This window comes from Mangrovibacterium marinum, from assembly GCF_003046625.1.
GTDB classification, from domain to species: domain Bacteria; phylum Bacteroidota; class Bacteroidia; order Bacteroidales; family Prolixibacteraceae; genus Mangrovibacterium; species Mangrovibacterium marinum.
In genome coordinates, this window is record NZ_QAAD01000011.1 from 1 (window position 1) to 115,343 (window position 115,343).

The following is a 115,343-nucleotide window of genomic DNA, read 5'->3' on the forward strand; positions in this document are numbered from 1 at the left end:
CGTAAACACATCGATCCAATCTTCAACTGTGAATGTTAAAAAGTAAACGGCATTTTGATCGGTAATAAAATAGTTATCGGCAGACATTTTTAGCAACAATATATCGCAAAATACTCAGCAATACAATAGGTCTGCTAACGGGCGTTACAAACGCCCAACAGCGCCCCCCTCGTCACCGCTAAAGCTAAGACGAGGGGGAGGTGATGTCAGGACCTGCGGACGCTGACAGGGTGCTGAACTTGCAACTTCCCGGCGGCCAGCAAACCGAATCGGGACTAATTACTCACGCCGCCTGTTCTTGAGCTGGTGACTTTCGGTTCACCGACTCAATAAGGGGGCCAGAGTGCATAGGTCTCTGAGTACATAAGTGCGGGTGCAACTGGCGAGCTGGGACTGAAGGGGGCTCTGCTGGCCTTCGCGCTCCGAGCAACATTGCGGGGATGGTGGGGGGCTCTTGGAGCTATAAAGATTTTCGCCCCGCTGGGGCTAAGCACCAAACGGCTGCAACTGCAACCTACAGCTTCTTCAACCGCAAATAGCGCTTTCTTACTTCTACATTTCTTATTGATTATTCGATACCTTACATTTTAGGAAGCTGGGAAATTAAGTACATGAGTACCATAGTTCATGAGTGCATAAGTACGGGTGCAACCGGCGACTGAATACTGAACACTGCGACTGAATCGCCCCCACCTGCCCCTCATTTGAGCGAAGCGGGAACGAAGCTTCGCTAAAACGGCGGAAAATCGTCATAAAAACGCTGCCGGGTACCAAACTTCAAGAATTCAATGATTCCTTTGTCAATATGAATACCAAAACGGTATTGCCCGTGCTTTATTTTGAAGTATTTTCCACGGCTTTGAAGAGGCTCACAATGGCTTATATCACGGATTGTTTCGGCCTGCTCGCATTGGCGAATAACCCTTTTGATTAGTTTTTTGGCCGTTTCCTGTTTCACTCTTTTAATATCCTTCAGAAAGGAATTACGGAATTCGACAATCATTTCAAGGCTTTTAAGACTTCGTCTTTACTTACCTTTGGGGTTTTTCGGGCGACTTTCATAGCCTTTAGCATCGATATATTCTCGAGCTCTTCATCCGTGGCGATGGTTGCTTTTTCAACACCTTTTAAAAGACGAACAGCTTCCAATATCCGTTTGGCATTAATACCATCCTCGAGGTTTATAACAATTGTTTTCATATTCAGATTCGTTTACAACAAATTTACAAAAAAAACGAACAAAAACAGACGCATGGATGGAGGACTCAACCCCCGCTCTCTTGTTTTGAAAAAGCAATAGGTCATCAGCCTTAGCTCTCCGAGCAACATCGCAGGTATGGTGGGGGCTCCTGGATCTATAAAGATTTTCGCCCCGCTGGGGCTAAATAACCGACCGTCAATCCAATTCAGCAACACCGCAGTTCCTCAAGGCACGGCATAACCGTCCCGCTCTACTTGAAGAGAGGGATAAGAGGGAGAGTGAACCGCTGTCAGGACCTGCGGACGCTGACAGGGTGCTGAACTTGCAGCCTGAAAGGCTAACTCAATTCAGCCCGGGGCAAAGCGTAGCGTCACCCCGGGAAAACGACGCCCCACCTACCCCGCGATGTTGGGAAAAGCACCACGGATCCTTGAGCTGGTGACTTCCAGTTCACCGGCTCAATAAAGGGGACCAGAGTACATAGGTCCGTGAGTTCATAAGTACCGGCGCAACCGGCAAGGGTGACTGGACACTGATCACTACTCTCTGCATTCTCCCGAAGCAAGTCCGGGACAAGTTCTGCGGTTAAAACAAATATTTCGTATTTTTACTCAAAAATAGCTTAATATGGATATCCAAGCATTAAAATTGGACTTGGTTGCAAAAATCCTAAGTACCGAAAAAACGTCCGTCCTTTTGCAGATCGAAAAACTATTCGACAAAGAGCATGAGCAAGACTGGTGGGATAAGTTACCTAACGAAGTACAACAAGCGATCATGGAAGGCGTTGAAGATGTCTCTAATGGAAATACCTATTCGCACGAAGAGGTCGTACGTGAAGCCCAACGCAAATACGGTTTTTGAGATGGATGTTATCTGGTCAGCAAAAGCCCGAATTACGTACTTCAAGGTAATGGACTATCTACAGGAAAACTGGACTAAAAATGAAATGCGTCAGTTCTCCCAAAGAACCGAAATTGTTATCCGGGCACTGAAAAAAAATCCTGAAATTTTCAAACAATCCGAAAAACACACCAATATCCGCAGGGCTATCATCGACAAAAACAATTCACTTTTCTATCAAGTGGATGCAGTCAATCAAAAATTATATCTCCTCAGTTTCTTCGACAATCGGCAAAACCCGGAAAAACTTAACCTCGCATAACCTCCCCTCGTGTAGTTGATCAAAAGCAGCGCCAGCTCTTGAGCTGGTGACTTTCGGTTCACCGGCTCAATAAACGGTGCCAGAGTACATAGGTCCATGAGTTCATACGTTCATAAGTACGGGTGCAACGACGACTTCTTCAATCGTCAATGGTAAATCGTTAAATGGTAAATTATTGTTGGCTGCGACTGAATCCCCCATCAGGAGAGCTAGCGGGGACTTTTGTCATCCAAAATTATTATCAACAGTCTTCTTATTCTATTTTGACATATTGTCAATATTCCGTTTATTTGCACCACAGAAAACAATAGAACAATCCTAGCCCAACCGTTATATGGACTCCAGAGAATCAGAATTAAAGCTCATCTATCTTCTTTTCGACCTGTTCATCCTCAACTTTTCGATTATATTCATTGCCTGCTTACGATTCGGACTGCAGGCCGATCAGTTGAATGCCATCGGGAACTACTTTCTGCAGGGCAACCTGGCGTGGATGATCACCTATTTTGCCTTCTCGAAACGAAACTTGTACCTGCGCGACGGCTATTTCAACCGCGTGAAGCGAATTGCCAAACGAACAGTGTTCTTCCTGTTGATCACCAGCGTGCTGGGCTTTCTGATGATGCCCAAGTTTTATTCACGAAGCTTTTTGCTCGAATACACGGCGACCTTCCTGGTCTGCAAATTGATTTTTTATTATTTCCTGTACCTCTACTTACAGTATAAGCGCAAGATGGGACTGAACACCCAACGCGTGTTGATTGTCGGCTACAACAAGACCACGCAGCTGCTGCAGCAAATCGTGGATGGCAACCCCCTGATGGGCTACAAATTCTGTGGTTTTCTGACACGCAAGGCTCCCAAGTCGGACGATATTATTGGCCGCCCCGATGAACTGGCCATGCTGGTGGAAGCGATGAATATTCAGCTGGTTTTTATCGCTGTTTCGTTTACCAGCAGCGAAAACAACACCAAGGAATACCTGGACATCTGCAACCGCATGGGCATCCGGGTGCGCTTTATCCCCGACAACCAGCGTTGGTTTAAGTCCAGGATGAATATGGAATCGGTGGGCTCGCTGGCTGTTTTCAACCCACAGGAAATCCCCCTCGACGATATCGCTGCACGCATCAGCAAACGGGCTTTCGACATCCTTTTTTCGTCGTTCACCATTGTGTTTTTGCTCTCGTGGCTGCTGCCCATCATGACCATCATCATTAAGCTGAATTCGAAAGGACCGGTGTTTTTCGTCCAGAACCGCACGGGCATGAACAACCGCGATTTTCCATGCATCAAGTTCCGCAGTATGGCCCCCAACAAAAATGCCGACCAGATGCAGGCCACGAAAAACGACAACCGCGTGACATCGGTCGGACGGTTTATGCGCAAGACCAATATCGATGAGCTCCCGCAGTTTTTCAATGTCCTTTGGGGACAGATGTCGGTGGTGGGACCACGCCCCCACATGCTGAAACATACCAAGGAATATTCGGCACTGATTGATACTTACATGACCCGCCATTATGTGAAGCCGGGCATTACGGGCTGGGCACAGGTGAATGGCTACCGCGGCGAAACCGACGAGCTGTGGAAAATGGAAAAACGGGTAGCCTACGACCGCGAATATATGGAAAACTGGTCGCTATGGTGGGATGTTGTCATCATCTGGCAAACCGTCTTCAGTCCCAAAAGCCGGGAAAATGCCTTCTAAGGCGAGCCCCTTGAGCTGCTGACTCTCCGTTCTGCTGTCCTTGAGCTGGTGACTCCCAGTGGTGCTGCTCTTGAGCTGGTGACTCTCAGTTCACCGGCTCAATAACGGGGACCAAAGTACATAAGTACAAAGTTCATAAGTGCGAGTACAACCGGCGAGGGTGAATGATCACTGAACCCCTCCAGCCGTCATCCTGATGCAGATCAGGATCTGTTGCCAGGTGAATCGATTCCCATCAAATGAAACCGACAGCCTTCGCGCTCCGAGCAACATGGCGGGTGTGGTGGGGGCTCCATTTACCCCGGGTTCTGCTTTTCGCCTATCGGCGACACGCGCCACCCGGGGCTACAAAGGTGTCACCCCGCTGGGGTGCTGGGCGGAGCGATGCTCTTGAGCTGGTGACTCTCAGTTCACCGGCTCAATAAACAAGCCCGAGTGCATGGGTTCATAAGTTCATAAGTACCGGTGCAAACGGTGAGGGTGACTGATCACTGCGACTGAACACTGAATAACGCGACTTCTTCCAATCGTAAATGGTAAATCGTTCAATGGTAAATCATCACGGGCTGCGACCTCATCAATCCGGCAGTACAAACAGTCTGCATCTTTTTTTATACTTTTACCCAAAATACATACGATGGACTCGAAAGACATCCGCTGGAAGCAACGATTTGAAAACTACAAAAAAGCTTTAGCCACCCTGACCAAGGGTGTCCAACAGTATCACGACAGCGGCTTGTCGGAACTGGAAAAGCAAGGGCTGATACAAGGCTTTGAGTTTACCCATGAGCTAAGCTGGAAGGTCATGCAAGATTTTCTGAAAGAAAAAGGTGAAATCAACATCTACGGATCCAAAGACGCAACCCGTCTGGCTTTCAACCGCGGATTGTTAACCAATGGTGAGGCGTGGATGAATATGATTGCCGACCGAAACCTGAGCTCACATACTTATCAGGAAGAAATATCGGAACAGATCCTCCATCGTATTGTGTCCGTTTATTCCGATTTGTTTAGCTCTTTCGAAGATAAAATGAATGAACTATGCCTGATGGATTAAGCCAGCAGACCATTGACCGGTTAAGCCAGCTGTTTGCCCGCCACCGGCAAATAACCGAAGTAATCCTATACGGTTCCAGAGCAAAAGGAAACTTCTCGGAAGGCTCCGATATCGACCTGACCATCAAAGGTGAAAGTCTGGATTTTACACTACTCCAACAGCTTAACCGGGAAATCGACGACCTGCTGCTCCCCTGGATGGTCGACCTCTCCCTTTTTGAAAGTTTGAAGAACGAAGCACTGATCGACCACATCCAGCGGATGGGAATAAGCATTTACAGGAAACAACAGCCCTGATTCGGCAAGGAGCAAACTGGGTCGGGACTCACGACCTCTTCAAGCGTCAATGGCGCTTTCTTACTTCTACATTGATTATTCGATATTTTACATTTGATGAAGCACAAGCATTAAGTGCATGAGTACCATAGTTCATGAGTTCATAAGTGCAGGTGCAACCGGCGAGGATGACTGATCACTGCGACTGAACACTGAACACTGAACACTGCGACTTCTTCAATAGTAAATGGTAAATCGCTCAATCGTAAATCATCAACGGCTGCGTGCTCTTCACTGAGTCCAGCTGTCCAATAACCCGTAACCTACAAACATTGACCAATAAAGCTGCTTTTACGCTCAATAGTCAGTAATTAATGACTCGTAAGGTATATTCATCTTGTCATGAAGCTTTCGAATCATATTGATGCTAAGTTTTCGCTTTTTACTTAAAATTTCAGAAACCCTACTTTTATATCCAATAATCTCAGCTAAATCCCTTTTATTCATGTCCATCTGCTCCATTCGAAACAGAATGGCTTCAATAGGATCAGGTGCGTCAATAGCATAATGCTCCTCTTCATATTTTTCTATTAGAATTGATAGGACTTCTGCTTCATCACCCTCCGGAGAATCAACCGGTGCGTGGAAAATTTCGTCAAGTCTCTTTAATGCTTGATTATAATCGTCTTCTGTTTTTATTGCTTTAATATCCATCCTCTTTAAATTTTTGCCGCATCAATTTTGTCATATTCTTTATGTGTTCCAATAAACCGAATAAATACCCATTGTCTCTCATAATTTATATCTACAACCAGGCGGTATTTATTACCACAAATATTGAAAACAACACGTCCATTCTTTAAGATACTTGCTTTTGCATAGTCGTTTTTTATTTCATTAGGATTACTCCAAGTTGCTTTTGAAGCTTCTTGGTACCAAGTTTTTAGTTGTTGTTCACAATCAGTATATTTCTCCCAGAAATCACGAACTATCTTTTTCGCTATTACTCTCATTGCATGATTATATACTACAAAGATAAAAAAGTTACCGAATCGGGAACCACAATGGCATGATTTTTACGAACTTCTGCCAAAAACTGCTCCCCTTCGAACCGTCATTCGGATGCAGATCAGAATCTGCTCTTGAGCTGGTGACTTTCGGTTCACCGGCTCAATAAGGGGGGCCAGCGTATAGGTCCATGAGTACATAAGTGCGGGTGCAACCGGCGAGCTGGTGACTGAAGGGGGCTCTGCTGGCCTTCGCGCTCCGAGCAACATTGCGGGGATGGTGGGGGGCTCTTGGAGCTATAAAGATTTTCGCCCCGCTGGGACTAAATAACCGGCCGTCAATCCAACTGACTACCACCACAGTTCCTCAAGGCACTGAATAACCGTCCCGCTCTACTTGTAGAGAGGGATAAGAGGGAGAGTGAACCGCTGTCAGGATCTGCGGACGCTGACAGGGTGCTGAACTTGCAACTTCCCGGCGGCCAGCAAACCGAATCGGTACTAAAAACTCACGCCGCCTGTTCTTGAGCTGGTGACTCTCAGTTCACCGGCTCAATAAACAAGCCCGAGTGCATGAGTACATAAGTACCGGTGCAAACGGTGAGAGTGACTGATCACTGCGACTGAACACTGAATAACGCGACTTCTTCCAATCGTAAATGGTAAATCGTTCAATGGTAAATCATCACGGACTGCGACTTCTTCAATCCGGCAATCTGAAACGGCGACTGCGACTTCTCCTATTTGGCTTCTCTCAGCAAAAAGCCTTTGAAATCGTCGAAAGCCTTACTGCATGGCACCGAAAGCTTCTCGCCTTTCATGAACTCAGCCAGTTTTTCGGGCAGCGGCACGTTCCCCTGCCCGATGATCGCCTCAACGGTTTCGGTAAATTTTGCCGGATGCGCGGTTTCCAGGAATACGCCCATTTCACCAGCTACCAAATCAGTAGATAAAGCTTTATAAGCGCAAGCTCCGTGCGGATCAAGCAAGTAATTGTATTCTTTATAAACCTGCAACAGCACTTCTTTAATCTGCTCATCGCTGTAACGGAAGCCTTTCATCACCGACGAGATTTTCGCGTGTGAGTGTCCGTACAGATCCAGGATCCGCGCAAAGTTACTGGGGTCGCCCACATCCATGGCATTGGCAATGGTTGACACCGAGGGACGCGGCTCGTACTGCCCGCTTTGCAGGTATTTGTAGACGATATCGTTCTCGTTGTTGGCTGCGATAAAACGCTTGATTGGCAAGCCCATCTGCTGGGCAAACAAGCCGGCGGTCAGGTTTCCGAAGTTTCCGCTGGGCACGGCCACCACCAGCTCGTCCTGCAAGCCTTGTTCTTTCAAACGTGCGTAGGCATTGAAATAATAGAATGCCTGTGGAAGAAAGCGCGCCACATTGATGGAGTTGGCCGATGTAAGTGTCAGCTTGCTTTTCAGCTCCTCATCCAGAAAGGCTGTTTTCACCAGACGCTGACAGTCGTCGAAGGTACCATCCACCTCGATGGAGGTGATATTCTGTCCCAGTGTTGTGAACTGCTTCTCCTGAATCTCGCTCACCAGTCCTTTCGGATACAAAACGTAAACATGAATGCCGTCGACACCCAGGAACCCATTGGCAACAGCGCTGCCCGTATCGCCCGAGGTAGCCACCAGCACATTTACCTGCTTGCGGTTATTTTTTTGCTTCAGGAAGTAACCCAGCAGGCGAGCCATAAAGCGGCCGCCAACATCTTTAAAAGCCAGGGTTGGTCCGTGAAACAACTCCAGCGAGTAGATCTTGTCGTGCACCGGCACCACCGGACAGTCAAACTGCAAGGTATCGAACACCAATTGTTTTAGATCGGCCTCGGGAATATCTTCGCCGAAGAAAGCTTTGGCTACTTCGAAAGAGATCTCCTGAAACGACAACTGCTCGATGGTTTCAAAAAATGAGGCCGGAAGCGGGTTGATATGATCCGGCATGAACAGGCCTTTGTCATCGGCCAGGCCTTTGGTTACTGCTTCCTGCAAGGAAACCTCCGGCACAGATTTATTGGTACTGTAGTACTGCATGTTAAAATTTCAAGTTCTAAATTTCAAATTCCAAAAGCTGAAGCTGAGTCTTCAATTCACTAACCTAGTCACCCCTTTAGGGGCCGGGGGTTTTAGCAACTATTAGCTAAATAATCTTCAACGGTTTCGACACCAGCATAATCAATTATCACTTAAAAGCGCTTCCATAAACTCACGGCCGTGAATCAGGCCATAGCTTCCACTGGTAACCGCAAATTCGTCGTACACCTGCACGGCATCGGCCTGCTGACCCGGTTTATAAATAATGAAAGGCACCGGATCTTTAGTGTGAACCGTTGTGGCGCAGGGGGTCGGATGATCGGGCAACACGGCGATTGTCACCGGCTCGTCCATTTTGGCTGTTTCCGCAACCAAAAATTTCACCACCCGATGGTCGAGATATTCAATGGTTTTGGTTTTCAGTTCCACATCCCCTTCGTGGCCGGCTTCGTCGCTGGCTTCGATGTGCAGATACACCAGGTCGCATTCTTTCAGGGCGTCGATCGTTGCCTGCGCCTTACCTTCGTAATTGGTATCGTACAAACCCGTCGCACCTTCTACCTGAATGACCTTCATCCCGGCGTAAACACCGATTCCCTGAATCAGGTCGACCGCCGAGATCACGGCCGATTTTTCCACGCCGAACATCTCTTTCAAGGTGGGCATAGCTGGTTTGTAGCCCGGCGACCAGGGCCAGATGCTGTTGGCCATATCCTTACCGGCGGCTTGTCGCTTTTGGTTAACCGGATGCGCGGCCAGCAGATCCATTGATTTATGGATCAAATCATTCAACAAGCTTGCTGTTTCATCAGCCTCGGCTTCTTTCGCCGCGATCAGATAATCCTTCCAGGGTTTTCCGGGAACATCGTGCGGCGGCGTACAAGCCAGTTGCTTCTTACCGCCTTTAATCACCAACAGGTGGCGGTACGAAACCCCTTTGTGGAAAATCACGCGCTCGCTGCCCAGCTTTTCATTCAGAAAATCGATCAGCTCGTGTGCTTCCTCATTCGAGATGTGCCCGGCCGAGTGGTTTTTGATATTCCCATTAGCCAGGCAAATCAGGTTGCAACGAAGCGCCAGGTCGCCCGGCTCGAGCACAACGCCCATACTGGCAGCCTCGAGGGTACCGCGTCCTTCGAACACCTTGGCCACATCGTAGCCCAACACCGACATATTGGCTATTTCGCTTCCCGGGTGCATCCCCTCGGGCACCGTTTGCAACAATCCTGCCCGTCCCAACTTGGCCAACCGATCAATCTCGGGTATGTTGGCCATCTGCAAGGGAGTTTTTCCGCCGTAATTTTCCAATGGCTCATCAGCCATGCCGTCTCCTAAAACGATTATATATTTCATCTTTAAAATCCCAATTATTTAAATTTCATACTCCAAATAGTCTTGAGTCCTGAAACTGAACCACCAGCTACCGCACTTTCCGACTCACGACTCACGTCTCATGACTCACGACTCACGACTCCCCTATATATTCGATACCCGAATGATGTCGGCAAAAACACCTGCCGCGGTTACGGCTGCTCCGGCGCCATAGCCCTTGATGATCATCGGGAATTCGTTATACCGTTCGCTGGTAAACATCACCAGGTTGTTACTTCCCTGCAAGTCGTAGAAGGGATGGCCCTGCTCCACTTCCTGCAAGCCCACTTCCGACTGGCCATTTTCGTATTTGGCAACAAAGCGCCAGCATTTCTTTTCGGCCTCCAGCCGCTGACGCCGTTGTTCAAAGTCGGCATCCACCTGCGAAATGTTAGCCCAAAAGTCGTCGATCGATCCGTCGAAGTACGCATCGGGGATAAACTTGTTGATGAGCACATCCTCTTTTTCGATTTTGTAGCCCGACTCGCGAACCAAAATCAACAGCTTACGAACCACATCGATCCCACTCAGGTCGATGCGCGGATCGGGTTCGGAGTAACCTTCCTCCTTGGCCAGCTGAATGGTCTTGCTCAACGGAACATCGGCCGATATGGTGTTGAAAATATAGTTCAGCGTACCGGAAAGTACCGCCTCAATCTTCAGGATCTTGTCGCCCGAGTTCACCAAATCGTTCAGGGTGTTGATGATTGGCAAACCGGCGCCCACGTTGGTCTCAAACAAAAATTTGACACCTTTTGTTTTGGCGATGCTTTTCAGCTTTCTATAGTTATCATAGTCCGACGAAGCGGCCACCTTATTGGCCGTCACGATCGAGACGTTGGCATTCAAAAGGTCGGCATAAACCGTTGGTGATTCGTTAGAGGCGGTACAATCCACAAAGACCGAGTTGAAAATATTCATCTCGATGATGGCATCCTTATACGCCTTCAGCCCCGAAGCTTGTCCTTCGGCATCCAAACGGTCGCGGAAGCCGTCGATAGCAATTCCTTCGCGGTCGAGCAACATCTTGCGCGAGTTGGCAACGCCCACTAGCTTGATTTTCAGACGCTTTTCTTTCAGCAGCTTTTCCTGTTGTTGCTGAATTTGGGTCAGCAGGTTACCGCCAACCAGCCCCATGCCCAACAGGAAGACATTCACCTCCATATTTTCGGACAGGAAGAAGGACTCGTGCACCACGTTGAGGGTTTTGCGCAGATCGCTGTTTTTCACCACCCACGAAATGTTCAACTCCGAAGCTCCCTGAGCGATGGCCATGATGTTCACCCCGTTTTTACCGATGGTGTTGAAAAGCTTTCCGGCAATACCGGTTGAATGTTTCATATTTTCGCCAACAATGGCAACGATCGACAGCTCGTTTTCAACCTCCACCTTATTGATCCGGCCATTCATGATCTCGCGCTCAAACTCGGAGCGGATGGCCTGTTCGGCAGCATCGGCTTTTCCGGTGTCAACAGCGATGGAGATGGAGTTTTCGGATGAAGCCTGCGAGATGAGGATAACATTAATATTTTGCAGTGCCAGCGCACTGAACAAACGCATGGAGATGCCCGTAACGCCCACCATACCGAGCCCCTGAACCGTAATAAGGCTGATATTGGAGATCGACGAAATCCCTTTAATGGGACGGTCTTTGGCGTTGGCCTGGCTGCTGGTAATCAGAGAGCCCGGGGCCTGTGGGTTCAGCGTATTTTTGATGTAGGTGGGAATTCCTTTTTTATATACCGGCAAAATGGTGGGCGGATAAATCACCTTGGCGCCAAAGTGCGACAACTCCATTGCCTCGGCATAACTCAGCGACTCAATCACATAAGCCTTACTGATTACCCGCGGGTCGGCAGTCATAAAGCCGTCCACATCGGTCCAGATCTCCAACACCGAAGCATCCAGCGCGGCCGCATAAATCGCAGCGGTATAGTCCGAGCCGCCACGGCCAAGGGTTGTATACTCTCCTTCGGCGTTGCTGGCAACAAAGCCCGGTGCAATGCAAATCCCCTTAAACTCGCCCAGAGCTGCCTTCACCAGGGTGTTGGTGAGGCTGAAGTTCACCTGTGCCTTGCCAAAAGCACTGTCGGTTTTAATCAGCTTGGACGAATCCACCCAACTGGCGTCATCGATAAACTCGCTGATGATATACGAAGAAAGACGCTCGCCAAAGCCACCGATCTTATCCAGGGTTTTGTCGGTCAGCTCACCAATCATGGAAACGCCCACAATCACGCGTTCCAGCTCGTCCAACAGCTGGCTGACCTGTTCCTTCACGGCTTCTTTTCGTTCTCCGTCGAACAACTGATCGACCACCGCCTCGTGACGTTCGCGAATCATCGTGAGTTCCGTGTTGAAATAGTCCGTTCCGAGGATGGCCATTTTTGCGGCGTTCAATATTTTGTCAGTAATCCCGCCCAAGGCTGAAACAACCACGATAGCATCATCGTCCTGACTTTTTACGATCTCCTTTACCTTTCGGATATTCCCGGCACTTCCCACTGAAGTACCGCCAAATTTCAACACTTTCATTTTTTATGAATCAATTAGTTAGACTTATTCAAAAATTAACCGTTTCCGGATAACAATCCGCCCGCGTTTCCGGTATTCTGAATAGTTATACCGATTAGCAATTGAAACCACCCGATAAACCGAGGTCGTTTTTACTGGTTTTCAAACAGCTACCGGCATTATACCAAAATGTTTTAATGTGCAAACTAACCTCTCAAGAAGGTATAATTTCACCGTTTCGCTTAAGGCTCGCTCTGGAAAACAATTGGTATTATTTCTTCAGCTTAATCGCCTGAACTTAATCAGTTTTTTCGATACGCGGCAAAAATATGCTTATTTATTATTACTTTCTAATTATTGCTTACAAAATTCAAGCAACCAACCGACTGTTAACATCAAATTGAAAGACGACCGGATTACCGGATGTTCAGATACGCGGATATTCGGACAGATGAACTTACAACCGGAATTGAGTAACCAATGTATCAGCACTCCTCTCAGATTCTGTCTGGTTACTGGTTACTGGTTACTGGTTGCTGGTTACTGGTTACTGGTTGCTGGTTACTGGTTTTCCTTCGCGTTCCGGCAAAAAAAATCCGGATGAAGCAGTACCCCATCCGGATTTCACTGCATCACGCAATAAAGCTAACCCATGGTCGTCGCGCCCACGGTTACCGCCTCAACAATCTTAGCTTCCAGCTCTTGCGCCAGCTCAACATTATCTTTCAGGAGGTTGCGAACCGACTCGCGCCCCTGCCCCAGCCTGGTTTCGCCATAGCTAAACCACGAACCGCTCTTTTTAATCACGTTGTAGTTCACACCCAGGTCGATGATTTCGCCGGTTTTGGAAATTCCTTCGCCATACATGATATCGAACTCGGCCTTGCGGAATGGCGGCGCAACTTTGTTTTTCACCACTTTCACACGAACGTTGTTCCCCATCACCTCGTCGCCATCCTTAATCTGACCAATACGACGGATATCCAGACGCACTGAAGCGTAAAACTTCAGGGCATTACCACCGGTTGTAGTTTCGGGGTTTCCGAACATCACACCGATTTTTTCGCGTAACTGGTTAATAAAGATACAGCAGGTTTTGGTTTTATTGATGTTGGCCGTAAGCTTACGCAAAGCCTGTGACATCAAACGAGCCTGCAAGCCCATTTTAGAGTCACCCATGTCGCCTTCAATCTCGGCTTTGGGTGTCAAAGCAGCTACCGAGTCAATTACAACAATATCAATGGCTCCCGAGCGAATCAGGTTGTCGGCAATTTCCAGGGCTTGCTCCCCGTTGTCGGGCTGCGAGATCAGCAGCTCATCCGTATCGACCCCCAACTTGCGGGCATAAAACGGGTCGAAGGCATGTTCAGCATCGATGATGGCGGCAATACCTCCGGCTTTCTGAGCCTCGGCAATGGCATGAATGGCCAGGGTTGTTTTACCCGACGACTCGGGCCCGTAAATCTCGATGATACGGCCTTTGGGGAAACCACCAATCCCCAGGGCAATATCCAGGCCGATAGACCCTGAAGGGATCGCCGGAACATCTTCGGCCACGCGGTCGCCCATCTTCATGATTGCGCCTTTGCCGTAACTCTTTTCTATTTTATCCATGGTCAGCTGAAGCGCCTTCAGCTTTTCCTTGTTCACGTTATTTTGTTCTTCTTTTGCCATCGTTATTTATTATCTAAAGCGGTGCTTATTTGATTTGTATGATCTTTGGTTTTCACTTTACTAAACAGTTCGACAACAACTCCGTTCTCGTCAATCACATAGGTGGTTCGCAACACCCCCATATATTCCTTTCCGTACAATTTTTTCAATCCCCAGGCGCCATAAGCCTCCAGGATCTCGTGCTCGGGATCGGAAATCAGGTTAAATTGAAAGCCATATTTATCGGCAAACTTTTTATGCGATGCCACGCTGTCCGGACTAACCCCGACTACTTCGTAGCCCTGCTTCAGCCAGTAATCGTAATTATCGCTTAAGTTGCAGGACTCGGCCGTACAACCCGGTGTGTTATCTTTGGGATAAAAGTACAAAATCAATTTCTTTCCCTTAAAATCATCGGATGAAATCAATTCTTCGTTCTGATTCAGACCTTTAAAATAGGGCGCCTGAGCTCCTTTTTCCAGTAAAGCCATTCGTTTTTCCGATTTATAGATTAGACAAATATACTTGATTAATTTCGAAATGCCGGAGGCTTCTGTCAATAATATCGAATATGCTTCAGCCCGAGTCGTTTCAAAGTCCCCCGCAGTTTGAGTTCCGGACTGGTGGACTTGAAGAAGTCGCAGTCACTGTCGCAGTCGCAGTCACTGTCACAGATTGCCGGACATACAAACTTCGGAGCCGGACTCACGACTCACGACTCACGACTAAGAGCTCCCGACTAAGAGCTCCCGACGTTTCACCAAACAAGTTTTGGAGCGAATGGTTGAACGATGCTTGAAAATATCAATCAATAATTAAATCGACCGCACAGACGATGCGTCCTCCTGCCAGCTGGAACATTTTTTGTAGTTTTAGGCTCGGCAAACATCTATTTTTATGCAATTGATAACAACAAAAATCAAACAACACCGAACACGCCTGATCCTAAGCTGCTGTATCTGTTTCACTTTAATTGGTCCGCTGGCAGCGCAGGATGACCCCGAGATGCAGGCCAGGCAGTTCTTCTCGAACCAGCAATATGCCGAGGCTCTTCCGGTTTTTGAAGACCTGGTGCGCCTCTATCCGGACGATCCGGAAATCAACTATTACTATGCTGCCTCGTTGATTGAAACGCAGCAGTTTTCCGAGCGCGCGGCCGAGGCCCTGCTAAAAAGCGGCAACTTCCTGAAAAGTCAGTGGTACCTGGCACAGTACTACCATGCCCAATCGGACTGGGAGAAGGCACTGGCTGCCTACCAACAGTTCCGGGATCAAGCCTCCGCCAAAATACTGAAGTCGGTGCCGCTGGATGAAATGATCGAACTATGCCATCAACAAATGAATCCTTTTGCCGAAGCAGCAACGGCTACAACTTCAGCCCCGGACTCGATCCTGGGTACCGAAGCGACAGTTGATACGATTCCGCCCGCAGATAGCCTTCAACAAGCAAAAGCTGGTATTTTAATACCGGAAATAGCGGAGCTTCCAACCCGGGAGGCAACTCCCGACTATGCCGACAGCATCATTAACTTTCCGGTGAATGCACAAATCAGCTATCTGAAAATCGACCAATTCCAGACTACTGAGGGAAGGACAGCTTTCCTCGATGCTTGTGCAATGGAAGCCCGACTGGATTCGCTGCTGCAAAAAAGTGCATCTCTGCGCAGTCAATACGAGCTGGCCGACCTGCAGCATAAAGAGCAACTGGCCGGCGCCATTTTAACCATTGAGCAGGAAAGCTACCGGCTGAACAGCGCGATTGCGCAACAACAGCAACTGGCCAACCAGGCCGAGAGCAATTATTGGGCAACGGCAGACCAGGCCGAAATCCTGCAGTTTTGCAGCCGCCATCAACAGCTGAAGGACAGCCTGGCAAAAGCACAGCAAGCACCGATTGTAGAAACCATCACCGAGGAAGAAGCACCGGTGATCATTGTTGCTGCAAGCGACTCACTGGCCTTAGACAGTTTACAAAGCCCTCAGGCAGCTCCCCTCGACCAGATTCTATATAAAATACAGATTGGAGCTTACCGCAATACGCCGCCCGAATGGGTGCAACGGCTATTTAAAAAATTATCGGTTCTGCGCCGCATCGACCAATACACCGACGATCAAGGTGTAACAGTTTATACCGTGGGTGAATTAAAAACATACCAGGATGCCCAACAAATGCTAAAACAAATTAAATTAGAGGGCGTAAACAATGCTACAATAGCAGCTTACAAGAACAACGAACGAATCCCGGTCAGCGAAGCCCGAAAATTAGAATAAACCCATGAGTTCAAAGGAAAACATTCAACACAAACCGGTACAGGATCAGGAAGTCAACAGCCAAAACAATCGGTTGCTCGTTCTTCATAACGACGATTATCATTCCTTCGACTATGTTATTGAAGCGCTCATGGCCGTTTGCGAACACGAACACGAGCAAGCCATTCAATGCACTTTGTTAACACATTACAAGGGCCAATGTGATGTTAAAAAAGGAAGTTTTACTTACCTTAGACCGATGAAACAAGCTTTAATGGACAAAGACCTGAAAGCGACTATTGACTAATCATCCTGAATATGACCATACTAATCATTCTGTTTCTCATTTTCCTGGGCATCGTATTGCTGCTGCTCGAATTTGCCGTTGTTCCCGGAATAACCATTGCCGGCATTGGCGGCGTACTACTTCTGGGAGCCAGTATCTACCTGGCCTTCGACAGCTACGGCGTTGTTGCCGGCATCATTACCACGGCCTTTGTGCTAATTGTGTCGCCCATCCTGGTGATCCGTTTTTTCAAAAGCCGAGCCGGTAAAAAGATGGTGCTCGAGTCGGAAATATCCGGTCGTGTTGATCAGATTGACGAAAGCAGCATTCATCCGGGCGACGAAGGCATAACCATCGGGCGCCTGGCTCCAACGGGCAAAGTGCGGATCAACAACCAAACAATGGAAGGCAAAGCCATTGTTGGCTTTATCGATCAGCAAGTCCCTGTACGGGTTGTCGAAGTTTTAAAAACGCAAGTTATTGTAGAACCTATAAATTAATCAACATGGATTACTTTGGAACATTTGGTTTGGTGGCAGGTATTTTCATCCTGCTCATTATCATCTTATATTTTATTCCTGTAGGCCTTTGGTTTTCGGCCTTGGTTTCGGGTGTGCGCATCTCGCTCATCCAGTTATTTCTGATGCGCTTTCGGAAAGTGCCGCCGGCCGTTATCGTTCGTGCGTTAATTGAAGGAACCAAAGCCGGTATTAAACTGGATCGCGATAAGCTGGAAGCCCACTACCTGGCCGGTGGTAAGGTCGATATGGTGGTGCACGCACTGGTTTCGGCCGAAAAGGCCAATATCGACCTTCCCTTCAATATGGCTACGGCAATCGACCTGGCCGGACGCGATGTATTCGAGGCGGTACAAATGTCGGTAAACCCCAAGGTGATTGACACGCCTCCGGTAGCTGCGGTTGCCAAAGACGGTATTCAGCTGATCGCCAAAGCACGGGTGACGGTCCGTGCCAACATTAAACAACTAGTTGGTGGTGCCGGCGAAGAAACCATCCTGGCGCGTGTGGGCGAAGGTATTGTTTCGTCAATCGGTTCGTCGCACACCCACAAATCGGTGCTGGAAAACCCCGATTCTATCTCGAAACTGGTGCTAAATAAAGGGCTGGACGCCGGAACGGCATTCGAGATCCTGTCGATCGATATCGCCGACATCGACATTGGTAAAAACATTGGTGCCGGACTGCAAATCGACCAGGCCGAAGCCGATAAAAACATTGCACAAGCCAAAGCCGAGGAACGCCGAGCGATGGCTGTTGCCCTGGAACAAGAAATGCGCGCCAAGGCACAAGAGGCCCGCGCAAAAGTGATCGAGGCCGAAGCCCAGATTCCCCTGGCCATCTCGGAAGCTTTCCGAAGCGGCAACCTGGGAATTATGGACTATATGAAATACAAAAATATTGACGCCGATACCCAGATGCGTTCATCGATTGCCGGTGAAGATCAAAGCAAATCAAAAGAATAAACCGAAAAGGCTGTCCGACACACAATCGGACAGCCTTCATTTTTATTTGCAGTTCTTTTCCTTGCACTTCAGTGCCCGTTTCTTCGCTTCATCTTTTGATCGAGCGGAATTTTGCCCTACCAAACGGGCTTTCGTTTTTCAGTAGTGACTTTAGCCATTTAATACCGATTAGCAATTGAATTGAGCCTTAAATCCGGAACACACTTCAAGCCGCTTTACATTGTCTATCGGCATTTACCATTGAAAATTCAGCGTTTCCCTCAAGGCTCATGCTGAAAAACAATTGGTATAATTTGGGTAGCACGAAAGCCGTTAAGTGACTTATCCCGTCCCGTAAGAGCCGAAATTTTACGCACTGATAGCATTTTTCGCCCCACTCCCTCCGGGATTGCACGAAGCTTCCGGTTCTCTCGTCACCAGCGATAAAAAGTAGGCCGAAATCGCTTCGGGCAAGTTTGGGAAGACGCCCTGACAACTTCTGACAACCGAATTGCCGAGCCCCCTCGACTTTCAACCCTGTTCAAGATTCCCTCGGAACCAGGAGAGCTCTGTATTGCGTTTTTTTTCGATCTAAAAAAATCCAGCAATATGCTGCAAAACACATTTCTTAATATTGGCTTAACAGTTGTTTGTGTTTTTCAGCATATCTTTGTCGTAGATTTTATTTCATAAGTTTAGGTTTGATTAGTTTTATTGGTTTAGTTAGGTTTGAAAAGGGTAGATAGAGATCTACTCTTTTTTTTTGCTCCAAACCGAAGGAAATCCAACACGGAGCTTCTTCCCACCTTACTGTCCCGTTTCAAGTTCAAAGATAAAGCCTGGATTAACCGGAGAAAGGAATTTCTTTTTTATACCTTGCCTGCTGAAATTAACCCGAAAATTACGATCCTTATGTTATTATCTCTTGTTGAGTTAATTGTGATGCTCAATCCGTTTGCATTATTTCTGTACCTCGACCCCATTCGCAAAGAACTTAATCACAAACAATTCATAACAGTGATCCTGAAAGCCAGCCTGATCTCGTTGGTAATTTGCTATCTGTTCTTTTTCTCCGGCGAGTTTTTATTCAAGCGTGTATTTATGATTGACTTTGAATCGTTCCGGATTTTCGGGGGAATTATTATTTTCTCCTTCGCCTATTTCTACATCGTTAAAGGACAAAAAGCCCTGATTATGATGAAAGAAAACCTGGACGACCTGGCATCCGAAATCGCCCTGCCCTTTATGGTTGGCGCCGGAACAATTTCTTTAAGCATCCTCACCTCATACCGCCATTCCCGACTGACCGGAATCGTCACCTTGCTGCTGGCCTTCGCCATCAATTTTCTGGCGATCTATCTGCTGAAGATCTTTCGGGATTCTCTGGAAGGCAAACGACTGAAAACCGCCTACGATAAAAATATGGAAGTGCTGATGCGTTTGAACGGCTTCTTTATCGGGGCTATCGGCGTTAACATGATCCTGACCGGTATTAAAAACATATTTGGCATTGGCTAAGCAGATCGGCTGATAATTGGGTTGCCCGATTGCCGGACCATCAGATTACCGGATTATTAGACGTAGGGACTCAGTGGTCAGTTGCAGCCAGCGATAATTTACCATTTAACGATTTACCATTGACGATTGAAGAAGTTCAGTTGCCCCGTACTTATGCACTCATGAACTTATGCACTCGGGCATATCCTCTTCTTGAGCAGGTGAACTGAGAGTCACCAGCTCAAGAGCAGCGCCTGTACTTATGCACTTAATGCTCGCGTTTCATAAAATGTAAAATATCGAATAATCAATAAGAAATGTAGAAGTAAGAAAGTGCTATTCACGATTGAAGAAGTCGCAGTCAGCGATAATCTACCATTTAACGATTTACCATTGACGATTGATGAAGTTGCAGTTGCCGGTTGCTGCTGTACTTGTACACCCTAAGCTCATGGGCAGGAGGAGGCTTCCATTCGCAATGCTATTATAGAAACTTCAAATAAATTTTATCTCGAGGGGCAAATGCGGCAAAAGTTATGGTATCATCATCTAAAAAGAAACCAATCCGATATTTGCCTTTTCGGTATCGGTAAGCGTTTGAGTGTCCTTTCATTTTTTTGATATTCGGTAGCTCGTGAATATCGTTTGCCATTTCAAAAAGTTCAATGCACTCCAGTATCGTCAGGGCTAATTTCTTATCGCGTGTTTTTTGTATGTCTTTGTGGAAGCCAGAAAGAAATTTAATCTTCATTGTAAGGGGACGGGTCTTCGTTTGCCATACTTTTTAATGTTGCTATAACATCCGATTTGGCAATTTCATTGGTTTCTGCATTTTGCAACATTCTACTCTGGAGTTGTTCGTCTTGCAACTCGTCGAGTGTTTTGAATTTTGCACCGAGACGTTTGGCCAATTCGACAAAAAATTTCAGGTCGTCTTGATCTTTGGGTTGAATTATTATGGCTTCCATCGTGTTTTGTTTTTGCAAATATACGAGAATTGCCGGTAGATGTTTTTTGCCTCTATAATATCGCTTCCGGACTCTTTTACAAACGGATGAATTTAGGAATCAGTTTCTACCAACAATAATTTACCATTTAACGATTTACCATTGACGATTGAAGAAGTTCAGTTGCCCCGTACTTATGCACTCATGAACTTATGCACTCGGGCATATCCTCTTATTGAGCAGGTGAACTCAGAGTCACCAGCTCAAGAGCTGTTCCCGCACTTATGGACTTATGAACTATGGTACTCATGCACTTAATGCTCGTCCTTCTTAAAATGTAGAATATCGAATAATCAATAAGGAATGTAGAAGTAAATTTGTCGATCGTCATCGCTGAGATTAAGTCTTTTCTCCAACGGCTACCATCTTCTTCTCCGCCTCGGATTGTTTTTGTAATTTTGCGGCCCATGGACAAGCTTAAGACAGAAACAACCGTGTTCGACCTCAGTGCACAAGCGCTGAATTACAATTTACCGGACAAACAAATTGCCAAATATCCGTTGCCACAACGCGATCAATCCAAATTATTGGTTTGGAACAGCGGCAACATCACCGATGCACAATTTCGGACGCTACCCGACTTTTTGCCGGAGGATAGCTTACTGATCTTCAACAATACCAAGGTAATTCGTGCGCGGCTGATGTTTCAAAAAGCGACCGGTGCCAACATTGAGATCTTTTGCCTCGATCCGCTGGAGCCGGCGGACTACCAAATTGCGTTTCAGCAAACGGAAAGTTGCAGCTGGAATTGCATGGTCGGCAACCTGAAGAAATGGAAAACCGAGGTGTTGGAAAAAGAGCTTCAGTTCAATGGAAAGACGGTTGTTTTTAAAGCTGAAAAGCTGAAGCAGATTGATGGTTCGGTGCAAGTGAAATTTAGCTGGGATTGCCCTGAAGCTGACTTCGCCAGCCTGATTGAAGCGGCCGGAATTCTTCCCATCCCACCCTATTTGCACCGCGAAACGGAGGAAAGTGACCTGGAGCGCTACCAAACCATCTACTCGAAAATAAAAGGATCGGTAGCTGCACCTACTGCCGGACTACACTTTACCGATGCTGTTTTTGAAAGCTTGAAAGCCAAAAACATTGCTTGCGATGAAGTAACGCTCCACGTGGGTGCCGGAACCTTTAAACAGGTAAAAGCCGAAACCATTGGCGAACACGAAATGCACGCGGAGCAAATCATCGTTCGCCGGGCATTGATTGAAAAACTGCTGAAGCACCAGGGTAAACTTGTTGCCGTCGGAACAACTTCAATACGAACACTGGAAAGTTTGTATTGGCTGGGCGTAAAACTGATTGAGAAGCCCGACAGCGCCCTCAACGAACTGGACATTGAGCAATGGTTGCCTTATCAAACGGAGAAAAGCTACTCGAAGCAGGAGTCGCTCGAGGCCATTCTGACTTATATGGACCAACATAACTTACCGACTATTGGTGCTCATACAAAAATCATCATTGTTCCGGGCTACCGGTTTCGTATTGTCGAGGGTATGATTACCAATTTCCACCAACCGCAAAGTACCCTGTTACTGCTAATCTCAGCCTTTATCGGCAACGATTGGCTTCGGGTATACGAGCATGCGCTGGCCGATGGCTACCGCTTCCTGAGTTACGGCGACAGCAACCTTTATCTAAAAGCATAAAAAAAGACAGATGATTCCGGGGAACCACCAACAGGAATGAAAGCTTCGGATTTTTCGACTAGGCTGTTGTCGTTGTTTCAAAAGTTGTCGGGTTGTCGTTCCACATCTAATCAAAAACAGTTATTGGCATTGCAACTTAGCGCCTCTGTGTAGTAAGACTTTCATTAAAAAAGGGGCATCACTGCCCCTCAATATATCTTCAATGTAGATCATTTCACCACCGCACTTTCGATAATCACATCGTAAAAATAACCGGCGCCAAAGTCTTTATCAACCGCAACAGTACCCAGCATGGTTACGGTGTCGCCAACCGCTATAACTTCGGTCGTTGTCAGTGTTAAGTCGTACTGGCCATCAGCACCGGTACCATCCTGAATGTGCACCCAGTTGCGGTTCATGATGCCATTATTGACCTTCACGACTTTGCCGCGAACCAGTACTTCTTTTCCGGCATAGTCAGCTTTATTTGTAAATAACGAAGCCACGGTGATGCCACCTTCTGCCGGCTCTACACGGATTGATTCGTCCTGTTCAACCACTTTTCGCCCCATCTCTCCGTGCGGATTAGCCATCGCCGGCTTCGGCTCATTCGATGAGCTCAGGTCTTCAACAAAAAACACGCTGGCAAAAACCGTATCCAAATCATTACTTTTAAAATCCTTCATTTCCATCGAATTCGCAAAGTAATAAGTTTGTCCCGGCACCGGTTCCATCTTATTCACAGCAATCCAGTATTCCTGGTCGCCTTCATTCACCTGAAGATAAGTATACGCGCTGGCCTGAATGGTTTTATTTACGGTTACAGCATGCATCATCGAACTGGTATCGATCGGGTCCACTGCTTCTTTTTTCTTTTTCACACAGGAAGTCATCACAACAACTCCCAATAATGCCAATCCCACAAGTTTAAAGGTCGTTTTATTCATTTCATTTCAATTAAAGGTTCCTATTCGCGATGAGAATAAAAGCGGCTCAAAATCGATCCGTCATTCACCTCCTTCGACAGCGACTCGATCGTATGTTTGGGTACGTCCAGTACGTCCAAAAAGATCAAACCATCGAGGCAGTTATTAAATAGCGGATCAACATTGAATCCGACAATCTTCGCATTCAATTTAATATACTTCTTCAACAACACGGGCAAGCCGGTATTCATTTCATCGACATCGCCAATAAACTTATCCAACATATTGATATCACCCAGATTCTCCATGATGATATTGATATTGGCGTCTTGAGTTTTAAACTTAAAGGCCTTGCGCGGTTTAACATAGCGAGCCATATCCCAGTCGAAATGGTGCGTCATGATAAATTTGATGATGAGTTCCTTCGACACCGTTGAATAATTATTACTGATGCTTACCGGACCTATAAGGTAACGATACTCCGGATTCTTCAGCAAAAAATACAAGATACCTTTCCAAAGCAGAAACAAGGGCATAGGCTGCCGCTGATACTCCCGGACCACGAATGAGCGCCCCAGTTCGAGCGACTGCGCTAAAATAGGAAGAAAGCTTTCCTTCATTTTAAACAAACTTTGCAGATAAAAGCCGCTTGTTCCGTAGTCGTGCAAAATATCGGCTCCCTTGCCGATGCGGTAGGCTCCAACAAGCTTGTGAGCCTGCTCGTCCCAGATAAACAGCTGGTTGTAATACAGGTCGAACTCGTCCAGGTCGATACTCTGGTTGGTTCCCTCGCCCACCTCGCGAAAGGTGACCTCCCGCAAACGACCGATCTCATTGAGCACATTGGGGATCTTTTGTGCCGGACAGCAGTACACCGCAAAGCTTTTTAGCTTAAAGAGGAAATGCTCCTCATTCAATTGCGAAATTTCCTCCTGAATCAATTTTGGATCGGTTTCGGGAACAATCTCTTCAACTTTATGATGGCGTTTCAGCGAATAATTAAAATAGCGCTTCACTTCAAGGCGACTGCTCAGGCTGTAGGTTTTGGCCCGCAGATAACGTCCAAACTGATAGATTTCCGGAAAATGATCCTGCTCCTTGACCGATATGGCCGAACCGAGGCGAATTTTCAGCAGTTTATTCTTCTTATTGAGCAACTCCGAGGGTAACTTGGCCGTGCGCAAATTCGGATGAATCTTGCCAATCAGGTGGAAAAGGCGACTGTTTTTCCCGCTAAAATGAACCGGCACCACCGGCACCCCGGCCTTTTTTATAAACTTAAGCACCGGGAACTGCCATTGCCGATCGGTAATCTTGTTGGTCGCATCGTAACTAGACACTTCGCCCGCCGGGAAGATGCACAAAGCGCCCCCTTTCTTCAGGTGTTCGTAGGCATTTTTAATACCGCCAATGCTCGATTGGGCACCTTTATGCTCTTCAAACGGATTAACAGCCAGAAAATAATCGCTGATCGGCTCCACTCGTTTCAACAGAAAGTTGGCCAACACCTTCACATCGGGACGAACCTTGGCAATCAGCTTTATCAGCAAAATGCCATCCAGTCCGCCGAAAGGATGGTTCGACACCACAATAAACGGACCTTCCCGCGGAATTTTCGCCAGCGCACGCTCATCGAACTCATAATTCACCTCCAGAATCTCCAACAGGGCATCGATAAAGTCCACCCCCTGCTTATCGCCAATTTGCTGATATATTTTATTCAGCTTACTAAAACGCAAAACATACATGATGAATTTTGCCAGGCTCTCGCCCCCCAGATAAGCCAGATAAGGACTGGCTTTCAGGATATCCTTCGGATTTACTAATTCCATTCGTTCGGTTAAAAGTGTGATGCTAAATGTAGAAAATCGATTTCGATTTCGAGCCAGAGGCCAACGAATTTTTAAGGCAATCGGGCATTCCAATCGTAGTCATCTAAAAATAAGACTCTAAAGTCTTTTAAATTGAAGAAATCGCAGTACCTTTGCAGCGAAAATAATTATTGTGGACACGTGAATTTACTTTATCAGAAATACAAGACAAGCGACTGGCTGCCAACTACTGCCAAAGAGATGAAAGAACGGGCCTGGGATCGGCCCGACGTGGTGCTGTTTACCGGCGATGCATACATAGATCACCCGTCATTTGGGGCTGCTGTGATTGGCCGTGTGCTCGAAGCCGAAGGCCTGCGCGTAGCCATTGTGCCGCAACCCAACTGGCAGGACGACCTGCGCGACTTCAAAAAGTTTGGCGAGCCGCGCCTGTTTTTTGCGGTTACCGGCGGAAATATGGACTCGATGGTGAACCACTATACGGCCAACAAGCGCAAGCGTTCGAACGATGCTTACACCCCCGGTGGTCAAACCGACAAGCGCCCCGATTACGCCACCATTGTTTATTGTAATATTCTGAAAAAGCTGTATCCCGACACCCCTTTGGTAATTGGCGGTATTGAAGCATCCTTGCGCCGTGTAACGCATTACGACTACTGGCAGGACAAGCTGATGCCATCCATCCTGGTGGACTCGAAAGCCGACCTGCTGTTCTACGGCATGGGTGAAAAATCGATTGTGGATTATGCGCGCCTGGTGCAAAAAGGAGTCGATCCGAAGAGCTTAACCAACTTGCAGCAAACCGCTTTTTTGGTAGATGCCGATGCGCATTATGCCACCCAGAAGAAATGGAAAAGCCTGGAGCTACACTCCTTTGAAGACTGCCTGAAGGATAAGAAGAAGTTTGCCCAAAACTTCATGCACATCGAAGAAGAATCGAACAAGGTAGATGCCAACAGACTGGAGCAGCGCACCGGCAACAAACGGGTGGTGGTAAATCCGCCCTGGCCCCCCATGGAAGAAAAAGAAATTGACCATGTGTACGAATTGCCTTACACGCGTTTGCCACACCCCAAATACAAGAACAAAGGAGCCATTCCGGCTTACGATATGATCCGCCACTCCATCAACATCCACCGCGGATGTTTTGGTGGCTGCACCTTCTGCACCATCTCGGCCCACCAGGGTAAGTTTATTGCCAGCCGCTCGCAAGAGTCGGTGCTGCGCGAGGTGGAGCAGGTTACCCAGATGCCCGACTTTAAAGGCTACATCTCGGATTTGGGAGGCCCGTCGGCCAACATGTACCAGATGAAGGGCATTCACCAGGAGATTTGCAACCGCTGCAAACGCCCTTCCTGTATTTTCCCCGATGTGTGTAAAAACCTGAATATCGATCACAAGCCCATGCTCGACCTGTACCGCGAAGTGCGCAAGCACCCGGCGGTGAAGAAAGCCTTTATCGGCAGCGGCATTCGCTACGATATGATTTTGCACGAAACCAAAGATCCGCAGGTCAACAAAAACAATATGACTTATCTGCGCGAGGTGATCAAGCATCACGTGTCGGGCCGTTTGAAGGTAGCACCTGAGCATACCTCGGACGATGTGCTGAAAATTATGCGCAAACCATCCTTCAAACTGTTTCATAAGCTGAACAAGGTGTTTAACGAGATCAACAAACAGGAAGGACTGAAGCAACAGCTCATCCCCTACTTCATTTCGAGCCATCCGGGTTGCGAAAGTGTCGATATGGCCAAGCTGGCTGCCGAGACCAAGCAGCTCGACTTTAAACTGGAGCAGGTGCAGGATTTTACACCCACGCCCATGACACTGGCAACGGTGATCTTTTACACTGGTTTTCACCCTTACACCATGGAAGCCGTTTTTACGGCCAAGAGCAAGAAAGAGAAGCTGAGTCAGCGCAAGTTCTTCTTCTGGTATAAGCGCGAGTATCAACGCGAAATCCGCAACGAGTTGACCCGCCTCAACCGAAAAGATTTACTGAAGAAGATCCTGAGTTAACACGTTTATTCGATACAGACAAACCACCAAAAGGATGCGAGCCGCCCCGGCGATCGTGTCCTTTTTCGGTGAAAGTCTCTTTTTCGACGCTTAAGCGAGTGTTCCGTCAATTCTAATTTGTATAAAAGAGGATCTTTTGTCCTACCGGACGGGTTTTTACTCTTTCAGCAATGGCTTTAGCCATTCAATACCGATTAGCTTCAAAAGTGTCGCATCGTATCACTTCGTTCCAATGCTCCTTTTTTCAGTCTATCGGCATTATACCTTCCTATTTCATAGCATAAATTAGCCTGTAAAACGGTATAATTTGGGTAGCACAAACGAAAACACGAAGATTCTCCCGTCCCATACGGGACGGAATTTCCCCCTGTCGTCGTCAAGCTACCCAAATAGCATCCCTCCGGGATTGCAGGAAGCTTTCCGTTTGATTTCGACCTCGATAAAACCAGGCCAACCGGTTCCCAACATTTTCTCATTGATCGAAACGCCTTCTTTCTTGTTGATGGCGTTTTAAAATGACAACCCGACAACCTGTGAGAACAACGACAACAGGATATCCGAAAATCCACGCCTTCCGTCGCCATTGAAAATCCCCGTGGAGTTGTGAAGGCTTTTGTATCTATTTACTGAGAAATTACCGATGCCCGACAGCCAACCTCCTCGACGAAAGATATCAAAAAACACCCTTTTTACGTATTTCATGAATAAAGCTCACCCCGGATTGGTCGGTTCCCAAAATAGAAAAGCCGGCTTCCGGAGATATTTAAAACAGGTAAAATTTGAAGAATATGAAAAACATGGAAAACACAGATACAACAGCGTTGACCGTTGACGAGGTCGCCGGTAAGTTAAGCTTAACCAACAAAACGATACGCAAGCACATAAAATCGGGCAAGATCCCGGCTAAAAAGATTGGCAAACGTTGGTACATTTCGGAGGAAGATTTTGAAAAAATATTTGCCGAATACATGACAACCTAAGGCCTGTTCCTCGTCTTCATCTGACAATGCCAAATGTTAATTCCAACCATTCAATGTTCGATTGTACGGTTGAACATGAGATGCGGAATGAGCGCCCGGTAGCGAGTCACCGTTCATTCCGTCACTCAATTCGTTACATCAGTCGGGCAATCCGGAACCGGAACTTCTTCCAGGTCTGGCAATCATCCGTCGTGCAATCAACAGCACATTTGAAAAAAGGATGACCATCTGCCATCCTTTTCTCAAACTAACCAAAACCTATCTCTATGAAAAAAAAATCTACTTATTACTTGCTCTGTTGTCTGTTACAAAGATAGTCTGTGCGTGTGTTAACAGCTGCCAAGCGCTGTTAAAGAATGTTACAAACCGAAAAACAATCGGTACGAAACGGCGGGAGACTACATAAAATACAGGCAGCTTAGCGACTTTTACATTTGGCTCGCCGCACACACACGCATCCTTTCTTTCCATCTGCCGGCTTCTACCGAAACGAAGACTTCTTCACCACATACGAAAAAAGGATGACCATCTGCCATCCTTTTCTCAAACTAACCAAAACCTATCTCTATGAAAAAAATCTACTTATTACTTGCTCTTTTGTATGTTACAAAGATAGCCTGTGCGTGTGTTAACAGCTGCCAAGCGCTGTTAAAGAATGTTACAAGCCGAAAAACATTGGGTACGAAACAGCAGCAGCCAACATTTGGCATAGGAAGCTTGTTGAACTTTAGGCCTTGGGCGATGAACAGACATGAGTCGGCCATCCCTTATTCATTTTTTGCATAAATTACACAACAAGTCATACACCTCAAAAGAAGAACAGATGGAAGTATTTCACTTAAATATTCTAAACATTGCTGCTGTCCTGCTGGCAGCATACCTCGGAGGACTTGCAATCCGTAAGATGGGGTATCCCGCCATTTTGGGCGAGCTTTTAATCGGCATCATCCTGGGCCCCGGACTACTTGGGGTGCTCGAGTATAGCGAATCGATAAAAGTACTGGCCGAAATCGGCATCATTCTGCTGATGGTTTACATTGGTATGGAGATCGATTTTCACGATCTTAAAAAAGCCTCCTGGCCCGGGCTACTGGCAGCCATCGGCGGCTTCTTTGTACCTTTTGCATTGGGCTACTTCACCATTGTATGGTACGGCGGAACTCGCATGTCGGGGCTCTTTGTTGCCATTGCCATTGGCGTTACCTCGCTGGCCACCAAAAGCCGAATACTGATCGATCTGAAGCTGCTGAACACCCGCATTGCCTACGTGCTAATGGCCGGCGCCTTAATTTCCGATACCCTGGCACTGGTCATCTTTTCGGGCATTACCAACTTTGCCGAGTCCAGCAGCATCGATAGCGGCGCCCTGCTGCTGATTGGCGTGAAGATTCTGGCTTTCTTCGGCATTACCATTGGCATTGGGCTGCTGCTGTTACCGCGTCTGGGGCGTTACATCAGCCAGTCGGGCCTCAAAAACAGCACAGCTTACTTCACCATGATCCTGATTGTGACCTTTGGCTACTGTGAGCTGGCCGAGCTGGCCGGCATGCACAGCATACTCGGAGCATTTATGGCCGGACTCTTCCTGAAAGACCAGCTCTTCCCTCGGAAAATCTCCAAAGAGCTGAATAAGGCCTTTTACGATGTTTCCATTGGTTTTATGGCACCCATATTCTTTGTATCGGCCGGCTTTTTTGTCGACATCACCGTCTTCCAAACCGATCTGTGGCTACTCATCCTGATTACCTTCCTGGCTATTATCGGAAAAATTCTGGGTACAGCACTTTTCTACCTTCCCTCCCGCAACGGCTGGCGCGAAGGTATTACCATCGGAACCGGGATGAACGGACGCGGTGCGGTGGAAATTATCATTGCTGAGATTGGCCTGACCATGGGCATTATCGATCAAACCATTTTTTCGATCCTGGTGTTTATGGCCATCTTCACCACTTTAACCGTGCCGGTATTACTCAACTGGACCTCGAAGTGGCTACGCCGCCGAGGCGAGCTGGTTTATATGGACAAACGCCGAGGGACGCTGATTGTAGGCGTAAACCCGCTAAGTTTATTGCTTGCCGAAAAGCTGGCAACCAAAATACCCGTCACCTTAATCGACAACAACCCCGAACGTGTGCAGCAAGCGCGTCAATCATCCTTGAATGCTATCCAGGGAAATGCGCTGAACGAAGATCTCCTGGCCGAGCTGAAGCCGGAGAACATCGCCTCGTTCATTGGACTAACGACCAATAGTCAGGTCAACCTGCTGGCTGCACAGCTGGCCCACGATTCGTTCCTGATTCCACAGGTTTATGTTGCCATCGCACAGGGTGAATCTGCAGTAGGCTCCGAACTGCTCAAAAAATCGAACGCGGCGCATCTGTTTGCACCGGCATTTAATATGGTGCGCTGGTTTCAACTTATCCGCGATCAGCAAACGCAACTAACCACTGTTGCGGTCACAAACAAAACGACGGGTGCAGCTTGGTGCTCCAAACAAGCAATCGACTTTCAGCAAAGTCTGCCCTTGCTAATTGAAGCGGAGGATCAGTCTCTGCGCCCCTTTCATTCGGATGAACAGCTGGAAACAAATGAGCGCCTATGGGTACTGAAGAAAACCGGAGATTGATTGGTGAAACATCCCCTCTACAAGGCAACAAGCCACCTCTCTAAAATGGGGTTCCGTTGGTATTACCGGCCTGTTCAGGCTTTTTACTAAAACATAAAAGGGTAGACCCTCTGGCCTACCCTTTCTCACTAAACTAACTAACCTAACTAAACCTAAACTTATGAAAAAAATCTACTTTTTTCCCTGTTTTCTATGCTGCAAAGATAGCTTTGTGTCTTATTAACGCAAACAAATCGCTGTTAAAATTTGTTAGAAGACGTAAAAATTTGGCGTACTCCCCCAAAAGTGATTTTTTTTGAAATAAATTCATCGTCTATTTCCGGAGCTTGAAAAAATTATTTCCTTTGGCGCTTGTAAAGGTCGTTGTTCTGATGTATTTTGCATGAACGCGACCTTCTAACTATAAATTAAAAAGGAAACAGCGTTTAAACCGTTTTTAAACTCTATTATTTAAACACTTCAATGGGAAAAGTATTAATCATCGGTGCAGGTGGCGTGGGTACAGTTGTTGCGCACAAAATGGCTGCACTTCCGGAAGTTTTTTCCGAAATTATGTTGGCAAGCCGCACGAAAGCGAAATGTGACGAGATCGCTAACAAAATTGGTGGTAACCGTATTCAAACGGCCCAGGTTGATGCCGAGAATGTACCTCAACTGGTTGAACTGATCCGCAACTTCAAGCCGGATTTGGTTGTTAACGTAGCCCTTCCCTACCAGGATCTTCCAATTATGGATGCCTGTTTGGAAACTGAGACGAGCTACCTGGATACGGCGAATTACGAACCCAAGGACGAAGCCAAATTTGAATACAAATGGCAGTGGGCTTACCAAAACCGCTTTAAAGAAGCCGGAATTACAGCAATTCTGGGCTGCGGTTTCGACCCGGGTGTAACCAGTATTTACACGGCCTACGCAGCGAAACACCATTTCGACGAGATTAATTATCTGGATATCGTTGACTGCAATGCAGGCGACCACGGTAAAGCTTTTGCGACCAACTTCAACCCGGAAATCAACATCCGCGAGGTGACTCAAAAAGGCAAATACTGGAAAGATGGGAAATGGGTTGAAACAGAACCGCACGAGATTCATAAGCCCTTGAACTATCCGGAGATCGGACCAAAAGAATCGTACCTGATTTATCACGAAGAGCTGGAATCGTTGGTGAAAAACTTCCCAACCATCAAACAAGCTCGTTTCTGGATGACTTTTGGACAGGAATACCTGACTCACCTGCGTGTGATTCAAAATATTGGTATGGCCGGCATTGAACCGGTTATGTACGAAGGCAAAGAAATTGTACCTATCCAGTTCTTGAAAGCCGTGTTACCTAATCCGGGTGATTTGGGTGAGAACTACAAAGGATGGACTTCAATCGGCTGCCGCATTAAAGGTTTGAAAGACGGTAAGGAGAAAACTTACTACGTGTATAACAACTGCAGCCACGAAGTTGCTTACCAGGAAACCGGCACGCAGGGTGTTAGCTACACCACGGGGGTTCCGGCCATGATTGGTGCCATGATGTACCTGAAAGGTCTTTGGAAAAAACCGGGCGTTTTCAACGTTGAAGAATTCGATCCGGATCCGTTTATGGCAGAACTGAACATTCACGGTTTGCCCTGGAACGAAATTCACGACACCGATTTGGAAATGGAATATTAATCCAAAACCACATACAAACAGAAGCCCGGTTGGATGACAGCCGGGCTTTTTGTTTTGTATCAATTCCGCAGAGAAATAAAACCAGAGCACCCCAACAAAACAAAAGAGGCCCCCTTATTGGGAGCCTCTTCAATTTTGTCGATATATGGATCAGCGATTAAAAGTTTGAACCACCTGTATCCCACCATAAGCGCGTGCTAATTAAATCACCACCTTTCATTGTCGCAACAGCAGCAGCAACACCTTCAGGATTACTCTGACGTTCACCGTCAACAAAAGGCATCCGTCTGATCCAGTCGTCAGCAGGAATTACTCCCCAATCCCCATTACTCGAGTTTTGATATACATGAGGCAATTTAGGATAACCGGTACGACGGAAGTCAGCCCACGGTTCGTTCGGGTTTGTAAAACCGGCGATCCATTTTTGAGTGATGATTTTTTCGAGTTTCACTTCGTTATTTGCAGCTTCATCCCAAGCAACGGTTACTGTTGAACGAGAAATAAAATCGTTAATTGAGCCATCACCACGATTATCATAAACGACATCATTATAATCAATTGGTGTACTTGTTGCATCTGCCAGATAAGCGTCAACACCTCCTGCGCCCCACTGCTCAAATGAAGCACGAACACCAGCTTCGTAGTTCGCAGCGGCATCTCCTGCACCATCCCATCCTCTTAAGGCTGCTTCTGCTAAATCGAAATATACTTCGGCTGCTGCCAAATAAGGACGTTCTGTAACTGTAGCGAAACTTTCAGCAATCAAAGAATATGAAGTATGATCACCCTTTGCGACCAACTCCGCTCCGTTGCGAATACCTTTATATGGATAATCCGGATGATCTGCAACTAAAGAACTATTGTTCACCCGTTGGAAATACTTGTCAATTCTGGGGTCTTTCAAGCCAACCAGAAACGATTCCATACCAGCAGACATCCGAGTGTCATTCCATTGGAAACAGATAATCGCAAGATAAAGATCTGAACCATACAGTGAAATCTCAAAGTTATCGGTATTACTTAAGATAAGCCCTGCTGGGTCTGCTATAGCCTTCTCCCCTTCAGCTTTTGCAAGCTCAGGCGCAACCTCTGAAATGCGAATTGCCAATTTTAAGCGCATTGAGTTGACTAACATCTCCCATTTAGCGACACTACCATCATAACTTGCATCAAAAGCTTTCAAAGCGGGATAATCTTCGTTAGCCGAGAAAACGGCTTGTATATCATCCAAATCACTAAAAAATGCGTCATACAGATCAGCTTCACTATCATATCCTGCATTGGCCTGGCCATACTCGGTATAAATAACCGGACCATGATAAGTTGTCAAACGCGACATACCCAAAATTCGAATTAATTTAGCCCATGCTGCGAACACTTCTTTATCATCATCCAAAGCTTTTCGGATCACTTGTCCAGATGGAGACATCAGGTTGTTATAGATCCGATTCCAATAAGTGTTCCAGGTAATATAATAAGTGGTATTATTTACTCCACTAACAAAAGGGGTCGGAGTAGCCATATAATCGCAAAAGGATTCAGCGATCAGGTTTTCTTCAATTTGGTGCCCAAAAATGTTTGACAACAATGAAGGAAAATAAGATCCAATATCGTTATTATCCTGTTTCAAAGACTCACTTGAGATCTCGTAAGGATTGATGTTTGCTTCTTCGAAGCCGTCGGTACAGGCATTAGCCAGTAAACCAACCAGAAATATAAATAGTATCTTTTTCATAATATGCAATATTAGAATGTTACTTTAAGGTTGAAACCATAAGTTCTTGTTGCCGGAACATTGAAGTTATCCAGTGATTGAGAGTTCATATCAGTACTCATACTCATCTCAGGATCAAACGGTGCTTTTTTATACAAGAAAAACAAGTTATTACCGATCAAAGAGAACGATGCATTTTTAATTGGCAACTTCAATGCTTCTACGTCAAAATCGTACGAAAGAGACACTTGGCTTAAACGGATATTTGTTCTGTCATACACATACGCTTCTGCAACACCGTTACGTCCGCCCACTGTTGAGTAATAAGTTTGAGGATCAACTTGTGTTACATTAGCTGTACCTTGTATTCCGTTGATTTCAACATAACCTTTATCACGAGCGGCTGCAGTACGTTCGCTTACCCCGTAGCCATCTAAAATCGATTCAGTTTGACTAAATGCTTTACCGCCAATTTTGGCATTAACCAAAAATCCTAACGAGAATTGTTTGTAGTTAAAACTGTTATTCCACCCCAAACTAAATTTTGGATCAAGATTGCCCAAATATTGCAAATCGTTTGAAGCCGTTTTTAATGGTTTTCCGGCATCATCCAACATAATTTGGCCAGCATCGTTTCGTCTGAATTTGATCCCGTAGATATCACCAATTGATCCACCGGAGTACACCCGGGCGACATAACCTTCTGACGAACCAAAATCCTGATATTTTTCAGGATCCTGAGGGTCAAGCTCCTTTACTTTATTTTTATTTCTTGAGAAATTGACCGTACTGTTCCATGTAAAATTGTTTGTTTTCACTGGCGTCGCATTCAATACAAGCTCAACCCCCTGATTTACAATCTTACCTGCGTTGTAATACGTTTGAGTATAGCTCTCGTATTGCTCTGAACTTTCCAGGTTTCTCAATAGAGCCTGATTTGTACTAACGATGTAGTAATACGAAAAATCGAATCCTAACCGGCCATTAAGGAAACGCCAATCGGTACCCGCTTCATAAGTAACCAACTGTTCCGGTTTAGCATCAGTAAACGGAACAATCGTATTTTTATCGATACCATTTGTTACAGAGTTGATCTTATCAAGGACCAAGATTTTCCCCCATGGAATTTCGTTATTTACCTGTGAGGCAGAAGCGCGAACTTTCGCAAAATCAACAAAATCAGGCAATTTAACCATTTGAGATAAGATTCCGGATAAACCAACAGAAGGGTAGAAATAAGATTGATTACCTGTTAAAGCCAATGTTGATGACCAATCGTTACGACCCGAGAGATCCAGGAAAAGGAGGTTTTTATAGCCTAACTGAATATTGGCAAATGCTCCTTCTTTAATTATCTTTCCCCCGTAGGTTGATTCGATTTCAACGTTATCAGGCATGTTATGGAAATAAAACTCATTTGGGTAAAGTAATGTTTTTACCCCATTATCCACGCTCACTCCGTCTCCGAAAACCGACTGCTGATAACTAGCACCTGCAATTGCTGTCAGGCTAATATCACCGAAATCATTATTGTAGGTGAAGATACCATCAGCATAAGCTTGTTTATCTTCGAATTTTTTATAATTCCAACGACCGTTGGTTCCAATATTGGTGGTATTACCTCCGGCATAGAATTTCTGTTCGAATGATTTTACTGAATAATCATAACTTCCTCGCGCCTGAAACTTTAAGTTCTTCGCAATCTGATATTCCAATGTTAAGCTGGCAATCACACGCTTCGTTAAGTCCTCTTTCGGTTGTTTATTGATCAACCAGTAAGGGTTCGACTGCGAATCGTTGTCTACAAACCAGTTTTGAGTATACATATTGCGATCAGTATCAAAATACTGGTAGTTTTCTTTAAAATAAGAAAAATCCTGAGCTCCGGATGTTCCATCCCATGGTGTTGCTCCGCTTCTTGGGAACAAGTACAAACCGGTCAACGGGTTCAGGTAATAACCACCTGTATTCCGGTTCTTGGTACGTTCAGTTGCTAACATTACACTTGATGACAGGCTAATCTTATCTTCTAAAAATTTGGTCGATTCTTTGAAGGTAATATTGTGTTTCTGATAGCTGTTATTCGGAACAACACCTCCGGCACTCGTATTTCCATAAGAAAAATAAGTTGACTGCTTGCCATTACCGCTACTTACAGACAAAGTATTTACCAAATTATAGCCCGTCTCGAAGAAGTCATCTACGAACTTATTATCATAGTTACCTTTCGTATATGACCAGCTTTCAGCAGCTCCGCCTTCTGATCCGTAACGATACTGAAGTTTGGGCTCCGAAATAATGCTTTCGAACAATCCTGCTGAGCTGAAACTTACGGATGTAGCTCCATCTTTACCTTTCTTTGTATTGATGATAACGACACCATTGGCACCTGCACTACCATACAAAATAGCAGCTGTTGCTCCTTTCAATACACTAACGCTTTCAATGTCATCGGGGTTGATTTGAGAGAGACCATCACCTTCGTCGGTCCCCCCCCACATTCCAGACTGTCCACCTTTATTATTAACCATAGGCACGCCATCGATAACGTACAAAGGATCACCAGACATTGTTAACGATTTACTTCCGCGTAAAACAGTACGAGTAGAACCTCCGGCACCTGAAGTACTTTTACGAATCTCAAGACCTGCCGTTTTCCCGCTTAAGCTACCCATAAAGTTGATATCTCTTGCTTTCATCATTTCATCACCGTCCACCTGTTGCGATGAATAAGTTAATGTTTTAGCTTCGCGTTTGATACCCAAAGCAGTAACAACCACTTCGTCAACAGCAATGTTGTTGCTTTTCAAAACAACATCAATACTTGTTCTTCCGTCCACTGAAACTTCCTGAGTTTCGTATCCCATAAATGAGAATACCAATACGGCTCCATCCGGGTTTTGCAGATTAAAGGTGTAATTACCGTCAAAATCGGTTGCTGCACCGTGGTTGGTACCTTTTTCAAGTACCGCAACACCTGGCAGCGGTTCATTGTCTCCTTCTGAGACAACGCGCCCTGTAATGGTCTGTGCCATTGCTGACACAGTGCCTAGCAGGACGAGCACAAAAAATAATAAGCACAACTTCTTCATAGTTTGTTCAATTTTAATAGATGAATACTGTTTGATTCATAGAAAATGGTATCTGTTTTTTTAAGATTTGAGTTTTCAGATCAATATTTCCGCCCACACTCAACAAAGCGGCTATAATATTCTCTTGCCTGGTCTATTTCATCCGATTAAATTTTGGAAATAATTAACTGGTTATCCCGTTGTTCAATCCGGGCATTTACGATTTGGGCAACGACACGAAGCACTTCGGAGGCCGAGTTCTGCAGATCTAAATTTCCGGAGAATGTTTCCTTTGCAAGAGCGGCGTCGTCAAACACAACCTGCACGTCGTAGTAACGAGCTATCTTTTTTGCAATGTCTCCCAAAGGCTGTTGTTCGAATACAAGGTACCCCTCGCGCCATGACGTATATAATTGAGTATTAATTTTCTGTTTGTTTAGACTACTGGTTTGTGTATTATAACTTGCAAGCATACCCGGATATAATTGCGAACTTTGTCGACCTAATAGAACATTTCCGCCATACTTCAACAACACTCCTCCTTCGACTAAAACAGTATTGATGAAGTCGTCGTCGTTGTAGGCGCTCAAATTAAAAACGGTCCCTAAAACTTCAACATCCACATTCCGTGTTGACACAACAAAGGGATGAGATTTATCGTGTGAAACCTCGAAAATTGCTTCTCCTTCGAGGTATACTTCCCTGTTCTTTTTCGTGAATGAGGCCGGAAAAATCAACCGGGAGCCTGAGTTAAGCCAAACTTTAGTTTGATCGGAAAGGGTAATTGTAGTTCGCTTTCCATAAGGTACGATTAATGTATTCAATGCGACTTCTCCAGCAGAAATCAATTGATTAATTTGCTCAGAAGCATCAATTTGAATCGAATTACCGTTGTTCAAGTACTCGATACTGGACTTTTGCGTATCAATATCGACTTGCTTATTGGCTAATAACAGCCGTGTATTTTCCGCAGATCTTACATCCGGGGCATTTTGGGCATAGCGAGCTAAATCAGACTCTCTGTTCCACACAACAAATGCGGGTATTGCCAAGAGGAAAATAAAAACAGCTGCTGCTGCAATACGATAAAACTGAATGCGGCGTTTATACACGTTGATCGACTGATCAATTCTTGCTCCTAATGCCTGCTTTTGTGCTTTACCGATCAATGCGCGCTTTTTAAATAAAGCACGATAAATCCTGACAGCAAGTTTAAACTGCTTGTCGGTATTTGCGTCTGAACATTGATCACACTTGTCGCCAATCTCAGCGACAAGTCTGTCATCGGTCAAGATATCTTCTGCCTTTTTAAAATTTTTCCTCATTATCGGATTATTACAGCTTAAAAAGGTCAGTTTCCTGATCGTTTATAAGCCATAAGCACCTTCGGTGAAAAACATAGACAAGAAAATGTAACTTTTTTTATCAGACTTTAACACAAGCACCTCAATCGACTCAGAAACAAACCATTAGAAAGAGTGTTTTTTTTTCTTATTTTTTTTCGTCTCCGGTGTCTGAATTAAAACTGCAGCTTTACATTCAAGCCAACCGAAAGGGTTGAAGGCACGCTAAAACTATCGATCGCCTGATCATCCACCATCGTATTCAATGTAATTTCCGGATCAAAAGGAGCATCCCGGTATAAGAAAAACAAATTTTGAGCGACCAGTGAAAACTGAACCTGTTTTAGCCAGCTCTTCTCCGCCCTAAGCAGATAAGTGAGTCGAAGCTGCGACAAACGAACATTATCCCGACCATAGGTATAAACCTCCTTAATACCAGTTCTTTCCCCAACCGTTGTATAATACAGTCGTGGATCGATTTGATCGACGAATGTCCCATCAGGTAACACCGCCTTAATTGCAACTCCGCCGTTTTCGCGTGCAATAGCCGAACGCTTGCTAACTCCATAGCCATCGAGCATTGATTCAGTTTGGCTAATCACCTTTCCTCCGAATTTACCATTGATCAGAAAGTCAACTGAGAAATTACGGTAACTAAAGCGATTATTAAATCCCATGCTCCATCGAGGATTGGAATTTCCAATATACTCCGGCTTTTCAGTCCGAAGAATACCACCGCTTTCATTTAATAAAATTCGGTTATTCTCGTCTCTCAAAAACTTGTAAACGTAGATATCTCCGAATGATCCCCCTTCGTCAACAATCAGCTGATAACCTTCATTATCAGAGAGTACAATCGGGTCTTTCAGATTTTCATGCAGCTTTACGATCTTATTCTTATTTTCGGCATAATTAACCGTTGCTTCCCATTCAAAGTTTGAGGTCTTGAGCGGAGTAATGTAGGTCGTTAATTCGATCCCATCGTTTATCACCTTGCCTGCATTCACATAATAAGTTGAGTAGCCGGATCCGGAGGGGGCGGGCAACTCAATAAACTGATCACGGCTGTTTAGTTTATAGTATGTGAAATCCAGTCCAAAGCGATTATCCCACAATTTCCAATCTGTGCCTAGCTCAAAACTTCTTATTCTCTCAGGTCTGAGGTTTTCAAAGGACCGGGAAGTATTCAATACCACTCCGGCTCTGTCGATGCTGTGCTGCGGGTTGACGCGATTAAAGGGAACTTCGTTGGAAACCCATGACAAGGAACTTCGCAGCTTTCCAAAACTGAGGAAGTCCGGCAAATCCAAAATATCAGTCAGAACTCCGCTGAATCCTACCGAAGGATAAAAATAAGAGTCATTCCCTGTTCCGACTAAACTTGATGCCCAATCGTTACGTCCTGACAAATCGACAAACAACTTATCATCATAATTTAGCTGCACATTTCCAAATACTGCTTCTTTTATTAAGCGGCTACGTAAGCCGGATTCTACCATCACCTCACCATCAATATTCTGAAAATAAAACTCATTGGGATACCTGAGGCCTTCTGTGCCGGTATCAACTGTTAAACCTTGTCCAAGTGTACTTTTCTGATAGCTGGTTCCAAGAATCGCACTAACCCGAAATTTCTGCCAGCTGTCGTTATAAAATAAAATGGCATCCCCATAGATCAGCTCATCATTTACCTTGGTATAAACCCAGCGACCATTTGCGTGCACGTTCGTAATATTAGAACCAGCCTTATGCTTTTCCTCAAAAGTCTTGACGGCATAGTCATAACTTCCTCGTACAGCAATTTCAAAATGATCATTAAAACAGTACTTTGCGTTCACATTCGCGATCAACCTTTTAATCAAATCTTCGCGTGGTTCGTTATTGATAATCCAATAAGGGTTAGATTGAAAGTGATCTTGCACAAACCAATTTTGCAGGTACATATTGCGCACCGTACTGAACACCTGGTAGTTTTGGGCATATTGAGCGAAATCCCGATCTCTGGGAAAAAGGTATAGTCCGGTAAGCGGATTTAAATAGTATCCGGCCAGATATTTATTTTTAGCCTGCTCATTCGCCAACATAATCGTCGAACCAAGCTTTAACCGACCATCCAACACATTACCCGACTGTTTAAAAGTCAGGTTGATTTTGTCGTACTTATTTTCCGGAACGACGCCTTGGGATGATGTATTTGAAAAGGAAAAATAGGAACTTGACCGCTGACTACCACCACTAAGTGTCAACGTATTTACCAGGTTCGTGCCGGTTTGAAAAAAATCTCTCACATAACCATTTGCGTATTTTCCCTTATCATACGACCAACTTTCAGCGGCCCCCCCCACACTTCCATAGTCATATTGCAAATCGGGCAGATCCATAATAGACTCAACAGTCAGATATGAACTCAACATTACTCTGAGTGCTCCGACTTGGCCGTTTTTTGTATTAATCAGAATAACCCCATTAGCCCCCTGACTTCCGTAAAGAGCTGCTGCATTGGCTCCTTTTAAAACCGTTATACTTTCGATATCATCTACATTAACCTGCGAAAGTCCGTCGCCCTGGTCACCTCCGTCAAAAAGTCCCAGTTGTCGTCCTTTGCTGTTGACCATTGGGATGCCATCAATCACAAAAAGAGGTTCACTTGATGTAGACAATGATTTATTTCCCCTCAGCAGAATTTTAGAGGATCCACCATAGCCTGAGGCGCTTCGGCTAACCTCCATCCCGGAAACTTTACCGGAAAGGCCACTTACAAAACTGTACTCCCGGCTCCCAATGCCGTTGTAGTCTATCGTTTGAGTGGCATAAGTCAAAGACTTCTCTTCACGTTGAATTCCCAAAGCGGATACAACCACTTCTTCCACTCCAAAATCGTCACTAAGGAGCACAACATCAACCGTTGTTTTCCCTTCAACATTTTCCTGTACAGCTTTCATTACAACAAACGAAAATGAAAGGTAATGCGTGTCTGCCGGAACTTTCAATTGATAGTGGCCATCCCATCCGGTAGTAACACCGACACTCGTTTCGGGAACAACCACCGTTACACCGACTAATGGATTCCCGCTTTCGTCGGTCACTCTTCCTTTAAGTACTTTACGATCGAGATTATTTACTGAAGGTGTATTTAAGCTACCGTCAAGGTTCTGATCTTTGAGAATGATAATCTGACGATCGAACATCTTATATCCCAGTCCTGTACCTTTCAGTGTTATTTTTAATACGTCATCGACAGGCTGGTCTTCAACATTAAGCTTTATTGTTCTTTTTAAATTAACTTGTTTATCGTTATAAAAAATGATGTATTCGCTTTGCTCTTGTATAAGCTCAAAGACTTTTTTCAGACTTACTGAGCTAAAGTGAGCCGTAATTCGGTTATCCTGCGCAGGTAGTAGAAACGAGCTACAGAAGAACAACACGAATAAGAATAAAGCTTTTAAATTCATACCGTTAAGTGGACACCAGGTTATACATCATCATCGTATTCAAACACGACTTCGTCAAATGCGTTCAAAATAGCGAACAAATTGAAAGCCTCAAAATTCAATCATGCAAATCGATGCAATACGCTGAAGATGTTGTTTCACCGATTAGTTTGCCCATCCCGATTATAATGGATTTTGCTTTTCCCGAATAAGTAAGGTTCCGTTATCTTCAACGACTTCTTTTCCCGTTATTTCGGTTATTATTTCGATAACCTCCTTTGCTGATCCCTTCAAATCAAGATAGCCTGAAAACCGCTCTGATTTAAGACCGTCATTTTCGAACTTGACAGGAACATTATAATAACGAGACAAACGCTTCCCAATACTTTCCAATGTTGCATTTTTTAAGCTCAAATAACCATCTTTCCAGGAAGTGTACTCCTGCGGATCGACCTCGTATTGGTTCAACTGATGATCTTCTGCTTGTAAATCGGCCTTCGTACCCGGAACCATTATCTGCTTTCGCTTAAAGCCGGGGATTGCACTGTCATAACTCAACTCTACCGCCCCCTTCACCAAAACGGTGCTGGCCACATCCTCGTCGTCATAAGCAGTAACGCAAAATACCGTTCCCAATACCCTTACGTCCAAATCCCGGGTCAAAACAGTAAAGGGTCTTTCTTTATCGTGACTTACCTCGAACATTGCTTCACCCTCCAAAACAACTTCGCGTTTGTTTTTTTCAAAATGCCCGGGATAAGTTAGTTTCGATCCCGAATTGAGCCACACAACAGAACTGTCGGGCAGCAAAACCCGACTTCGGCGACCATACGGCACCACAATCATATTGTAGTTTCTTTCAAAATCTGATTGTTGAACACGGGGATCAGAATTTGGCAGCACCACCGACTTCCCTTCGGATGAAACTTCGACTTCTTGTCTATTAGACAGATACGTAATTTCTGAACTTTGCGCTCCAATTTCATACGCTTCACCTTGTGTTAGAAACAACTTCGTATTCGTTATTTGATCTACCTGAACGCTTTCTGCAAACTGCCTGATTCCGGAACTGTTTGATGTTTTAAAAAACCAGGTTATACCAAGAACCACGACAAACATTGCAGCAATTGCACTCCAGGTCAGTATCCTCAAAAATTGCTGTCTCCGGATGCTTGCCTGAACACGAGCTTCTAACTCACTGCGCTCCTGGCTGGTTATTTTTGTCCTTCTTTCAACCAAAACATCCAGAATATCAACCGCCAAAAGTTCCTCTCGGTTAGCCTTATCTGCAAATCCCGGTTTTCTTTCTTTCAGTTTTTGAAGAAGGCGATCATCAGATAAAAGATCTTCAGCATGTATATTTTCACGATCGTCTCGCATAGTTTATGGAACAAAGGTCTCTTAAAAGTTAGTTTAGTTGGCTGTATTCTTTCATTAAAACAAAGAAAAGGATCATATCTTTCCCCTCAAGCTGTTCTCTGATCGTTTTTATCGACCGGTAAACCGAGGTGCGAACCGACTCAACTGAAATATCCATGATCCCGGATATTTCATGATAAGGCATCTCCAATTGAAACTTCAGATTCAGAATTTCGCGCTGCTTTTCAGGCAACTGACCAATTAATCGATTAATCCGACTTAATTGATCTTGTTGGTCTTCATTTTCGTCGGCGTCAGTCTCGCGTAACTCATTTCCCGTTTCCTGAGTCAAATTCTCAGAATAGACCAAACGCAGATTCTTTTTAGCTGAAGCAAGCACTTTACGTTTCAGTGATTTAAACAAGTAATTTCGGATGTTATCGTTCTCTGCCAGATTTTTACGATACTTATACAAATCGAAAATGAGGTCGTGGATACAATCTTTAACCAATTCCCGATCTCGGCTATATACCATTCCAAACGAAAAAAGGATATCTGCATAACGATCATAAAGCTCCTGAAATGCCTGCCCATTCCCCGCTTTAATTCTTTTCCAAAGAAAATAATCGTGATTTCCCTCTTTGAGCATAAATCGTTGTTACTGTTTTTGGCAAATTGATAAAGTGTCCGTCTTCCCTGTGGTTAAAACCCACAGAAAGATGTAAAAGCAAAGCTCCTCAACCGGATACAACTATTCTTCTTTCAGCACTCAAATACCCTCTGTTTCAACCAGAATGAAATAACTGCTGCCTGTCATGAAGCCGTGAATTTATATGAATTTAATCAACGAACCAACAATACCGCCAAAGATGTGTTCGCAAACACCAAAACATACCACTACAATAAATACGCGTTCAATGTGAACAGATCGACAGATTAATACAACGAACAATAAAATCAGAATCCGGCGAGAAAAACAGATTCAATGCACCCGCTTACGAGTCGGCGACAACCTGCAGGATATCGACCAGATGCAACCAAAACTTCTCAGTTGCCCCAATGTGAATTCGCTCATCCGGCGAATGCGCATTTCGCACCGTTGGGCCGAAGGATACCATATCCAGATCGGGATATTTCTCCAGGAACAAACCACACTCCAGCCCCGCGTGAATGGAGCGCACAACAGGCTGCTGAGCAAACAGCCGTTTGTACGATTCTGCTGCCACGCCAACAATATAACTGGCCGGATTGGGCGTCCAGCCCGGGTAGCCATCCGAATGTTTCACCTCTGCTCCGGCCAGCTCAAACACCGAGCGCACCATTTGGGCAGCCATCAGTTTGCGACTTTCGAGCTCGCTGCGCTGACTGGTCGTAATTTGAGCCTTGCAACCATCGACAAACTTGACAGAGGCCATATTGGTGGAGGTTTCAACCATATCTTTCATGCGGGTACTCATCTCGAGCACCCCATGCGGACAGGCCAGCAAAACATTCAGCAAGCGCTCCTGACTGGCCATGGTGAGCACCTGGTCAGGCAAGCTTGTGGAATTGTGGTCGACCACCAGATTGGGTTCGGTACGTTCGTATTCGAACTCAACATCCGACGCAAAAATATTCAGCTCCGCCACCAGGCTCTCTTTCTGAACCGACGGGACAATGATCGTAGCCGATGCTTCGCGGGCAATGGCATTGCGCAGGTTACCCCCTTCAAACTCGGCAATCCGAACGCCGAAATCGCGCACGGCCTGCCATAAAAAGCGGGAGAGTATTTTAACCGCATTCCCGCGTCCCTTGTGAATATCGTCGCCGGAGTGCCCTCCCCAAAGGCCCTTCACGATGATTTTCAGGCCAAAGGATTTTCCGGGAGTTTTCTCCTTTTCCAGATTCAGTTCGGCCACCGTGTCCATACCACCGGCACAGCCAATAAAAATCTCGCCATCGTCTTCCGAATCGAGGTTCAACAGGATTTTTCCCTTAAAAAAATCGGGCTCCAGCGCAAAAGCTCCGCTTAAGCCGGTCTCTTCGTCTACGGTCATCAAACACTCAATGGGCCCGTGAACAAGATCCGTAGCTGTCAGAACAGCCATCTGCGCAGCAATGCCGATACCATTATCAGCCCCCAGCGTTGTGCCATCAGCTTTCACCCACTCACCGTCGATCACAGGCACAATTGCATCGGTCTCGAAGTTGAAGTTTTTCTCCGTATTCTTCTCGCACACCATATCCAGATGAGCTTGCAACACCACAGTAGGGATCTGTTCCTTCCCCGCAGTTGCCGGCTTGGCAATCAACAAATTTCCGGCCTGATCGGCTTTTGCTTCCAGGCCGTGCTTCCGGGCGAACTCCATCAAAAAATGGCGGATACGCTCTTCCTTTTTCGACGGACGAGGAATCTGGCAGATTGCTTCGAAGTAATTCCAAAGCGGTTGCGGCGTTAATTTTTCCAATTTTCTCATAATATCTTTTCTCAATAGATTGTTAGATTTTCAGACGATCAGATAATTACAGCACCTTAATTCAGTGCTTTTAAAAAACCACCCGACAAACCAACAAGGCTATCAAAGACAGGCGATTATGAAAATCCAACGAACTATTCTTTTCTAAAAACAGTCTATGAAATGTGATCAGTCAAAGTTAATGCTAAAAAGTAAAGAACAAATTTTCAACATGGATTGATCGATGTTGGAAGGTCAAACATCAACCCGCCTGCTCGAAAACCGCTTGCATGATGGGTTGCAGAACATACACAAAAAACATTCATGATTCCCGGGAATCACCAACAGGAATGAAAGTTTCGAATTCTTTCAACTATGCAGTTGCCGTTGTTTCACAAGTTGTCGGGTTGTCGTTCCACCTCTAGTCAAAAACAGTTATTGGCATTGCAACGTAGCGCCTCTGCGTAGTAAGACTTTCAGAAAAAAGCAGCAAAATGCCATCGGCAATCATTGCTGCCGGTAGCCCCCGGGTTTCAGGAATATTTTTTTTTGCGAATACTGACTTTTACCTGTTCTTCTGTCGCTCATTACTCCTTTCTTTGCCAATAAAACATGTTGAATGGAATCGATCAAAGAAATATACCGCATAGGCCATGGTCCCTCGAGTAGTCACACCATGGGCCCCCGGCTGGCCGCTGAGCGTTTTCTGGCACAAAATGACCAGGCAGCCCGTTTTGTTTGCACGCTCTATGGCAGCCTTGCGGCTACCGGCAAGGGACACCTTACCGATGCTGTCATCAACGAAGTTTTTGCCAAACACCAGCTCGAGATTATTTGGGAGCCTACCGTATTTCTCCCCCACCACCCCAATGCTTTAAAATTGGAATCATTCTCGAACCAAGGGCAATTACTCTGCTCCAAAGTAACCTACAGTGTTGGTGGCGGAGCGATTGTTGAAGAGGGAGAATCCGTGCGAAAAGAACAGATTTATCCGTACTCGACCATGGACTCCATTCTGGACTGGTGTCACGAAAACGGCAAGCAATTGTGGGAATATGTCGAAGAATTTGAAGGACCGGGGATTTGGGAATTTCTGCATGAAATATGGACAGTGATGAAAGACTCCATCAAACGCGGACAAGAGCGAGAAGGCACACTGCCCGGCGAATTGCGGCTGCCACGCAAAGCCTACGCCTTCAAGTTGAAAGCCGAGAATTTCAGCGGCCCGTTCAAGAAACGCTCCGAACTGTTTTCTTTTGCCCTGGCCGTGTCCGAAGAGAATGCTGCCGGCGGCTTAATCGTTACGGCGCCCACCTGTGGTGCCTGTGGCGTGGTTCCTGCTGTTTTGCGCTACTTCAACAAAACCTATAAATCCGACGAAAAGCACGTTTTAAAAGCCTTGGCCACCGCCGGGCTGATTGGCACTTTGGTGAAAACAAATGCCTCGATATCGGGGGCCGAAGTGGGCTGCCAGGGTGAAGTGGGCACTGCCTGCGCCATGGCCTCGGCCGCAGCAACGCAACTGATGGGTGGCACCATCAACCAAATTGAGTACTCCGCCGAAATGGGCTTGGAGCACCACCTGGGGCTCACCTGCGATCCCGTAGCCGGTCTGGTGCAAATTCCCTGCATCGAGCGCAATGCCATGGCGGCCGAACGAGCTCTGGCTCACAACACCTACGCCCTGATGAGCGACGGCCGCCATCGCATCAGCTTCGACGAAGTGGTGGATACCATGTACCAAACCGGCAAGGATCTGCCCAACACTTATAAAGAAACCAGCCAGGGCGGGCTGGCCCGCTACCAGGCCAAAGGCAAACGCTGATGAACTGTTTTCGATCCGACAACTTAAGGATTAATTAATCCCATAAGCGAAATAAAGCCGTCAAAACTATTACCTTTGCGCCCCTCTATTGATAATGAAAGTATTCCGGATATGATAACCGTTTCAAATTTAGCAATTCAATTTAGTAAAAAGCCTCTCTTTGCCGATGTAAACCTCAAGTTTACGCCGGGTAACTGTTACGGGGTAATTGGTGCCAATGGTGCCGGTAAATCAACTTTTCTGCGCCTGATCTCGGGCGAGCTTGAGCCTACCCGCGGTTCGGTAACCATGGGTTCCGGCGAACGCCTTTCGGTATTAAAGCAGGATCACCATGCCTACGACCAGTTTACGGTGCTGGACACGGTTCTGATGGGCCATAAAGAGCTGTGGCGTATCATGAAAGAGAAAGAAACGCTTTATGCCAAGGCTGACTTCACCGAAGAAGACGGCATGTTGGCCGCCAAACTGGAAGATGAATTTGCACAGATGGACGGCTGGAATGCCGAGAGCGATGCCGCCATGCTGTTGAGCGGGCTGGGCATTAAAGAGGAGTTCCACTATTCGCAAATGAGTGATATGGAAGCCAAAGCCAAGGTACGCGTTTTGCTGGCTCAAGCCCTGTTCGGAAATCCCGACAACCTGCTGCTCGATGAGCCGACCAACGACCTTGACCTGGAAACCGTTCTTTGGTTGGAAAACTACCTGAGTAACTCGGAAAACACAGTGATTGTTGTTTCCCACGACCGTCACTTCCTGGACAATGTTTGTACCGACGTGGTGGATATCGACTTCGGAAAAATCCGTGCCTTCTCCGGTAACTATACCTTCTGGTACGAATCGAGCCAGTTAGCCCTTCGTCAGCAGGCCGCAGCCAACAAAAAGGCTGAAGAGAAGAAGAAGGAATTGATGGAATTCATCAGCCGCTTCAGTGCCAACGTTGCCAAATCGAAACAAACAACCAGCCGTAAAAAGATGCTGGATAAACTGAATATTGAAGAAATTGAACCTTCAACACGCCGCTACCCGGGAATTATTTTTCAACCCGAGCGCCAAGCCGGCGACCGCATCCTTCGGGTTGAAGGACTAAGCTACGAGGTGGATGGCGAAGTGCTGTTTAAAGATGCAACCTTCACCATCGAAAATGGCGAAAAAGTGGTTTTCCTGGGAAAAGACAACCGCGTGATGACGGCTTTCTTCAAAATCATCAACGGCGAACTGGAACCGACAGCCGGTGAGTTTGAATGGGGTGTAACCATCAAAAAAGCATTCCTGCCGATGGATAATACCGAGTATTTCCAGAAAAAAGAAACACTTTACGAATGGCTGGGAAAATACTCGCACGATACCAGCGAAGCCTTCCTGCGCGGATACCTGGGAAAAATGTTGTTCTCGGGCGACGACCTGCAGAAGAACGTTCAAGTGCTTTCGGGAGGTGAAAAAATGCGCTGCATGATTTCGCGCATGATGCTGGAGCACCCCAACATGATTGTTCTGGACCACCCCACCAACCACCTGGATATGGAGTCGATCCAATCGTTTAACAACAATATGAAAACCTATCCGGGACAAATCCTGATGGCTTCGCACGACCACGAGTTTATCTCTTCTGTCTGCGACCGGGTGATTGACTTAACCCCCGATGGTGTTATTGATAAATACATGGATTTTGAAGACTATCTGACCGACGACAAAATTAAAGCAAACCGGGCAGAACGCTACGCAAAATAATTCCGGACTAGCACTATCCGGCAAAGAGGTTGTCTTCGTTTTTGAAAGACAACCTCTTTTTCGGTGAAAGCCCCTTCTGCTTTTCCTTTCTATCTAATGTACCCACCCTGGCCCTCCCTCGCGAGGGAGGGAAATTCCGACTTTGTCGGAATGGAAGGGTCAATCTAATTCTAAAGAATCCACGTTCTTCCCTTTTGCTGATTCCCCGGAATCATGAAGTTTTTTCGGCCCCTGCCAACGTTGGCATTGCTCCACGGAGTGGATCCCTTAGGATTGGTTCAACTCAGCGGAAAGTTAAAAAGTCGTGCTGCCAGGTTCTGCGAAAGCAGATGAACACCAAGCCACCGAATCATCAACTGACGGCAACCTTGTTTTAGAAGACAACTTTTGACAACTTCGACAACAAGACATCCGAGCCCCCGCTAATTTCATCCCCGCTGGGAATTTACGTACATCAGGAAGTTTTTTTATCGCTTTCGATCGACCACCCGCCGGGCCGGAGAGCTGAACAAAAAAACAAAATCGTACGAAAGCGCGGATATCGCCTTTTCAACTCTCGGAAAATCCATAAAATTATGTAATTTTACCCCGCCAACCCCGCCCGGGGGAAAACAAACTATGTAGAACACAAACAACAACAGATGTTCAGATCACTAACAATTATTTTAATAGCACTATTTCTCAGTGGATTTCTCGCCACTGTCTCGGCGCAAACCGACATCTCAACCGTACAGGTTGAAAACTTGTCCGACGCACAGATTAATCAAATTGCCCAACAAATCCGGGAACGCGGCCTAACGGTCACCGAGGCAGTATCACTGGCCAGAGCCAAAGGTGCTTCACAACAACAAATTGATCAATTGATGAGCCGCTTACAGCAAGTGCAAAATGGCAGCTCAGCATCAGGCATCCAAGCCCAGCAGAGCGCTGCTCAAACTACCGAGGAGGTCAACTTTACCGACGACCAACCCAGCGCACAAAAAACAGATCACCCGGGAACACTGAAAAATCGCCGTGTTTTTGGTTACAAATTGTTCAATCAGGATCAACTAAGCTTTGAGCCCTCAGCCAACATTCCGGTGCCCAACGACTACGTGGTAGGCATTGGCGACCAACTGACGGTTAATGTGTGGGGTGCCAGCCAGCAAAACTACCAATTGGTTGTCGACAACAACGGAGCAGTAAACATCCCCGATCTGGGACCGGTACAGGTAGCCCGGCAGGACTTTGCCTCCGTTCGCACACTGTTAATCCGCCGCTTATCGGCCATCTATTCGGGTATGGCCGGCGATTCGCCCAACACCTTCGCCGAGGTGAGCATCAACAATCTGCGCTCCATCAAGGTCAATGTAATTGGTGAGGCCATCACTCCGGGAACCTATACGCTTCCGGCGACAGCTTCGGCCTTCAATGCGCTATACCTCTCCGGAGGACCCAACGAAAACGGTTCATTCCGTTCCATTCGCATCATCCGCAACAACAAACAGATTGCCGAAATTGATGCTTACGATTACCTGCTGAACAGCAACACCCAAAACAACTTATCCCTGCGTGACCAGGATGTTATTTTCATCCCCACTTACCACAAAAGGGTTGAAACCGTTGGCGCCTTCAAACGCGAGGCGATCTTTGAATTAAAGGAAGGTGAAAACATCAACAAGCTCATCGACTATGCTGGGGGCTTCAGCGAGAAAGCCGCACAAAGCCGGTTGTTAATCACCCGCAACACCGAGGATGGCTACAAACTGGATGATGTACAACAAAACCAATACCCTTCGTATGCCCTAAAAAACGGCGATATCATCCGCGCTGAAGAGCTGATCGATGTTTTTGAAAACCGGGTGAGCATCGATGGTGCCGTGTACCGTCCGGGAACCTATGCACTGGATACGAATACACACCTCTCCGATCTACTGACAAAAGCCGGAGGACTGATCCCCAACTACTTTGCCGAACGCGGACTGATCATCCGCCTCGATGAAAAGTTTTTCCCAACCACCATTGCGTTCGATGTCAACGAAGTTCTTTCGGGCAAGAATGACCCCTTGCTGCAACGCGAGGATCAAATCCTGATTCGCGACATTTACAGCATTGGCGAGCAAAAGACAATCCGCATTTACGGTGAAATTATGCAAGCCGGCGAATTCAGTTTCTACAAAAACATGACCCTCAAAGATCTGATCTTTATTGCCGGGGGGATGAAGGAAGCCGCCAGCGAATCGTACATCGAAGTTGCCCGTCGCAACAGTTACGAAGATGCCGCCAACCTGAATAATAAAATGGTCAGCCTTTACAGCTTTGCCATCAGCAGAGACCTGAAACTGACTGATGAAGATGAAAATTTTGTACTCCAGCCCTTTGACCAGGTTTATGTTCGCCGGGCTCCCTCTTACGAAAGTCAGAAAACGGTAACCATCCTTGGCGAGGTAAAATATCCGGGCCAATACAGCATCAGCAGTAAAAACGAACGCATCTCCGACTTGCTGAAGCGTGCCGGAGGCCTGACTCCTTATGCTTTCAAAGCCGGTGCGCACATGACGCGAAAAGTTGACAGACAAGCCAAAGAGCAGTTGACGATAGCCAGCCAAATGCACCTGGAAGGCGATTCAACCCTGGAACAAATTCAGGAAATCTCGGCCAAAACCCTGGAGCTGCAGCTGGAGTCCATCCTCAACCGCCCGGGATCCGACAACGATTATACCCTGAAAGAAGGCGACGAAATTTACATTCCCGTTCAATCGGAAGAAATCTGGGTGAACGGAGAAGTGATGAACCCCGCCGGTCTGGCTTTTCAAAAAGGCAAAAATGCCAAATACTACATCAACTCAAGTGGTGGATTCAGCACTGAAGCCAAAAAGGACAAGGTGTATGTCATTTATGCCAACGGCTCGTCAGCATCAACTAAAACATTCTTTTTCCGCAAATACCCGAAAGTGGAGCCCGGAAGCCAGATCATCGTTCCTCAGAAACCCAAGAAAGAAGGAATGCCGGTCGGAACATGGCTGGCCATCGCGAGTACTTTCTCTTCCATTGCCGTGGCAATTGTAGCTGTATTGAAATAAAGACCGACACGAAAATGAGCAACACAGAACAACAAAACCATACACCCAACCAGCTGGCTGATGACGAAATTGACTTATTGGCATTAGCAAAAACGCTGTGGAATAACCGAAAAACAGTTTTTAAATGGATTGGCGCAGGCATTGTGCTGGGGCTTCTATTTGCCTTGGCGAGTCCGAAGGAATACACAGCCTCCTCAACCATGGTGCCTCAGGTTAGCAGTACATCCAGCAAGCTTGGAGGCCTCTCATCGCTGGCGGCCATGGCCGGCTTCAACCTGGGAAGTGGCAGTACCGCTGATGCCTTGTCGCCCATGATCTACCCGCAGATTATGCAATCCATCCCCTTTCAGCTGGAATTGATGAACAGCCAGTTTGACTGCCCCGATGTGGATCAGCCCATCAGCCTTTTCGAATATTATACAGAATACCAAAAAGCCAGTGTTTTAGGAATCGTCCAAAAGTATACACTCGGGCTTCCCTTTGTTTTGCTGAAGGCGATAAAAGGAGAACCCGAACCGATTGTCACCGGCAATACGGACAGCCAGCTGATCGCCCTGACGCAAGAGCAAAATGATGTTCGCAAAAAGCTCAGCGAGCAACTATCGCTCGAAGTCAACGATAAAGACGGCTATATTACGCTGGCAGCCAACTTTAGCGATCCGCTGCTCGCCGCTCAGGTTGCTCAAAAAGCCCAGACCATGCTGCAGGAATACATTACCAAATACAAGCTGGAGAAGGCTGCCGACCAATTACGTTTTATTCAGGCCCGCTACAGCGAGAAGAAAGCCGAATTTGAAGATGCCCAGCGCCAACTGGCCCTTTTCCGCGACCGCAACAAAAATGTTTCGTCGGCTCTGGCGCTAACGGAGCAAGAACAGCTGCAGAGCCAATACAACCTGGCCTACTCGGTTTATTCGGAGTTAGCCAAACAGGTTGAAACCGCCCAAATACAAGTGAAAGAAGACACCCCGATACTAACCATCATTGAGCCGGTGCGGGTACCCATTGAAAAGTCGAAACCCAATCGGCCACTGATCTTAATGATCTGGATTTTCCTGGGCGGTGTTGCCGGCGTGGGACTGGTTTTCGGGAAAGAATTTTTCAACTCGGTAAAAGAAAAATGGCAGGCTGAAGACTAAATCCGGCAAGATTAACCGATAAACGAACAGCCTCAAAAAAAAAAACAATGAAGTTGTTCGTTTTTTCGGAAAGTCTACCCTCTCAGAAACCCGAAGCCGGCAGATCGCCAGGTGGCTTTGATCTCTGTGGGACGCCAACCCGACAACTTGCGACGCCCAGCCCAACCCAACGTATCGCATATCTTCAACATTCAGCCCGGCTCCTGATTTCACGGATTCATGTCTATTTGTTGTGTTCCCCCGGATGTCCTTGAACATCCCACAGCCCATTTTAAGTCCTATCTTTATACTCCAATTTCCGATGTATGACAACGCACGAAGGTGAAAATAAAAGCTGGTATGCCATCTACGTGAAAAGCAGATGCGAGAAAAAAGCCTGGCAAAAGCTGACCGATAAAGGCATTGAGTGCTATTTGCCGTTGCATGAAAAAGTCCGTCAATGGAGCGACCGTAAGAAGAAAGTCACCATCCCCCTGTTGCCGGGATATCTCTTTGTTCATATTCACCCGCATGAAATGAATTGTACCCTCCAAACCGATCATGTGCTATGCTTTATAACAACTGCGGGGAAAGCCAGTGTCATCCGCGATGAAGAGATCCAAACCCTCAAACGAATCCTCGCCCCCGAAGAGCTGACCATTGGACTGAGTGCGGAAGCCGTTGCTCCCGGACAACAAGTTGAAGTTATTGCAGGCCCGCTGCGGGGAATGCAAGGCGAACTGATCCAGCTGAAAGGGAAAAAAGTTGTTGGTGTTCACATCCGGCAAATCCCCTACACCATCACCGTTGATATTCCCTTGGCTCATCTTATCGTCATTCCTAACCAATAGCCACGATGCTATTGAGACAACAACCACGACAACAGGATAAGCCGACAACCGAAAATACGCAACTTTCATCCCTGTTGAAGATTCCCAGAAATCAGCCATGTTTTTTCTACCTTTGATGGTTTTTAAAAACATACACCCATGACAACGCTATTTTGGCTGATTATTGCCATCCTGCTTTTTGACTTTGCCCTGGAACGGCTGCTCGATTACCTGAATACAACCCGCTGGAGCGATCAGCTTCCGGATGAGGTTAAAGGAATTTACGACGATGAAAAATATCGCCAACAGCAAGCCTACTCCAAAGTCAACCACCGGTTTGGAATGCTCACCAGCTCCTTCAGCTTCCTGTTGATTATGGCCATGCTTGGGGGAGGTGGCTTTGCCTTGGTCAATAACTGGGCATTATCGGTTTCGGACAGTCCAATCTGGTCGGCACTGCTGTTTTTTGGCATCCTGCTGTTGGCCTCCGATCTACTCACAAGCCCATTCGATATTTACAGCACCTTCGTGATTGAGGCGAAGTTTGGCTTCAATAAAACAACGGCAAAAACATACCTGCTCGACAAACTAAAGGGATGGCTGCTTGGTGCCGTCATCGGCGGTGGACTGATGGCTCTGATCATCTGGATTTACCGCCAAACCGGAGCAAGTTTCTGGCTGTGGGTATGGTTAGTCATCAGTGCCTTTTCCATCTTTATGGCCATGTTTTACTCCAGCCTTATTGTACCACTTTTCAACAAACAAACGCCCCTGGAGGATGGAGAGCTGAAGACTGCCATCGAGGCTTTTGCGCAGCAAGTAGGCTTCCGGCTCGACAATATTTTTGTGATCGATGGCTCCAGGCGTTCCACCAAAGCCAATGCCTACTTTGCCGGCTTGGGGCGTAAAAAGCGCATTGTACTGTACGACACGCTGATCCAGGATCTGGAGATTCCCGAGCTGGTGGCTGTCCTGGCGCACGAAATTGGACATTACAAGAAAAAACACATCATCCTCAGCCTACTGCTGGGCATTGCGCAAACCGGCATCATGCTTTACATTTTTTCGTTGGTGATCGACAGCCCCGAGCTTTCGCAGGCCCTGGGTGTCGACAAAGCTTATTTCCACATCGGGCTGATTGCTTTTGGGATGCTGTACTCGCCTCTTTCGTCGCTTATTGGCATCGCAATGAATATTTTCTCCCGCAAAAACGAATACCAGGCCGATGCATTTGCCGCAGAGCACCAGCTTACTGAGCCGCTTGCCAACGCATTGAAAAAATTATCGGTCAACAACCTGAGCAATCTGCGCCCCCACCCGGCCTACGTATTTGTGCACTACTCGCACCCCACGCTGCTGCAACGCTTAAACGCTTTGAAAAAACGCCAATAGCGCAGCAGCCACAAAACCAAGAGAAAGCTCCACATAACTGAATATCGTTACAAAAAACAAAACAGATGAAAGCAGAAATTATTACCATTGGCGACGAAATACTAATCGGACAAATTGTTGATACCAACTCGGCCTGGATGGCAGAGCAACTAAACCTGAACGGTATCGAGGTTTACCAGGTTAGCTCGGTACACGACGACCACAAGCATATTCTGCAAGCCCTGGCCGACGCTCAGCAGCGGGCCGACCTGGTGCTGATCACCGGTGGTCTGGGCCCCACCAAAGATGACATTACCAAGAAATGCCTTTGCGAATACTTCAACTGCGGTATGCACACCCACCAGCCAAGCCTGCAGGCAATCACCGAACGCCTGGAAAAACGCGGAATTGCCCTCAACCAGCTAAACCGCGACCAGGCGCTGGTTCCCGATTCCTGTACCGTATTACCCAATAAAAACGGCACCGCTCCCGGTATGTGGTTCGAAAAGCAGGACACCATTTTTGTGTCGATGCCGGGTGTTCCGTACGAAATGACCGGCATTATGGAAGATGAGGTGTTCCCGCGTCTGCGCAAAAGCGGAAAGCTGAAATCCATCTACCACCAAACCATTTTGGTTTATGGCATTGGCGAATCTACCCTCTCCGAAATGCTGGAGAACTGGGAGAATGCTCTTCCGCCCTTCATCAAGCTGGCCTACCTGCCCAATCAGTTAATGGTCCGCCTGCGACTAAGTGCTTACGGCACCAACAGCGACGAGCTCAAACAAACGGTTGACCAGCAGATCGGGAAACTGCAAGAACTCATTCCCGACCATATTTGTGGGTACAACGGCGACACGCTATCGGAGATTACGGGCAAACTACTGACCAAAGCCAGTGCTATGGTTGCCGTTGCCGAAAGCTGTACCGGCGGAAATATTGCCCACTTGTATACCGAAGTTCCCGGCTCGTCGTCCTACTTTAAGGGAGGCGTTGTGGCTTATTCGAACGATGTAAAAATGGCTTTGCTGAACGTGAAGGCCGCAACATTGGATGCCCACGGTGCGGTAAGCCAACAAACAGCGCTGGAAATGGTCGCGGGAGTCAAGCAGGCACTTGGCAGCGACTACGGAATAGCAACTACCGGTATTGCCGGCCCCGACGGAGGAACGTCTGACAAACCGGTGGGAACAGTTTGGATAGCCGTATCGGGAAAGCACACCACCCGGGTCGAATGTTTCCGCTTTCATCATAACCGCAGCCGAAATATTGAGCGGGCATCGCAAACAGCACTGAATATGCTACGTCAACTGCTGCTTACCGAAATAAACGAAGCAGCAGTTCGAACGAAATAAATTCTCAGATGTTTTAATGAAAAAATACACAGCAATTCAAGCCAATAGAAAGAATAATCTTTTTTACCTTCAGCATTGAATCACAACAATCAAAAAAATTGCAGAAAGCCATGAAAAAAGTCCTGTTGATCATTGTTCTCCTGTTTGTCGTCTTACTTGGCTCGGCCATCCTGGTGCCCGTACTTTTCAAAGGTCCGCTTTTGGCCAAGATAAGCCGGACAATCAATAAAAACCTGAATGCGAAGGTTGAGTTTGAAGACTTCAGTCTGAGCATCTTCAAGGGATTCCCGAAAATTCAAGCCGAGCTCACCGGGCTGACGATCACGGGCAAAAACCAATTCGAAGAAGATACGCTACTCGCTGTTCAATCGGTATCGACCAATCTCTCGCTCAGCGATCTGTTCAACAGCGAACAAATGGCGATCAATACCATCCGTCTGGATCGGGCCAAGCTGTATTTACTTTCGACCCTTGACGGACTGGCCAACTGGGATATCGCCAAAGATTCGGGCTCGGAGAGCAGCACTGAAGCCGCACAATCGACGCTTAACCTGTCGCTTCAGTCCATCGAACTGCGCAACTTCAGCCTGACCTACAAAGATGAAGCAACAACAACCGTTGTTCAACTGAAAAATGCCACGGCCGATGCCTCGGGGCAGGTTGAAGGCACGGTTACCACGTTCAACCTGAGCAGCGAGATTGACGAGTTTGTGCTCGAATACGATTCGGTACAATACATCTCGAAGACCAGACTGAAAGCTGTAAGTCAACTAACCGCCGATTACGACAAAATGGTGTTCACCTTTGGCGACTCCCATCTGTTTCTGAACGATTTGCCACTGGATTTGACCGGCCGCTTCGAGATGCCTTCGGACAGTATGTATTTCGATTTAAAGCTGATTCAACCGCAAAGCAACTTCAAAAGTCTGCTGGCCTTGGTGCCACAGACGTACCAATCGTACCTGGACGATGTGAAAGCCAATGGCGATGCGGGTTTCGAAGCCAACATCAAAGGGTGGTTCTACGACGACAATTATCCGGCAATCGACAGCCGGCTTTATATTGCCAATGCTGATTTTCAGTATCAGGATTTTCCGGAGAAGGTGAGCCAGATTGCCCTGGAAAGCTCCATCAGCAAACCTCAGGGCGAGCTCGATCTACTTCAAATTGAAATCTCGCAGGCTCATGCGCAAATCCGCAACAACCCGGTCGACCTGAAGCTGTTGCTCACACAGCCCATGAGCGACCCGGCTTTTGATGCCTCGTTAAACGGAAAAATCGATTTTACCAGTCTGGGCAAGGTGATTCCGATGGACAGCATCCGGTTAAGCGGTGTGGTTCAGGGAAATGTCCGACTGAAAGGAACCCTGTCGGCTGTTGAAGCGCAGGATTTCAGCCGCATCAATTCCAATGGCACATTCACCCTCGACAAAGTACATATTGAAACTCCACAGCTAAGCCAAACCGTTGAGCTGAACTCCGGAAGTGTAAAAATCGACAATCAACAAATTGCAGTCAGCTCGTTCAATGCCAAAACGGGGCAAAGTGATTTCACACTGAATGGACAACTTTCGAACTATCTGCCCTATTTTTTCACCAATAAGACACTGAAGGGCAGCTTCAACCTGCAATCCAATTACCTAAACCTGGACGAACTGGCCAACATTATGGTTGAAGATACAGTTGAAACAACCAGCGCGGGCGACAGCATCATGGCCTTCCATGTACCGGGCAATCTGGATTTAAGCTTCCGTTCGAACATTAAACGAGCCACATTCGACCGAATGAATATCGAGAATATTGAAGGCGTGATTTTAGTGAAAAACCAGATGCTCCAGCTGCAAAAACTCGACATGAACATGCTGGGCGGTCAACTGACTATCGACGGTAATTACGTGAATAATGAAGCCAACCAACCCGATTTTGATTTCAATGTCAACATCAATGCTTTCGAAATACCGGCAGCCTACCAATCGTTCCCGACCATGCAGCGCTATGCGCCGATTGCCTCGAAAAGCTCGGGAAAAATTTCCTCGCAATTCAAATTTAAAGGAAAACTGAATGAAGCGCTCGAGCTGATGCCCAGCTCCCTGAATGGTGCAGGCCTGCTGAGTACACAAAGCCTTCAGATTGTCAATTCGCCCACCTTCGACCAGATTAAAAACTTCGTCAAAAAGGAGAAGCTTCAAAATGTAAAGATTAATGACTTCACCTCCAATTTCAAGCTCGAGAACGGCAACCTGTTGGTAAACCCCTTTACCACCCGAATTGCCGATCAGGATGTGACCATCTCGGGCAAGGTACTGGTCGATCAAACACTCGATCTGGCGCTGGACTTCAACGTGAATAAGGACGACTTGGCCAGCGATATCCTCAAAACACTGAGCTACATCCCGGGAAGCAGCAACATTGCCAAGTTGGATGTTGGCGTGGCTGTAACCGGCCAGATGAAATCGCCCAAGGTGGCGCTCGATTTAAGTAAAGCCAAAGATCAGATTGCCAACGAGTTTAAAAAGTCGTCGCAGGAAGAAATTCAAAAATCGGTCAAAAAACTGGGCGACGAACTTAAAAAGCTATTTAAGTAAGCTCTAGCGGGGCTTTCGCAATGAAGGCCCCGCTAGGGTTTCGGCCTGAACAAGCCTTCGGCATTTTTGTTTGGATAGCTAGAAAAAAGCAATGGCCGATGAAAAGAAAGTATCTCCCAGTATCGTTGGATATCACCAATCAAAAAATCCTGATTGTTGGCGGCGGCAAAAGCGCCTACAGCAAAGCATGCATCCTCAAACGTTTTGATGCCGACATCGAGTTTGTAGCGCTGGATATTTGCCCGGAAATTAAAGCTGCCGGATGGCCCTATAAACAGCAAGCCTACCAGCCCGACGACCTGGATGGTTATATGCTGGTTTACAGCTGCTCGAATAATGCAAAGCTCGATTGCCAGATCCGCCGCGATGCCAAAGCCAAAGGAGTTTTGTGCAACATTCATGATAAACCTAAAATGTGCCAGTACGTTTCGCCGGCTGTTTACCAATACAAAAACATGACTGTTGCTGTTGCCTCCAACGGTCAGGATGTGTTTAAATCCATCAAACTGCGGAACCACCTGCGCGACTACCTAAATGAACATATTGAAGAAATTCTCGATTTTTCGAAATACGGCGAGGAGTAAGAGCCGGCCCTCAATCTGAACCGTCACCCCCCTCGATATCCCAAAACAGCTAAGCCACTAACAATAAACCAGTTCTGCATCTGTATTCAAATTAATCACCCAAACAGGCGCCGGATTTTAAAGATTTAAGTACTTTTGCGGCGCTTAAAGCTAAAAACAAAACATGGACGAAGGCCCGTATTATAAGCAATTACAAGTATTAAGACCGCTGTAGGAGGCCTCGGCTTATAGCACCTCCTGCTGTGAATAAAAAGAAAAGGAGGAAAGCAGATGTTAAAGATCTTCAAAAGCTTCGGCGGCTACATTGAGATTCCCCAGGCAGAACAAGATTGTTGGATCAACGTGGTTGACCCTTCTCCCGCCGAAATTCTCCGTTTACAGGAAGAATTCAGGGTTCCGGCCGATTTAATTCAGGACATTTTGGATATGGACGAACGATCGCGCTACGAGGTGGACGACGACTGGTCACTGATCATCCTCCGCATACCGGTTGAATCCGAGCACAACGGCGTTCCGTTTAACACCCTGCCCCTGGGCATTATCAACATCAAGGGCATAACCATCACCTTGTGTTCAACCACCAACGAAGTGCTTCCTCTGGAACAATCGTCGCTGTACCGCGGACAAAATCACCTGATCCATGACGAGGTTAACTTCATCATCAAGTTATTTTTGCGCTCGGGAAGCACCTACCTGCGCTACCTGAAAACCATCAATCAGCAAACGGCCCGAATTGAGGACGAGTTGGAACGATCGATCCAAAACCGGGAGTTGAACAAGCTGCTGAAGATGGAAAAATGTCTGGTGTATTTCATCACCTCGCTAAAGGCCAACGAAATTGTTTTGGCCAAGCTTCGGAACAGCCTGAAACGAAATCTGAATGAGCTGAATGAAGACTTGCTGGAAGACGCCATCATTGAAAACAAGCAGGCCCTGGAGATGTCGCAGATTTATTCCGACATTCAGGCCGGCATGATGGATGCCTTCGCATCGGTTATTTCCAATAACCTGAACGTGGTGATGAAGCAGCTGGCATCGATCTCCATCATCCTGATGATTCCCACCTTAATTGCCAGTTTATACGGAATGAATGTTCCCAACCATCTGGAAAGTGTCAAGTGGGCTTTCCCGATTATTATCGTTGTATCCGTCCTAATGGCGGGATTGGGGATTTTTATCTTCCGCAAGAAGAATTTATTTTGATCGGGCTGCCATCCCCCGGACTCAACGCCAGGGGATGGCCGTTGCGACCAATCTCAAGATTCCGTTATTTCCCCAGAACCCAGCATCATGGGCCGAGAAAATCGATATACCTATTCGGTCAAACGTACCAGGTAAAGCTTTTCAAGTTTGCTGGCTCTGGTTTTCGGATTGATAAATTTCATCGAGATCCGCGACAAACTGCGGTGATCCATCTCCTTTACCTGCTGATACCGAATTTGCAGCTTATCCAATGATTCAAGCCCCTCGGCAGAAGTAAACAACCAGTCGCCTGCTGGCACGTGTGCAGCCAGCAAATCATCCTCAGTAACCAGGTATTGCCCATAGTTTTTGGAATAAAAGAAGATGCCCCAATAGCGGGCTTTACCGGTATAGATATGCAGCGCTGCTCCATCCGGAGCCTGTTCATTGAACAACTTACAAGCTTCAACCGGCGCGTGATATTTAGCCAAATTTGGCAATATATGAGTATTCAACGTAAACATGAAAATTGAAATGGCCAGAAACAAACTGGTCAACTGTCGGTGTAAGCTATTCTTCCAACTGATGGCGTAAAGGTACATGCCCGTCAGAATAACAACAATTACCCACACCCAAGCTTTCGCGTTTGGGAAAAAATAGAGTAAGAACGGGTAAACAGCCACAACCAAAACAATCCCGATAAACAAATGAATGCCTGACACGACTTTTTTAAGCTTCCGAAAGTTCGTTTGCTCATAGATTATAACGGCCCAACGCGCTCCTATTAACAGAAAAAGCGGTAATACAGCCATCTCGTAATGTGGATTTTTTTGCTTGGCAATCGATGCAATGACCAAGTAAAATAACAAACCACCGAGCGTATAATACTCGTTATTCGCAAGCGGATTGTTACGTTGAACAATCTTCTCCCGCAACTGAAGTACCAACCCGACAAAGGCAAAAACCATCCATGGTGCCAACATATAAAGGCTTGTATGGATATAGAAGAAAGGGTCACTATTCGTTCCTTTATAACTTCCGGTTACTCGTCCCACGTTGTTTGTCCAAAAGTAAAACTTCAGTCCTTCGATACCAAAATGCTGGAATAAACCAATTAACGCTGGAAGAATAACAATAAAAACAATCGGGATTGCCAGCAACCATCGGTAGTTCAAAATCCCTTTAAAATTTCGGGTTAGCAGCAAATGTGTGCCCACGGCAGCCCCCGGAATAACCATGCCGACGGGACCTTTTGTTAACATGGCCATGCCAACAAAAACAGCACCCAGGTAAAACTGATACTCGCGCTTATATTTAAAGTAGGCTGCAAACTGCCAGATAGCCAACATCACCGGAACTGCCAGCAGCGTATCGGTATGAATATCGCTGTGAAAATGAATAAATCCCAGGGAAGTAATCCAGAAAAAAGCAGCCAGTTTTCCGGTCATCCGATCGTAGAGCAGTTCTCCCAGCTTAAAAGAAGCAAAAGCACCAAGCAATGCAACCAGCAAAACCGTTGCTTTATAAACGATACCCGAAACACCAAATAACGAAAAGGCAGTGGCACCAATCCAAAAAAGCAAAGGAGGTTTCTGCTCGTACGGTTCGTGACCAATGGTCATGTTCACCCAATCGTGATTGTGCAAAATCTCTCGTGCCACCTGCGCATATTTAGCGGCATTGACAACCAATGGATTTAACACTCCCGATACGTTTACCAGTAAACAAATAACAATCAAGGGCAGTAGCCAGACAAGCTTTTTCATAATCTAAATTTGGAAATTCATGCAAAGGTAAAATTTAGTTTCATAGTTTTGACAGGTAACCTTTTCCTGGCTGGACGGATTACTCATTGGAAGCTCGAAAAGGTAGGAATAAGAAAGGATAAGCTTCCGATTTTTATACTACTTTTGCCCTGTTGTTGATTTTTAGTTCATCGGAGATAACATTTAAATCAATAGCAGTAGAAACACAAAAACAATGCTCATGAACAGTTTAAAAAACATTACCAAATTAGAATACCTGTTTTTCTTTTTGCTATTTGCTGCCTCGGCTTACGGCATTTACCTGGCATTTACCGACATGGATGCTTTTCTGGTTTTCACCCAGGAAGACGGAATGGTCGAGAACCTCACCTCCCTGTTTCTTTTTGCAGCCTCGGGGGTTTGCATTTACCGGTTGATTCAATACAAAAAAGCGCAAAAACCCGGACTGTGGCTGCTGACAGCTGCTGTGCTGGCCTTGCTGTTTTTCTTTGCCGGTGGCGAGGAAATAAGCTGGGGACAACGCATCTTTGGCATTCAGTCGGGGGAGTTCTTTCTGGAACACAACAAGCAGGCTGAAACCAACCTGCACAACCTGATTGTTGGCGGCACCAACATCAACAAGCTGATTTTCTCGCAAATTTTGTTTGTGGTGATGGTTATTTACTTTCTGTTTGCCCGCCTGCTGGTTAACAAAATTCCCTTCATTGCCCGGTTGGAGCAGCAATTCAATGTTCCGCTCCCCAAAATTCAGCATGCCGTGGTGATGATCGTCGTCGCCGGATCGCTGGCATTGATTCCCAATGCAAAGAATGCCGAACTGTTGGAAATGTCCTTTGCCTTCATCTTTTTCCTGATTTTCCTGAATCCGGCCAAGGTGGAGCAATAAAAATACGTTGCACCGAAAAGAAGCCGGATTGTTGATGTGGACAATCCGGCTTTTTTCTGAAAGTCACATCGGGTGATGCGCCTGCCTGCGGTAGGCAAGGTTTCCAAACCGCATCGGGGATGCCTTAAATGGTGATTCAGCTCCAATCAAAAGCCAGGACTCATTTCGTAGCAAACTTGTGTTAATGGGCATTGTTCCAAACCCGACCGCTTTTTCTATTTTACGTTTGATCAACGCAGATCTTTTGACCTACCGGACGGGTTTTCATTTTTGTAGTAACACAAAAACGAAACAAAAAATTGCAGAAAACACTACGCTCAGCAAAAATCAAGCAAGCTTGCTTTGCATTCACTTAAACGTGCTTTTCATGGCTGATTTTTATTTGCAACCGCCATCTTTCTGTTGATGGCGTTTTAAAACGACAACCCGACAACTGTTGAAAACAACGACAACAGAAAAACACGACACCCCGACAACCATGACACCCACACAACCCGAAAACCAAAAATCCCTAAACTTTCATCCCTGCTCCGGATTCCCTCCGAACCATGAGTTTTTTATGGAGATGTATTCACAGATGGCCTCGACCGGAATTGAGTGCGTCTTGACTTCCCCCGCTCTGCCTGGAGAGAGGGTACAGAGTTGAATCGATCCGTTAGGATTGAATCAATTCAGAAGAGAGTCACAAGGTAGCGTTAGCGTTTTTCGGCGAAAATCCCCTTTCTGACGCCCCGGAGCCTGCTTTTTTCGCATTCCCGGCTACCGCAGGCCGGTTGTCAGTTCGTTCAAATGCTCCTTATTCTGCCAATCGGCATCAGTCAAGATACCCCCAAAGTTTGCGTTGAAGTATTTTCACGTTCAATTCGTATGACATTCAGACTTTTAATCCTCGCGATTTTTTCGTAAATTCTGTGTCGAATCAAACACTCATATTATGAAAAACGCTGTAGGTTTTATCGCTTTGTTAATCCTCCTGACAGCCTTTCAAACAACTCCCGCCTTTGCCCAGGATGCTGCTCCCACCAAGTTTGTTGTTTTCGAAGAATTTGTAAGTCCTGCCGACATGCCTGCTTTTTGGGAAGCCCAAAAGACAACCAGCGAGCTGTGGCAAAAACACGAACTGGACATCCCGGTTTATGCCTATCTTAACGACGACGATGCCTTTTATTGGGTGATGCCCATCGAAAATTTCGGTTCGCTGGATGCGATCTTCACGAAATTTCACGCGATGTTCCAAACCATGATCGACGAAGACGGCTTTGATGCCAGCAGCGCCTTCCGCGATCTTTACTCGGGGCGCCAACTGGTTATTGAGCACGCTCCTGACCTCTCGCATCTGTTGGCCGATGAGAACAAGCCCTCCGAAGAAGAGCCCTTCTGCGAGTGGATGTTTTGCTACCTGAAAGCCGGCCATGAAAAAGAAGTGGATCAAGCCTTGAAAAATTTTGTGGATTACTACACCGAAATTGGCTCTACTTATACCTGGGATGTTTATAAAAGCTTGTTTGGCTTCGAAACACCCATGTATATTCTGATGGTAAAATCGGAAGACGAAGTGACGCTGCGCACCGAAGAAAAAGCCTTGCGCGAAAACAACAAAGAAAATTTTGAAAAGATGTGGCAGGAATTTGCGCCCCATGTCCGCAAGCTCGAAACCAAGAAAGGTTGGTATCTGCCCAAGTTCTCAAATATTCCGGCTAACTAAGCCGGGCAGCCATCCTACGAAACTGATTGCCCCCCAAGAGATTCGATCTGGCAAAATGATCGGATCTCTTGTTTTTTGGCCGAAGATGTGGGAACAGAAGTTTGTCAATCGGGGCACCTTGCTGCACTTATTCCGTGCAACTAGCTTTCCAGCTCAAACGAAAACCGGCAGTTTCCGTATTCGGCCGCCACCTCCTGCCGGGTAAATTTTTCAATGGCATTCAAGCGTTCCAGAAAGTCGTTCGAGGGAAGGCCTCCAAATTTGCTGATGTTTAAGATACACTTAAATGCCAAACTTTTATGCTTTTGCACATTACTGGCCGTATCCACAATCAAACGTTCGATGTCGTACAGCAGCCTGTTTTCGTCCATATTCCCGATCAGAAAAACAATACTTTTCTCGCCTTCCTGCTGCTCTTCGGTTTCCATCGCATTGCAGGAACTTTCTTCGAAAGCCGGAGCCTGATGCCGGAGGAAGATATTTTCTTCGAGGTTGCTAAACTGTAAACGGCCGTTTTTCTGCAAGCTCAGCTCATCAATAGGCTGAAAATAAACCATTCCCTTTTCCATTCCACGATGATAGCCCTTAAACAACCAATACGTAAGCTTTTGACCTTTCAGGTCCATTGCTGCCATATCGGTCATCACAAAAGCCCTTGTTTCCGGATGTTGGTCCAAAACAGCGTTTACAAAATCATTGGTAAACTCCTTCATGGTCACCTCCAATAAGGATTTATCGTTCAGAAATAAAAACATCGCGTTTTTATGGGAAAGAACCGTTGTTTCCTTCTGCATCTGAAGATGATTTACTTTACGAATCAACTTTTTCAATTCAATAGCGGCTTCCAGGTACTGCATATAACATTGTGCTTTTCTGCTAAATTATTCAAAAAAGACAGTCGGCTGCCCATATTTGAGCTGTGGAGATAAAATGAAAAAGATGTTTTAACGTTGTATTAATCAGAATAGCAAATTTGCCTCCAATGAATCGGTTAAACGAAATTGAAAACCATCCCCTATATCTGAAAGGTAAGGAAATTTATGGGCTGGCTTCCAGAATTGTCGATTTAATTCCTGACGATGATGAGAAGTTAAGCTTCACCAAACAGGAAATACTAACCAACGCCCTTTTACTAATGGTTAAAGTTGCGGGAGCCGAAGCTGGTGCCCTTTATGATATAAAAATGGAAAGTGCCACCATTATCCGCAAAGCAGCCCATACACTTTTGTTACAATACCATCAGCTGAAGTTAAATGGCTTTGAAGAAGCGGAATACTACCAGATGGTGCGCGACTTGATTGAAGAATACCGGCTGCTGTTTGTCGACTGGGTAGCCGGCTTTGATCCAACAAACTATGTTGTTGATCGCTGGGGCCTGTTTAACCCACCGGGGGTCGGGCCCAACGATAAAAGTCCGGATGATGATATCCCCTTCAACATTGACGATTTTGAATTTGATGATTAAAAGAAAAGAGGCTGTCCCCCAAAATTAGTCCCGAACCGTGAGACAATCGACTCACTACGAATGACTTTTTTTTACCACAGAGGACACTGAGTAGTATTGAGTCGTGAGTCATGAGTCGTGAGTCGTGAGTATTGAGAAGAACTCGTATCACACTATCCGCTATCTTTTTCACAACAACTAATGACCAATCAAATGACCATTGAATGACCGTCTTCAACTCATGACTCACTACGAATGACTTTTTTTAACCACAGAGGGCACTGAGTTACACAGAGTAGTCGTGAGTCGTGAGTATTGAGAAAAACTCGTATCACACTATCCGCGATTTTTTTCACAACAACTATTGACCATTGAATGACCACGAATGACCGTCTTCAACTCATGACTCACTACGAATGACTTTTTTTAACCACAGAGGACACTGAGTAGTATTGAGTATTGAGTCGTGAGTATTGAGAAAAACTCGTATCACACTATCCGCGATTTTTTTCACAACAACTATTGACCATTGAATGACCATTGAATGACCGTCTTCCAGTAGTCATGCTTCCTTCGATTTCTCCCTAAATCACCTGCGGGGAGGACTTTTTCGACAGCCTCTTCTCTATTTTATTGATTCATCTGCAATTCCAAAATGCCGACCGGTTGTGGCGGCAGTGCAACTGTTGTTTCGGCCTGTCCCTGGGCAACGCGTTGAAAGTACAAGTGTAGTTTATTCTGATCTTTCAGCAGTTCGCTATCGTAAGACGGCTCCCACCGATCAACCGGATAAGGACTCACAACCTGTGACGACCATTGCAATTCGTCCGTTAGTTCTGCGGTAGACAGGACCACATTATTATCGACCTCCTCGTCGCGGTAAATTAACGCCAATTGCTGCGTTTCCCCGTTTTTCAAAATCATCAGCTGCGGGCGGCTGATGGGGATACTGCGTGAGCCCACTCCTCCCAATTCAAAATCGAGTGTCCGCTGTGTGGCAACCGACGATTTCCATTCACCCTTTTGCCGGTAAATAATGTGAAACTGGGTACAGCTATCGCCTGCTTCCTTGTAATACGTCGCAATAAAGGGATTCCCTTCTGCGTCAGTGGTCATGGAGGTTTGGTTAATCAGGTTGCTACCCTGCGGAATAGCTTTGACAACTTCAGCCGATGCCATCGTGATCGGCAATTGATATGCTTCGCCGGTCGATTTTTGCCAGCTCACGCCGCCGTCTTTCGAGCAAGCATAACTCATGTCGTGGTTGGAATGCACATCCGGTGTTTCGCGCCATACCCACGAAATGTGGATTGTTCCCTGCCGGTCGACAAACAGCTGCCAATACGCGTTGCGCTGCCCTTCGCCATCGATTAGGTTCGTTTGCAAACGCGACCAGCTCCGGGTGGTCAGATCGTAGCGATTCAACACCAGGTTGCCGTTCCCGGAACCGCCATCGCGGCAGGCAAACAGCAAACCACCATCGGCCATCTTGTAAAACTCGGGATAGGAAACCACCTGCTCGTTTTCGCCAATCATTGGCATCATTTCGCCCATTTCCAGACTTTCAGGCTCTAAACTTCGGCAATAGTGCAGGGGGTTGTTGTGGTGGTCCCAGCTCAGATGCAAATAACCTTCGCCGTCAACCATCAAACTAATTACATTATGCGCATCGCGCACATTACCGGTATACTGCGTTTGGTGCAACTCCCACGCGTCCGATCCGTGCTTACGGCGGGCAATGACAACATGGGCTGTGCTGTCGTAATAAGCCACAAACTGGTAATTGGCCGACGAAACCACCGAGTTCTTCCGAAATATGGTGGCGTTCACACTGTTTTCCGACCATCCTTTTCCGACCACCGACAGCCTGCTTGTTACTTTGGCCGTTTCCGTTTTTGGCGACGTACAGGCCACCGTTCCAAAAGTTGCGCAGGCCACCAGTAATAAGCTCCAATAATTCATTCTGTTCAATCTTTTATTCATCATGCTCCGATAATTTCTTTTTCATACGCATCATCGCCTCCACATAATAGTAGTCGGCATACGTTAGCGGCACGTCTACTTCGGTGCCATTGGGCTTATGCCCCACACTGTGTTTTAGGATGAAGTTACCGTTTTCGCCTAAATTTGCCCGGTAAGCAGGAGAACTCAGGCTCCGTAGCTGCGTTTCGGCAACTGCAAGGTATTCATTCGATTTGGCTTCCGGCACATAGTCGCTCAACTCAATCAAGGCAGAACAAATCAACGCTCCGGCCGAGGCATCGCGATTGGCATTCGGAATGTCGGGAGCATCGAAATCCCAATACGGAATCTTGTCTTCCGGCAGATTGGGATGATGCAAAATAAAATCAGCGATGTTTTCAGCCTGTTTCAAATACTTTTCGTTGCCGGTTTCGCGGTACATCATGGTGTAGCCGTACAAGGCCCAGCCCTGCCCACGTGCCCAGGCCGAATCATCGGAATAGCCCTGAGCCGTATTTTTCTTTTCAACCTTACCGGAAATTGTGTCGTACGAAACGACGTGGTAGCTGCTGAAGTCGTCGCGAAAATGATTTTTCAAGGTGATATTGGCATGCGACTCGGCAACATGGCTATAAGTTGTATCGCTGAAGGCCTTCGATGCCCACTCCAACATTTCGAGGTTCATCATGTTGTCAATAATCACCGGGTATTGCCATTTGGCGCTCCAGGGCGCATAGTCCCACGAGCGGATGCAGCCGATGGTTGGGTTGAAACGGGTGATCAATGAGTTGGATGCGGTGTGGATCACATTGCGGTACAGCGTGTCGCCGGTTAAGCGATAAGCATTTCCAAAGCTGCAAAAGATCATAAAACCAACATCGTGGTTGTCGGTGGTGTATTTCTGATCTTCCACCCGAAGTGTGTAGTTCACCGCCCAGTCTTTCAGGGTTTCGGTCGGCTTATTTTCATACAAGTACCAAAGCACGCCCGGGAAAAAACCACTCACCCACCAGGCCGAATTGCAAGTCACCAGCTTGCCGTCCTTATCGATTGTTTGCGGCAAACGGTCTGGCTGATCCTTGAGCGACTCGGCCATTAACAGGCTTTGTGCAGTTGCTAATGCAAGCGATTCGTCAATGATTTCGCTCAGTGGTTGTTCGTTTTGTTTTGGTGCTGTGCAGCTGAAAAAAACAGCCAACAGCAATAAAAAGGAAATGATTTGTTGAAACATAATTCAGGTTGATTAATGTCGTTAATCTTTAATTTTCCGACAAGGTCGAAATTTCAGTATAATTCAATTTTCGATTGTAGATTTTGCAGCCTTTGATTCTGCGAACCATAGCGTCCAAACTAAGCTGTTGCTCGTTAAATTCAGGCAACGACACCAGCTGGTCCACCAGGCCGTTCACATAAACAGTTAGCTCGCCTTTTGAATAAACCAGCGTGGCCTGAACCGAAGGATATTTCGTCGGGGCATACCACTGTCCGTTTGTTCCGCGCGAACGGGCTGTCCATCGATCCGAGTTGCCGAGCACATTGTTACTACGGTAAATCTGCTCCCCGAAACGAAGGTAGGTTTTCATGCTTTCTCCCTCCAGACCGTATGCCAGCTTTCCTGCCGAGAGCAACTCGCCGCTGTAGGCTGCCGTATCGAGTTCCAGATCCAGAAAAACAGAAAATTCCTCGGTTTGGGGAATTTCAAACGTCTTCGGGGCAGTCTCGTTGAACGTTAAACCGGATGTTAAATCAACCGTTTCTCGTTTTAACTGATAGTCGGCATAAATAGATGTACAATATCCCAGCGGACGCTCTTTGCTGACAATCCAATCGTAATAGTTGCCGTACATCCAGGTCAGTTTCAAGGGAGAATTGTTCCTGTTGGGAATAATATAAGGACGCACATTGTTCCTCTCCGAATCTTTCGTGAGGGTATCGGTTTCAACTTGCCCTTGTTCATCGATGGTGTATTTAATCAACTCGTACACTTTGCCCTGTTTCCCGTCAACCGGCACCGAGCAATAAAGCTCATTGGTATTCTGGTCGTCGATGGCCATACCGCCGCTGTAACATTTTTCGATGTCTGGCGACTGGTGAAAATGGCCACCGGCATTCGTCAGGAAAGTCTTTTGCCATTCACTTCCGGTCCACCGCGCGTAATAATAATCGTGCGAGCTTTTGTCTTCATTAATCTGAACCATGGCAATCACCGGATTTTCATCTTTATCCAGCTCCACCTGCCAAAGCCAGTCGCGAAGCTCTGTGCCGTCAACAACGGCGTTCGGCTGTTCTGTTTTATATTCCGGAGTCGCTGCAACGTGATGAAGTTCTTCGCCAAGCTTGGAAATTACCTTGCCTGCTACATCCTTCAGCTCCATGGTATGAATATCAATAGAATTGAAGTACAGCCAATTGGGCATCGTCGGATCGGGATGTCCGGTGGTGTATGCCAGGTAGATCTTGTCCTTGCCGTTACTGGTGTATTTGGCGTAAGGTCGCGAGGCGGTCGACTGCAAAATCTGCTCCGGCCCCCAGACTACTTCAACTTTTCCCTCCGGATCCGGCAAAGAGAGCCTGGCAATGGTCGGGTGCCAGCCAATTCCTCGCCAACACAAATAGAAATGGTCGGGATCATCGGACAGAATAAAAGGCGAAGGATAAGTAGTATTGTTTTGGGTTTCGATCTTTAGCTCGGGCCCAAGATCGGTTATATCTCCCGGCTTTTTCGATACACGATAATAAAAGCAAGGCTCATCAGTATGTCGCGAATAGAAGATCATCACCCGCTCGTCAGGCAACACCAGAAAAGTTGGGTTATCGTGATCGTCGGGTTGAAACCACGAACGAACCAACACTTCCTGCGTCTCTCCGGTTTTAAAATCGTACTGACTTGCTTTGATGTTCCCGTGAATATCGATATAACCGATATAGGTTTTGTTAATCGTTCCCGCTTCATTTTCGTAATGCAGTGCCCGAGGATCGGCAAACCAGCACCAGGCACCTTCTTTAGCTAGTTCGTAACGGTCGATAGGTCCGGTGAGCTTGCTCTTTTGAGACTGGCAACTGAACAAAAGCAGAAGCCCAAGCAGATAAAAAGTCCCGGAAAAATAATTTCGGTAGTTCTTCGGAAAAAACATAGTAGATAATGTTCGTGTTGAGCTATTTGCCAATAGCTGGGAAATTCGGGCAGTTCTGCCAGAAGCCGCGTACATTGATTTTCGTTGGTTTAGCATTTTTTTCATTTTTAAATTGTCGCTACTCGTCGACTAACAGAGCAGTAACACATCGGTTTATTTCGGTGGTTGTGAAGTCTGCATTCAATACATCCGCCGTGTTTTCGCGGATTGCCCAATCCGCCTTCTGCAAAACCGAAAAAGATGAAACTTAGTCTATCGTCTTTGCAGAAACATAGCGAGAACAGCTACCGTTGCCAGCCGTTCGGTTCACTGACCAGGATCTGATTCTACAAATTTGGCATAATATCACGCAACCTGCTAATACAAATTCGATTTAATCAGTTTGTGAATCAACCAAACTATCGCTTTTTCGAAAATAACTGATACAAATTCGCCGGTTGGCAGGCCATTCACGGGAAAATGAAGGCTGCCCGAAATTCGTCGGGCAGCCTTGGGAGTATTATAATTATCGACACATACTTAATAACCAACCGGCGGTTGATTTCCTTCCAATGTCCAACCTGGATTCTGATATATCGGTGAATCCTCCGGAGTTTGTCCGTCCGGTGAAGAAATAATAAAATGTTCCGCTGCGATTGGATTTAGATAATGAGCTTCAGTGAAATTGTAACCATTGTAATAAAAATTGTTAGGTGATATTTGATGAATTCTCAGATAATCTGATAGTGCAGGATCTGACACCGTATTTTTTGTTGCATCCGATTGCCCATACAGCAGTCGACCACCATAAACATCCTTCATCGGTCCCCAAACCTTGATACCTTCAATTTTATAGCCGCTTAGTTGATCCATTGCTCTCCAGCGCGTTAAATCCATATAGCGTAGTCCCTCAACGGCCATTTCAACTTTCCGTTCACGACGAATATTGTACAGCGTTGCATCAACCAGCTGTCCGTGCGAATACGCTCCCCAGTCATTTAGCGCTTCCTGGTTCATATCAGTAGCAGCGATGGTTTTGTTGAAATCAGCATCTACACCTGCTCTTTCACGGATGGCTCTCCAGTATTTCTGAGCATCTGCATCCAGGCTCCCGTTCAACTCGTAGCAGGCTTCCATATAATTCAGATAGGCCTCAACCGCTCTGAAACAGACCACCGCGGTAACATCGCGCCCCACAGTTGCTTGCATTTCATTATCATACGACAATCCTTTTTTAATTGAATACCCAGTCCCCTCCATATATCGGCTAGAACCATCAATAACCGGAACTTCAGGTTCCACTTCAGGGCTGGTTCCCTCTGGTAGATTAACAAAAGCCTTTGTTTCGCCCGGCGCTCTCATGAATAACTTTAACCGCCAATCGCGATTGACCTTCACATCGCCCACAAAATCATCGCCCTGATAACCGCTGCCGGCAGCATAGATCGGGAGTCCATTTTCCATTAACACGCCGTCTACAAACTGACGGGTATATCCATACCCATTACCGTAGTACAGATAGTGGTTCCAATACTGAACATTTCCCAATGTTAAATCGAAGTCACGCCACAGAAGCACCTCGTCATAAGACGAAAGATCTTCTGATGCGAACATTTCGTAATACGGGTTGGACGGATCGGACGCACTTTGACGTATGATCTTTGAATTGCTTGTTAATGCAATGTTATCAGCAACCTGCTTTGCCGAAGACATCGCTTGCTGCAAAAAGAATTCGATTTCGCCATCAATGCTTCCGGATGGGAACTGGTAGTTTGCATTATATGCTTTGCTGGCTCCCGGCCATCCCTGACCATTCGGAACAAGTGCAGTTCCCTTGTGATATTTCAGCCACGTAGCCTCAAACAATGCAACACGCGACTTAATCAAATAGGCCAACGGTTTTGAAATCCGGGTTCTTTCCCCATTCGGAGGGGTTTCCTTTAGTAAATCAATGGCTTTATCCAAGTCGCTGAGAATGAAACGAGCAACCTCATTTCGGGGTTTTCGTTGGCTCGCGACAACCAAAGAGTCTTTGTTATCAGGTATTGTTCTGGTTATTATCGGAAAGTCTCCCAATGCTTTTAGCTTGCCAAAATATTCAAATGCTCTTAGCACATAGGCTTCTCCAATGTAATGCTTCACATTGTCGATATTGCCGGTGAGTTCTCCTGATTGATAGCGTGGCAATACGGTTTGCAGGAAATAATTCAACTGATAAATATTACCGAAGCCCCAGCTTCCTCCAGTGCTTCCGACTTTCCATTCGCCCGGAGTAAATCGATTATTACTTCCTCTATTGGTCATTACATCTGTCGCCCGATCATCCAGATAGAGTCCATCGCCACCAGAACCATTAACCGATCTGAATATATAATCATTATCGGAGTTATGATATCGATCTATTGTGTACGCAGCCAAATCACTTTCTGTCCAAAGGTATGTCTCTGGCGAAATGTCAGATGGTGGATCAATCTCCAGGAAGTCATTACATCCGGTCAACATACTCAAGCTGACTGTAACTGCCAGAATACCATTTTTTATATAGTTATTTTTTTTCATCGTTGTTTATCAATTAAAAGTTAACACTCATACCAAATGAATAAACGGTTGACAAGGGGTACACTGTTCCTCCCTGACGTCCAATACCGATTGATTCCGGGTCAAGAGTATCGTTTAATTTCGTTAAAGTGAGTAAGTTTTCGCCGGAGGCAAAGACTCTCAGCTTTGCAATTTTAACCCGTTCGGTTAATCGAGCCGGAATCGTGTACCCAATTTGCAGGTTTTTCAATCTCAGATACGATGCATCTAAAAGATATTTCGTTTGGGCATATTGGTTTTTGCCGTTAAAGATTGGTCGAGGATAATACGAGTCGATATTTTGTCCTAATGGATCATTTTCATCCGCACGGAAGTAATCAAGATGCTCTTTCAAGGCGGTAGACCACCACTCGCCGGAGCTGGTTGTTCCCCAGAACACCATACCACTGGGAGCCCAATCACGCTTTAGAACACCTTGCCAAAACATTCTGAAATCAAAACCTTGCCAATTAGCGTCAATATCCAGTCCGACCATATAACGAGGTGTCGAATTTCCGATTACCTCCAAATCGCCATGATCATAGAGAGTCTGAGCTCCACGGCTAATTTTTTTATCACCGTCTGTGTCTTCGTACATGATGTCACCGGCATGCCAATTATTTCCAATAGCCGATTGACCACCGTTAGTCAAAGTTGCCAAATGTTGTTCCATTTGCTCCTCATTTCGCGCAATGTCTATTGTGTGAAATCCCCAAATCTCATTCATATAGCGGCCGGGAATGTACTGGCCTAAATTTCCCGTTTCGTTCGGATAAGACAATACTTTAGTTCTACTGTCTGCCAGACTAAATCTCACTCCGTAATTCAGCTCTTTAAGCTTATCTCGCCACGCGATACTCAGCTCAAGACCGGTTGTTTTAATATCGACATTATTCACTCTCGGAACACCGGTTCCCAAAGCCGCCGGTAACGTTACACCGGGGCCTACACCATTGTCCGTATAGCGAATAAAGTAATCAAATGCTCCGGTTAACCGATTATTGAAGGCACCATAATCCACTCCAAAGTTCCAGCTGCGTATGGTTTCCCAGGTAAGCGACGAACTAACCAATCCCGGAGCAGAGGCTGTGTTTGGTTCCATCCCGTCTACTACCCAGTTGCCATTTGCTGTTCCTGTAGGAAAGGTCTGATAAGTTGGATACCAACTTGTCGTGTTTTGATTACCTAATTTACCGTAAGATGCCCGAAGCTTCAGTTGCGTAACTACATTAGAAACTGAAGACCAAAAATCTTCGGCGGCAACATTCCAACCAGCTGAAACTGACGGGAACCAGTTCCATCGCTTGTCTTCGCGGAAACGAGATGTTCCATCGTAACGCAAATTCCCTTCGAATAAATATTTCCCTGCAAAATCGTAATTCAAACGTCCAAAGAACCCAACTGTTGCCCATTTTTGGATCTGTCCGGAGATACTTGCAGTCGGATTGGTTGTTAGATCCAAAACTGGTAGAGTTTGCGTAATCAAGTCCTGACGACTGGCACTCAAATCCCGGTACTTGTTCCATTCAGACTGAAAACCAGCCATCAATTTAAAATTATGCTGATCAAAACTTTTCAGATATTCGGAGTACACATTGGGGTTGAAGAAATAAGACTTGCGAGCATACTCATATACATAGTCATTAGATGTACTGGTTAAGGCACGATAAGGTGTCACCCCGTCTGCCATATACGAATACACCCGGAAAGCATCTTCGTGCGTAAAATCGGTATGAGTTCGGTAGTTCAACTCTCCAATGATCTTCCAATCTTTCATTGGAGTGATTGTTAGTTGAAGTTGCTGTGTATTGAAATCATTTTCTTCGTTACGTCTCCCACCATTTTCAAGCGCATTGATATAGTTAATGTCTGACATATAAAATCCGTTCGGATCTTTGATCGCCCTGATTGGTCTCGCCCTTCTCATAATATGATCGTAAAACCCATCAGACATTGTTGTGGGTCTCTCGTAAATGGTTCTGACAAATCGGTTTGTGTAAGCAATTTTGATATGTTCCGAAATATCACCGGATATTTTAGCCGTTGTTGCGTACCTATCGTAAGTATCGGTTCCATAACGCATTAAGCCTTCCTGATCCATATAGTTGGCAGAAAGATAATAAGACCATTTCTCCGATCCCCCGCTAACACTCAAGGTATGTTCTTGCGTTGGAGCCCAGTTGCGATAGTATTGTTTCATCCAATCGACATTGGCATTGGTATAGTCGTAGTTCCATTTTCCATCGCCCCGAACCTGAGCAACATCTGTGGGATCCAGTTTTCCGTCAATATAATCTTTGACACGCTGAACAAAATCAGACGAAAACTTCTGTCCACTTCCACCGCCATTATAATCTGCATCGTTCCAATAATTCACAAACTCGTAAGAGTTCATCATATCGAGTAATAAAACCGGATTACTCCAACGAAAATTATTGTTGTAGTTTACCTGTACTTTCCCGGCTTTTCCCTTTTTAGTGGTTACCAAGATTACTCCGAATGGCGCCCGCGAACCATAAACTGCAGCAGATGCCGCATCTTTCAGCACCGAGATACTTTCAATATCCTGAGGGTTTATGGCATCTAACGAACCTTCCATTCCGTCGACCAAAATCAGTGGTGATCCACTGGCATCTCCACTAATTGTTCCTGTTCCGCGAACGTTAATACTTCTACCTGCATTCAGTGTCCCTCCGACCCCTTGTGTGGAGATGTTAAGACCAGGAACCGTTCCTTGCAAGGCTTGAACTGCATTTTGAACCGGTCTTGATTCCAATTGCTCTGCTTCTACAATTCCCACGGAACCTGTTAGATTAACTTTCTTCTGTGTCCCAAAACCAACGACAACAACCTCGTCAACGCCAATTGTTTCTTCTTGTAATGTGATATTAAAGATAGATTGGTTTCCCACCGGCACTTCCTGAGTTAACATACCTATAAATGAAAAAACCAGAATATCAGAGGATTGAACATCCTTCAAACTAAAATTTCCATCAAAGTCAGTAATCGTACCAACATTAGATCCTTTCAAAACAACTGTAACTCCGGGAAGCGGATCTCCGTTAGGGTCTACAACTTGACCTTTTACGGGACCTGCCTGCCTGCTGATAGCAGGGCTATCTTCGGCCATCAGCATAATATGCCGGTCAATCAACTTATAGGTCACATTGGTTCCTTCGAAGATATCAGCCAGCACTTCGTCCAAATTTTTGCCTTGTACCTCCAGGCTTACGCGGCGCTCCACGTCTATCTGCCGGTTGTCGTACATAAAGGAATAGTTCGACTGATTTTCAATTTCATTGAGGACTTCGCGAACCTGTCGGTCCTGGATTTTAAGACTCAGTTTGGTGTTCTGAGCAAAGCTTCCCGCAAAGACGGTAAAAGTCGTCAGGAAGGTTAAAATGAGAGTAAGCTTCATAGATAAAAGCATTTTTTTTGTACACGGGTTTCCCCTGTACGAATTCAATCGTTTTTTTTTCATAGTTTTATACGATCAGTTATGAATCTGAAATACAGTCCTATTTAGCGGTAAGTCGTGTATTCCGGATTCGGTTTGACAATTGATACATAGACAGGGAAGGTGGCCGCCTTTCCTGTTTTTATTTTAAGATTTTTTCATGCTTATATAGACTTGTTCGCCATCAATTTTATAGCGGATGGGGGTAATCACGGAAATCAGCTCCAGCACTTCGCGCAGACTTTCGGTTTTCACCTTAAAGGTGTACCGGTGATTGTTGTGCAGCGCCTGATCGAGTTGGATAGATACGCCATACCAGTTTTCCAGATACTCGACCACTTCTTCAAAAGGCTGATCGACAAAGGTCAAAACACCTTGTGTCCAGGCGATCTGCGCCAATGGGTTTTGCTCCTTCTTCACTGAGTAGCGATTTTCGCGCAGGGTGAGCTTCTCGCCGGGCGACAAATAAGATAACGACTGGTTTTCCGGGCTCAGCACCTCAACTTTACCTTCTACCAGAGTTACTTCCGACTGCTGCTGCCGGGCACTTTCCCGCACATTGAAATGCGTTCCGTACACCTTCACCTGCAGATCATTGGCATGTACGATGAATGGCTTATGCAGATTTTTCGACACTTCGAAATAGCATTCACCCGAAATGTATACATCGCGATTTTGGGAGTTAAAATTCGACGCATATTTTAGCTCCGAATCGGCGTTCAGCCATACCCGGGTACCATCGGGCAGCGTCATCTGCGAGCGCTGTCCGGCTTCGGTAACCAAGCTGGCGTAGGTCAAGGGCGATTCGGCCTGCTGTTCCGGTGTAGGCGTTAAAAGCTGCCCGCACAGGAAGGCTATAATCAGCGCCGCCGCAACTGCAGGATACTTCAGGTAGCGTAATATTCGGGTTTTCGGCTTCTTTTCAGAAGGTTGAATCCGCGTCATCAGCTCGGCCCACAGTTGTTCGGTATCGGGTTGATAGGCCGTTGGTTGCTGACGGGTCAGATAGCTGGTATCAACAATCTCCCTAAAAAGTTGAATGTTCTCGGGCACTTCCTTCAACCACGTCTTTATAATGGCTTCACTGGCTTTATCCGATCTGTTGTTCAGATAAGCCCCAATTGCTTCCCAAGGTGTTTGACTTTCTTTCATAACCGTATTGTTGCTGATATGACGCTACCGAGATAAGAAATCCCTCAATGGATTTTCACTTTTTTTGACATTTACCCCAAAACACGGCTCATAACCCTGATAACCAGAGCACAAAAATTTGCTTATAATACGGACGAAGCTGCTCCCTGAGTTTGCGCAACGCAATTCCAACGTGGTTCTCGACTGTTTTGGGGCTTAATCCCAATTGTTGCGCAATTTCTTTATGCGACATATTTTCCTCCCAGGCCATCTGGTAGATTTTCCGGCTTTGTTCGGGTAAACTTTCAATGGCTTGATCGAGCAGCTGGCGAAGCTCCTGGTTTTCGAGATAACTATCGGTAGCCACATCAGTGACCGAGGCCTGCGCTTCCACATCCAAACTGCTTAGCAGATGCTGCCTGGAACGACGAAAAATACTGATGGCCTTATTTTTTCCGGCTGTAAAAAGGTAAGCTTTGATGTTCGAGCGCACCTGAAGCTGTGCACGCTTCTCCCACACCACCGTGAAAACTTCCAGAGCCACCTCTTCGGCGAACGACTTGTCGCGCAGATAGATCAACAAAAAATTGCACAGATCGGCAAAATACTTGTCGAACAAACATCGATACGCATCCAAATCGCCTTTGGCTATTTGGTCGAGAATGGCATGGTCGGTTAGGTATTTTTTGTTTTCGGTCAATTTCACAAACGAATGATCTCTCGATTGCGAACTTAAGGTATTTTATCAACTTTCCCTGCTTGTTCATCAAAAAAATCGGGCTCCTACACACAATCCCTCCCGGTAATCCGCTCCGCAAAACTAATCCGGATTGGAGCCCCTGCCTACTGGTCAATACTTCGATTTTTATATTTTTACCAGCTCAAAAATCACCATTTATGAAGCTGAAAAAACTCAAACTGAAAAAAGCAGAAGAAATTGCCAACAGTATTTCACACGGCGTTGGCGTTGCCCTGGCCATTGCAGGTATTGTGTTACTGAATGTTTTCGGGGCACTTTACGGCAACGTTTGGCATATCGTCAGCTTTTCAGTTTTTGGAGTCAGCATGATTTTGTTATACATGGCTTCCTCGCTGTACCATGGTGTTAAAAATCCACGCCTGAAGGAAAAACTCAATAAATTTGACCACTCAGCAATCTACATCCTGATCGCCGGTTCGTACACGCCCATTACGCTGATCTCGCTACGCGGATGGATTGGCTGGACGCTCTTCGGGCTGATTTGGTCGCTGGCCATTGCGGGCATCGTTTTTAAGATGTGGTTCTACAAACCTCGCTGGCGAAATATCTCAACCTTGCTGTATATTATCATGGGCTGGCTGGTTATTGTTGCCGCTGCGCCGATGATCCAAAATGTGCCCAACACATCGCTGTGGTTTTTGTTGGCCGGCGGACTAAGCTATACGACCGGTGCCATTTTTTACCTGTTCCCAAAGGTTCCGTTTTTTCATCTGATCTTCCATTTTTTCATTCTGGGAGGCTCGGTATGTCATTTCTTCTCATTTTTATATCTCTTACCAATTTAGCGTTTCCAAAGCGGCCGCTTTTCGGTGAAAGTCCCTTCGGGTGATGCGCCTGCCTGCGGTAGGCAGGGTTTCCAAACCGCATCTGGGATGTAACAAACAGGGGTTCATCTTCAACCGGTAGCCAGGCTTCTTTTGTAGCAAACCAGCGCTGATGAGAGTTGCCTCAAAACTGGCTGTTTTTCACTCCTACTTTTGCTCAATTCGGATCTTTTGTCCTACCGGACGGGTTTTCATCTTTGGCTTGCCCCAAAGACGAAACAGAAAACGCAAGGCTTATTTTTATCTTCAGGTGTCAGCTCCCGAAAGCTAAGTTCAGCCGGGTGATCTCCAGTCCGGCAGCTGCCGGAGCGGAGCTTCCCGGATTCACTAAGCTTCCGGTTCACCTCTCACCATCGATAAAAAGTAGGCCGGTCCCGCTCCGAGTGAGCTTTCGTCCTCTCTTAAATGCCTTCTGCTGTCTTCCACCACTTTCATTCCTGTTGGTGATTCCCTGGAATCATGAAGGTTTTTTATGAAAGTCTTACCCCCCGGAGGCACTAAGGCGCATTGTCAATAACTGGTTTTGATTAGATGTGGAACAACAACCCGACCTCCGAAAACCCTCGCCTTTCATCGCGGTTGGAGATTCCCTTCGAATCATGCGTATTTTAACATCTCTTGGCAAACAAAACACCAAAGACAATTGTATCTGAAAATAAAAAGTGATGAAACAGTTCTTCTTCATTCTGTTTGCAACTTTGACGATAACAGCTTGCGCACAGGAACAAAACACAAAAACAGATACGATGCAATACAACCAGCTAACTGAATTCGAACGTTATGTAATCATTGACAAAGGCACCGAGCGTCCGTTCACCGGGAAATACTACGATTATCACGAAGACGGAACCTACACTTGCAAACAGTGCAACGCGCCGCTTTATAAATCGACCGACAAATTTGACTCGGGTTGTGGCTGGCCCAGCTTCGACGATGAAATACCGGGAGCGATAAAAAAGTCGGTTGATGCCGATGGCCGACGCACCGAGATTACCTGCGCCAACTGCGGGGCACATTTAGGTCATGTATTTTACGGCGAAGGATTTACCCAAAAGAACACGCGTCACTGCGTCAATTCGGTTTCGCTGAACTTTGTTCCAAAGGAAGAATAAAAAAATACCGGTGCCAGGCCGAAATTATCCTCAATATTAAATTTGGCCTTTTCGGCCGGCGGACTCACAACATTCTACACCATAGTTCTTTTATTTTTATCTACTTTTGAACTTAAATCCATTTTTATATTTTAAGTTGATGAAAATAGCCATACCTACAAAAGACAATCGGGTGGACGAACATTTTGGCCACTGCGACTATTTTTCAATTTTCGAATTGAATGAAAAAAAGGAGATTATCGGCCAAACAAAGCTGACAACATCGAAAGAATGCGGATGTAAATCCAACTTAGCCGACCAACTGGCCGCTGAAAAGGTGAACGTGATGCTGGCTTCGGGCATTGGCGAAGGCGCCATCAAGAAACTGAAATCGCAGCATATTGAAGTTATTGCCGGTTTTAAATGCTCGGTTGAGGAAGCCTTGGATAAATACATCCGTAACGACTACTTTGCAAACTTTACCATCTGCACCGAGCACGACGGCTGCTCGCACTAAACAACGGTGGACGCATGAACGCCAACAATTTGATATACATCGTCGTACGAGTTGGCGCTCATGAGTTCAGCGCGCATGGCAGCAGCCCCCCGAAAACCATTGGTGTAAATCTTATAAAAGCGTTTAAGGATATTAAAGTTCTTTTGTCCATTCCAGTTCCGCTCGAACAGGCGCGTATGTAAAATCAATTGCTCCAGCTTTTCGTCTTTGTTTTTTTCACTTTCCTGCGGATTGAAAAACCAGGGATTGTGAAAAATACCACGCCCGATCATGATGCCATCCAATCCATAACGTGCGCTGTAATCACAAGCCTGCTGATAGGATAATACATCACCGTTCCCCAGGAAGGGAATTTCAGGAGCCATTTGATGTCTCAGGCGGGCAGCGCGGGCAATTTCATCCCAATCGGCCAAGCCATCCGACTGTTGCTTCTGGGTGCGGCCGTGCAAGGTTATAGCTGCCGGTCGGGTTTCCAACACCTGGGTTATCCATCGTTCTGTATCGTGCTTTTTAATGCCCGTACGGGTTTTCACCGAAACCGGCAGATGAGTCGCCTCTTTGGTGGCTAAAATAATCTCCTGCGCTAATGTTGGCTGATCGATCAGAGCACTGCACGAACCTTGCTTCACCACATTTTTCACCGGGCAGCCCATATTTATATCCAGCCCGTCAAACTGATATTCTTCGGTGATTTCTTTAGCTACTTTGTAAAATACGTCGGGTTTATTCCCCCAGATTTGAGCCACCAGCTTAATCCCTTTTTCATGCAGCACTTCCCGCTCCGATTCACTAACAATTAAACGTTCCGACACCCGCTGTTTTCCCACCGGATGGTTCATGCCATCGACGGCTGTAAATTCGGTAAAGAGAATTTGCAGGCACTGCGGATCGGAAATCCGGGCAACCAGCTCGCGGAAGGAGGTATCGGTAACATCTTCCATCGGGGCCAGCGCCAGAATTGGCTTTTTTATATCATTCCAGAAACTACTCATAGCGTAAATCGAACTTTTCTATCTTTTGTGCAACTCCTTTCCGGAATGCTTTTCGGTTGCCAAACTTACGCTGAAATGCCTGAACATACAAATTCCGCTCACTTTCAGGGGCATGATGAGCAGTTTTACATTCCTCGCCGCAACAGCCATCGTATTTTGCCGCACATTCGGGGCACTGTATAAACAGGATATGACACAGATCGTTGGCACAGTTGGTGTGCGTATCGCAAGGCTTTCCACACTGGTGACAATTGGAAATAACATCGCCACTGATCGACTCGCCCAAACGATTGTCGAAAACAAAATTTTTACCGATAAATTTGGAATCCAGATTTAACTGCTTAATCTGACGTGCATACTCAATAATGCCACCGTGCAACTGATTAACATCCTGAAAACCGCGATGTTTCAGATAGGCACTGGCCTTTTCGCAACGCACACCGCCGGTACAGTACAGTAAAACTTTCCGATCCTTCTTACTTTGCAGCTCGTCAACCACCATCTCAATTTCTTCGCGGAAGGTATCGGCCTGCAGGCAAATGGCTCCTTCGAAGTGCCCAATCTCACTTTCGTAATGGTTGCGCATATCAACAACCAAAACATTCGGATCGCCCAGCTGGGCATGAAATTCAGCGGCAGACAAATGCTTCCCAACATTGGTTACATCATACGCACCGTCGTCAAGCCCATCGGCCACAATTTTGGGCCTTACCTTAATACTTAGCTTGTAGAACGATTTACCATCATCCTCAACGGCATATTTAATGGGCATATCCTTCAGTTCGTCCCACGCATCCAATTGGCTCAAAAAAGAGTTCAAATTTGTGGTTGGTACGCTCATCTGTGCATTCACCCCTTCGCGGGCAACATAAATGCGCCCAAAACAATTCAGGGCAAACCATTGCCGGTACAGCTCATCTCTGAAATCCTGAGGATTTTCAATCAGAACATAGCGGTAAAACGAGATCGTTGTCCGCTCAAACGTCTCTTCATTCAAACGCCGAATCAGCTCTTCTTTGTTGTACTTGTTATACAGTTGCATCCTTTATCATCTTTTCGATCGGCAAAGATACAATTTATATTTAAAGATTTATTTACCTTTTTATCCGATCGAAAAATAACAAGGAATGGCAAGTCTAGACTCCTTACAGACGGTTTTTCACGTCAAATCAGCCTAAATGTGCGAAATCCCTCACATTTATATATTCTACAACATATTCCATAATTTTAACTCCTGTATTTCAAATACTTGCAAAGCCGCAAAACACCGACAATTATCAAACATTAAGAAATTTTAAGGATTTTTTAACGCGACTCAGAAAATGTTGCTATATTAGCGAAGCATTTACGAACAATGCCTTATGAATAAATCATTTATCGATACCTTTTCTCTTTAAACCAATATCTATTTTCTGATCTAACTAAACTAAATTATGGACAACGGGTTATCATGACGATGGTAACCCGATTTCTTTTTATAGCCCCTAACCAATCAAGCTGTAAACAACAGTTTTCGCAGGCGAAAAGCGAAGGAGCAAGCCGCAGCTGCCAGTCCGAACAAAAAGCCAATCCAAATACCAACAGCACCAAAGTCGAACACAAAGCCCATGAGATAACTTACGGGCAAGCCGATGACCGAATACGAGAGAAAGGCTAGAATCATGGGCTTACGCACATCCGACATCCCCCGCAACACCGACAGCAGTGCCACCTGTATGCCGTCGAACACCTGAAAAGCGGCAGCAATGATCAGTAAGGTCGCAGCAATGGGAATAACCGAACTGTCTTTGGTAAACAAATGCGGGAGTTGCCCCCGCAGTAATATAAACAGGATGCCCATGGAAAACATGAACAGAACAATCAGGTGCAAGGCAGAACTAACCATTTTGCGGATCTGCACATAATTATGCAATCCGTACTCGTGGCTAACAAGAATAGTGGATGCCGCCCCCACTCCCAGGCTGATCATATAGGTGAATGAAGCCATACTAATGGCGATCTGATGTGCGGCCAGTTGTTCTGTTCCCAACCAGCCCATCATTACCGCGCCTACACTAAAAGTAAGCACTTCAATCACGATCTGAATACCGATAGGCATACCAATACCTAACAGCTGTTTTATTTTGGCACGATCAGGCCGCAACTGCAAGGCTGCTTGAATAAAGCTTGAAAACAAGGCGTGCCGGCGCATGAAAGCAATAATTAAAAAGGGCATAAACAAGCGCGCGATAAACGTGGCGATACCGGCTCCCAGCAAGCCCAAGGCCGGAAACCCGAATTTACCAAAGATCAGCAAATAGTTAAAAATCAGGTTGACCAAATTGGAACTGAGGGTGATCATCATGGCCACCTTGGTGTTACCCAGCCCTTCCAGAAACTGCTTCAACGAGTAAAACAGCAGCATCGGCACCAGCGATGCCACCAAAACCATAAAATACGGGTACGACAGCCGGACCACTTCCTCGGGCTGCCCCATGCGCCCCAGAAACAGGGCGACGATCGACATGATGACCACCAAAGCAGCGGCAACAAAACTATGAAGCACAAAACCATTTTTCAGCAATGCCGCCACCTCGTCATTATTCTTTTGGCTGTAATATTTGCCGACCAACGGCGTCAAGCCCATGGCGATTCCCATGCCCAACAGCACGCCAATGAGAAAAATACTGTTTGAAAAGGAAGCTGCTGCCAGTTCGGTCGTGCCCGCATGCCCGACCATCATGTTATCGACCAAGGCAACAGTGATCTGGCCCACCTGCGAGAGAATAACCGGAAAAGCCAGCTTCAGGGTCTTCTTGTAAAACGGAATATAGGATTGTAATGCCACCAATTTTGTGTTTTAAAATTCATGGCAAAAATAAGCTTGTATTCAATTACAAAGTGAACCAATACGAAAATTTCAGCATAAATACATTTTGTGCTTCTCCATCGAAGATATCGCCAAACACTTTGGTGATCGACGAATCGTAGGCGTACTGGTAGTCGGATATGGTTCGGTTCCACACCAGGTACAGGGTCGACCCGGGCCGGAACTCCCAGCGCGCAACCAAATTCGAATTAAACTCTTTGAAAATGAAATCGGGATTGTAAATCCGGTACGAATCCTCCCCTTCGGTGAAGGTATAAATCCCTTTATCCAGTTCACCGTCGAGCCCGATGTAGCGTTTGCTCATGTCCTTATTGTCGCCATCGTTTACCCTCCGGAAGCTTTGATATTTGCCGGTTGAAGCGTAGGGGGCTGCATAATATTGAAGCGATAATTCGGGCGTCACAAAATACTCGAGCCGCAAGGTGGTACGCAACAACTTTTGATCGATATGTCCGACCAGATAGCCGCGGCTGCCGTCATCGAGGCTTACCCGCCCGGCATACTGGTGATGATCTGCATTTTTCAGATAAACCGTATTGGTGGTTAAACTCAGGTTATTACCCAGCAAAAGCCGCAGATATAAGGTATACTGATTTCTGCTGGTCAGCTCATCATCTCCGCGAATGAAACGGGCACCTGCCCCAATCAGTAAATCGCGGGCCGAGTTTGTTTGCACAAACAGCTCACCGTCCCAGGTCGGATCCTTAAACAGGATAGGTCCGCCACGCAGCTCGCGCGTGTCAAATATGCTGTAGTCCCGTTCCAGGTTCAGATGAATACGCCACAAGTTTGTAAACCGCAAATAAGTATGAGCTGTCAGCTCTTGCTTGGTAAGCTCGCCGCCATAACTCCAGCTGGCCATCTGCGTCAACCGAAACCAGTAATTCCGTAATATGTCTTGCGGTTTATTAATCACATAATGAAAAGTTGACTGCTGTTTTAAATAATCCGCCTGGTACATATAGCCAAGATCGTTCAGATCCACCCCGGGCGAGCGCCAGCTAAACGAACCGACAGCCCTGAATTTACCACTTCGCTTACCGCCCTCCAGCTCGCCGCCATGACCCGACAAACGGGTGCGACTTTCATCAAAGTCGAGGTGATCTGCATCGGGGCGCTGGTAATAGTGCGTTGATGTCTGTTGCAACACTGAAATTGCTTCCTCGCTACCTTTTATATTGCTAAAAAAACCTTTGCCGGCGACAAAATATTTTCGTTTTTTCCAGTTATGTACAAAGTCCATCCCGCCGGTAAGAGCCGATTTGGGCAGAAAATCCAGCTGCGACTCATTTATATTCCGATTCACCGAGCTCAACATTCCCCCCAGTACCGTATTTCCATGGTTAAAATCCTGCTTCAACCGTCCGACCAGATAATTGGTAAACGGTTCAACATCCTGCTTATCTTTGCCACCATCCTCGCTGTACACAGTCGCCTCTTCCCGGGCTGTCATACTGTGCAAAAAACCAACCGACAAGCCTTTTTTACTTTTTCCGGTCAGTTTCAGAGCACTAATAATGGAGCTATTTTCCGGCATCGACAAGCTTTGTCCATCCTCCAGATCGGGTTCAAAGCTTGGCGCATGCCCGATACGGCGCGAGTAAAACAGCAGGTCTTCCTCCGAGCTGAAGTCAAACACATTATTCCCTTCCAAAAAGAATGGCCGCTTCTCGTCGTAGAATACTTCGTAGCTTTTCAGAGTCAATACCGAGGGATCGGCTTCCACTTGCCCAAAATCGGGGTTAACCGTAAAATCGACCGTAAAGTCGGATGACAACCCCAGCTTTCCATCCACTCCCGCTCCGGCAGTCCATTCATCTTTTAAATCGGTATTGGGCGAGTATTTCAGATTTCCGTAGGGCATCAGCTCCACCTTTCGCTTGGCGTTAATCTCTTTGATGCCGTCCAGTTGGCCAAACAAATAAACCGCTGCCGGTGCGTCGACCGGAACAAGTTTCCAGTGATCTTCTTCGCCCAGTCGATCGATGTAACGCCATATATGAAGTCCCCAACGTTGCTCATCAGCCTTGGCAAAACGAAGCTGGCTGAACGGGATCCTCATCTCGGCAGTCCACAAACTGTCCTTAACGGAAGTTTTGGCATCCCAGATCGCATCCCAGTTTAAATCACTTTCCTGAGCCCCCATCTGCATAAAGTCGATCTTTTGACCGGCGGCCGTCACATCAAACTCAAAAGCAGTCCGGTTATCGCCATAGGAATCAATGGCGATGCCCACCATGTCGCCGCCATATTCATCGCGGCGTGTTAATATAGAGCGAATTTTTCCGGCTTCGCTCTCGTAGCAGCGAATGGCGACATACAGGTTCGCCTCGTCATAAAGCAAGGCTATTTCTGTTTTTTGAGAAGGTGAACCGGCCGGGTTGGGTTGTTGCTGAATGAAGTCCGAATCCCAGTTTGTGGTTTTCCAACAGCTATCATCCAGCAGCCCGTCAAGCTTGGGACGCGTAAGCACCGGCGCTGCCGAATAGCTTTTTTGAAGGCTGGCAGCCTGATTAACCAAAGAATCCTTCGACAGATTATAAATAGCTGCATCCTGGCCAGACAGCTGGGTACAAACCAGGAAAAACGTACATAAAAACAGAGCAGAGAGTCGTAGCAACATAATTTTTGTTTAAGGCATCTACAAATATAAATACTTACCGAAAAGAAACAACTGTTTAATACATTTTTTAAGCATCTGAGTCTGAAATGTTCACTTTGCAAAACGCCTTCTAAACATTTTAGCACGATCGTGGTTTAATGTTGTGGATTTATAAAAAGGATTCATCATTCCACGAATGAACGAATTATCTATTTACACCACATTATGAGGAAAATAAATAAAATTCTTGTTGCAAACCGGGGCGAAATCGCCATCCGGATCATGCGCACCTGCCGCGAGATGAATATTGCCACAGTAGCTGTTTTCTCGGATGCAGACCGCACATCGATGCATGTTCGCTATGCCGACGAGGCCTATTATATTGGGCCGGCTCCCTCGAAAGAAAGCTACCTGCGTGCCGATAAAATCATCGACGTTGCTCTGAAATCGAAGGCCGATGCCATTCATCCCGGCTATGGTTTTCTATCGGAAAATGCCGAATTTGCCAAACTTTGCAGCGAGAACAAAATCGTTTTCATTGGCCCGTCGGCCGAGGTGATTGTTGCCATGGGCGACAAAATACAAGCCCGCAAGGCCATGATTGCTGCGGGCGTGCCTGTTGTTCCCGGAACGACGGAAGCCATCGCGTCGGAAGACGAGGCGCTGGAAATTATCGCTGAAATAGGCCTGCCGGTCATGATTAAAGCATCAGCCGGTGGTGGCGGCAAAGGAATGCGGTTGGTCACCCAAGAAGCTGAAATCCTTTCGTCGGTACGCGCCGCCCGCTCCGAAGCACTGGCCGCTTTTAACGACGATGCCGTCTACATTGAAAAATATGTCAGTTCACCTCATCACATCGAATTTCAGGTGATGGGCGACCAACACGGGAATGTCATCCATCTGTTTGAACGGGAATGCTCCATCCAGCGGCGCCATCAGAAAATGGTGGAAGAAACCCCTTCGCCACTGATGACGGCCGAACTGAGAGCCCAAATGGGAGCCGATGCGGTTAATGCGGCCAAAGCAGTGAATTATGTTGGTGCCGGAACCATCGAATTTTTGGTGGACGACCAACGCAACTACTATTTTCTGGAGATGAATACCCGCTTGCAGGTGGAACATCCCATTACCGAACGGGTAACCGGTGTCGACCTGGTGAAACAGCAGATTTTGGTGGCCGAAGGGCATGCGCTGGAATATCAACAGCAAGACCTGGCACAAAAAGGACATGCCATTGAATGCCGGATTTATGCCGAGGACTCCGACAATAATTTCATGCCTAGTGCAGGACGTATTCATAACATTACCGAACCGTTGGGACTGGGTGTCCGCACCGATGGTTATGTTTACGAAGGCTACGAGATCCCCATCCACTACGACCCGATGATTTCGAAGTTGATTGTATGGGCCAGCAACCGCGAGGAAGCCATTCAACGTATGCGCCGTGCTTTGTACGAATACAAAATTACCGGGGTAAAAACCTCGATCAAATTTTTGGAACGCATCATGGATTCGGAGGATTTCAGAAGCGGGAACTACGACACAACCTACATTGAAAAGAACCGCGACAATTTGCTCCGTGCCGATCAGCCCGATACGGTTCAGGAAGACATGGTGATCATTGCCACCTACATCGACTATCTGAACCGCTTAAACAAGGTGATCCCCACCAAGCAACTGAACCCGACGGATAACCGCTGGAAAAAATATACTTACCAAAAGAATTTCGACCGACTTTAAACACTTCATTATGCCTATAGATGTAAAACTGAATGACCGCTATAATCGGCAAAACGAAAATCGCACTTTTTGAAGCGAGCGATTCAAGGGATTGGCTAAAATTGCTCGCTTCATCATAAAAGCAAATCTATCTAAAATTAGATCCAACAATAAGCAATCGAAAAGTAAAACTTTTGTTACTCTTTTAACGCACATTTAAACACCGCTAAAACGCCATTTAAAACAGCATCAAATTTCCGTTTGGATTCGACAGATCATAGTTCGCTGTCAACACCTCAATCTTGCGCTTTCCTCCACTCCCAGTACCATTGGCAACGCTTACAGCCTGCTCAATCGTCTTTGTCATCCATCCAAACTCGCGGGTAAAATCGGCCAGTATATCGCTCGGATAGCTACTCATGAGGAATTTCCCCTTAATACCCGATAAAGTCTCCAGCAGCTGCTTAAAGTCATCAATAGAGTAGCCGTCATAATGCCCGCAGTCACTATTATAATAAGGAGGATCACAATAAACGAAGGCATCCTCGTAATCCCTCGAGCGAATGATCCGGAGCGCGTCTGTACATTCAATCTGCACGTTCTGGAGGCGTATAGCGTAGTCAATCGTGAAGGCGTCGCGCTTATTGGCGATCTTCACCGACGTTGTGCCCTTTTGCCTGTCATAACCCCACGTACCGTCCAACATAGCACTAAACGACTGTGCGGCCAACACCCATACCGCCCAGGCGCGTTGAATGCGGCTAAACATGTGCTGGTTATTATAAATAACTGTTGCATCGCTATGTATAGACCGCGAATGCAGGCTAATGCGTACCATCTTCTCGAGCTCCACAAACTCATTTTGGGCGACCTCATAGAAATTAATCAACTCCCGGTTGGTATCGTTAATCACTTCAACTTCACTCTTTGGCTTAGCCCAAAATATGGCTCCACCGCCCACAAAAGGCTCAACGTATGTCTTATGTCGCGGAACTAGCGGCAAAATCGTGCTAATCAAGTTTTGTTTTCCTCCATAGTAGGAGATTGGTGTCTTTATCATTGTCCGAGATTTAAATTTTATATCTTTGCTCATCTCACCTACATACGAAAAATGCGAATCAGCAGAACTGAAGACTTTTAGCCCTCGGTTGTGCGCTGATCCGCATTTTTATGTCAGTATGTAGGTGAGATGACTACTGACAGCCGGGGGCTACTTTTTAGCCCCTCGTTTGCTAACTCTTATTAGCTATTTGATAAGCTATTTTCCCATTTTCCCATCCAACATACCGGCAGCCTGCCCGTAAATGATAACCGGATAGCCTTCAATACGCTTTTTGATGAGTGCGGCTTCCTCTACCGTCAGCTCAACTGGTTTATCGGCTCCGGCAATGATGCGGCAGGCCAATTCCCAGGCTTTCGCCTTTTCTTCGCCGCTTCCTTCGTGGCTGTTGACCAATGCTGACGAGCAAACGCCTTTCAGCGTCACATCTTTAAAGATTCTACCGGTTTCGTCAACCGGTTCCTGCAAGGCTTTTCCTTCCAGTGTCTTAAGAATTTGATTGAAATTGATTTTCATTGTTATTGAATTTTAAGTGTAAATACTACTATAATGGAAGTTGATTGCTAACTACCAATGATTTTATATTTGTGTAATTTGTGCTGTGTGTAACATTTGAATCGCTGACTCTTGTTATTTTTGAACGATAATAGACTGTATCGCCTACTCCAAACAATGTTGATGGGGTTCCGTTGTACGATATAGTTCTCTGTTCATAAGTTCCAGTCGATGAATTTTTAATCAATAGCGCGCTTGGTCCTAATGTTTGAACGTCAACATCGAACCCAGAAGACTTGCAAAACTCAATCTGTGCATACACAGTCAAATTAGCACGAACATCTATCATTATATCGAAAGAACCTATAATTCCTCGCTGCGTTGGGCTTGCGAAGTACATTGACGCAGTTTGAGCATATTGATAAACGTAATAATTGCAAAGGTCGACCGGTGTAGTTGCTTCAATTAATGCGTAATTATTACCTCCTAGCTGCCCGGCAGGTGTTCCAAACCATTTATTGTCGTCCCATTTCAAAGCAGGGGATGATGTGTGTACAATTGCTAGATAGAATGTAGCCCCATCTTCGATTGCATCCCCTCCATCTGGTGGTGAGCTTGGGTTCATCGTAAACGTGTAGCTTGTTTGGTTATTCATAGTTACATTTGACGCAAACACAGTGTATCCTCCCTGCTCGAAGTTGCTTGTCCGCTTAAACAAAATATCAAAAAGATGGTCTGCATCATCCTGAATAGACCAGACTGGGAATTTATGCAACCCAATTGTGAATGAAAGAAGCTCTCCCCACTCTGTTGCACTTTGAAATGCGGCTTCAAACGACCAACATCTGAAAGTGTGATCGTATCCTCGATAGTCGCCCAACTTAAAATGTGACGAAGGCGATTGATCTGCCCATCCTCGCTGAACACTTGAGAACCCCCACCAATTGTTTAAGCTAGATTTTCTTAAGTCACCAATTGAACTTGATGCAGCTCCAATTGCATTTCTAACGATTGTCGTTGTTATGTTTGTTTCAGGTAGAGCCATTTTAATACTTTATTTTTGTTCTTTTAAAACAATCTAACAATTATAGTGTTGCGTATGCGGTAACTTCTGCAATTACGGCAAAGTTGCCAGATTGATCTAACTTACCGACCGACGTTCCTGCTGCATTTTTGAAGACTAAATCATCCCCAGAAAGCTCGAATGTCCATTTCTTTGTTCCGGATGCATTTCGAAGCTCGAAAAGTGAGTTTGTTTTTAAGGCTCCGGAAAACGCTCCGATTGTGCCGGTTAAAGTGCCGGTTAAAGTGCCCCCAGACAATGGTAAGGCATTCGTAATGCCATAGCCGCTCAAGGTTGTCGGCTTGCTGGTCAACGATGCAAACGTATGTGTATGCGAAGCTGCTGCTGCTCCCACCTCGCTGTATGTATAACTCGGTTTCGAAGATGCTTTTGCCCAGCTGTACACATCGCTTGCCGGGCGCGAATCACTCAGGCGGCTGTCGGTTGTCAGCACACCGTCGGTAATGCCATAGCCGCTCAAGGTTGTTGGCTTGCTGGTCAACGACGCAAACGTATGTGTATGCGAAGCTGCTGCTGCTCCCACCTCGCTGTATGTATAACTCGGTTTCGAAGATGCTTTTGCCCAGCTGTACACATCGCTTGCCGGGCGCGAATCGCTCAGGCGGCTGTCGGTTATCAGCACACCGTCGGTAATCCCATAGCCGCTCAAGGTCGTCGGCTTGCTGGTCAACGATGCAAAGGTGTGCGTGTGCGAAGCTGCGGCTGCTCCTACTTCAGAGTATGTATAACTCGGTTTCGAAGATGCTTTTGCCCAGCTGTACACATCGCTTGCCGGGCGCGAATCGCTCAGGCGGCTGTCGGTCGTCAGCACACCGTCGGTAATCCCGTACCCGCTCAAGGTCGTCGGCTTACTGGTCAACGATGCAAAGGTGTGCGTGTGCGAAGCTGCTGCTGCTCCTACCTCACTGTAGGTATAACTCGGTTTCGAAGATGCTTTTGCCCAGCTGTACACGTCGCTTGCCGGGCGCGAATCGCTCAGGCGGCTGTCGGTCGTCAGCACACCGTCGGTAATCCCGTACCCGCTCAAGGTCGTCGGCTTGCTGGTCAACGATGCAAAGGCGTGTGCATGCCCTGTCTGAAATTCGGACAACGTGGTGTAACTTAACCAATCTGGTTTGTCGGTTAATTCGATCCAGCTGCTTACACCTCCTGTCACGTTAGCCGACAGCACGCCGTTTGCGTCAATACTGAGCCCATCGCCTACCTTCACACCTCCCAACGCAGACGGTGAAGCAACCGGCAGGTTGTCCCAAATGGTGCCAGGTGTATAGCCTTCAATTCCAAATGCCGTCACTTCACCATCCGCCGCAAAGCTGGTCTTTGCCCGGATGTACTCTGACGCGGTTCCTGGGTTAACTACCTCGAAGTAATCGGTCCAGGCGGGGCGGTTATTCAAAGTATCCCAATTCGCAATCGACATGCTACCAGATGAGCCCCCAGATGCCCCTGCTCCACTAGATGACCCTGTACTTGAACTACCATTAATCACATAGTCCGACTCCTGCCCAGTGACCAATGAAAGGCTCAACACTTCAACATACTGACCTTCTATTGTTTGGTTGAAATCATCGAAGCTAATGCCGGTTTCAAGCAGTCGTAAATTAGAGTTGTTGGCATCCGAGATAACCAGATTCATTCGTGGTATGATGTCTGCGAATGTTCCCTCATAAGCTCTACGCGGGCTGCGTTGTATGCTCGAATTTATACGACCGATCAATTCAGCCCATGAGTAAAAGGCCGATGATCCTGAAGCAAACCCGCTCGATGGAGAGCCATCAGCCCGCAAAATGCCGCCTTTATAGATAACATCGTTGTTCACGATCTGCGGGATCACTCCAATAACAAGCGATATATCATCGGGCACATTGTTATTATTCTGATTATTAATAACTGTAAACGATTTACTTCCGCTATAACTATCTTCCTCATCCAAAAGTAGCTCTAACGAAAAGTCAGCGTATGCAGCGCCTATAATGTCTGGGCTATTGGGGCTGTCAAGCCCTATTTTCAAAACGCCATTATTCGGAATCGGCGGGATGGTTTCCGAGAATGAACGAAGATTCTCGCCTATTTCTGCAAGTGTATACACACCAATTGTTGAAGGAAGAATTGTCGGCAAGCTGCCCGGAGTCCAAACCCATTCGTCATCACTGTTAACTAGCGAATAATAACTTCCATCTTCGGCTGCAAACCAAATATACAGCGAGAAAGTCGTATTCAGATCAGCTGAATTAGATACAATTCCGTATTTAAACGATAATTTCAAACTGCCGTTGCCAGCGTTCAAAAAATCAATGCTTTTCCAAACGCCGTCGAATATTGGAGCTGATAACTGCATAGGTATGAAGAGATATACATTACCATCGGAATCAAGTGGTTTTATGGCGTACCCAAACCCATCAGACACATCCCAATATTTCAGATTCCCGGAGCCGTCAAGCTGTGAAAAATCGCCATTTTTAATGACATTGCTTTGATAACCATAGTCCTGCTCGATCGTGATATTGCGAACAGCTGGAAGCATATTCATATCGGTTTCACCCTCGCTCCACCAGCTACTTTCATCCTCAATGCTTTGAATAATGTTGCCCGATGAAACGGCAGATCCATTCTCATAAGATCTATATGTCACATCACCTCCGACTGGAATTAATGTGTATGAGGTGATCCACCATTCGCCGTTTCGCTGCAGTATGCGGTGCCCCTGTAGTACTTGCTCCAGCACTTCAAAGCAGGTCATACCTTCAAACGCTTCGAGGTTTACGCTATGCACTTCGAAATAATCGGTTCCGACCTCCTGTTGCTCTTCTTTTAGGTCGGTTGCTGTGTTTAGATTCAAACGAACTCCCGTATTATTCAGCAGCTGCTGAATCAACGCCAGCATCGTCATTCTACCGGTATAAGCATCGCCATTATCATCTACAAAATCAATATTGTCGAGCATCCCAAGCCCATCGTACGCAGTGAATTCGACCGAATAAGGAACGGCCACCAATGGTTCGCTCCAGCTGTCTGGCTCAATGAATCCGATCCAGAAGAGTTGGCCCGACTTTTCCACTTCAACCAGGTGCTTACGGGCATTGCTCGAAAACAGGTACGAAAACTCATAGTCATTTTCACTCTCAACATAGAGCGTACACTGCGAGCCGTAAATAACAGGTATCGTGTTCGAGCTGTCGCCCCAGGTGAATTTAGCGCCTGCCGACATATAATTCCGGTAAGTCACTGCTCCTGAATAGTCAAGCTGTTTAATGCGAACAACAGTGTTCACATCGTGGATATCTTTATATTGAAACTGAATGATAGTACCGTATGCCATTTTCAATGCATTTAAAGAGCCTGTAGCTCGATTATCTCGGCAACCTCTTCGGCTGTTGGTTCATGGTCGAGTGTTACCTCGTTGTACTCGTAATGCTTTGCTGAATTATCGCTTTCTGATTCAGATGCCTCTACCTGCTTAATGTTCCAGCGCACATGCCATTTGCCAAGGCCGATTTGCTCAACCTGAAGTGGCTGCTCGTTTCTTTGTTCTGTTCTTACTTCCATAGCTATATTTATTAGGTGAATTGATAAAATCCGCTTTGCTCTACAATTACCGTTTTAAACGGCAACATCGCCTTGTTTACTTGTTGAATAGCCTTTATAAGCATGTTTGATCCGGTAAATATTACGCGAAGCTCTCCTTCGTACCTAACTTGAAGCTTCAGACACTTACGGTGTGCCGATTCGTTGTACTTGCTCTCATTCAACTCGTAGTCAACAACCTCAATTTCCTTATTTACAACTCGGTTTATTTTTATTTTTTCGCCCGACATGGGCGCGGAATCAACGGTGATTCCCAGTTCGCTAAATAGTTTCATTCCTGTTATCGTTTTATAGAGATTAATGCAATTTCCGTGCATACACCAACCCTTGTATGAGCCAACCACCTCGGTACGCCTGTGCCCCTTTGCCTTTGCAATTTTGCGTGCAAAGCTTTGCTTAATTGTTTTACGTAGCCTGGTATGGTCGTGAAAGAACACGTACCCAAGAAAATTGATGCCGCGACTATCGACCGGAAAAACCTGCCAGTTATTCTTCAACGTGAGGTTTAAATTAACCTTCAAATAGGATTCTATTTCGGCACGAAGCCTATGCAGTGCCGCTTTGTCACTGCCAAGTATGACCATATCGTCGCAATAGCGGAAGTAATGACGAACGTGCTTTTGTTCCTTCAACCAATGATCGAAGTAAGAGAGATAGAAATTGGCAAAATATTGACTTAAATAATTACCAATTGGCACACCTGTCGAACTATCGATAATCTCATCGAGCAAAGCAAGGAGTCGCACATCCTTAAACCGGCGGCGAAGCAGGCGCTTTAAAATAACATTATCGATGCTCGGGAAGAATTTCCGCACATCCATTTTTAAGCAATAACGTGTTTCATCCTTGTACCTAAGTGCTTGCTTGACCCGTTTAACACCATCATGTATCCCTCTACCCTTAACACACGCGTAAGTATCGCGAATGAACGAGTTGACAAAATAGGGCTCCAGAACATTCATAATAGCATGATGCGCTATACGGTCAGGAAAGTAAGGTAAGCGGTAAATCTGCCTTAACTTTCCGGCATCTGTCACCATTTCGAAAACGCGGTAGGCTGATGTTTTGTAACTGCCATCAACAAGGCGCTGCTGCAACAAATGCAGATTCGCCTCGCGATTACGATCATGCAGATCTATACCGTACCGGCTCTTTTTGCCCTTGCGGGCAGTTTGGTCAGCCTGAACAATATTACTCATGTCGTATATCAGTTCGTATATGTTACCTACACGTTTCATTTATATTGGCTTATTAACTGTGCCGTTCTCCGATGTTTCGGATACCAGACACGTTTAAGTATTTTTTGTTTTTTGGCAAGAGCCAGGGCCTATGTGCTTTTAAAAATCATAAGCAAAGCTGAGAGCCGATATTCGAATTCGCATTCGAGGCCGTGTTATTCGTATTCGAGTACGCGAGACCGGCATTCGAACCATTATTCGCATTACCGCTGCGCAGCAACCCCCGCAAAGCACATACAACCAATTTTTTCAACCGCCGGGGCGCACGCGCCCATAAAAGCCAAGCCGAGAGCCGATAGTCGAAAACGCAAACGAGGCCGCGTGACTCGTATTCGAGCACGCGAGACCGGCATTCGAACCAGCATTCGCATCACCGCCGCGCCGCAACACCCGCAACCCCAGGCTGGTATTATTATAGAAATAGTCGCTAAAGTAGGTCGAGGAACTAGCCCCGTTATTAACCTCTGCACCAAGCATGTCGAAGTGTTCACCAGCCACAACATTCTTTAGCCACCCTTCTGATTTCGTGAATTCAAAGAACCTGCTATATTTGTTCGTAATCGTATCTTCATAGACATTTTTGTCATATATGTAAGCCAGGTATTTATCGCCTTCCGCAACGGTTTGTTTCCAGATATTGATTCCCTGAATCCACTCCCAGATATCTCCGAAAGGATTTTCCAGCCCCATAAATGTGTTCAACTTCACATTAACGTCAGCACCTGCGTCAAATGCAGTTATCACCTTGTTTACCTCTCCATCAATCAGCCCTAAGCCGATAGTCTCTCCTGTGCGAACAAGAGGATAGTTGCTATTATAGGCTCCCCACTGCGTCCAGTCAACTGTCGTTAATCCATTACCAAGGCCACCGGAATAAAAGCCATCAACTTTTTCGCTAACTGCCTTCTGACTATTCAATGTCGCATACTTTGTTGCAAAAAGCATCATGATCGCGCTGTGTGCTGCGTAGTTAATTATTCCGAAGTTTGCACCTTGATTTTGAGCGTAGTTGAAAAATGATGTGCGACTTGTTTGCGTGCGCGGCTTTCCTAAAAATCCCTTTTCAAGTCCGTCGTTCGTAGCACTGTTATTCCCACCACGAAAGGTTGTCGATTCGTTTACAACCGACCAAAGCGAATTGGCAGATCTATCGTATATGGCTGTGTTATTGACGACTGCCTTTGTCGTGCCTAAACACCACCCTGGGTGGCGCTTAAAGTACTGGATACGATACGGTGATACCCATAACCTGTAATGCGTTGCATCGAGCGGCTCAACATGATAATAAAAAGGAGGCATGTAGCTCATAATATTACCTGCCGATCCATCCAGTATGGCATCAGACCCATCTTCATACAATAGCCCATTTGTGCGGTTCAGACGCTTTAAGTATCCAACACCTGAAGCATCAACGGTAAGCGTTCCCTGTACGGCCATCTCGTTAACAACAGCATTGGCAGCCATGTCCATGTTTCCGATACGCTCCAGATCCGGATTAGCCTGTTCTGTGTCGATGATAACACCATAAGCCCTGGCAAAACGCGATGCGTACGATAGGATACCACTAAGCCCTATGTCAGCAAGCGTTAGTCCGCCTAATTTATTTGATTGAAAGGATGTCACAGCCATTATGTAAGGATATTACAAACATCAGGTACTGCGGTGCAGGAGATGCGAATGAACTGACCTGGAGTGCCATCTGTTACGTTAAACATATCTTCTTCATCAACTATCTGCTCCGAGTCCGGAACGTCGTAAAATTTCGACAGTCCAATCCCTCGCTGAAGCTTAACTGTAGTCTGTTCTGACACACGCACTTCTATTGCTGCATTAACGCTTGTTAGCTTGACCGCAGGGCTAACATATTCCCCATCAACAAGCACAAAGTCAGCCGCCTTGAAATTTTGCAAATTTGCCATTTTGTATAATTTTTATGGACTTACCGTCCGTTACGTTTTTGAAATTCTTTCTCACCTTCCTTAAAGGCGATGTAGATGTCGCCTTTACGCAGCCGCATACTTGGAACAAGCACTTTAACCTGGCTACCTCCACCGACTTGCCGGCTGCTGGTTGCATTGAGCGTGTGGCGTGGGTCGTTCCGGCGCAATACTTCCTCTCCCGAGTTAGCGCGAATCAGAACGCTGTCGCCTGAAAAGCTAGAACCTCCGATGATCCCACCGGTGGCAAACTTCGGAATTGACGACAATGCACTCGCCACTGCGGCTACTGTTGCTGCCAAGGCAACTATATTGAGCGGAAAGGGAACCTTTTGCGATGCGGCTATACCAGAGACCATCGCCTCGCTTCCTTTCGCACTTGTAACAGCAGCCGATCCAGCTACTTCAGCGCCTGTCAATGCAGCAACCTGTACAATAAGCTGCGGAATCATCTCCAGCATATTGGCTGCAAATCCAAGAAAGTTGCCGGCTGTGCCTCCAATACTTTCTCCCAACGAACTAAACTGGGATTGCAAAAACGATAAGCTATCAGACTTCGTCCATTGATTCATACTAGCAGCCATTTCGGCTATTTCATCGTTCGGCAGACTTGATCCGATCTTCTGAAATGCATCATCAATGCCTTTCAGTGCATCTTTATTCATCGACCAGTCATCCATCGCCAGCGCTTCATCAACTTGCTCTGAAAGCGACTTTGCGCCGCCGCTCTCATTAATGTTGACCATGCCCATGCCTTTTGCAAATCCGGCGGCATAATTAATGCCCGACGATTGGCCGGCTGCTTGGGCATCTTCATCACTCAAGCTTATTAATTCGATCTTCTTTTTGGGGTTTAGCGTATTATTCCACGCATTCTCATAATTCTCAGCCGTCTCTTTCCCGGCGTCTACAAATACCTGCCCCATGCCCTTGAATCCATCAACCCAGGCCGATTTAATACCTTCCCAATCCATCGTAAAGATGGCCTTAACCATCTTACCGGTCGACTTTAAATTTTCCCAAATAAGCTTCAGTCCGGCTGTTGCATAAGTAACCATCTGGTTAAAGCCGAGCTTTACATACTCAATAGCACCACGAAAGACCACCGACTCATTATATAGATCGATGAAGTAGTTAACAATTCCAACTAATCCTTTCATACTATCATTCACCCAGCCGAGCATCGTTGTTTTAACCTGCGTTATCATCGTATTTGTGCCGCCAAACACTTGCGCTCCTGTTGCGTGAAACTCCGACAGCGTATCAGCCCACTCCATTTGAGCGGCTGTCGCTGCTCCTCCCTGGGCGATAACATCATCCAAGCTCGTATTCAAATCACCAAGCGAACGGATGAACTGAACGGCATCCTCACCAGGGCCACCAAAAATGTCGGCCAACGCCTGCCCTACAGCAGGCGATTGCTGAGGCAATGAAGTCAACTGCCGACTAACCAGCTGCATGACTTCAAACATGCTCTTATTGCCCGACGAAATGTCATTTTGAATCTGCGTGGAACTTAACCCGATAGCATTCAGAGCATCTTTTGTCCCGTTCGTCATTTCCCGCAAACGAATGGTTCCCTCTTTAATAGCATCGGCTGCTTTGTCGTTAAACACGCCCATCTTGTTGCCTTCAGCAATAATGGCAACCATTTCTGACGCAGCCAGGCCTGCCTCTTTAAAATGAGGGGAATATTCAGCGACCTGCTCCAGAAAGTCGCCGTTTGAGTTGGCCGACGTTGCCAGACCTGAGTTGATGATGTCAAAAGCACCTTTGGCCGACTCTCCAAACTGATCCATCAGTAGGTCACTTGCCTTTATCGCGTCGCCTACCTCTGCATCATAAGCCTGGGCTATAGCCTGTACCTGCCCGGTCATGACATCGAGCGCAGCACCACTTTGGCCAGTCAGCTGAGCTACTTCATTACGCACACCACTAATCTCCTGGGCATAGTCGGCAACAGCTGCCGCAGCATCCATCACCTTATCTACTGCAAACATGGCTCCGGCTGCAACAGCTGCACCCTTCAAAAGTCCGTTCAGGCCGCCTACGTCCTTATTGATCTTTTGGACATTACCGGAAAAATCAAGTATGTATTTAAAAACCTTTGTGCTCATTTACCCCCACTTTTTAGCTAATGCTCTGAACCTTCTTTCGTCACGTTCCGGTTTATTCCCAACTTGTTCTTTCTTTTTCTTCAGGTATTCTTTCAGCTCATCATCGCCCTCAAGCTTCAGTATATCAAACTGGCTGGCTTCTTTCATTTCAGGTGGATATAGATTAACCCACGACTGCCACCTTGCGATCTGCCACGCAGTGAGGTCTGTTCGCTTTGAGTCTTCCTCTTTTTGTTTTTTCCACAAATGCCAGGCACTTATGGTCTGGTCTGGGGTGAGCCCGAGAAAAGTCTCCAGGCTCATTCCCATTTGACCAATTGCTATGTCAAGCAATTCATATTCGTCGTCGCCGGTTATTCCGGCTTGTGCTTTTTTCCACCCTCTTCAACTCCGTTAACATCGACAGGAATTGCTTCCTTCTGATCGGCTTCTAATTGGAGTTTATACAGCCTTGCAAAAGCCTCATTTACCTCATCGTCGGAGTTGTCAATAAATTCATCCAGGGAGTCATTAAACGGCATGTTTGCGCGCTTAGCGCAGTCGCGCAGATGGAAGTATGCCAAAGCGATTAGATCTCTGTTTTTCCCTTCAGTTATGCCTTTCCCTGAAAATCCGGCGGCCTCAAAATCCCAGTTACCGCGGTTCGTTTTATAAAATGGATACTCAGATTCTCTGTAATTAAATGTTGTTCTTACTTGTTGTGCCATTGGTCAATGTTTAATAAGTGTTTAAACTTGTTTTAAATCCGAAATAAAGGCATGCCGAAACATGCCTTTTCACAATCTGTTTCAATCTATTCACCCGAATTATCGGCTTCTTCGTTACGATCTGCCTCTCCGCCGGTTGCCTGTGCCTTTTTCCGAGGCTTTGCCTTTTTCTTTGCTGCGGGAGCTTTTAACGTTTTAGCGAGCTTTTCAGCTTTGCCAATAAATCCGGGATCTGCCATATTGATGAAGTTTTCGAACGTGTAGCCAAACTCAACACCTGCCTTTTCGCTGGCGGCCTTGGCTGCCAGAAATGCAAAACGGCGGGTTTCATTTTTAGACTTTCCAATCTTCTCGAGCTTGATATCGGTCTTCTTCACCAGCTCTCTCAGTGCATCCGTTGCCTCGAACGGAAATTCACGCGTACCAATCTTTAGTGTCGCCATTATACTGCTACTGTTTTAGCGGTTAGCTCTCCTGTTCCTTCAAACGACACACTGAATGTTGCATCAGCGTTGTTTGGCGCAGTTTTAGGCAAGCTCGATATAATAGCTTCGCCTTCAAAGTAAGTGTCTCCAGCTTGCTCCGGCGTCCAGTTGTCGTTACTGTCAACCGCATCGCGCCCGGCAAGCTTCAGTGTCACAGGCTGTCTCGAAATCATAAGCCCAAACAGCGTGGCATAACTAAAGCCATCGTAACAAGCCAGGGCATCACAGCCGGCTTTCCAGTCTAACAGACCCGCAACTTTATTTTTCCATTTGCCGGTATCCTTGCTTACCCGGTCGCGGGTTTCAACCGATGGCTCAAGTGTATGTTGCGTCGAGTGCGCAATGGGCGTTGGTACGCCTTCAACCTCAATGTATAAGATGAGGTCTTGTCCTTCAATAACTCCTGTATTTGCGGCCATTAGTCTTCAGTTTCAGATTCTTCATCGCTAACATCAATCGATTCGACATATTCAAGGATGCCGGATAGAATGAAATTAACGGCCTGCTCTCCAAACGATTTTAAAATATCGTTATCCAGGCTAAGCCGTTCAAATAAGAGGTCAGTAAGGCCTTTCGAATCGCCAGCCTTACCCAGTTCAATTGCTTCTTTCAGCACATTTTTGGCGCCATCAGAAACATATTTTTCAACAAGGTAGTCGTCGGCTACCGAAATCAATAGCGAGTAGCCAGCACCGTCAATCAGATCAGCCAAACCTTTCTTAAAGGTCAGCTTATCCAATGCATTGCGAAGCCATCGCTGTTCTTTTTTGCTCAGAATTCCTTTTTCGCTTGTCATAAGCAGTATAAATTTTATTGCGCCAACAATCCAGTTGGCTAGTTTTAAATATTTGAATGGCAATAACAACCCGAGTAGCCTGGTTAATAAACGCATAACTATTTGGGTTGAAATTCGACATGAATGTGATCGGACTCCAGCACAACATCGAAATTCTCGCCCAATCGCTCTCTGATCTCCAATACGATCTTCGTAAGCATCGCCTTGCTCAATCCCCAAATACGCAGATCGATAGCAGCACCAACGTAATGCAGCGATCCGGTACCATGCTTGCCGCCAGTAACCTCTGTAATGGTAACCTCGTTGCCGGTAAGCTCACGGTATACCTGATCGGCTACCATCATGGCAATCACGATCTCGGGGCGGGCACCGGCTATCTTTACACCTTCTTTAAAAATCATTGTTTGTTAATTTCAAGTTGTCGAATCCGCTTAGCATGATCGTTTAAGCGATTTTCATTCACATTAATTCGTCGGTCAAGACTTTTCAACTCATTGCCATGCTCTACCAGCATCTTACCTGTTTCCTCATTCTGTTCGATCATGCGATCGAGCCTCGCATAAACACCGTCAATGGCCTTTCGAATGATCCACCAGAGTAAAACAGAACCGGCACCGATAACACCTGAGAGAATCCACACTTTCAAATCCATTAGAATAGAGTTAATTGGGGGTGTTTGAAAAAGCCACGCCCCGATAAGCATTGAGCGTGGCTTTGATGATCGATATGCAGAGAAACAAAATATAATCGCTGTCAATCTACGGCCATTTCGGCCACCTCCTTGAACACTGTCCCGTTATAGATGAATTCCAGCAGCTCATTCTTATTAGCCGATATAGTTTCCGCCAGCCCTGTTATATTCGTTCCAAATGTTGCCGTTCGGTCGGTGCCATCGGCTGTTAGGTCCAATATAATCCGGTCGCCTGGCGGACTATTCGACACATCAACATTGAAGACGATATCTGCATCCATTGCTACGGTCGCATAGGTAAGCGTCAGGTTGTTTGGCGAAACGGCTACCGTGTCAGCACTGGTCAGCGTTACCGCCGACCGGTTGCCGTACTTGTATTTATCAGGCGGAGCCGTAAACGACTGCAAAACAACCATCGACACCATCAGCGCGATTCCAAAAAATGCCAGTTTGCTAATTAAATTGCGCATAGGCTACCTCCCTCCTTAAGCTGCGTCAGGTGAAACAATGGCTGCGATCGCTTCCTGCGTTTTAGGCAGGCAGATGAAACGCAGACGATAGTTGAAGTAGTTGGCTTGGGTGCCTGGGTTGTTCCGGGCTTCGCTCAGGTAGTACTTCACAGTTCCGCGCGCTTTAAACATGCGTTGCGGGAAGAATGCAAAGGAGGCCTCGCGGTCACCGGCTTGCTCTTGTCCCCAGGCGCGTTTTTTCCAGGCCGCACCATCCAGGTAATACTTCGGGCAATTGGCATGCTCGTACATCTTGAACCCGTACAGGTTCAAAACTTTACCTTCGGTAATGTTGACGTACTGCTTTTCAAATGCTTCCGACGTGCTCAGCAAGTCGGCCACGTGATCGGCTGAAAGTACCAATACCCGGCCTTTTTTAGGCACACCGGCTTTGTCCAGCTTCTTTTTCAAGGTGGTGAGGTCTTTCGGGGTCAGCTTTTTGCGGCCGTCCTCATTGGCATCGCCGGTGGTTACCACGATCGGCGTTTCCGTTGTGTCAGCTTGTGGAGCTAACGCGTGCGCCGCCTTGTCACCGGTGCTCTCTTCCAAACTTTCGGTATGCGACCTCGTTTTTTCACCGATCACCTTGAAGCTCGAGGCATACAGGTCATCGTCAGAAACTTCGGTCTGCTTGGTTTGGAACTTATCCAGTGCAATAGCGATATCTTCATCGTCGCTGTCCTGGATTGGAATTGGATAGGTGGTGTTGTTGATCAACACGTCAGGCTTAACGCCAAGTTCAACCAGGTGAATGACATCATTGTCAACGTATCTGGATTGATCAGGGATCTCCTGCAAAAACTCACCCGAGTGGGTGAATTGGCGGACAACTTCGCCCGTCCATACTTCTCTTTTTACTCCTGCCATCTTTATGCGGGTTTAATAATTAATCCTCAATTTCGGGCTCGAATCCGTAGTGCGCCTTGAACTTGGCCACGTAGGTCTTGCGGTCTTTATCGCGCAAATCGTCGAGCTCTTTTTCACTCAGTTCGTCGAATTTCTTATCAACGATTTTAGTCTCATGTTTGCCGGCGTCACCTGTTTTAACCAGGTCTTTAATCATTTTGGCCTTGCCGCCTTCGCCAGCTTCCGGCTTTTCAACTTTTAGGTATAAATCGGCAAAGAGTTCGGCATCAGCCTTGGCCACACGACGGGCTTTCTCTTCATTTTTCAACTCATCGCTAACCGTCCCGATGGACTTGGCCACGACAATCAGCTGGTCGACCATCTTGGTAGCCGACGCAGTCTCTTCCTCCTGGATCTTTGCCAGGACTTGCTCTTCTGTCGCATCCTTGCTCAATCCAAATTTTGCAGCAATTCTTTCCATGCTTCTTTTTGTATTTGTGGGTTTAAAATCGTCCATTACAGCAGCCACCAACTTACGCGGGTCAAGCGCGGCCAGCTTTTTGTTCGAAGTATCAATCTTTTGATCGATGAATCCTTCAGCAACCGCTTCATCGGCATCATACCACGTCTCGGCATCCAGTATAGCCGCTATTTCATCTTTGCTTTTCCCTTTGCGGGCGAGGATGTCTGTCAGTATTCCGTTCATCTGGTCGAGTGCCTTCTGATCGCGCGGGTTCAGATCCGAAATCTTATTCCCGTCACCATCAATGTAGTAAGCAAGATGAAGCATCAAACGGGCATAGTCGTTCATCTCGCTGCGGTCGCCGGCAACGGCAATAATCCCCGACATACTGGCGGCCACTCCGTCAACTTTGGTAATAATAAAGGCCTTTGACGCGCGGATTTCGGAAACGATTGAAAGCCCCATGTCCAAATTGCCACCCCAGCTGTTAATACGAATGGTGATTTCGTCGTACTCGCGACCCAACCAGTTTAACTCACGGGCAAAATAATTACCGTCTATCTCTCCATCCTCCCAATTGTCGCCTAGAATACCGTAGAGTAGAATTTCGACTTGTTTTTTTTCGCGGTTGACTATCTTAGAATAGCGTTGCTCCATTTTGTATTTTTAAAAATTATTGCCATAACTTTGCGGTGGCTCCGCTTTCGATATTCCAAAAATCCCCTAAAAATCAAGGCAAACAAAGCAAGTCCGAAAGGCTTGCATGCTTCTTTGGAAGCCTTGCAAACTTTTTATTAAATACCGTTTTGGTTCCTGAATTTTGCTGTTGAATCAATCATTAAACGATGGCAAAGGACAGGGAACGACAGACCGCAAAGCTGTACTATGTAGATCACAACCTTACCGCGAAGGAGGTATCGGAGCGCGTTGGTGTCACGGAGAAAACGATCGGTAATTGGGTGGAAAAGTACCACTGGAAAGCCGAGCGCGACGCGAAGAATGCCAGCCCGGCTAAACGTACCGCAAACATTAAACAGATTATCTCTAACCTCAGCGACGAATGGCTGGAGCTTGACCGCGAGGTAAAAGAGTTGGAAACAGGCAAAGGAAACCCCGAAGAAATTGCGAAGCTACGCACACGCATTAAGGGAATTGACGATGCGGTGAGCAAGTGGAATAAAACGCTTGAGAACATCGAGAAAGACAGTCAAGTTCCGCTCTCTACTTACATCTACGTCATGGAGGATATCTTTCAGGGCCTGCTGAAATATAACCGCGATCTGTACATGAAGCTCGTCGATTTTCAGGAAATCCACTTGAACACTATTAGCGAAAGGTTGGGTTAATGGTTCTGAATAAAAAAGACGCTAAAGAAGCCGTAAAGCGGTATAAGGCGAAGCTTGAGCTGATCAAAAATGGATCTACCGTCAACCCGTTTGAAACTGACGAGGAACGAGCCAACCTGATCAAACGTATGCAGGATGATCCGGCGTTTATGGTTGAGTTCCTTTTCCCGCATTACGCGACGGCTAAATCGGCATGGTTCCAGATACGGCTAGCCAAAGCGGTATTGAAAAACAAGCGGGTCAGACGCCTGGTGAAATGGGGCCGCGGACTGGCTAAGTCTGTTTGGTGCGATACAATCATTCCGATATATCTATGGATAAACGGCGAAAATGTGGCCTTGCTCATCGTCGGCAACAACGAGAAGAAAGCGATCCAGCTGCTTTCCGATGTTCAGGCCGAGTTTGAAAGCAACCCGCGTTTAATTCACTATTTCGGCAATCAGAAACTATCAGGTAGTTGGTCAGATGGCGACTTTCGGACAAAAGACGGCCGCTTTATCGGCTGGGCCATTGGTATGGGCCAGGATGCAAGGGGATTCAGAAAGCAGAGTCAACGGCCAAACCTGATAGTTTGTGATGATCTGGAGGACAAGGACACGGTTAAAAACCCGAAGCGTCAGGATGAAATCGTGAAATGGATTGAGGATTCCTTGCTTAAAACAATGGACGGTGATACCCGCCGTTACCTGCACCCGAATAACGACCCGTTCCCGCGCTCCATACAGGGCGAACTCGCCAAGAAGCACCCCAACTGGGAAGTCGACGAGGTGAAAGCCTACGACAAAGTGACCTATGTACCGGCATGGCCCGAGAAGTACGATAACAACTATTACCGGGAGCAGGAAGAGGACGGTATCCTGTCGGCTTATGCCGAGTACTTGCACGAGCCGCATACCGAGGGTAAAATTTTCAAGGATGAGCAAATCCAGTGGGTAAAGCTCCCGGCCCTGAATCACTTTAAAATCATTGTTGGGCATTGGGATATTGCCTACGCCGGTACACCCACCAGCGACTACAACGCGGTGCGCGTATGGGGATTGTACGACAGCTGCTTTTATTACATCGACTCCTTTGTCAAACAAAGCAAGATGCGGGCAGCTTTGGAGTGGATGGTGCAGTTTCAGGGAAGCTTGCCGCCGTCGGTCATTGTACACTGGAGGTTCGAATCGCAGTTCTGGAACGACGAGGTTAAGCGGACAATTGATGAGGTTGAAGACGAGTTTAACTGCAAGCTAAACATTGTGAAGGTCGACACGCCAAAGGGCAAAAAGTACGACCGCATACTCACGCTTCAGCCCTATTACCAAAATGGGCGCACCTATTACAATGCCAAAAAGAAAGGGCACAACTACACACAGGTAGGCCTTGAGCAGTTGAAAGGCATTGAACCCGGTTACCGGACGCACGACGATGCTCCGGACGCCGACGAGCAGGCTATTAAATACCTGGAGAAACACAACAAAACCGGACGCAGCGGAGCGATGCGAACCGGCAAAATGCGCAAAAACAAAGCCCGACGGGCTTAAAATTGATAATTGACTTTTGATTAATCACTAAACATTTACAACATGGTTATTAAAATTTTCACCAAACGGAAACCAGGCGGCGAGCCTATTCAAACAAAAAGCAAATGGATTGATCTAATGCTTGAGGCCGACAGCATATCAACAAAGCGCGAAGGCGATAAAGTAGAGGTGTGCATTGAAACCAAAGATGACATTTGCTTCGAGAATGTAGATCTTAACACACACGGCTACCAGATTTACAACAATGCCGGAGTTGTTGTTGAGAAGTTTGTAACTGCTTTAAAGGAGGGTGTATAATGGGACTGTTTTCAAAATCAAGATCGACTGGTATGCCACGATATAAAAATCCTCCTGCACCGCCGGAACAAGCCGGGGTATATCAACCAACCGTCGACTATACAGGTGATCCGCCGAATGGCAATGCCGTCCCGGTTGCTGACTTGTATCCGGGACTACAGAGCCTCGGTAGTGGGTTAAAACTTTTTTGGCAGTTCGAAACCTTTGATTCGAATACCGAAGCCCGCAACTTTTTGAATGAGCAAAATATTGAGCCGTTTGCCATCTACCCAACCAGCACCGGCAAAATAACAGTGTGGTACCATAAACTTGTCAAAGCATGATCTTCTTAACCGATACCGACTTTAAAGGCCTGCTGGCTCCGATAGTACTCGCCAAGCTCCGGGGCACGAACGACGAAAACCTGAACGAGTCGGAAAAACTGGCAGTCAGCGAGCTCGACCCGCTGCGCGGTAAGTTCAACATGGACGCTGAGCTAAGCAAGTCCGGAGTAACCCGCAACAGAACGCTCGTGCGCATCATGGCCAACATTACGGCCTACTACGTATACAACACGGTGGTCGACGATGAGATACCTGAGCGTATTGTCGCCAACTGGAAGAAAGAGCTGGCAACAATCGAGAAGATCGCATCAGGAAAACTCAACTCCACACTGCTAACCCTTGAGGATGCCGATGGCAAATCGGCAACCGTATTCCGATGGGGCAGCAACGCGAAACGCTCACATCAACTTTACCCGCGCAGCTATCCGGACGAAGGAACCGTTTAAGCGCGTTTAATTTCAACTTTTAACCCCTTGCAGGTATGATTGCACTAAATTTAGCGTGGCCTTGGAAAAAGCAGGCTAAAAACGAAGCTCCAAAAAGCCGCCAAAAAAAGCGGATTTATAACCGTGTTAAGCGGGTACGCCAATACAATGTCGATCTTGAGATGGACACGCTCGGGCAAGCCATTGATGCGGCCAAGGATATCGAGAATCCGGATTTCGATGACTTGTATAATATCTATGACCAGATAAAAAAGGATAGGCACCTGAAAAGCCAACAGGAAACGGCCATTGTCGACATCCAGCAGGCTCCGTTCCGGGTAATTGTGGATAAAAAGGAAGATGAGGAGCTGAAGGATTTATTTGACACCGAGTGGTTCGACGATTCTGTTCAGTTTTTTGCCGAGGCTGAGTTCTGGGGGCACTCGCTAATTGAGTACCCGGAGGTGAACGAAGAGCAGGTTTTTGACGAGTGCTTTCTGATACCTCGCCCAAACGTGAATCCGGCCAAACAGCGCGTTATTCTCGACCGCGACAGCAGCCTCTTTTTACCTTACGAAGGAAAGCAGCTCGCATTGAATTTGCTCGAGATCTGGGGCAAGGAAGAGCTTGGTTTGTACGAATATCTGGCCGAGGAGGTGATCTTGAAGAAGTACGCCCGCACCGACTGGAGCCAAGGCTCTGAGAAATACGGCATGCCCTTTTTGAAGTATGCCACCGACACGCAGGATAAAAAAGAATTGGATGCCATAGAAGAGGCTTGTGCTAACTTTGCGGCTAATGGCTACATTGTTTGCGGCAAAGATGATGAAATAGACATCAAACAACCTCAGAATGGAGACTTTTATAAGATCTACATGCAGGCTATTGAGCTAAGCAACCAGGAGCTGAGCAAGTCGATCAACGGGCAAACAGCAACCGGCGACACGCAGGCTTTTGTAGGTACTGCCGAAGTCCACGAGCGAATTAAAAACGCGTTCACCAAAGCCCGTCTGCGGCGGGTGCAGCATCACATTAACGGCAAGCTCATTCCGCTGATGGTTAAAAATGGGTACAAAATGGCCGACCGGCTGGCAAAAGCCAAGTTCCAGTATATCGATCTGCTTGATGACGATCCGCAACTGGCAACCAAGCAGGGTGAAGATCCGGCAAACCCGGACGATACGAAAGAACAGCAACAGCAGCAACAACCAGCCGACGATCCGAAAGGACAAGGCAAGCCCGCCGCCAAAGGGCCAAAAAAGCCGGTAGCTGCCAAAAGCCTGTTGGATACCTGGCTCGAACGATTCTTTAATGAGCTGGCCGACAAGGAAGGCATTGCCATTGACCCGGATATCTGGAGGCTGAACTTCCAGAGCCTGCAAACGGCCATGCAAGATAGCGGTATACAGTGGACGGATGCCTATCAGTATGCCGACCTGGCTGCCGAGCTGCGTACCAATGCCGCCGCGTTTGCCGCCTTTAAAAATTACGCCGAACAGCAGGAGCTTCGCGCCTTGCTGGTTGACGAAAACGGAGAACCACGCAGCTGGAATGATTTCAAAAAACTGGCGAAGCCACTAACCGAGAAGTATAACAAAGAATGGCTGCAAACCGAGTTTAAGCAGGCACAGGCGTCGAGCCAGATGGCCGTAAAATGGGAGGGATTCAAGGAAGAAGCCGACTTGTACCCGAATCTTCGCTACGAGGCGGTTCTTGATGATGATACCCGCCCGGATCACGCCCGGCTTGATGGTGTTGTACGACCGATAAACGATTCGTTCTGGAGCAGCAACTACCCGCCAAACGGTTGGGGATGCCGTTGCAGCGTGACGCAAACCGACGAGGCGCCGACAAAGGTTCCATCCGGCGAACTTCCGGACGCAGGCTTTGACTTCAATTCGGGCAAGGACCGTAAGCTTTTCAGCGACGAAAATCCGTACCTGAAAGACCTGCCAAAAACCGATGCAACTGGTATAAGCCGCGAAGCCGATACACTGTTAAATGACTTCTTAAATGCGTAAGTAATGCCAGGCAATAGCTTTCAAAAAAAAATGGCCGAGATTCAGACCCGGCTACCACAGGCTCTGAAGCGGTTTCCTGGTATCGCTAAAGTTGAAGGCTTGCGCTTTATTGCCGACAATTTCAAACACCAGGGCTTTGAGGCAAAAACCGGTCAGTATAAAAAGTGGCGGAAAAAGAAGAAAGGCAAAAAGCCGACGCTGATCGGCGAGAAACGAGGCGGAGCCATGCGCCGCAGCTGGCAGGGCAAAAGCAGCGACACACAGGCTGAATTTACCAGCCAGCTACCTTATACCGAAGTGCACAACGATGGTTTACGCGCTGGCCGTCCGCCTGGCTTCGATATGCCGGAACGACGCATGATAGGCGACAGCGAAGCCCTGAACGACCGAATTGGCAGAAAGCTGGATCAGGTGGCCGAAGATATTTTCAAATAATCAATAATAAACAATTATGTTATATCCCATTTTTACAGCATTTAAAGATCGTTTAAACACGCCTGAAGCACCGGCACAGGGCATCGACCTACCCGTTGAATGGTACAATGTGCAGTATGAGGGAACGATGGTGAACCCGCAGGGGTTCTTTGTCGAGTTTCCCGAAAAAATGAACTTCGAAAATGCGAGTAACCAGATGCGCCGGTCGCCGGTTAAAATCAGGCTGCATTATTACAGCATGGTTCCGCAGACGCAGGACGGCATCGCCGACGCTACCACCGAGGAACACGAAGCTATTGCCAAGGCGGCAAAAGACTTGCTCGATGGCTATACACCGGCAAACGGCAGTTGCAGCCGGTTGACCTTTGTTGGCTGGCAACACTGGCACCGCTGGAAAGGCTGGATGGTGACCTTTATTGAGTTTGAAGCGAAGAAAACGCTCTAATAAAACACTGAGGGCTTCACTCTAAAGTGAAACCCTCAGCACTACAACTCTGATCTAATCTTTCGGCTTTACATCCAAATCCAAGGCTTCAAGTATCTGCTCCAACCGTTCGATGATAGAGTAGTGTTTGCGGTTTTCTTAAAAGCCCGACTCGTTCGCTTTTAATTCCAAAAGCTGCTGCTGGCTCTCGTATTGCTGCATAAACCAATCGTAATTAATAACCTTCATATAAGCCGAATAAATAGTAGCTCCATTTACATAGCCAGAATAAGGATAAAGTTGCACGACGATCTTTTTATCCTCATCGTGCATCAGAAGACCATATTTTGAATTGAAATTCAGCGGATACTTCCAAAATTCGGGTTCGAAAAATACCTGATATCCTTTTTCTTCGAAAAATGCACGCGAAAATTCGAGATAAGAAGTCGTTCCGGAATGCGTAAGGCCCATCAGTGCGCCTTTGGGCTGAAATAGCACGCCGACCAAGCCGCCATTGTCGTAGATAAAATTCTGATGAAATAATCGCCACACAAAGCCGTTCCCAAAATCGACGGCATCATATTCCGCTTTATTTGATCTGAACTCTTTTTTTGCTTCCTGGGCGGTCATTCCGTACTCCAGGCCTTTATATATATGTTGAGAAAATGCGAGCGACACGACCATGTTAAAGGTGATTAATAATATTGCTTTTTTCATGTTATAAGATTTTGGGTTATTATTCGTTAAATAACGTCAGTTGCTTCTTTTCATTGTCCAGCAAGTCGTTGTACTCTTTTTTGGCATTGGTGCCCAGGTACTCGTAAAAGGTACGCTCGCTGATGCGATACACCGGAAAAACAAGCTCACGGTAAATGTACCTGTCGGTGCATCCGCCCTTGTGGTGCTTGCTGTTATCCTTGTAAATCTTCTGGATATCGAGTATTCGAAGCAGTATATTTTTCCGGTTGTATGCCATAATTACAATTTCAAATTTAGAGTTTCAAAAATTAATTATCAAAATAGAATTCTGCCTAAAACAGTGTTAGTTGCTCTTTTTTAGTAATATTATAGGACTTTCGTGGATATTGTTTTTCTAAACGAAACTTATTATCGGCCTTCCAAACGTGGTGCCGCTCTCCCAACCAATGAACCCGGCAATTAGAGCATAATACTTCGCGTTCGTAGCTCGCCGCAAATTGCTCGCCGCAAAACTGGCATTTTCGCTTTTGCGTGGTAGAATGGTGTATCTCTCCGAGCATAACCCACGTTCTACCATCAGGAACAACCCTGGTCTGAAATAGAATGGAATCTCTTTCGAGTAGTTCGGCATTGCTTTGAAGCCAACGGACACATTCTTGTTCAGAAATTGGCTCCTTTGGCGATCCATTCCTATTTAGCGCTATTGCAAATGTTGTTCGCAGCTTCTGTGCTTTTAAGTAACCATCATAATGATTCATAGTCTTCGGTTTAACGGTCATTAATTACTACTTAGATCGTTAAACCCGCGCTCGCGGTTGTAGGCCTTTGTGCCGGCATGCGATGCACTGGAGCGGTAGTTCTGTTCGAGACCGCGGAACTGCTTAATGAGATCGTCGAGCTCGAGCAGGCTGTATTTGTGGAGCTCCTTTTTAAGGATGCTCCGGTTCAGCATGAAGCTGTTAAACTTCTCGAAGCTCGTGCCCTCGTGGATGCCGCAACGTTGAGCAATGGCCAGCACCTGGCTGCGCTTGTTGCGGCGTTCAACCTCCATCAACGGGTTCAGGTTCGTTTTAAAATTGAAGTCATTCTCCAGCTTCCAGATCAGGTTCGCCATTTCGTCGCTGTAAAGCTCCTTACTCGACGAGGTGCGCCCGCCTGTCCAGCTGTAAATAAGCTCGTGCCGCTGGTCTTTATCCATGCCTAGCTTGGTCAGCAGCGTCATTAATTTGCGGTGTTTTGTGTC

General features: G+C 46.5%; 96 protein-coding genes (1 of these 96 running past the window's edge). 40 read left to right on the forward strand and 56 right to left on the reverse strand.

From position 1 onward, the window contains the following. Window positions 1-730: 730 nt before the first annotated feature. On the reverse strand, window positions 731-1,003 hold the full coding sequence (locus C8N47_RS11425) for a type II toxin-antitoxin system RelE family toxin (RefSeq protein WP_107822698.1): 273 nt from the start codon (window positions 1,001-1,003) through the stop codon (window positions 731-733). After that, window positions 1,000-1,200: a hypothetical protein gene (locus C8N47_RS11430; protein ID WP_107822699.1), complete on the reverse strand. Its 201-nt coding sequence runs from the start codon at window positions 1,198-1,200 to the stop codon at window positions 1,000-1,002. Before C8N47_RS11430 ends, C8N47_RS11425 begins: the two co-directional genes overlap by 4 nt. Before the next feature lie 628 nt (window positions 1,201-1,828). Between C8N47_RS11430 and C8N47_RS11435 the strand changes: the two genes are divergently transcribed. The 4 genes from C8N47_RS11435 (at window position 1,829) to C8N47_RS11455 (ending at window position 5,430) form a co-directional block, all read left to right on the forward strand. Then, complete coding sequence (locus tag C8N47_RS11435) at window positions 1,829-2,065, forward strand: hypothetical protein (protein ID WP_107822700.1); 237 nt, start codon at window positions 1,829-1,831, stop codon at window positions 2,063-2,065. A gap of 635 nt (window positions 2,066-2,700) precedes the next feature. Beyond that, on the forward strand, window positions 2,701-4,077 hold the full coding sequence (locus C8N47_RS11445) for an undecaprenyl-phosphate glucose phosphotransferase (protein WP_107822702.1): 1,377 nt from the start codon (window positions 2,701-2,703) through the stop codon (window positions 4,075-4,077). A 637-nt stretch (window positions 4,078-4,714) separates the two neighbouring features. Then, on the forward strand, window positions 4,715-5,134 hold the full coding sequence (locus C8N47_RS11450; protein WP_107822703.1) for a nucleotidyltransferase substrate binding protein: 420 nt from the start codon (window positions 4,715-4,717) through the stop codon (window positions 5,132-5,134). Continuing rightward, the gene (locus C8N47_RS11455) at window positions 5,119-5,430 is read left to right on the forward strand and encodes a nucleotidyltransferase domain-containing protein (protein WP_107822704.1); all 312 of its coding nucleotides are present in this window, start codon (window positions 5,119-5,121) and stop codon (window positions 5,428-5,430) included. The genes C8N47_RS11450 and C8N47_RS11455 overlap by 16 nt, the downstream gene beginning before the upstream one ends. Window positions 5,431-5,766: 336 nt before the next feature. Here C8N47_RS11455 and C8N47_RS11460 read toward each other — a convergent pair whose 3' ends face one another. From C8N47_RS11460 to bcp, 7 genes are all read right to left on the reverse strand, one after another. Next, window positions 5,767-6,123 carry a helix-turn-helix domain-containing protein gene (locus tag C8N47_RS11460; protein WP_107822705.1) on the reverse strand — a complete coding sequence of 119 codons (357 nt, stop codon included), beginning with the start codon at window positions 6,121-6,123 and terminating at the stop codon, window positions 5,767-5,769. Window positions 6,124-6,128: 5 nt separating this feature from the next. Further along, window positions 6,129-6,422, reverse strand: a complete 294-nt coding sequence (locus tag C8N47_RS11465; RefSeq protein ID WP_107822706.1) for a type II toxin-antitoxin system HigB family toxin — start codon at window positions 6,420-6,422, stop codon at window positions 6,129-6,131. Between the two features lie 734 nt (window positions 6,423-7,156). Next, window positions 7,157-8,470 carry a threonine synthase gene (thrC, locus tag C8N47_RS11470; protein ID WP_107822707.1) on the reverse strand — a complete coding sequence of 438 codons (1,314 nt, stop codon included), beginning with the start codon at window positions 8,468-8,470 and terminating at the stop codon, window positions 7,157-7,159. Between the two features lie 141 nt (window positions 8,471-8,611). Further along, a complete protein-coding gene (locus tag C8N47_RS11475) occupies window positions 8,612-9,823 on the reverse strand; it encodes a cofactor-independent phosphoglycerate mutase (RefSeq protein WP_107822708.1) in 1,212 nt (403 codons plus the stop codon). A 123-nt stretch (window positions 9,824-9,946) separates the two neighbouring features. Next, window positions 9,947-12,376 (reverse strand): bifunctional aspartate kinase/homoserine dehydrogenase I, encoded by a 2,430-nt coding sequence (gene thrA / locus C8N47_RS11480; protein WP_107822709.1) that lies wholly within the window; start codon window positions 12,374-12,376, stop codon window positions 9,947-9,949. Window positions 12,377-13,000: 624 nt separating this feature from the next. Then, the gene (gene recA / locus C8N47_RS11485) at window positions 13,001-14,029 is read right to left on the reverse strand and encodes a recombinase RecA (RefSeq protein WP_107822710.1); all 1,029 of its coding nucleotides are present in this window, start codon (window positions 14,027-14,029) and stop codon (window positions 13,001-13,003) included. 2 nt (window positions 14,030-14,031) lie between these two features. Continuing rightward, a complete protein-coding gene (bcp, locus tag C8N47_RS11490) occupies window positions 14,032-14,499 on the reverse strand; it encodes a thioredoxin-dependent thiol peroxidase (protein WP_107822819.1) in 468 nt (155 codons plus the stop codon). A gap of 406 nt (window positions 14,500-14,905) precedes the next feature. Here bcp and C8N47_RS11495 point away from each other — a divergent pair, with 406 nt between their 5' ends. From C8N47_RS11495 to C8N47_RS11520, 5 genes are all read left to right on the forward strand, one after another. After that, window positions 14,906-16,279: a tetratricopeptide repeat protein gene (locus C8N47_RS11495; protein WP_107822711.1), complete on the forward strand. Its 1,374-nt coding sequence runs from the start codon at window positions 14,906-14,908 to the stop codon at window positions 16,277-16,279. Window positions 16,280-16,283: 4 nt separating this feature from the next. After that, complete coding sequence (locus C8N47_RS11500; RefSeq protein ID WP_107822712.1) at window positions 16,284-16,565, forward strand: ATP-dependent Clp protease adaptor ClpS; 282 nt, start codon at window positions 16,284-16,286, stop codon at window positions 16,563-16,565. Window positions 16,566-16,576: 11 nt separating this feature from the next. Continuing rightward, complete coding sequence (locus C8N47_RS11505; RefSeq protein WP_107822713.1) at window positions 16,577-17,044, forward strand: NfeD family protein; 468 nt, start codon at window positions 16,577-16,579, stop codon at window positions 17,042-17,044. Window positions 17,045-17,049: 5 nt separating this feature from the next. Beyond that, window positions 17,050-18,027: a flotillin-like protein FloA gene (gene floA / locus C8N47_RS11510; RefSeq protein ID WP_107822714.1), complete on the forward strand. Its 978-nt coding sequence runs from the start codon at window positions 17,050-17,052 to the stop codon at window positions 18,025-18,027. 891 nt (window positions 18,028-18,918) lie between these two features. Continuing rightward, complete coding sequence (locus tag C8N47_RS11520; RefSeq protein ID WP_107822820.1) at window positions 18,919-19,524, forward strand: MarC family protein; 606 nt, start codon at window positions 18,919-18,921, stop codon at window positions 19,522-19,524. A 463-nt stretch (window positions 19,525-19,987) separates the two neighbouring features. Here C8N47_RS11520 and C8N47_RS11525 read toward each other — a convergent pair whose 3' ends face one another. Continuing rightward, complete coding sequence (locus tag C8N47_RS11525) at window positions 19,988-20,254, reverse strand: type II toxin-antitoxin system RelE family toxin (RefSeq protein ID WP_107822716.1); 267 nt, start codon at window positions 20,252-20,254, stop codon at window positions 19,988-19,990. Next, the gene (locus C8N47_RS11530) at window positions 20,244-20,471 is read right to left on the reverse strand and encodes a hypothetical protein (protein ID WP_107822717.1); all 228 of its coding nucleotides are present in this window, start codon (window positions 20,469-20,471) and stop codon (window positions 20,244-20,246) included. Before C8N47_RS11530 ends, C8N47_RS11525 begins: the two co-directional genes overlap by 11 nt. 446 nt (window positions 20,472-20,917) lie before the next feature. Here C8N47_RS11530 and C8N47_RS11540 point away from each other — a divergent pair, with 446 nt between their 5' ends. After that, window positions 20,918-22,156, forward strand: a complete 1,239-nt coding sequence (locus tag C8N47_RS11540; protein ID WP_107822719.1) for an S-adenosylmethionine:tRNA ribosyltransferase-isomerase — start codon at window positions 20,918-20,920, stop codon at window positions 22,154-22,156. A 209-nt stretch (window positions 22,157-22,365) separates the two neighbouring features. On the opposite strand, the gene C8N47_RS11545 is transcribed toward C8N47_RS11540, so the two are convergent. Together C8N47_RS11545 and C8N47_RS11550 are read right to left on the reverse strand one after the other, a co-directional pair. Further along, entirely contained in the window at window positions 22,366-23,082 is a 717-nt protein-coding gene (locus tag C8N47_RS11545; protein WP_146161511.1) for a GW dipeptide domain-containing protein, read from the reverse strand. 20 nt (window positions 23,083-23,102) lie between these two features. Continuing rightward, a complete protein-coding gene (locus C8N47_RS11550; protein ID WP_107822720.1) occupies window positions 23,103-24,893 on the reverse strand; it encodes a GNAT family N-acyltransferase in 1,791 nt (596 codons plus the stop codon). A 132-nt stretch (window positions 24,894-25,025) separates the two neighbouring features. Between C8N47_RS11550 and C8N47_RS11555 the strand changes: the two genes are divergently transcribed. The 5 genes from C8N47_RS11555 (at window position 25,026) to C8N47_RS11570 (ending at window position 32,183) form a co-directional block, all read left to right on the forward strand. Then, window positions 25,026-26,915: a YgiQ family radical SAM protein gene (locus C8N47_RS11555; protein ID WP_245915707.1), complete on the forward strand. Its 1,890-nt coding sequence runs from the start codon at window positions 25,026-25,028 to the stop codon at window positions 26,913-26,915. A gap of 788 nt (window positions 26,916-27,703) precedes the next feature. Next, window positions 27,704-27,895, forward strand: coding sequence for a helix-turn-helix domain-containing protein (locus C8N47_RS11560; protein WP_107822721.1), 192 nt, complete (start codon window positions 27,704-27,706; stop codon window positions 27,893-27,895). A 567-nt stretch (window positions 27,896-28,462) separates the two neighbouring features. Next, window positions 28,463-28,681 carry a hypothetical protein gene (locus C8N47_RS18685; protein WP_146161512.1) on the forward strand — a complete coding sequence of 73 codons (219 nt, stop codon included), beginning with the start codon at window positions 28,463-28,465 and terminating at the stop codon, window positions 28,679-28,681. Between the two features lie 37 nt (window positions 28,682-28,718). Continuing rightward, window positions 28,719-30,521, forward strand: a complete 1,803-nt coding sequence (locus C8N47_RS11565) for a cation:proton antiporter (protein WP_170111374.1) — start codon at window positions 28,719-28,721, stop codon at window positions 30,519-30,521. Between the two features lie 462 nt (window positions 30,522-30,983). After that, window positions 30,984-32,183 (forward strand): saccharopine dehydrogenase family protein, encoded by a 1,200-nt coding sequence (locus C8N47_RS11570; protein WP_107822723.1) that lies wholly within the window; start codon window positions 30,984-30,986, stop codon window positions 32,181-32,183. Window positions 32,184-32,340: 157 nt separating this feature from the next. Here the strand turns inward: C8N47_RS11570 and C8N47_RS11575 are convergent, their stop codons facing one another. The 7 genes from C8N47_RS11575 to C8N47_RS11605 form a co-directional block, all read right to left on the reverse strand. Further along, complete coding sequence (locus C8N47_RS11575; RefSeq protein ID WP_107822724.1) at window positions 32,341-33,918, reverse strand: SusD/RagB family nutrient-binding outer membrane lipoprotein; 1,578 nt, start codon at window positions 33,916-33,918, stop codon at window positions 32,341-32,343. A gap of 11 nt (window positions 33,919-33,929) precedes the next feature. Beyond that, the gene (locus tag C8N47_RS11580; RefSeq protein WP_107822725.1) at window positions 33,930-36,989 is read right to left on the reverse strand and encodes a SusC/RagA family TonB-linked outer membrane protein; all 3,060 of its coding nucleotides are present in this window, start codon (window positions 36,987-36,989) and stop codon (window positions 33,930-33,932) included. Between the two features lie 146 nt (window positions 36,990-37,135). Continuing rightward, window positions 37,136-38,293, reverse strand: coding sequence for a FecR family protein (locus C8N47_RS11585; protein ID WP_107822726.1), 1,158 nt, complete (start codon window positions 38,291-38,293; stop codon window positions 37,136-37,138). A 194-nt stretch (window positions 38,294-38,487) separates the two neighbouring features. Next, the gene (locus C8N47_RS11590; protein WP_107822727.1) at window positions 38,488-41,763 is read right to left on the reverse strand and encodes a SusC/RagA family TonB-linked outer membrane protein; all 3,276 of its coding nucleotides are present in this window, start codon (window positions 41,761-41,763) and stop codon (window positions 38,488-38,490) included. A gap of 162 nt (window positions 41,764-41,925) precedes the next feature. Next, window positions 41,926-43,122, reverse strand: a complete 1,197-nt coding sequence (locus tag C8N47_RS11595; RefSeq protein ID WP_107822728.1) for a FecR family protein — start codon at window positions 43,120-43,122, stop codon at window positions 41,926-41,928. Window positions 43,123-43,150: 28 nt separating this feature from the next. Continuing rightward, on the reverse strand, window positions 43,151-43,750 hold the full coding sequence (locus tag C8N47_RS11600) for an RNA polymerase sigma factor (RefSeq protein WP_107822729.1): 600 nt from the start codon (window positions 43,748-43,750) through the stop codon (window positions 43,151-43,153). 346 nt (window positions 43,751-44,096) lie between these two features. Continuing rightward, complete coding sequence (locus C8N47_RS11605; RefSeq protein WP_245915708.1) at window positions 44,097-45,557, reverse strand: aminoacyl-histidine dipeptidase; 1,461 nt, start codon at window positions 45,555-45,557, stop codon at window positions 44,097-44,099. Between the two features lie 598 nt (window positions 45,558-46,155). Here C8N47_RS11605 and C8N47_RS11610 point away from each other — a divergent pair. From C8N47_RS11610 to C8N47_RS11665, 10 genes are all read left to right on the forward strand, one after another. Further along, window positions 46,156-47,361 (forward strand): L-serine ammonia-lyase, encoded by a 1,206-nt coding sequence (locus tag C8N47_RS11610; protein WP_107822730.1) that lies wholly within the window; start codon window positions 46,156-46,158, stop codon window positions 47,359-47,361. A gap of 111 nt (window positions 47,362-47,472) precedes the next feature. Further along, the gene (locus C8N47_RS11615; RefSeq protein WP_107822731.1) at window positions 47,473-49,089 is read left to right on the forward strand and encodes an ABC-F family ATP-binding cassette domain-containing protein; all 1,617 of its coding nucleotides are present in this window, start codon (window positions 47,473-47,475) and stop codon (window positions 49,087-49,089) included. Between the two features lie 641 nt (window positions 49,090-49,730). Next, a complete protein-coding gene (locus tag C8N47_RS11620) occupies window positions 49,731-52,151 on the forward strand; it encodes an SLBB domain-containing protein (RefSeq protein ID WP_107822732.1) in 2,421 nt (806 codons plus the stop codon). A 14-nt stretch (window positions 52,152-52,165) separates the two neighbouring features. Further along, window positions 52,166-53,290, forward strand: coding sequence for a Wzz/FepE/Etk N-terminal domain-containing protein (locus tag C8N47_RS18690; RefSeq protein ID WP_170111375.1), 1,125 nt, complete (start codon window positions 52,166-52,168; stop codon window positions 53,288-53,290). 305 nt (window positions 53,291-53,595) lie between these two features. Continuing rightward, a complete protein-coding gene (locus C8N47_RS11640; protein ID WP_107822734.1) occupies window positions 53,596-54,120 on the forward strand; it encodes a UpxY family transcription antiterminator in 525 nt (174 codons plus the stop codon). A 138-nt stretch (window positions 54,121-54,258) separates the two neighbouring features. Beyond that, the gene (locus C8N47_RS11645; protein WP_107822735.1) at window positions 54,259-55,491 is read left to right on the forward strand and encodes a M48 family metallopeptidase; all 1,233 of its coding nucleotides are present in this window, start codon (window positions 54,259-54,261) and stop codon (window positions 55,489-55,491) included. Between the two features lie 65 nt (window positions 55,492-55,556). Then, window positions 55,557-56,825 carry a competence/damage-inducible protein A gene (locus tag C8N47_RS11650; RefSeq protein WP_107822736.1) on the forward strand — a complete coding sequence of 423 codons (1,269 nt, stop codon included), beginning with the start codon at window positions 55,557-55,559 and terminating at the stop codon, window positions 56,823-56,825. 110 nt (window positions 56,826-56,935) lie between these two features. After that, a complete protein-coding gene (locus C8N47_RS11655) occupies window positions 56,936-59,410 on the forward strand; it encodes an AsmA-like C-terminal region-containing protein (RefSeq protein WP_146161514.1) in 2,475 nt (824 codons plus the stop codon). 98 nt (window positions 59,411-59,508) lie between these two features. Continuing rightward, the gene (locus C8N47_RS11660) at window positions 59,509-59,994 is read left to right on the forward strand and encodes a precorrin-2 dehydrogenase/sirohydrochlorin ferrochelatase family protein (RefSeq protein ID WP_107822825.1); all 486 of its coding nucleotides are present in this window, start codon (window positions 59,509-59,511) and stop codon (window positions 59,992-59,994) included. A gap of 270 nt (window positions 59,995-60,264) precedes the next feature. Beyond that, window positions 60,265-61,197 carry a magnesium transporter CorA family protein gene (locus C8N47_RS11665; protein WP_107822738.1) on the forward strand — a complete coding sequence of 311 codons (933 nt, stop codon included), beginning with the start codon at window positions 60,265-60,267 and terminating at the stop codon, window positions 61,195-61,197. A gap of 110 nt (window positions 61,198-61,307) precedes the next feature. Here C8N47_RS11665 and C8N47_RS11670 read toward each other — a convergent pair whose 3' ends face one another. Continuing rightward, window positions 61,308-62,942, reverse strand: coding sequence for an ArnT family glycosyltransferase (locus C8N47_RS11670; RefSeq protein ID WP_107822739.1), 1,635 nt, complete (start codon window positions 62,940-62,942; stop codon window positions 61,308-61,310). A gap of 220 nt (window positions 62,943-63,162) precedes the next feature. On the opposite strand from C8N47_RS11670, the gene C8N47_RS11675 reads away from it, so the two are divergent. Both C8N47_RS11675 and C8N47_RS11685 read left to right on the forward strand, forming a co-directional pair. Then, complete coding sequence (locus C8N47_RS11675) at window positions 63,163-63,828, forward strand: hypothetical protein (protein ID WP_107822740.1); 666 nt, start codon at window positions 63,163-63,165, stop codon at window positions 63,826-63,828. 934 nt (window positions 63,829-64,762) lie between these two features. After that, window positions 64,763-65,533: a hypothetical protein gene (locus C8N47_RS11685; RefSeq protein WP_107822742.1), complete on the forward strand. Its 771-nt coding sequence runs from the start codon at window positions 64,763-64,765 to the stop codon at window positions 65,531-65,533. A 140-nt stretch (window positions 65,534-65,673) separates the two neighbouring features. Here C8N47_RS11685 and C8N47_RS11690 read toward each other — a convergent pair whose 3' ends face one another. After that, complete coding sequence (locus C8N47_RS11690; RefSeq protein WP_107822743.1) at window positions 65,674-66,390, reverse strand: hypothetical protein; 717 nt, start codon at window positions 66,388-66,390, stop codon at window positions 65,674-65,676. A 125-nt stretch (window positions 66,391-66,515) separates the two neighbouring features. On the opposite strand from C8N47_RS11690, the gene C8N47_RS11695 reads away from it, so the two are divergent. Further along, window positions 66,516-66,998, forward strand: coding sequence for a hypothetical protein (locus tag C8N47_RS11695; protein ID WP_107822744.1), 483 nt, complete (start codon window positions 66,516-66,518; stop codon window positions 66,996-66,998). Window positions 66,999-67,607: 609 nt separating this feature from the next. Here the strand turns inward: C8N47_RS11695 and C8N47_RS11700 are convergent. From C8N47_RS11700 to C8N47_RS11735, 7 genes are all read right to left on the reverse strand, one after another. After that, entirely contained in the window at window positions 67,608-68,963 is a 1,356-nt protein-coding gene (locus C8N47_RS11700; RefSeq protein WP_211316120.1) for a BNR repeat-containing protein, read from the reverse strand. Continuing rightward, window positions 68,953-70,170 carry a glycoside hydrolase family 88 protein gene (locus C8N47_RS11705; RefSeq protein WP_107822746.1) on the reverse strand — a complete coding sequence of 406 codons (1,218 nt, stop codon included), beginning with the start codon at window positions 70,168-70,170 and terminating at the stop codon, window positions 68,953-68,955. The genes C8N47_RS11700 and C8N47_RS11705 overlap by 11 nt, the downstream gene beginning before the upstream one ends. 28 nt (window positions 70,171-70,198) lie before the next feature. Then, window positions 70,199-72,073: a BNR repeat-containing protein gene (locus C8N47_RS11710; RefSeq protein WP_107822747.1), complete on the reverse strand. Its 1,875-nt coding sequence runs from the start codon at window positions 72,071-72,073 to the stop codon at window positions 70,199-70,201. A gap of 519 nt (window positions 72,074-72,592) precedes the next feature. Beyond that, a complete protein-coding gene (locus C8N47_RS11720) occupies window positions 72,593-74,611 on the reverse strand; it encodes a RagB/SusD family nutrient uptake outer membrane protein (protein WP_107822749.1) in 2,019 nt (672 codons plus the stop codon). A gap of 13 nt (window positions 74,612-74,624) precedes the next feature. Then, the gene (locus C8N47_RS11725) at window positions 74,625-78,047 is read right to left on the reverse strand and encodes a TonB-dependent receptor (RefSeq protein ID WP_170111376.1); all 3,423 of its coding nucleotides are present in this window, start codon (window positions 78,045-78,047) and stop codon (window positions 74,625-74,627) included. Window positions 78,048-78,233: 186 nt separating this feature from the next. Next, window positions 78,234-79,238 carry a FecR family protein gene (locus tag C8N47_RS11730; RefSeq protein WP_107822750.1) on the reverse strand — a complete coding sequence of 335 codons (1,005 nt, stop codon included), beginning with the start codon at window positions 79,236-79,238 and terminating at the stop codon, window positions 78,234-78,236. Window positions 79,239-79,326: 88 nt separating this feature from the next. Continuing rightward, window positions 79,327-79,923, reverse strand: coding sequence for an RNA polymerase sigma-70 factor (locus C8N47_RS11735; protein ID WP_107822751.1), 597 nt, complete (start codon window positions 79,921-79,923; stop codon window positions 79,327-79,329). Between the two features lie 191 nt (window positions 79,924-80,114). Here C8N47_RS11735 and trhA point away from each other — a divergent pair, with 191 nt between their 5' ends. From trhA to C8N47_RS11750, 3 genes are all read left to right on the forward strand, one after another. Further along, on the forward strand, window positions 80,115-80,762 hold the full coding sequence (gene trhA / locus C8N47_RS11740; protein ID WP_107822752.1) for a PAQR family membrane homeostasis protein TrhA: 648 nt from the start codon (window positions 80,115-80,117) through the stop codon (window positions 80,760-80,762). Between the two features lie 704 nt (window positions 80,763-81,466). Beyond that, entirely contained in the window at window positions 81,467-81,913 is a 447-nt protein-coding gene (locus C8N47_RS11745; protein ID WP_107822753.1) for a methionine-R-sulfoxide reductase, read from the forward strand. Between the two features lie 139 nt (window positions 81,914-82,052). Continuing rightward, window positions 82,053-82,409, forward strand: coding sequence for a NifB/NifX family molybdenum-iron cluster-binding protein (locus C8N47_RS11750; RefSeq protein WP_107822754.1), 357 nt, complete (start codon window positions 82,053-82,055; stop codon window positions 82,407-82,409). On the opposite strand, the gene C8N47_RS11755 is transcribed toward C8N47_RS11750, so the two are convergent. The 4 genes from C8N47_RS11755 to C8N47_RS11770 form a co-directional block, all read right to left on the reverse strand. Then, entirely contained in the window at window positions 82,406-83,401 is a 996-nt protein-coding gene (locus C8N47_RS11755) for a tRNA dihydrouridine synthase (protein WP_107822755.1), read from the reverse strand. The genes C8N47_RS11750 and C8N47_RS11755 overlap by 4 nt on opposite strands. Further along, window positions 83,394-84,443 carry an oxygen-dependent tRNA uridine(34) hydroxylase TrhO gene (gene trhO / locus C8N47_RS11760; protein ID WP_107822756.1) on the reverse strand — a complete coding sequence of 350 codons (1,050 nt, stop codon included), beginning with the start codon at window positions 84,441-84,443 and terminating at the stop codon, window positions 83,394-83,396. Before trhO ends, C8N47_RS11755 begins: the two co-directional genes overlap by 8 nt. A 450-nt stretch (window positions 84,444-84,893) precedes the next feature. Continuing rightward, window positions 84,894-86,228, reverse strand: a complete 1,335-nt coding sequence (locus C8N47_RS11765) for an MATE family efflux transporter (protein WP_170111377.1) — start codon at window positions 86,226-86,228, stop codon at window positions 84,894-84,896. A 46-nt stretch (window positions 86,229-86,274) separates the two neighbouring features. Continuing rightward, complete coding sequence (locus tag C8N47_RS11770) at window positions 86,275-88,893, reverse strand: DUF5916 domain-containing protein (protein ID WP_107822758.1); 2,619 nt, start codon at window positions 88,891-88,893, stop codon at window positions 86,275-86,277. A 204-nt stretch (window positions 88,894-89,097) separates the two neighbouring features. On the opposite strand from C8N47_RS11770, the gene accC reads away from it, so the two are divergent. Then, the gene (gene accC / locus C8N47_RS11775) at window positions 89,098-90,612 is read left to right on the forward strand and encodes an acetyl-CoA carboxylase biotin carboxylase subunit (protein ID WP_107822759.1); all 1,515 of its coding nucleotides are present in this window, start codon (window positions 89,098-89,100) and stop codon (window positions 90,610-90,612) included. A 217-nt stretch (window positions 90,613-90,829) separates the two neighbouring features. On the opposite strand, the gene C8N47_RS11780 is transcribed toward accC, so the two are convergent. From C8N47_RS11780 to C8N47_RS11870, 19 genes are all read right to left on the reverse strand, one after another. After that, entirely contained in the window at window positions 90,830-91,651 is an 822-nt protein-coding gene (locus C8N47_RS11780) for a DNA adenine methylase (protein WP_107822827.1), read from the reverse strand. 198 nt (window positions 91,652-91,849) lie between these two features. After that, the gene (locus C8N47_RS11785) at window positions 91,850-92,167 is read right to left on the reverse strand and encodes a hypothetical protein (RefSeq protein WP_107822760.1); all 318 of its coding nucleotides are present in this window, start codon (window positions 92,165-92,167) and stop codon (window positions 91,850-91,852) included. Window positions 92,168-92,195: 28 nt separating this feature from the next. Further along, window positions 92,196-93,191 (reverse strand): hypothetical protein, encoded by a 996-nt coding sequence (locus C8N47_RS11790; protein WP_107822761.1) that lies wholly within the window; start codon window positions 93,189-93,191, stop codon window positions 92,196-92,198. A 40-nt stretch (window positions 93,192-93,231) separates the two neighbouring features. Then, complete coding sequence (locus C8N47_RS11795) at window positions 93,232-96,549, reverse strand: hypothetical protein (protein ID WP_107822762.1); 3,318 nt, start codon at window positions 96,547-96,549, stop codon at window positions 93,232-93,234. Window positions 96,550-96,560: 11 nt separating this feature from the next. After that, a complete protein-coding gene (locus C8N47_RS11800; protein ID WP_107822763.1) occupies window positions 96,561-96,776 on the reverse strand; it encodes a hypothetical protein in 216 nt (71 codons plus the stop codon). An 11-nt stretch (window positions 96,777-96,787) separates the two neighbouring features. Further along, window positions 96,788-98,053, reverse strand: a complete 1,266-nt coding sequence (locus C8N47_RS11805) for a reverse transcriptase/maturase family protein (RefSeq protein WP_107822764.1) — start codon at window positions 98,051-98,053, stop codon at window positions 96,788-96,790. A 249-nt stretch (window positions 98,054-98,302) separates the two neighbouring features. Continuing rightward, window positions 98,303-99,682, reverse strand: coding sequence for a hypothetical protein (locus C8N47_RS11810; RefSeq protein WP_107822765.1), 1,380 nt, complete (start codon window positions 99,680-99,682; stop codon window positions 98,303-98,305). Beyond that, window positions 99,682-99,972: a hypothetical protein gene (locus tag C8N47_RS11815; RefSeq protein ID WP_107822766.1), complete on the reverse strand. Its 291-nt coding sequence runs from the start codon at window positions 99,970-99,972 to the stop codon at window positions 99,682-99,684. Before C8N47_RS11815 ends, C8N47_RS11810 begins: the two co-directional genes overlap by 1 nt. Window positions 99,973-99,992: 20 nt before the next feature. Then, window positions 99,993-102,107 (reverse strand): phage tail tape measure protein, encoded by a 2,115-nt coding sequence (locus C8N47_RS11820; protein ID WP_107822767.1) that lies wholly within the window; start codon window positions 102,105-102,107, stop codon window positions 99,993-99,995. Beyond that, window positions 102,108-102,410, reverse strand: a complete 303-nt coding sequence (locus C8N47_RS11825) for a hypothetical protein (protein WP_146161515.1) — start codon at window positions 102,408-102,410, stop codon at window positions 102,108-102,110. 50 nt (window positions 102,411-102,460) lie between these two features. Further along, on the reverse strand, window positions 102,461-102,814 hold the full coding sequence (locus C8N47_RS11830) for a hypothetical protein (protein ID WP_107822769.1): 354 nt from the start codon (window positions 102,812-102,814) through the stop codon (window positions 102,461-102,463). Window positions 102,815-102,900: 86 nt separating this feature from the next. Next, on the reverse strand, window positions 102,901-103,257 hold the full coding sequence (locus C8N47_RS11835) for a hypothetical protein (RefSeq protein WP_107822770.1): 357 nt from the start codon (window positions 103,255-103,257) through the stop codon (window positions 102,901-102,903). Next, on the reverse strand, window positions 103,257-103,718 hold the full coding sequence (locus tag C8N47_RS11840; protein ID WP_107822771.1) for a phage tail tube protein: 462 nt from the start codon (window positions 103,716-103,718) through the stop codon (window positions 103,257-103,259). The genes C8N47_RS11835 and C8N47_RS11840 overlap by 1 nt, the downstream gene beginning before the upstream one ends. Then, complete coding sequence (locus C8N47_RS11845; protein ID WP_107822772.1) at window positions 103,718-104,095, reverse strand: hypothetical protein; 378 nt, start codon at window positions 104,093-104,095, stop codon at window positions 103,718-103,720. The genes C8N47_RS11840 and C8N47_RS11845 overlap by 1 nt, the downstream gene beginning before the upstream one ends. 98 nt (window positions 104,096-104,193) lie before the next feature. Next, on the reverse strand, window positions 104,194-104,496 hold the full coding sequence (locus C8N47_RS11850; RefSeq protein WP_107822773.1) for a M15 family metallopeptidase domain-containing protein: 303 nt from the start codon (window positions 104,494-104,496) through the stop codon (window positions 104,194-104,196). Then, window positions 104,493-104,747 carry a hypothetical protein gene (locus C8N47_RS11855; protein WP_146161516.1) on the reverse strand — a complete coding sequence of 85 codons (255 nt, stop codon included), beginning with the start codon at window positions 104,745-104,747 and terminating at the stop codon, window positions 104,493-104,495. The genes C8N47_RS11850 and C8N47_RS11855 overlap by 4 nt, the downstream gene beginning before the upstream one ends. A gap of 101 nt (window positions 104,748-104,848) precedes the next feature. Next, a complete protein-coding gene (locus C8N47_RS11860) occupies window positions 104,849-105,256 on the reverse strand; it encodes a hypothetical protein (RefSeq protein WP_107822775.1) in 408 nt (135 codons plus the stop codon). A gap of 15 nt (window positions 105,257-105,271) precedes the next feature. After that, window positions 105,272-106,162, reverse strand: a complete 891-nt coding sequence (locus C8N47_RS11865; RefSeq protein ID WP_107822776.1) for a phage capsid protein — start codon at window positions 106,160-106,162, stop codon at window positions 105,272-105,274. 19 nt (window positions 106,163-106,181) lie between these two features. Continuing rightward, complete coding sequence (locus tag C8N47_RS11870; protein ID WP_107822777.1) at window positions 106,182-107,261, reverse strand: Clp protease ClpP; 1,080 nt, start codon at window positions 107,259-107,261, stop codon at window positions 106,182-106,184. 188 nt (window positions 107,262-107,449) lie between these two features. Here C8N47_RS11870 and C8N47_RS11875 point away from each other — a divergent pair, with 188 nt between their 5' ends. The 8 genes from C8N47_RS11875 to C8N47_RS11910 are packed head-to-tail and all read left to right on the forward strand — an operon-like array spanning window position 107,450 to window position 113,422. After that, window positions 107,450-107,950 carry a terminase gpP N-terminus-related DNA-binding protein gene (locus C8N47_RS11875; RefSeq protein ID WP_107822778.1) on the forward strand — a complete coding sequence of 167 codons (501 nt, stop codon included), beginning with the start codon at window positions 107,450-107,452 and terminating at the stop codon, window positions 107,948-107,950. Continuing rightward, window positions 107,950-109,476, forward strand: coding sequence for a hypothetical protein (locus C8N47_RS11880; RefSeq protein WP_107822779.1), 1,527 nt, complete (start codon window positions 107,950-107,952; stop codon window positions 109,474-109,476). Before C8N47_RS11875 ends, C8N47_RS11880 begins: the two co-directional genes overlap by 1 nt. A 42-nt stretch (window positions 109,477-109,518) precedes the next feature. After that, entirely contained in the window at window positions 109,519-109,773 is a 255-nt protein-coding gene (locus tag C8N47_RS11885; RefSeq protein WP_107822780.1) for a hypothetical protein, read from the forward strand. Window positions 109,774-109,805: 32 nt separating this feature from the next. Then, window positions 109,806-110,096, forward strand: coding sequence for a hypothetical protein (locus C8N47_RS11890; protein ID WP_146161517.1), 291 nt, complete (start codon window positions 109,806-109,808; stop codon window positions 110,094-110,096). After that, a complete protein-coding gene (locus C8N47_RS11895; protein WP_107822782.1) occupies window positions 110,093-110,542 on the forward strand; it encodes a DUF1320 family protein in 450 nt (149 codons plus the stop codon). Before C8N47_RS11890 ends, C8N47_RS11895 begins: the two co-directional genes overlap by 4 nt. Window positions 110,543-110,577: 35 nt before the next feature. Next, window positions 110,578-112,542: a phage portal protein family protein gene (locus C8N47_RS11900; protein WP_107822783.1), complete on the forward strand. Its 1,965-nt coding sequence runs from the start codon at window positions 110,578-110,580 to the stop codon at window positions 112,540-112,542. Window positions 112,543-112,572: 30 nt separating this feature from the next. Further along, window positions 112,573-112,977, forward strand: a complete 405-nt coding sequence (locus C8N47_RS11905; protein ID WP_170111378.1) for a phage virion morphogenesis family protein — start codon at window positions 112,573-112,575, stop codon at window positions 112,975-112,977. Between the two features lie 16 nt (window positions 112,978-112,993). Beyond that, window positions 112,994-113,422, forward strand: coding sequence for a hypothetical protein (locus C8N47_RS11910; protein WP_107822785.1), 429 nt, complete (start codon window positions 112,994-112,996; stop codon window positions 113,420-113,422). A 138-nt stretch (window positions 113,423-113,560) separates the two neighbouring features. Here C8N47_RS11910 and C8N47_RS11915 read toward each other — a convergent pair whose 3' ends face one another. The 4 genes in view from C8N47_RS11915 to C8N47_RS11930 are tightly spaced (at most 55 nt apart) and all read right to left on the reverse strand, a layout consistent with a single transcriptional unit that may run on beyond the window. After that, window positions 113,561-114,118 carry a hypothetical protein gene (locus C8N47_RS11915; RefSeq protein WP_107822786.1) on the reverse strand — a complete coding sequence of 186 codons (558 nt, stop codon included), beginning with the start codon at window positions 114,116-114,118 and terminating at the stop codon, window positions 113,561-113,563. Window positions 114,119-114,137: 19 nt separating this feature from the next. Beyond that, a complete protein-coding gene (locus tag C8N47_RS11920; RefSeq protein WP_107822787.1) occupies window positions 114,138-114,377 on the reverse strand; it encodes a hypothetical protein in 240 nt (79 codons plus the stop codon). 55 nt (window positions 114,378-114,432) lie between these two features. Further along, entirely contained in the window at window positions 114,433-114,858 is a 426-nt protein-coding gene (locus C8N47_RS11925) for a hypothetical protein (RefSeq protein WP_146161518.1), read from the reverse strand. A gap of 20 nt (window positions 114,859-114,878) precedes the next feature. Further along, window positions 114,879-115,343, reverse strand: the 3' portion of a protein-coding gene (locus tag C8N47_RS11930) for a hypothetical protein (RefSeq protein WP_107822789.1). The gene runs 3 nt beyond the window's last position; 465 of the gene's 468 nt are visible here — the last part of the coding sequence; the start codon falls outside the window, past its right edge; the stop codon is at window positions 114,879-114,881.

Coding starts and splice junctions, on each gene's coding strand:
- C8N47_RS11425 (WP_107822698.1), bottom strand. CDS start 1,003: ATGATTGTCGAATTCCGTAATTCCTTTCTGAAGGATATTAAAAGAGTG.
- C8N47_RS11430 (WP_107822699.1), bottom strand. CDS start 1,200: ATGAAAACAATTGTTATAAACCTCGAGGATGGTATTAATGCCAAACGG.
- C8N47_RS11435 (WP_107822700.1), top strand. CDS start 1,829: ATGGATATCCAAGCATTAAAATTGGACTTGGTTGCAAAAATCCTAAGT.
- C8N47_RS11445 (WP_107822702.1), top strand. CDS start 2,701: ATGGACTCCAGAGAATCAGAATTAAAGCTCATCTATCTTCTTTTCGAC.
- C8N47_RS11450 (WP_107822703.1), top strand. CDS start 4,715: ATGGACTCGAAAGACATCCGCTGGAAGCAACGATTTGAAAACTACAAA.
- C8N47_RS11455 (WP_107822704.1), top strand. CDS start 5,119: ATGCCTGATGGATTAAGCCAGCAGACCATTGACCGGTTAAGCCAGCTG.
- C8N47_RS11460 (WP_107822705.1), bottom strand. CDS start 6,123: ATGGATATTAAAGCAATAAAAACAGAAGACGATTATAATCAAGCATTA.
- C8N47_RS11465 (WP_107822706.1), bottom strand. CDS start 6,422: ATGAGAGTAATAGCGAAAAAGATAGTTCGTGATTTCTGGGAGAAATAT.
- thrC (WP_107822707.1), bottom strand. CDS start 8,470: ATGCAGTACTACAGTACCAATAAATCTGTGCCGGAGGTTTCCTTGCAG.
- C8N47_RS11475 (WP_107822708.1), bottom strand. CDS start 9,823: ATGAAATATATAATCGTTTTAGGAGACGGCATGGCTGATGAGCCATTG.
- thrA (WP_107822709.1), bottom strand. CDS start 12,376: ATGAAAGTGTTGAAATTTGGCGGTACTTCAGTGGGAAGTGCCGGGAAT.
- recA (WP_107822710.1), bottom strand. CDS start 14,029: ATGGCAAAAGAAGAACAAAATAACGTGAACAAGGAAAAGCTGAAGGCG.
- bcp (WP_107822819.1), bottom strand. CDS start 14,499: ATGGCTTTACTGGAAAAAGGAGCTCAGGCGCCCTATTTTAAAGGTCTG.
- C8N47_RS11495 (WP_107822711.1), top strand. CDS start 14,906: ATGCAATTGATAACAACAAAAATCAAACAACACCGAACACGCCTGATC.
- C8N47_RS11500 (WP_107822712.1), top strand. CDS start 16,284: ATGAGTTCAAAGGAAAACATTCAACACAAACCGGTACAGGATCAGGAA.
- C8N47_RS11505 (WP_107822713.1), top strand. CDS start 16,577: ATGACCATACTAATCATTCTGTTTCTCATTTTCCTGGGCATCGTATTG.
- floA (WP_107822714.1), top strand. CDS start 17,050: ATGGATTACTTTGGAACATTTGGTTTGGTGGCAGGTATTTTCATCCTG.
- C8N47_RS11520 (WP_107822820.1), top strand. CDS start 18,919: ATGTTATTATCTCTTGTTGAGTTAATTGTGATGCTCAATCCGTTTGCA.
- C8N47_RS11525 (WP_107822716.1), bottom strand. CDS start 20,254: ATGAAGATTAAATTTCTTTCTGGCTTCCACAAAGACATACAAAAAACA.
- C8N47_RS11530 (WP_107822717.1), bottom strand. CDS start 20,471: ATGGAAGCCATAATAATTCAACCCAAAGATCAAGACGACCTGAAATTT.
- C8N47_RS11540 (WP_107822719.1), top strand. CDS start 20,918: ATGGACAAGCTTAAGACAGAAACAACCGTGTTCGACCTCAGTGCACAA.
- C8N47_RS11545 (WP_146161511.1), bottom strand. CDS start 23,082: ATGAATAAAACGACCTTTAAACTTGTGGGATTGGCATTATTGGGAGTT.
- C8N47_RS11550 (WP_107822720.1), bottom strand. CDS start 24,893: ATGGAATTAGTAAATCCGAAGGATATCCTGAAAGCCAGTCCTTATCTG.
- C8N47_RS11560 (WP_107822721.1), top strand. CDS start 27,704: ATGAAAAACATGGAAAACACAGATACAACAGCGTTGACCGTTGACGAG.
- C8N47_RS18685 (WP_146161512.1), top strand. CDS start 28,463: ATGAAAAAAATCTACTTATTACTTGCTCTTTTGTATGTTACAAAGATA.
- C8N47_RS11565 (WP_170111374.1), top strand. CDS start 28,719: ATGGAAGTATTTCACTTAAATATTCTAAACATTGCTGCTGTCCTGCTG.
- C8N47_RS11570 (WP_107822723.1), top strand. CDS start 30,984: ATGGGAAAAGTATTAATCATCGGTGCAGGTGGCGTGGGTACAGTTGTT.
- C8N47_RS11575 (WP_107822724.1), bottom strand. CDS start 33,918: ATGAAAAAGATACTATTTATATTTCTGGTTGGTTTACTGGCTAATGCC.
- C8N47_RS11580 (WP_107822725.1), bottom strand. CDS start 36,989: ATGAAGAAGTTGTGCTTATTATTTTTTGTGCTCGTCCTGCTAGGCACT.
- C8N47_RS11585 (WP_107822726.1), bottom strand. CDS start 38,293: ATGAGGAAAAATTTTAAAAAGGCAGAAGATATCTTGACCGATGACAGA.
- C8N47_RS11590 (WP_107822727.1), bottom strand. CDS start 41,763: ATGAATTTAAAAGCTTTATTCTTATTCGTGTTGTTCTTCTGTAGCTCG.
- C8N47_RS11595 (WP_107822728.1), bottom strand. CDS start 43,122: ATGCGAGACGATCGTGAAAATATACATGCTGAAGATCTTTTATCTGAT.
- C8N47_RS11600 (WP_107822729.1), bottom strand. CDS start 43,750: ATGCTCAAAGAGGGAAATCACGATTATTTTCTTTGGAAAAGAATTAAA.
- C8N47_RS11605 (WP_245915708.1), bottom strand. CDS start 45,557: ATGAGAAAATTGGAAAAATTAACGCCGCAACCGCTTTGGAATTACTTC.
- C8N47_RS11610 (WP_107822730.1), top strand. CDS start 46,156: ATGGAATCGATCAAAGAAATATACCGCATAGGCCATGGTCCCTCGAGT.
- C8N47_RS11615 (WP_107822731.1), top strand. CDS start 47,473: ATGATAACCGTTTCAAATTTAGCAATTCAATTTAGTAAAAAGCCTCTC.
- C8N47_RS11620 (WP_107822732.1), top strand. CDS start 49,731: ATGTTCAGATCACTAACAATTATTTTAATAGCACTATTTCTCAGTGGA.
- C8N47_RS18690 (WP_170111375.1), top strand. CDS start 52,166: ATGAGCAACACAGAACAACAAAACCATACACCCAACCAGCTGGCTGAT.
- C8N47_RS11640 (WP_107822734.1), top strand. CDS start 53,596: ATGACAACGCACGAAGGTGAAAATAAAAGCTGGTATGCCATCTACGTG.
- C8N47_RS11645 (WP_107822735.1), top strand. CDS start 54,259: ATGACAACGCTATTTTGGCTGATTATTGCCATCCTGCTTTTTGACTTT.
- C8N47_RS11650 (WP_107822736.1), top strand. CDS start 55,557: ATGAAAGCAGAAATTATTACCATTGGCGACGAAATACTAATCGGACAA.
- C8N47_RS11655 (WP_146161514.1), top strand. CDS start 56,936: ATGAAAAAAGTCCTGTTGATCATTGTTCTCCTGTTTGTCGTCTTACTT.
- C8N47_RS11660 (WP_107822825.1), top strand. CDS start 59,509: ATGAAAAGAAAGTATCTCCCAGTATCGTTGGATATCACCAATCAAAAA.
- C8N47_RS11665 (WP_107822738.1), top strand. CDS start 60,265: ATGTTAAAGATCTTCAAAAGCTTCGGCGGCTACATTGAGATTCCCCAG.
- C8N47_RS11670 (WP_107822739.1), bottom strand. CDS start 62,942: ATGAAAAAGCTTGTCTGGCTACTGCCCTTGATTGTTATTTGTTTACTG.
- C8N47_RS11675 (WP_107822740.1), top strand. CDS start 63,163: ATGAACAGTTTAAAAAACATTACCAAATTAGAATACCTGTTTTTCTTT.
- C8N47_RS11685 (WP_107822742.1), top strand. CDS start 64,763: ATGAAAAACGCTGTAGGTTTTATCGCTTTGTTAATCCTCCTGACAGCC.
- C8N47_RS11690 (WP_107822743.1), bottom strand. CDS start 66,390: ATGCAGTACCTGGAAGCCGCTATTGAATTGAAAAAGTTGATTCGTAAA.
- C8N47_RS11695 (WP_107822744.1), top strand. CDS start 66,516: ATGAATCGGTTAAACGAAATTGAAAACCATCCCCTATATCTGAAAGGT.
- C8N47_RS11700 (WP_211316120.1), bottom strand. CDS start 68,963: ATGATGAATAAAAGATTGAACAGAATGAATTATTGGAGCTTATTACTG.
- C8N47_RS11705 (WP_107822746.1), bottom strand. CDS start 70,170: ATGTTTCAACAAATCATTTCCTTTTTATTGCTGTTGGCTGTTTTTTTC.
- C8N47_RS11710 (WP_107822747.1), bottom strand. CDS start 72,073: ATGTTTTTTCCGAAGAACTACCGAAATTATTTTTCCGGGACTTTTTAT.
- C8N47_RS11720 (WP_107822749.1), bottom strand. CDS start 74,611: ATGAAAAAAAATAACTATATAAAAAATGGTATTCTGGCAGTTACAGTC.
- C8N47_RS11725 (WP_170111376.1), bottom strand. CDS start 78,047: ATGAAGCTTACTCTCATTTTAACCTTCCTGACGACTTTTACCGTCTTT.
- C8N47_RS11730 (WP_107822750.1), bottom strand. CDS start 79,238: ATGAAAGAAAGTCAAACACCTTGGGAAGCAATTGGGGCTTATCTGAAC.
- trhA (WP_107822752.1), top strand. CDS start 80,115: ATGAAGCTGAAAAAACTCAAACTGAAAAAAGCAGAAGAAATTGCCAAC.
- C8N47_RS11745 (WP_107822753.1), top strand. CDS start 81,467: ATGAAACAGTTCTTCTTCATTCTGTTTGCAACTTTGACGATAACAGCT.
- C8N47_RS11750 (WP_107822754.1), top strand. CDS start 82,053: ATGAAAATAGCCATACCTACAAAAGACAATCGGGTGGACGAACATTTT.
- C8N47_RS11755 (WP_107822755.1), bottom strand. CDS start 83,401: ATGAGTAGTTTCTGGAATGATATAAAAAAGCCAATTCTGGCGCTGGCC.
- trhO (WP_107822756.1), bottom strand. CDS start 84,443: ATGCAACTGTATAACAAGTACAACAAAGAAGAGCTGATTCGGCGTTTG.
- C8N47_RS11770 (WP_107822758.1), bottom strand. CDS start 88,893: ATGTTGCTACGACTCTCTGCTCTGTTTTTATGTACGTTTTTCCTGGTT.
- accC (WP_107822759.1), top strand. CDS start 89,098: ATGAGGAAAATAAATAAAATTCTTGTTGCAAACCGGGGCGAAATCGCC.
- C8N47_RS11780 (WP_107822827.1), bottom strand. CDS start 91,651: ATGATAAAGACACCAATCTCCTACTATGGAGGAAAACAAAACTTGATT.
- C8N47_RS11785 (WP_107822760.1), bottom strand. CDS start 92,167: ATGAAAATCAATTTCAATCAAATTCTTAAGACACTGGAAGGAAAAGCC.
- C8N47_RS11790 (WP_107822761.1), bottom strand. CDS start 93,191: ATGGCTCTACCTGAAACAAACATAACAACGACAATCGTTAGAAATGCA.
- C8N47_RS11795 (WP_107822762.1), bottom strand. CDS start 96,549: ATGGCATACGGTACTATCATTCAGTTTCAATATAAAGATATCCACGAT.
- C8N47_RS11800 (WP_107822763.1), bottom strand. CDS start 96,776: ATGGAAGTAAGAACAGAACAAAGAAACGAGCAGCCACTTCAGGTTGAG.
- C8N47_RS11805 (WP_107822764.1), bottom strand. CDS start 98,053: ATGAAACGTGTAGGTAACATATACGAACTGATATACGACATGAGTAAT.
- C8N47_RS11810 (WP_107822765.1), bottom strand. CDS start 99,682: ATGGCTGTGACATCCTTTCAATCAAATAAATTAGGCGGACTAACGCTT.
- C8N47_RS11815 (WP_107822766.1), bottom strand. CDS start 99,972: ATGGCAAATTTGCAAAATTTCAAGGCGGCTGACTTTGTGCTTGTTGAT.
- C8N47_RS11820 (WP_107822767.1), bottom strand. CDS start 102,107: ATGAGCACAAAGGTTTTTAAATACATACTTGATTTTTCCGGTAATGTC.
- C8N47_RS11825 (WP_146161515.1), bottom strand. CDS start 102,410: ATGAGCCTGGAGACTTTTCTCGGGCTCACCCCAGACCAGACCATAAGT.
- C8N47_RS11830 (WP_107822769.1), bottom strand. CDS start 102,814: ATGGCACAACAAGTAAGAACAACATTTAATTACAGAGAATCTGAGTAT.
- C8N47_RS11835 (WP_107822770.1), bottom strand. CDS start 103,257: ATGGCGACACTAAAGATTGGTACGCGTGAATTTCCGTTCGAGGCAACG.
- C8N47_RS11840 (WP_107822771.1), bottom strand. CDS start 103,718: ATGGCCGCAAATACAGGAGTTATTGAAGGACAAGACCTCATCTTATAC.
- C8N47_RS11845 (WP_107822772.1), bottom strand. CDS start 104,095: ATGACAAGCGAAAAAGGAATTCTGAGCAAAAAAGAACAGCGATGGCTT.
- C8N47_RS11850 (WP_107822773.1), bottom strand. CDS start 104,496: ATGATTTTTAAAGAAGGTGTAAAGATAGCCGGTGCCCGCCCCGAGATC.
- C8N47_RS11855 (WP_146161516.1), bottom strand. CDS start 104,747: ATGGATTTGAAAGTGTGGATTCTCTCAGGTGTTATCGGTGCCGGTTCT.
- C8N47_RS11860 (WP_107822775.1), bottom strand. CDS start 105,256: ATGCGCAATTTAATTAGCAAACTGGCATTTTTTGGAATCGCGCTGATG.
- C8N47_RS11865 (WP_107822776.1), bottom strand. CDS start 106,162: ATGGCAGGAGTAAAAAGAGAAGTATGGACGGGCGAAGTTGTCCGCCAA.
- C8N47_RS11870 (WP_107822777.1), bottom strand. CDS start 107,261: ATGGAGCAACGCTATTCTAAGATAGTCAACCGCGAAAAAAAACAAGTC.
- C8N47_RS11875 (WP_107822778.1), top strand. CDS start 107,450: ATGGCAAAGGACAGGGAACGACAGACCGCAAAGCTGTACTATGTAGAT.
- C8N47_RS11880 (WP_107822779.1), top strand. CDS start 107,950: ATGGTTCTGAATAAAAAAGACGCTAAAGAAGCCGTAAAGCGGTATAAG.
- C8N47_RS11885 (WP_107822780.1), top strand. CDS start 109,519: ATGGTTATTAAAATTTTCACCAAACGGAAACCAGGCGGCGAGCCTATT.
- C8N47_RS11890 (WP_146161517.1), top strand. CDS start 109,806: ATGCCACGATATAAAAATCCTCCTGCACCGCCGGAACAAGCCGGGGTA.
- C8N47_RS11895 (WP_107822782.1), top strand. CDS start 110,093: ATGATCTTCTTAACCGATACCGACTTTAAAGGCCTGCTGGCTCCGATA.
- C8N47_RS11900 (WP_107822783.1), top strand. CDS start 110,578: ATGATTGCACTAAATTTAGCGTGGCCTTGGAAAAAGCAGGCTAAAAAC.
- C8N47_RS11905 (WP_170111378.1), top strand. CDS start 112,573: ATGGCCGAGATTCAGACCCGGCTACCACAGGCTCTGAAGCGGTTTCCT.
- C8N47_RS11910 (WP_107822785.1), top strand. CDS start 112,994: ATGTTATATCCCATTTTTACAGCATTTAAAGATCGTTTAAACACGCCT.
- C8N47_RS11915 (WP_107822786.1), bottom strand. CDS start 114,118: ATGAAAAAAGCAATATTATTAATCACCTTTAACATGGTCGTGTCGCTC.
- C8N47_RS11920 (WP_107822787.1), bottom strand. CDS start 114,377: ATGGCATACAACCGGAAAAATATACTGCTTCGAATACTCGATATCCAG.
- C8N47_RS11925 (WP_146161518.1), bottom strand. CDS start 114,858: ATGAATCATTATGATGGTTACTTAAAAGCACAGAAGCTGCGAACAACA.